125 protein-coding genes, 4 tRNA genes and 2 pseudogenes (1 of these 131 cut by a window edge) are annotated in these 110314 nt (G+C 69.6%); 106 read left to right on the top strand and 25 right to left on the bottom strand.

The genetic code is table 11. The features are described from left to right. Window positions 1-461: the 5' portion of a hypothetical protein gene (locus FXF65_RS00660; protein WP_148347549.1), read on the bottom strand. The gene continues 28 nt to the left of window position 1, outside the view; 461 of the gene's 489 nt are visible here — the first part of the coding sequence; it begins with the start codon at window positions 459-461; the stop codon falls past the left edge of the window. Window positions 462-679: 218 nt separating this feature from the next. Further along, window positions 680-1165: a SecDF P1 head subdomain-containing protein gene (locus FXF65_RS00655; RefSeq protein WP_148347548.1), complete on the bottom strand. Its 486-nt coding sequence runs from the start codon at window positions 1163-1165 to the stop codon at window positions 680-682. Here FXF65_RS00655 and FXF65_RS00650 point away from each other — a divergent pair. After that, window positions 1164-1427: a hypothetical protein gene (locus FXF65_RS00650; protein WP_148347547.1), complete on the top strand. Its 264-nt coding sequence runs from the start codon at window positions 1164-1166 to the stop codon at window positions 1425-1427. The two genes, FXF65_RS00655 and FXF65_RS00650, sit on opposite strands and share 2 nt — an antisense overlap. Window positions 1428-2052: 625 nt before the next feature. Here the strand turns inward: FXF65_RS00650 and FXF65_RS00645 are convergent. The 4 genes from FXF65_RS00645 to FXF65_RS00630 all read right to left on the bottom strand — a co-directional run bounded on the left by FXF65_RS00645 (window position 2053) and on the right by FXF65_RS00630 (window position 8093). Continuing rightward, window positions 2053-3084, bottom strand: coding sequence for a 2-oxoacid:ferredoxin oxidoreductase subunit beta (locus tag FXF65_RS00645; protein ID WP_187412078.1), 1032 nt, complete (start codon window positions 3082-3084; stop codon window positions 2053-2055). Between the two features lie 85 nt (window positions 3085-3169). Next, a complete protein-coding gene (locus tag FXF65_RS00640; RefSeq protein ID WP_148347546.1) occupies window positions 3170-5017 on the bottom strand; it encodes a 2-oxoacid:acceptor oxidoreductase subunit alpha in 1848 nt (615 codons plus the stop codon). Window positions 5018-5575: 558 nt separating this feature from the next. Beyond that, the gene (locus tag FXF65_RS00635; protein WP_148347545.1) at window positions 5576-6820 is read right to left on the bottom strand and encodes a LolA-like protein; all 1245 of its coding nucleotides are present in this window, start codon (window positions 6818-6820) and stop codon (window positions 5576-5578) included. Between the two features lie 238 nt (window positions 6821-7058). Then, a complete protein-coding gene (locus tag FXF65_RS00630) occupies window positions 7059-8093 on the bottom strand; it encodes a hypothetical protein (RefSeq protein ID WP_246198279.1) in 1035 nt (344 codons plus the stop codon). Window positions 8094-8521: 428 nt separating this feature from the next. On the opposite strand from FXF65_RS00630, the gene FXF65_RS00625 reads away from it, so the two are divergent. Genes FXF65_RS00625 through FXF65_RS00610 form a run of 4 tightly spaced genes read left to right on the top strand, consistent with a single transcriptional unit; the run spans window position 8522 to window position 11447 of the window. After that, the gene (locus FXF65_RS00625) at window positions 8522-8893 is read left to right on the top strand and encodes an NADH-quinone oxidoreductase subunit A (RefSeq protein WP_148347543.1); all 372 of its coding nucleotides are present in this window, start codon (window positions 8522-8524) and stop codon (window positions 8891-8893) included. Between the two features lie 10 nt (window positions 8894-8903). Then, window positions 8904-9854 (top strand): NADH-quinone oxidoreductase subunit B, encoded by a 951-nt coding sequence (locus FXF65_RS46165; RefSeq protein ID WP_148347542.1) that lies wholly within the window; start codon window positions 8904-8906, stop codon window positions 9852-9854. Next, the gene (locus FXF65_RS00615) at window positions 9851-10501 is read left to right on the top strand and encodes an NADH-quinone oxidoreductase subunit C (RefSeq protein WP_148347541.1); all 651 of its coding nucleotides are present in this window, start codon (window positions 9851-9853) and stop codon (window positions 10499-10501) included. The genes FXF65_RS46165 and FXF65_RS00615 overlap by 4 nt, the downstream gene beginning before the upstream one ends. Continuing rightward, window positions 10494-11447: a complex I subunit 1/NuoH family protein gene (locus FXF65_RS00610; RefSeq protein ID WP_148347540.1), complete on the top strand. Its 954-nt coding sequence runs from the start codon at window positions 10494-10496 to the stop codon at window positions 11445-11447. Before FXF65_RS00615 ends, FXF65_RS00610 begins: the two co-directional genes overlap by 8 nt. Window positions 11448-11460: 13 nt before the next feature. On the opposite strand, the gene FXF65_RS00605 is transcribed toward FXF65_RS00610, so the two are convergent. Next, on the bottom strand, window positions 11461-12072 hold the full coding sequence (locus FXF65_RS00605) for a helix-hairpin-helix domain-containing protein (RefSeq protein WP_148347539.1): 612 nt from the start codon (window positions 12070-12072) through the stop codon (window positions 11461-11463). A 380-nt stretch (window positions 12073-12452) separates the two neighbouring features. Between FXF65_RS00605 and FXF65_RS00600 the strand changes: the two genes are divergently transcribed. The 7 genes from FXF65_RS00600 to htpX all read left to right on the top strand — a co-directional run bounded on the left by FXF65_RS00600 (window position 12453) and on the right by htpX (window position 19616). Next, entirely contained in the window at window positions 12453-12926 is a 474-nt protein-coding gene (locus FXF65_RS00600; protein WP_222868299.1) for a 4Fe-4S binding protein, read from the top strand. Further along, complete coding sequence (locus FXF65_RS00595) at window positions 12923-13444, top strand: NADH-quinone oxidoreductase subunit J family protein (protein ID WP_222868298.1); 522 nt, start codon at window positions 12923-12925, stop codon at window positions 13442-13444. Before FXF65_RS00600 ends, FXF65_RS00595 begins: the two co-directional genes overlap by 4 nt. Further along, complete coding sequence (nuoK, locus tag FXF65_RS00590) at window positions 13444-13806, top strand: NADH-quinone oxidoreductase subunit NuoK (RefSeq protein WP_148347536.1); 363 nt, start codon at window positions 13444-13446, stop codon at window positions 13804-13806. Before FXF65_RS00595 ends, nuoK begins: the two co-directional genes overlap by 1 nt. Continuing rightward, window positions 13803-15659, top strand: coding sequence for an NADH-quinone oxidoreductase subunit 5 family protein (locus tag FXF65_RS00585; protein WP_148347535.1), 1857 nt, complete (start codon window positions 13803-13805; stop codon window positions 15657-15659). The genes nuoK and FXF65_RS00585 overlap by 4 nt, the downstream gene beginning before the upstream one ends. Beyond that, window positions 15656-17158, top strand: a complete 1503-nt coding sequence (locus FXF65_RS00580; protein ID WP_342787267.1) for a complex I subunit 4 family protein — start codon at window positions 15656-15658, stop codon at window positions 17156-17158. Before FXF65_RS00585 ends, FXF65_RS00580 begins: the two co-directional genes overlap by 4 nt. After that, window positions 17158-18645 carry an NADH-quinone oxidoreductase subunit N gene (locus FXF65_RS00575; RefSeq protein ID WP_148347534.1) on the top strand — a complete coding sequence of 496 codons (1488 nt, stop codon included), beginning with the start codon at window positions 17158-17160 and terminating at the stop codon, window positions 18643-18645. Before FXF65_RS00580 ends, FXF65_RS00575 begins: the two co-directional genes overlap by 1 nt. 113 nt (window positions 18646-18758) lie before the next feature. Continuing rightward, complete coding sequence (gene htpX / locus FXF65_RS00570; RefSeq protein ID WP_148347533.1) at window positions 18759-19616, top strand: zinc metalloprotease HtpX; 858 nt, start codon at window positions 18759-18761, stop codon at window positions 19614-19616. 129 nt (window positions 19617-19745) lie between these two features. On the opposite strand, the gene FXF65_RS00565 is transcribed toward htpX, so the two are convergent. After that, window positions 19746-20234 (bottom strand): YajQ family cyclic di-GMP-binding protein, encoded by a 489-nt coding sequence (locus tag FXF65_RS00565; RefSeq protein ID WP_148347532.1) that lies wholly within the window; start codon window positions 20232-20234, stop codon window positions 19746-19748. 141 nt (window positions 20235-20375) lie between these two features. Here FXF65_RS00565 and FXF65_RS00560 point away from each other — a divergent pair. After that, a tRNA-Tyr gene (locus FXF65_RS00560) sits at window positions 20376-20457 on the top strand. A gap of 274 nt (window positions 20458-20731) precedes the next feature. Here FXF65_RS00560 and FXF65_RS00555 read toward each other — a convergent pair. Then, window positions 20732-20968 (bottom strand): hypothetical protein, encoded by a 237-nt coding sequence (locus FXF65_RS00555; RefSeq protein WP_148347531.1) that lies wholly within the window; start codon window positions 20966-20968, stop codon window positions 20732-20734. Window positions 20969-21209: 241 nt separating this feature from the next. Between FXF65_RS00555 and FXF65_RS00550 the strand changes: the two genes are divergently transcribed. Next, on the top strand, window positions 21210-21818 hold the full coding sequence (locus tag FXF65_RS00550; RefSeq protein WP_246198278.1) for an SMI1/KNR4 family protein: 609 nt from the start codon (window positions 21210-21212) through the stop codon (window positions 21816-21818). 231 nt (window positions 21819-22049) lie between these two features. Beyond that, complete coding sequence (locus FXF65_RS00545) at window positions 22050-22517, top strand: hypothetical protein (protein WP_222868297.1); 468 nt, start codon at window positions 22050-22052, stop codon at window positions 22515-22517. A 305-nt stretch (window positions 22518-22822) separates the two neighbouring features. Here FXF65_RS00545 and FXF65_RS43400 read toward each other — a convergent pair whose 3' ends face one another. From FXF65_RS43400 to FXF65_RS43395, 3 genes are all read right to left on the bottom strand, one after another. Beyond that, window positions 22823-22987, bottom strand: coding sequence for a hypothetical protein (locus FXF65_RS43400; protein ID WP_187412005.1), 165 nt, complete (start codon window positions 22985-22987; stop codon window positions 22823-22825). A 2-nt stretch (window positions 22988-22989) separates the two neighbouring features. Then, window positions 22990-24033, bottom strand: coding sequence for a glycosyltransferase family 2 protein (locus tag FXF65_RS00535; protein WP_148347530.1), 1044 nt, complete (start codon window positions 24031-24033; stop codon window positions 22990-22992). Between the two features lie 343 nt (window positions 24034-24376). After that, entirely contained in the window at window positions 24377-25081 is a 705-nt protein-coding gene (locus tag FXF65_RS43395) for a class F sortase (protein ID WP_281288866.1), read from the bottom strand. Between the two features lie 383 nt (window positions 25082-25464). Between FXF65_RS43395 and FXF65_RS00525 the strand changes: the two genes are divergently transcribed. From FXF65_RS00525 to FXF65_RS00480, 10 genes are all read left to right on the top strand, one after another. Next, window positions 25465-26148 (top strand): helix-turn-helix domain-containing protein, encoded by a 684-nt coding sequence (locus FXF65_RS00525; protein WP_148347528.1) that lies wholly within the window; start codon window positions 25465-25467, stop codon window positions 26146-26148. Between the two features lie 10 nt (window positions 26149-26158). Continuing rightward, window positions 26159-26602, top strand: a complete 444-nt coding sequence (locus FXF65_RS00520) for a hypothetical protein (RefSeq protein WP_148347527.1) — start codon at window positions 26159-26161, stop codon at window positions 26600-26602. 68 nt (window positions 26603-26670) lie between these two features. Continuing rightward, the gene (locus FXF65_RS00515; protein WP_246198277.1) at window positions 26671-27393 is read left to right on the top strand and encodes a protein phosphatase 2C domain-containing protein; all 723 of its coding nucleotides are present in this window, start codon (window positions 26671-26673) and stop codon (window positions 27391-27393) included. Window positions 27394-27603: 210 nt separating this feature from the next. Beyond that, a tRNA-Thr gene (locus FXF65_RS00510) sits at window positions 27604-27676 on the top strand. 306 nt (window positions 27677-27982) lie between these two features. Beyond that, window positions 27983-28056: transfer RNA gene (locus FXF65_RS00505), tRNA-Met, on the top strand. Window positions 28057-28174: 118 nt separating this feature from the next. After that, entirely contained in the window at window positions 28175-28339 is a 165-nt protein-coding gene (gene rpmG / locus FXF65_RS00500) for a 50S ribosomal protein L33 (protein WP_026404241.1), read from the top strand. Between the two features lie 270 nt (window positions 28340-28609). Then, window positions 28610-29047 (top strand): MaoC family dehydratase N-terminal domain-containing protein, encoded by a 438-nt coding sequence (locus tag FXF65_RS00495; protein ID WP_148347525.1) that lies wholly within the window; start codon window positions 28610-28612, stop codon window positions 29045-29047. Next, a complete protein-coding gene (locus FXF65_RS00490; RefSeq protein ID WP_148347524.1) occupies window positions 29047-29472 on the top strand; it encodes a MaoC/PaaZ C-terminal domain-containing protein in 426 nt (141 codons plus the stop codon). Before FXF65_RS00495 ends, FXF65_RS00490 begins: the two co-directional genes overlap by 1 nt. 88 nt (window positions 29473-29560) lie before the next feature. Further along, on the top strand, window positions 29561-30628 hold the full coding sequence (locus FXF65_RS00485; protein WP_148347523.1) for a UDP-N-acetylmuramate dehydrogenase: 1068 nt from the start codon (window positions 29561-29563) through the stop codon (window positions 30626-30628). A gap of 274 nt (window positions 30629-30902) precedes the next feature. Next, the gene (locus FXF65_RS00480; RefSeq protein WP_148347522.1) at window positions 30903-31484 is read left to right on the top strand and encodes a TMEM165/GDT1 family protein; all 582 of its coding nucleotides are present in this window, start codon (window positions 30903-30905) and stop codon (window positions 31482-31484) included. 45 nt (window positions 31485-31529) lie between these two features. Here FXF65_RS00480 and FXF65_RS00475 read toward each other — a convergent pair whose 3' ends face one another. Continuing rightward, window positions 31530-32597: an adenosine deaminase gene (locus FXF65_RS00475; RefSeq protein WP_281288853.1), complete on the bottom strand. Its 1068-nt coding sequence runs from the start codon at window positions 32595-32597 to the stop codon at window positions 31530-31532. A 251-nt stretch (window positions 32598-32848) separates the two neighbouring features. On the opposite strand from FXF65_RS00475, the gene FXF65_RS00470 reads away from it, so the two are divergent. The 3 genes from FXF65_RS00470 to FXF65_RS00460 all read left to right on the top strand — a co-directional run bounded on the left by FXF65_RS00470 (window position 32849) and on the right by FXF65_RS00460 (window position 35231). Beyond that, on the top strand, window positions 32849-33832 hold the full coding sequence (locus FXF65_RS00470; RefSeq protein ID WP_148347520.1) for a hypothetical protein: 984 nt from the start codon (window positions 32849-32851) through the stop codon (window positions 33830-33832). Between the two features lie 133 nt (window positions 33833-33965). Continuing rightward, window positions 33966-34475: a SigE family RNA polymerase sigma factor gene (locus tag FXF65_RS00465; RefSeq protein ID WP_246198276.1), complete on the top strand. Its 510-nt coding sequence runs from the start codon at window positions 33966-33968 to the stop codon at window positions 34473-34475. A 3-nt stretch (window positions 34476-34478) separates the two neighbouring features. Further along, window positions 34479-35231 (top strand): hypothetical protein, encoded by a 753-nt coding sequence (locus tag FXF65_RS00460; RefSeq protein ID WP_148347519.1) that lies wholly within the window; start codon window positions 34479-34481, stop codon window positions 35229-35231. 170 nt (window positions 35232-35401) lie between these two features. On the opposite strand, the gene FXF65_RS00455 is transcribed toward FXF65_RS00460, so the two are convergent. After that, on the bottom strand, window positions 35402-36613 hold the full coding sequence (locus FXF65_RS00455) for a pyridoxal phosphate-dependent aminotransferase (RefSeq protein WP_148347518.1): 1212 nt from the start codon (window positions 36611-36613) through the stop codon (window positions 35402-35404). Window positions 36614-36879: 266 nt separating this feature from the next. Here FXF65_RS00455 and FXF65_RS00450 point away from each other — a divergent pair. The 27 genes from FXF65_RS00450 to FXF65_RS00320 all read left to right on the top strand — a co-directional run bounded on the left by FXF65_RS00450 (window position 36880) and on the right by FXF65_RS00320 (window position 67526). Beyond that, a tRNA-Trp gene (locus tag FXF65_RS00450) sits at window positions 36880-36952 on the top strand. Between the two features lie 122 nt (window positions 36953-37074). Next, the gene (gene secE / locus FXF65_RS00445) at window positions 37075-37332 is read left to right on the top strand and encodes a preprotein translocase subunit SecE (RefSeq protein ID WP_148347517.1); all 258 of its coding nucleotides are present in this window, start codon (window positions 37075-37077) and stop codon (window positions 37330-37332) included. Between the two features lie 101 nt (window positions 37333-37433). Further along, window positions 37434-38315: a transcription termination/antitermination protein NusG gene (nusG, locus tag FXF65_RS00440; protein ID WP_378233142.1), complete on the top strand. Its 882-nt coding sequence runs from the start codon at window positions 37434-37436 to the stop codon at window positions 38313-38315. Window positions 38316-38453: 138 nt separating this feature from the next. After that, window positions 38454-38882, top strand: coding sequence for a 50S ribosomal protein L11 (gene rplK, locus FXF65_RS00435; protein WP_148347516.1), 429 nt, complete (start codon window positions 38454-38456; stop codon window positions 38880-38882). A gap of 142 nt (window positions 38883-39024) precedes the next feature. Further along, a complete protein-coding gene (gene rplA / locus FXF65_RS00430) occupies window positions 39025-39741 on the top strand; it encodes a 50S ribosomal protein L1 (RefSeq protein ID WP_148347515.1) in 717 nt (238 codons plus the stop codon). A 141-nt stretch (window positions 39742-39882) separates the two neighbouring features. Continuing rightward, window positions 39883-41406 carry a class I adenylate-forming enzyme family protein gene (locus FXF65_RS00425; protein WP_187412003.1) on the top strand — a complete coding sequence of 508 codons (1524 nt, stop codon included), beginning with the start codon at window positions 39883-39885 and terminating at the stop codon, window positions 41404-41406. 136 nt (window positions 41407-41542) lie between these two features. Then, complete coding sequence (locus FXF65_RS00420) at window positions 41543-42409, top strand: SCO4651 family lipoprotein (RefSeq protein ID WP_246198275.1); 867 nt, start codon at window positions 41543-41545, stop codon at window positions 42407-42409. A 127-nt stretch (window positions 42410-42536) separates the two neighbouring features. Next, window positions 42537-43424, top strand: a complete 888-nt coding sequence (locus tag FXF65_RS00415; RefSeq protein ID WP_148347513.1) for an SCO4651 family lipoprotein — start codon at window positions 42537-42539, stop codon at window positions 43422-43424. 325 nt (window positions 43425-43749) lie between these two features. Continuing rightward, window positions 43750-44358 carry a 50S ribosomal protein L10 gene (gene rplJ, locus FXF65_RS00410; RefSeq protein WP_148347512.1) on the top strand — a complete coding sequence of 203 codons (609 nt, stop codon included), beginning with the start codon at window positions 43750-43752 and terminating at the stop codon, window positions 44356-44358. Between the two features lie 51 nt (window positions 44359-44409). Next, complete coding sequence (gene rplL / locus FXF65_RS00405; RefSeq protein ID WP_148347511.1) at window positions 44410-44799, top strand: 50S ribosomal protein L7/L12; 390 nt, start codon at window positions 44410-44412, stop codon at window positions 44797-44799. Between the two features lie 568 nt (window positions 44800-45367). After that, on the top strand, window positions 45368-46441 hold the full coding sequence (locus FXF65_RS00400; RefSeq protein WP_148347510.1) for an ABC transporter ATP-binding protein: 1074 nt from the start codon (window positions 45368-45370) through the stop codon (window positions 46439-46441). Next, the gene (locus FXF65_RS00395) at window positions 46441-47298 is read left to right on the top strand and encodes an MlaE family ABC transporter permease (protein ID WP_246198274.1); all 858 of its coding nucleotides are present in this window, start codon (window positions 46441-46443) and stop codon (window positions 47296-47298) included. The genes FXF65_RS00400 and FXF65_RS00395 overlap by 1 nt, the downstream gene beginning before the upstream one ends. Beyond that, window positions 47298-48146 (top strand): MlaE family ABC transporter permease, encoded by an 849-nt coding sequence (locus FXF65_RS00390; protein ID WP_148347509.1) that lies wholly within the window; start codon window positions 47298-47300, stop codon window positions 48144-48146. Before FXF65_RS00395 ends, FXF65_RS00390 begins: the two co-directional genes overlap by 1 nt. 25 nt (window positions 48147-48171) lie before the next feature. Continuing rightward, entirely contained in the window at window positions 48172-49476 is a 1305-nt protein-coding gene (locus FXF65_RS00385) for an MCE family protein (protein ID WP_148347508.1), read from the top strand. After that, window positions 49473-50504: an MCE family protein gene (locus FXF65_RS00380; RefSeq protein WP_148347507.1), complete on the top strand. Its 1032-nt coding sequence runs from the start codon at window positions 49473-49475 to the stop codon at window positions 50502-50504. The genes FXF65_RS00385 and FXF65_RS00380 overlap by 4 nt, the downstream gene beginning before the upstream one ends. Beyond that, window positions 50505-51581, top strand: a complete 1077-nt coding sequence (locus FXF65_RS00375; protein ID WP_148347506.1) for an MCE family protein — start codon at window positions 50505-50507, stop codon at window positions 51579-51581. A 17-nt stretch (window positions 51582-51598) separates the two neighbouring features. Next, entirely contained in the window at window positions 51599-52840 is a 1242-nt protein-coding gene (locus FXF65_RS00370; RefSeq protein ID WP_148347505.1) for an MCE family protein, read from the top strand. After that, window positions 52837-54129: an MCE family protein gene (locus tag FXF65_RS00365; RefSeq protein WP_148347504.1), complete on the top strand. Its 1293-nt coding sequence runs from the start codon at window positions 52837-52839 to the stop codon at window positions 54127-54129. The genes FXF65_RS00370 and FXF65_RS00365 overlap by 4 nt, the downstream gene beginning before the upstream one ends. Next, window positions 54126-55592, top strand: coding sequence for an MCE family protein (locus FXF65_RS00360; protein ID WP_148347503.1), 1467 nt, complete (start codon window positions 54126-54128; stop codon window positions 55590-55592). The genes FXF65_RS00365 and FXF65_RS00360 overlap by 4 nt, the downstream gene beginning before the upstream one ends. A 52-nt stretch (window positions 55593-55644) precedes the next feature. Continuing rightward, window positions 55645-56133 carry a nuclear transport factor 2 family protein gene (locus FXF65_RS00355; protein ID WP_148347502.1) on the top strand — a complete coding sequence of 163 codons (489 nt, stop codon included), beginning with the start codon at window positions 55645-55647 and terminating at the stop codon, window positions 56131-56133. Continuing rightward, the gene (locus FXF65_RS00350; RefSeq protein WP_148347501.1) at window positions 56130-57005 is read left to right on the top strand and encodes a hypothetical protein; all 876 of its coding nucleotides are present in this window, start codon (window positions 56130-56132) and stop codon (window positions 57003-57005) included. Before FXF65_RS00355 ends, FXF65_RS00350 begins: the two co-directional genes overlap by 4 nt. 345 nt (window positions 57006-57350) lie before the next feature. Next, window positions 57351-60818 (top strand): DNA-directed RNA polymerase subunit beta, encoded by a 3468-nt coding sequence (gene rpoB / locus FXF65_RS00345; protein ID WP_148347500.1) that lies wholly within the window; start codon window positions 57351-57353, stop codon window positions 60816-60818. Between the two features lie 20 nt (window positions 60819-60838). Further along, window positions 60839-64711 carry a DNA-directed RNA polymerase subunit beta' gene (locus tag FXF65_RS00340; RefSeq protein ID WP_148347499.1) on the top strand — a complete coding sequence of 1291 codons (3873 nt, stop codon included), beginning with the start codon at window positions 60839-60841 and terminating at the stop codon, window positions 64709-64711. 248 nt (window positions 64712-64959) lie between these two features. Continuing rightward, on the top strand, window positions 64960-65616 hold the full coding sequence (locus FXF65_RS00335) for a DUF4360 domain-containing protein (protein ID WP_187412002.1): 657 nt from the start codon (window positions 64960-64962) through the stop codon (window positions 65614-65616). 7 nt (window positions 65617-65623) lie between these two features. Continuing rightward, window positions 65624-66259, top strand: coding sequence for a DUF4360 domain-containing protein (locus FXF65_RS00330; RefSeq protein ID WP_148347497.1), 636 nt, complete (start codon window positions 65624-65626; stop codon window positions 66257-66259). Window positions 66260-66368: 109 nt separating this feature from the next. Further along, window positions 66369-66899: a DUF4360 domain-containing protein gene (locus tag FXF65_RS43390; protein WP_187412001.1), complete on the top strand. Its 531-nt coding sequence runs from the start codon at window positions 66369-66371 to the stop codon at window positions 66897-66899. Window positions 66900-66905: 6 nt separating this feature from the next. Further along, window positions 66906-67526 carry a DUF4360 domain-containing protein gene (locus FXF65_RS00320; RefSeq protein ID WP_148347495.1) on the top strand — a complete coding sequence of 207 codons (621 nt, stop codon included), beginning with the start codon at window positions 66906-66908 and terminating at the stop codon, window positions 67524-67526. Window position 67527: 1 nt separating this feature from the next. Here FXF65_RS00320 and FXF65_RS00315 read toward each other — a convergent pair whose 3' ends face one another. Continuing rightward, the gene (locus FXF65_RS00315) at window positions 67528-67887 is read right to left on the bottom strand and encodes a hypothetical protein (protein WP_148347494.1); all 360 of its coding nucleotides are present in this window, start codon (window positions 67885-67887) and stop codon (window positions 67528-67530) included. Then, window positions 67872-68261, bottom strand: a complete 390-nt coding sequence (locus tag FXF65_RS00310; protein WP_148347493.1) for an ATP-binding protein — start codon at window positions 68259-68261, stop codon at window positions 67872-67874. Before FXF65_RS00310 ends, FXF65_RS00315 begins: the two co-directional genes overlap by 16 nt. Before the next feature lie 169 nt (window positions 68262-68430). Here FXF65_RS00310 and FXF65_RS00305 point away from each other — a divergent pair, with 169 nt between their 5' ends. Genes FXF65_RS00305 through FXF65_RS00295 form a run of 3 tightly spaced genes read left to right on the top strand, consistent with a single transcriptional unit; the run spans window position 68431 to window position 69615 of the window. Next, window positions 68431-69228, top strand: coding sequence for a helix-turn-helix domain-containing protein (locus FXF65_RS00305; RefSeq protein WP_148347492.1), 798 nt, complete (start codon window positions 68431-68433; stop codon window positions 69226-69228). Then, window positions 69219-69401, top strand: coding sequence for a DUF397 domain-containing protein (locus tag FXF65_RS00300; protein ID WP_148347491.1), 183 nt, complete (start codon window positions 69219-69221; stop codon window positions 69399-69401). Before FXF65_RS00305 ends, FXF65_RS00300 begins: the two co-directional genes overlap by 10 nt. Before the next feature lie 37 nt (window positions 69402-69438). Beyond that, window positions 69439-69615 carry a DUF397 domain-containing protein gene (locus tag FXF65_RS00295; protein WP_148347490.1) on the top strand — a complete coding sequence of 59 codons (177 nt, stop codon included), beginning with the start codon at window positions 69439-69441 and terminating at the stop codon, window positions 69613-69615. A 427-nt stretch (window positions 69616-70042) separates the two neighbouring features. Here the strand turns inward: FXF65_RS00295 and FXF65_RS00290 are convergent, their stop codons facing one another. Next, window positions 70043-70414 carry a VOC family protein gene (locus FXF65_RS00290; RefSeq protein ID WP_148347489.1) on the bottom strand — a complete coding sequence of 124 codons (372 nt, stop codon included), beginning with the start codon at window positions 70412-70414 and terminating at the stop codon, window positions 70043-70045. Window positions 70415-70531: 117 nt separating this feature from the next. Here FXF65_RS00290 and FXF65_RS00285 point away from each other — a divergent pair, with 117 nt between their 5' ends. From FXF65_RS00285 to FXF65_RS00275, 3 genes are all read left to right on the top strand, one after another. Continuing rightward, the gene (locus FXF65_RS00285) at window positions 70532-70981 is read left to right on the top strand and encodes a nitroreductase family deazaflavin-dependent oxidoreductase (protein ID WP_148347488.1); all 450 of its coding nucleotides are present in this window, start codon (window positions 70532-70534) and stop codon (window positions 70979-70981) included. A gap of 150 nt (window positions 70982-71131) precedes the next feature. Further along, window positions 71132-71563, top strand: a complete 432-nt coding sequence (locus tag FXF65_RS00280) for a VOC family protein (protein ID WP_187412000.1) — start codon at window positions 71132-71134, stop codon at window positions 71561-71563. Window positions 71564-71679: 116 nt separating this feature from the next. Continuing rightward, window positions 71680-72273 carry an RICIN domain-containing protein gene (locus FXF65_RS00275; protein WP_148347487.1) on the top strand — a complete coding sequence of 198 codons (594 nt, stop codon included), beginning with the start codon at window positions 71680-71682 and terminating at the stop codon, window positions 72271-72273. An 82-nt stretch (window positions 72274-72355) separates the two neighbouring features. Here the strand turns inward: FXF65_RS00275 and FXF65_RS00270 are convergent, their stop codons facing one another. Continuing rightward, a complete protein-coding gene (locus tag FXF65_RS00270) occupies window positions 72356-72748 on the bottom strand; it encodes a winged helix-turn-helix transcriptional regulator (RefSeq protein WP_148347486.1) in 393 nt (130 codons plus the stop codon). Between the two features lie 118 nt (window positions 72749-72866). Between FXF65_RS00270 and FXF65_RS00265 the strand changes: the two genes are divergently transcribed. The 3 genes from FXF65_RS00265 (at window position 72867) to FXF65_RS00255 (ending at window position 75223) form a co-directional block, all read left to right on the top strand. Next, window positions 72867-73712 carry an NAD(P)H-binding protein gene (locus tag FXF65_RS00265; RefSeq protein WP_148347485.1) on the top strand — a complete coding sequence of 282 codons (846 nt, stop codon included), beginning with the start codon at window positions 72867-72869 and terminating at the stop codon, window positions 73710-73712. A 112-nt stretch (window positions 73713-73824) separates the two neighbouring features. Next, on the top strand, window positions 73825-74844 hold the full coding sequence (locus FXF65_RS00260) for a DNA polymerase IV (RefSeq protein WP_222868296.1): 1020 nt from the start codon (window positions 73825-73827) through the stop codon (window positions 74842-74844). A gap of 145 nt (window positions 74845-74989) precedes the next feature. Next, on the top strand, window positions 74990-75223 hold the full coding sequence (locus FXF65_RS00255) for a hypothetical protein (protein ID WP_148347483.1): 234 nt from the start codon (window positions 74990-74992) through the stop codon (window positions 75221-75223). A gap of 75 nt (window positions 75224-75298) precedes the next feature. On the opposite strand, the gene FXF65_RS00250 is transcribed toward FXF65_RS00255, so the two are convergent. Further along, entirely contained in the window at window positions 75299-75796 is a 498-nt protein-coding gene (locus FXF65_RS00250) for an Lrp/AsnC family transcriptional regulator (protein WP_148347482.1), read from the bottom strand. Window positions 75797-75830: 34 nt separating this feature from the next. On the opposite strand from FXF65_RS00250, the gene FXF65_RS43385 reads away from it, so the two are divergent. The 32 genes and pseudogenes from FXF65_RS43385 to FXF65_RS00090 all read left to right on the top strand — a co-directional run bounded on the left by FXF65_RS43385 (window position 75831) and on the right by FXF65_RS00090 (window position 97784). Next, window positions 75831-76652 carry an EamA family transporter gene (locus FXF65_RS43385; protein WP_187411999.1) on the top strand — a complete coding sequence of 274 codons (822 nt, stop codon included), beginning with the start codon at window positions 75831-75833 and terminating at the stop codon, window positions 76650-76652. A gap of 12 nt (window positions 76653-76664) precedes the next feature. Then, on the top strand, window positions 76665-77645 hold the full coding sequence (locus tag FXF65_RS43380) for an aldo/keto reductase (protein WP_187411998.1): 981 nt from the start codon (window positions 76665-76667) through the stop codon (window positions 77643-77645). Between the two features lie 269 nt (window positions 77646-77914). After that, on the top strand, window positions 77915-79588 hold the full coding sequence (locus FXF65_RS00240) for a hypothetical protein (RefSeq protein WP_148347481.1): 1674 nt from the start codon (window positions 77915-77917) through the stop codon (window positions 79586-79588). Window positions 79589-80203: 615 nt separating this feature from the next. Then, the gene (gene rpsL, locus FXF65_RS00235; RefSeq protein ID WP_117398359.1) at window positions 80204-80578 is read left to right on the top strand and encodes a 30S ribosomal protein S12; all 375 of its coding nucleotides are present in this window, start codon (window positions 80204-80206) and stop codon (window positions 80576-80578) included. Then, the gene (gene rpsG, locus FXF65_RS00230; protein ID WP_148347480.1) at window positions 80578-81048 is read left to right on the top strand and encodes a 30S ribosomal protein S7; all 471 of its coding nucleotides are present in this window, start codon (window positions 80578-80580) and stop codon (window positions 81046-81048) included. The genes rpsL and rpsG overlap by 1 nt, the downstream gene beginning before the upstream one ends. A gap of 40 nt (window positions 81049-81088) precedes the next feature. Continuing rightward, on the top strand, window positions 81089-83200 hold the full coding sequence (gene fusA / locus FXF65_RS00225; protein ID WP_148347479.1) for an elongation factor G: 2112 nt from the start codon (window positions 81089-81091) through the stop codon (window positions 83198-83200). 89 nt (window positions 83201-83289) lie between these two features. Next, entirely contained in the window at window positions 83290-84483 is a 1194-nt protein-coding gene (tuf, locus tag FXF65_RS00220) for an elongation factor Tu (protein WP_148347478.1), read from the top strand. Window positions 84484-84584: 101 nt separating this feature from the next. Beyond that, window positions 84585-84893: a 30S ribosomal protein S10 gene (gene rpsJ, locus FXF65_RS00215; RefSeq protein WP_018657599.1), complete on the top strand. Its 309-nt coding sequence runs from the start codon at window positions 84585-84587 to the stop codon at window positions 84891-84893. Window positions 84894-84906: 13 nt separating this feature from the next. Then, window positions 84907-85557: a 50S ribosomal protein L3 gene (gene rplC / locus FXF65_RS00210; protein ID WP_148347477.1), complete on the top strand. Its 651-nt coding sequence runs from the start codon at window positions 84907-84909 to the stop codon at window positions 85555-85557. Further along, window positions 85554-86156 carry a 50S ribosomal protein L4 gene (rplD, locus tag FXF65_RS00205; protein ID WP_148347476.1) on the top strand — a complete coding sequence of 201 codons (603 nt, stop codon included), beginning with the start codon at window positions 85554-85556 and terminating at the stop codon, window positions 86154-86156. Before rplC ends, rplD begins: the two co-directional genes overlap by 4 nt. A 10-nt stretch (window positions 86157-86166) precedes the next feature. Further along, the gene (gene rplW / locus FXF65_RS00200) at window positions 86167-86466 is read left to right on the top strand and encodes a 50S ribosomal protein L23 (RefSeq protein WP_148347475.1); all 300 of its coding nucleotides are present in this window, start codon (window positions 86167-86169) and stop codon (window positions 86464-86466) included. 39 nt (window positions 86467-86505) lie between these two features. Continuing rightward, window positions 86506-87339 (top strand): 50S ribosomal protein L2, encoded by an 834-nt coding sequence (gene rplB / locus FXF65_RS00195; RefSeq protein WP_067889247.1) that lies wholly within the window; start codon window positions 86506-86508, stop codon window positions 87337-87339. A gap of 12 nt (window positions 87340-87351) precedes the next feature. Next, window positions 87352-87633, top strand: a complete 282-nt coding sequence (rpsS, locus tag FXF65_RS00190; protein ID WP_148347474.1) for a 30S ribosomal protein S19 — start codon at window positions 87352-87354, stop codon at window positions 87631-87633. A 26-nt stretch (window positions 87634-87659) separates the two neighbouring features. Then, window positions 87660-88043 (top strand): 50S ribosomal protein L22, encoded by a 384-nt coding sequence (gene rplV, locus FXF65_RS00185; RefSeq protein ID WP_067889241.1) that lies wholly within the window; start codon window positions 87660-87662, stop codon window positions 88041-88043. Further along, on the top strand, window positions 88043-88915 hold the full coding sequence (rpsC, locus tag FXF65_RS00180) for a 30S ribosomal protein S3 (RefSeq protein ID WP_148347473.1): 873 nt from the start codon (window positions 88043-88045) through the stop codon (window positions 88913-88915). The genes rplV and rpsC overlap by 1 nt, the downstream gene beginning before the upstream one ends. Before the next feature lie 7 nt (window positions 88916-88922). Beyond that, window positions 88923-89342, top strand: a complete 420-nt coding sequence (gene rplP, locus FXF65_RS00175) for a 50S ribosomal protein L16 (RefSeq protein ID WP_148347472.1) — start codon at window positions 88923-88925, stop codon at window positions 89340-89342. Then, a complete protein-coding gene (gene rpmC, locus FXF65_RS00170) occupies window positions 89342-89578 on the top strand; it encodes a 50S ribosomal protein L29 (protein WP_148347471.1) in 237 nt (78 codons plus the stop codon). The genes rplP and rpmC overlap by 1 nt, the downstream gene beginning before the upstream one ends. Beyond that, window positions 89575-89847 (top strand): 30S ribosomal protein S17, encoded by a 273-nt coding sequence (rpsQ, locus tag FXF65_RS00165; protein ID WP_067889229.1) that lies wholly within the window; start codon window positions 89575-89577, stop codon window positions 89845-89847. The genes rpmC and rpsQ overlap by 4 nt, the downstream gene beginning before the upstream one ends. A 77-nt stretch (window positions 89848-89924) precedes the next feature. Further along, window positions 89925-90293: a 50S ribosomal protein L14 gene (gene rplN / locus FXF65_RS00160; protein WP_021596728.1), complete on the top strand. Its 369-nt coding sequence runs from the start codon at window positions 89925-89927 to the stop codon at window positions 90291-90293. Next, a pseudogene (gene rplX, locus FXF65_RS44990) lies at window positions 90293-90580 on the top strand (50S ribosomal protein L24); the annotation flags it as partial. The gene rplN and the pseudogene rplX, both read left to right, overlap by 1 nt. A gap of 148 nt (window positions 90581-90728) precedes the next feature. Further along, window positions 90729-91304, top strand: a complete 576-nt coding sequence (gene rplE / locus FXF65_RS00150; RefSeq protein ID WP_148347469.1) for a 50S ribosomal protein L5 — start codon at window positions 90729-90731, stop codon at window positions 91302-91304. Between the two features lie 2 nt (window positions 91305-91306). After that, window positions 91307-91492, top strand: a complete 186-nt coding sequence (locus FXF65_RS00145) for a type Z 30S ribosomal protein S14 (RefSeq protein ID WP_148347468.1) — start codon at window positions 91307-91309, stop codon at window positions 91490-91492. 157 nt (window positions 91493-91649) lie between these two features. Further along, the gene (gene rpsH, locus FXF65_RS00135) at window positions 91650-92048 is read left to right on the top strand and encodes a 30S ribosomal protein S8 (RefSeq protein ID WP_148347467.1); all 399 of its coding nucleotides are present in this window, start codon (window positions 91650-91652) and stop codon (window positions 92046-92048) included. A 14-nt stretch (window positions 92049-92062) separates the two neighbouring features. After that, entirely contained in the window at window positions 92063-92599 is a 537-nt protein-coding gene (gene rplF / locus FXF65_RS00130) for a 50S ribosomal protein L6 (protein WP_148347466.1), read from the top strand. Between the two features lie 2 nt (window positions 92600-92601). Beyond that, complete coding sequence (gene rplR, locus FXF65_RS00125) at window positions 92602-92988, top strand: 50S ribosomal protein L18 (RefSeq protein ID WP_148347465.1); 387 nt, start codon at window positions 92602-92604, stop codon at window positions 92986-92988. A gap of 34 nt (window positions 92989-93022) precedes the next feature. Next, entirely contained in the window at window positions 93023-93643 is a 621-nt protein-coding gene (rpsE, locus tag FXF65_RS00120) for a 30S ribosomal protein S5 (protein ID WP_021596721.1), read from the top strand. Further along, window positions 93640-93822 (top strand): 50S ribosomal protein L30, encoded by a 183-nt coding sequence (gene rpmD, locus FXF65_RS00115; RefSeq protein ID WP_148347464.1) that lies wholly within the window; start codon window positions 93640-93642, stop codon window positions 93820-93822. Before rpsE ends, rpmD begins: the two co-directional genes overlap by 4 nt. Before the next feature lies 1 nt (window position 93823). Further along, on the top strand, window positions 93824-94306 hold the full coding sequence (gene rplO, locus FXF65_RS00110; protein ID WP_148347463.1) for a 50S ribosomal protein L15: 483 nt from the start codon (window positions 93824-93826) through the stop codon (window positions 94304-94306). A 230-nt stretch (window positions 94307-94536) separates the two neighbouring features. After that, entirely contained in the window at window positions 94537-95832 is a 1296-nt protein-coding gene (gene secY / locus FXF65_RS00105) for a preprotein translocase subunit SecY (RefSeq protein WP_148348298.1), read from the top strand. Beyond that, entirely contained in the window at window positions 95832-96482 is a 651-nt protein-coding gene (locus FXF65_RS00100; protein WP_148347462.1) for an adenylate kinase, read from the top strand. Before secY ends, FXF65_RS00100 begins: the two co-directional genes overlap by 1 nt. A gap of 6 nt (window positions 96483-96488) precedes the next feature. Beyond that, window positions 96489-97325, top strand: a complete 837-nt coding sequence (gene map, locus FXF65_RS00095; RefSeq protein WP_148347461.1) for a type I methionyl aminopeptidase — start codon at window positions 96489-96491, stop codon at window positions 97323-97325. Window positions 97326-97340: 15 nt separating this feature from the next. Beyond that, window positions 97341-97784 carry a DUF1707 SHOCT-like domain-containing protein gene (locus tag FXF65_RS00090; protein ID WP_148347460.1) on the top strand — a complete coding sequence of 148 codons (444 nt, stop codon included), beginning with the start codon at window positions 97341-97343 and terminating at the stop codon, window positions 97782-97784. A gap of 19 nt (window positions 97785-97803) precedes the next feature. Here FXF65_RS00090 and FXF65_RS00085 read toward each other — a convergent pair whose 3' ends face one another. Beyond that, window positions 97804-98625, bottom strand: coding sequence for a phosphodiesterase (locus FXF65_RS00085; protein WP_148347459.1), 822 nt, complete (start codon window positions 98623-98625; stop codon window positions 97804-97806). Window positions 98626-98779: 154 nt separating this feature from the next. Continuing rightward, window positions 98780-99337, bottom strand: a complete 558-nt coding sequence (locus FXF65_RS00080) for a hypothetical protein (RefSeq protein WP_148347458.1) — start codon at window positions 99335-99337, stop codon at window positions 98780-98782. 260 nt (window positions 99338-99597) lie between these two features. Here FXF65_RS00080 and infA point away from each other — a divergent pair, with 260 nt between their 5' ends. The 8 genes from infA (at window position 99598) to truA (ending at window position 104517) form a co-directional block, all read left to right on the top strand. Then, a complete protein-coding gene (gene infA, locus FXF65_RS00075) occupies window positions 99598-99819 on the top strand; it encodes a translation initiation factor IF-1 (RefSeq protein ID WP_018657567.1) in 222 nt (73 codons plus the stop codon). Between the two features lie 66 nt (window positions 99820-99885). Next, on the top strand, window positions 99886-99999 hold the full coding sequence (rpmJ, locus tag FXF65_RS00070; RefSeq protein ID WP_019632585.1) for a 50S ribosomal protein L36: 114 nt from the start codon (window positions 99886-99888) through the stop codon (window positions 99997-99999). 192 nt (window positions 100000-100191) lie between these two features. Then, window positions 100192-100572 (top strand): 30S ribosomal protein S13, encoded by a 381-nt coding sequence (gene rpsM, locus FXF65_RS00065; RefSeq protein WP_067889188.1) that lies wholly within the window; start codon window positions 100192-100194, stop codon window positions 100570-100572. 67 nt (window positions 100573-100639) lie between these two features. Continuing rightward, window positions 100640-101041, top strand: coding sequence for a 30S ribosomal protein S11 (gene rpsK / locus FXF65_RS00060; RefSeq protein ID WP_021596710.1), 402 nt, complete (start codon window positions 100640-100642; stop codon window positions 101039-101041). 20 nt (window positions 101042-101061) lie between these two features. Beyond that, on the top strand, window positions 101062-101688 hold the full coding sequence (gene rpsD / locus FXF65_RS00055; RefSeq protein ID WP_148347457.1) for a 30S ribosomal protein S4: 627 nt from the start codon (window positions 101062-101064) through the stop codon (window positions 101686-101688). Window positions 101689-101794: 106 nt separating this feature from the next. Then, a complete protein-coding gene (locus FXF65_RS00050) occupies window positions 101795-102808 on the top strand; it encodes a DNA-directed RNA polymerase subunit alpha (RefSeq protein ID WP_089324443.1) in 1014 nt (337 codons plus the stop codon). 98 nt (window positions 102809-102906) lie between these two features. Beyond that, window positions 102907-103419: a 50S ribosomal protein L17 gene (gene rplQ, locus FXF65_RS00045; protein ID WP_148347456.1), complete on the top strand. Its 513-nt coding sequence runs from the start codon at window positions 102907-102909 to the stop codon at window positions 103417-103419. A gap of 174 nt (window positions 103420-103593) precedes the next feature. Then, a complete protein-coding gene (truA, locus tag FXF65_RS00040) occupies window positions 103594-104517 on the top strand; it encodes a tRNA pseudouridine(38-40) synthase TruA (RefSeq protein ID WP_187411997.1) in 924 nt (307 codons plus the stop codon). A gap of 41 nt (window positions 104518-104558) precedes the next feature. Here truA and FXF65_RS00035 read toward each other — a convergent pair whose 3' ends face one another. The 3 genes from FXF65_RS00035 to FXF65_RS44985 form a co-directional block, all read right to left on the bottom strand. Next, complete coding sequence (locus tag FXF65_RS00035) at window positions 104559-106169, bottom strand: hypothetical protein (RefSeq protein WP_148347455.1); 1611 nt, start codon at window positions 106167-106169, stop codon at window positions 104559-104561. 24 nt (window positions 106170-106193) lie between these two features. After that, the gene (locus tag FXF65_RS00030) at window positions 106194-107522 is read right to left on the bottom strand and encodes a hypothetical protein (RefSeq protein ID WP_148347454.1); all 1329 of its coding nucleotides are present in this window, start codon (window positions 107520-107522) and stop codon (window positions 106194-106196) included. Window positions 107523-107638: 116 nt separating this feature from the next. Beyond that, on the bottom strand, window positions 107639-108724 hold the full coding sequence (locus tag FXF65_RS44985; protein ID WP_246198272.1) for a CAP domain-containing protein: 1086 nt from the start codon (window positions 108722-108724) through the stop codon (window positions 107639-107641). A 408-nt stretch (window positions 108725-109132) separates the two neighbouring features. Here FXF65_RS44985 and rplM point away from each other — a divergent pair, with 408 nt between their 5' ends. Together rplM and rpsI are read left to right on the top strand one after the other, a co-directional pair. Beyond that, on the top strand, window positions 109133-109585 hold the full coding sequence (rplM, locus tag FXF65_RS00015) for a 50S ribosomal protein L13 (RefSeq protein WP_067889167.1): 453 nt from the start codon (window positions 109133-109135) through the stop codon (window positions 109583-109585). A 93-nt stretch (window positions 109586-109678) separates the two neighbouring features. Next, window positions 109679-110182, top strand: coding sequence for a 30S ribosomal protein S9 (gene rpsI / locus FXF65_RS00010; RefSeq protein WP_148347453.1), 504 nt, complete (start codon window positions 109679-109681; stop codon window positions 110180-110182). A 4-nt stretch (window positions 110183-110186) separates the two neighbouring features. Here rpsI and FXF65_RS00005 read toward each other — a convergent pair. Then, window positions 110187-110314 (bottom strand): annotated as a pseudogene (locus FXF65_RS00005) (DUF255 domain-containing protein); the annotation flags it as partial.

The following is a 110314-nucleotide window of genomic DNA, read 5'->3' as shown; positions in this document are numbered from 1 at the left end:
GGAAGGTCGATCCCGAACAGGTTGCCAAGGCCGACGACCCTCCACCGCTGCTTACCGGCGGGGTTGTTGACGTACTGGGAGGCGTAGCAGGACTTGACCGGGGCGTTCCCCTGGCCGCAACCGCGGACGATCACCCGGAAGGGATGCGTGTTCCACTTTCCGGCGAGCGTCGTCTCCATGGAGTAGTGCTTTTTGCCGCATTCCACCTGGGAGCTCACGAGGAGCCGCTTCCCGGACGGCGTGGCGTCCACATAGGTGCGGCATTTGTCGCCATTGAACTTCTTCCACTTGCCCCACTTCTGCCATCCGCGCTTGGCCGCGGACGCCGGCACGGGCGAATCGGCGGAGCGGACCGCGGAGACGGTCTGCGCGTGGGACGGTGCGGATCCGTCCGACGTGGCGATCGCCACAGTGCCCGCGGTGCCGGTTAAGGCGGCCGCCGCGACTCCGCCTGCCATCACCAGTCGCATTCTCTTGGCCATCCGAGAATTCCCTTCTGCTCTTTCTTCCTGACAAGAGCGAGATTAGGAAAATGGACGATCGCGCCCTAGGGCCTCTGGGCCCCAAAGAACACTCCGGAGGACCCCTCCGCACCCTCGGGGACCTTTTTACACGGCATCCCCGAACTGCTGCTGACCCTGGGCGATGCGCCGCCGCAGGAACGGGCCCCTGGGGCCTCTCAGGTGCCCTTTAGTTCGTGGACTAGGCGGTTGGCGGAGGCGCGGTCGGGTGGGCCTGTCACGATTACCTTGCCGTTTGTGATGGCCATGTCGACGCGGGGAAGGGTGACGAGGCGGTCGCGGACGACGAAGGCCAGGTCGCGGCCTACCGTTGCGCGGGTTAGTTGGGCGAAGGCGTGGCGGTCGACCGGGCGCAGGGTGACCGCTACGTCGTAGCCGCCAGAGCGTGCACGGGACTTCTGCACCCGGAGGTCGGCGACCTTGCGGATGGCGATGCCCTGCGACAGGCCGTAGCAGGTGGGGCCCGCGCCGGACTGTGCGGTGATGCCGCGCGTGCCCGCCGGGCACTGGCCCGGGGTCGCCCCGGAGACCGGGTAGATCTGGAGGGGCGAGGCCAGCGTCACCGGTCGCGTGCGGCGGGACGAGACGACCATGGTGCCGGTCACCGCCACCGCCGCGATCAGCAGGCCCAGGGTCAGGACCATGACCACGAGGGCGGAGCGGTGCTGCGCCGCGGCGCGTGTCGAGGGCGTCGGGGCCGTGCGGCCTGCCGGTCGTCGTCCTGCTCGGCTGCGCTTCGTCTCCGCTGCCGCGCGCTGCCGTTCGGCTGAGCGCGCTCGCCGCCGCGCGGCCGCGTCCGCGGGCACGGTGATGGGCGGGAGGACGGCGGTCGTCGATTCGGGCCCGCGCTTCGTCACGCTAACGGGGCCGCCCGCCGGGCTCGTCGGCCCGCCTGCCGTCGGCTGAGGTCCACGATGTCGCCCGCTGCCGGACGTCCGTCCCGTGGACGGTGCGGGCGGTTGTGGCGCGGTCGGGGTTTGCGTGCTCGGCGTCCGACTGGTGGGAGGTTGGATGCCTGGCGGCTGCGTTCCGGGTGGGGCTTGCGGGCTGAGCGGCTGCGTGTTCAGTGGTCGCGTGCCGGGTGCGCCCGCGTCCGGTGGCCGTGCGCCGGATCCCTGCGCGCCCGGTGGTCGTGTGTCCGGTCGTTGCGCGCCCTGGGGCGGCCTGCCTGGCGGTTTCGCGCCGGGTTGTGAAGGGCGCGGCTGGGTGGAGCCCGGGTAGAAAGGCTGGGCCGGGTCTATTACCTCTGTGGACGGGCGGCCGGGAGAGGACGGGGTGTTGCCCGCGGGTTTCTCGTCCCGCCGACGACCCTTGTTGCGGCGCGGAATGACCCGCATCGTCACCTCCCCGACGTTTCACATGATCTAGTCAGTCTTGCAGGACGGGGTACCGTCCCGCGAACGTGGCATGTCCGGAACGTCCCCGGTCGGTCACCGATGTGTTCAACCGTGCCCCGTTCGCGGCGTCTCAATACACGAAACGGCCCGGCCCCGGGCGAACCGGGGCCGGGCCTGCGCGAATGGCGACGCGATCAGTCGATGCGCCAGGTGTCCCCACTGCCGAGCAGGGAGGCGAGATCGCCCTCGCCCTGCCGCTCGACGGCCTCGCTGAGCTGGGCACGCATCAGCTCGTCGTAGGACGGACGGTCCACATCGCGGAAGATCCCGATCGGGGTGTGCTCGAACGCCGGCTGGTCGAGCCGGGACAGCGCGAACGCCATCGACGGGTCCGGGTTGTGGGCATCGTGGACGGCGATTTCCGTCGCGTCCACATCGGCGACGTTCACGACCTCGAACGATCCGGACGCGGACCGCCGCAACGCCTTGGACCGGTCCGCGCCGAAAATGATCGGCTCGCCGTGCTCCAGCCGGACCGTGACATCGTCGCGGACGGCGGCGTCCTTCAACGGCTCGAAGGCGTTGTCGTTGAAGATGTTGCAGTTCTGGTAGATCTCGACCAGGGCGGTGCCGCGGTGCTGGGCCGCCGCCCGCAGCACCGACTGGAGGTGCTTGCGGTCGGAGTCGATCGTCCGGGCGACGAACGTGCCCTCCGCGCCGATCGCCAGCGACAGCGGGTTGAACGGGGCGTCCAGCGAGCCCATCGGGGTCGACTTGGTGATCTTGCCGATCTCGGACGTGGGCGAGTACTGGCCCTTCGTCAGCCCGTAGATCCGGTTGTTGAACAGCAGGATCTTCAGGTTGACGTTGCGGCGCAGCGCGTGGATCAGGTGGTTGCCGCCGATGGAGAGGGCGTCGCCGTCCCCGGTCACGACCCACACCGACAGGTCCGGACGCGACGTCGCGAGGCCCGTCGCGATCGCGGGCGCGCGGCCGTGGATCGAGTGGAACCCGTAGGTGTTCATGTAGTACGGGAACCGCGACGAGCAGCCGATCCCCGACACGAACGTGATGTTCTCGCGGCGCAGCCCCAGCTCGGGCAGGAAGGACTGGACCGCCGCGAGGATCGCGTAGTCACCGCACCCGGGGCACCAGCGCACCTCCTGGTCGGTCTTGAAGTCCTTCATGGTCTGCTTCACGTCGGTCTTCGGGACCAGCGAAAGCAGGCTGCGCCCGTTCCCGGACCCGTTCCCGGACCCGTCCGCGGAGCCGTTTCCGTTCGAGGCGCCGTTTCCGTTCGGCGCTCCGCTGTCACTCACTGTCGATCACATCCTGGATGACGCCCTGCAGCTCTTCGGCCTTGAAGGGCAGGCCGCGGACCTGGTTGTAGCCGATCACGTCGACGAGGAACCGGCCGCGCAGCAGCATCGCGAGCTGGCCGAGGTTGATCTCCGGCACGACGACCCTGTCGTAGGACCGCAGCACCTCGGGCAGGTTCGCGGGGAACGGGTTGAGGTGGCGCAGGTGGGCCTGCGCGACGTTCCGCCCGGACGTCCGGACGCGCCGCACTCCCGCCGAGATCGCGCCGTACGTCCCGCCCCACCCGAGGACGAGGACGCGCGCCGCGCCGGACGGGTCGTCCACCGCGAGCGGCTCGATGTCGTTCGCGATGCCCTCGACCTTGGCCTGCCGGAGCCTGGTCATGCGGTCGTGGTTGGCGGGGTCGTAGGAGATGTTACCGGTGATGTCGGCCTTCTCCAGGCCGCCGATCCGGTGCTCCAGGCCCGCCGTCCCCGGCACCGCCCACGGGCGGGCGAGGGTGTCGGGGTCGCGGGCGAACGGCTGGAACTCCGCGCCGTCCGCCGCGGGCTCGGCGAAGCCGGGCTCGATCGTCGGCAGGGCCGCGACGTCCGGCAGCTTCCACGGCTCGGAGCCGTTGGCGAGGTAGCCGTCCGACAGGATGATCACCGGCGTGCGGTACTTCACGGCGATCCGGGCGGCCTCGATCGCGGCGTCGAAGCAGTCCGACGGCGACTGCGGCGCGATCACCGGGACGGGCGCCTCGCCGTTGCGGCCGTACATGGCCTGCATCAGGTCGGCCTGCTCGGTCTTGGTCGGCAACCCGGTGGAGGGACCGGCCCGCTGCACGTCGATGACCAGCAGCGGGAGCTCGGTCGCGACGCCGAGGCCGATCGTCTCGCTCTTCAGCGCGATGCCCGGACCGGACGTCGTGGTGACGCCGAGCGACCCGCCGAACGAGGCGCCGAGCGCCGCGCCGACCGCGGCGATCTCGTCCTCGGCCTGGAACGTCCGGACGCCGAACCGCTTGTGCTTCGACATCTCGTGCAGGATGTCGGACGCCGGGGTGATCGGGTACGAGCCGAGGAAGATCGGCAGCCCGCTCTGCACGCCCGCGGCGACGAGGCCGTAGGCGATGGCGAGGTTCCCGGTGATGTTGCGGTACAGGCCGGGCTCGTGCTCGGCGGGCTTGATCTCATACTGCACCGAGAACGCCTCGGTGGTCTCGCCGTAGGACCAGCCCGCCTGGAAGGCCGCGATGTTGGCCTTCATGATCTCGGGCTTGTTGCCGAACTTCTTCTCCAGGAAGGAGATCGTTCCTTCGGTGGGACGGTGGTAGAGCCAGGACAGCAGCCCGAGCGCGAACATGTTCTTCGCGCGCTCGGCGTCCTTCTTGGAGATGTCGTAGTCGGTGAGCGCGGTGACGGTCATCGAGGTGAGCGGCAGCGCGTGCACCCGGTACTCGGCGAGCGAGTCGTCCTCGACGGGGTTCGTCTCGTAGCCCACCTTGGCGAGGTTCCGCTTGGTGAACTCGTCGGTGTTGACTATGAGGTCGGCCCCGCGGGGAAGATCGCCGAGGTTGGCCTTCAAGGCGGCCGGGTTCATCGCGACCAGGACGTTGGGCGCGTCGCCCGGCGTGAGGATGTCGTGGTCGGCGAAGTGCAACTGGAAGCTGGAAACGCCGGGGAGGGTCCCGGCGGGGGCGCGGATTTCGGCCGGGAAGTTCGGCAAGGTAGACAAGTCGTTGCCGAACGCCGCGGTCTCCTGGGTGAAGCGGTCGCCGGTCAACTGCATACCGTCGCCGGAGTCCCCGGCGAAGCGGATGATGACGCGGTCGAGCTGCTGGACCTGTTTGGTCACAGAGGAAGACCTCCTCGACGCGCAGCATCCGTCCCAGGGGAGGCGCCTGGGAACGTGATGCTACTTAGGATTACCTTCATGGTATGTCCGGGCTTCGATGATGGTGTCGGGGAGCGGACCGCTCACCGGGATGACGGCACGCGGTGACAAACCGCGTTTCGGTCACTGGTCGCCGCCGGTCCTCCGAGACAGGGACCGGGGCCGCCGCTCCGCCCGTCGCGTGACGTCCCGCTGGGGTGCCACTTCGGTGCGGGTTCACTCGGCCCTCCCTGATCAGGCAGGTCCTATCGCGTGGTACGACCCTGGCGGGTCCCCGAGTTCATCGTCGACACAGGCTGCTGCGCTGCCGGCACAGGTCGACGTGCAGCCGCCTGACCAGGCGCCGCGCGAGGTTCGTCGAGGAGCCGCGGCTCCCCGCGGGCGTGGCGTTCACGTCCCGAAGTGTAGACAGGCCAAATAAAGTTCACCTGCACCGGGCCTTGCGTGGCGCTGGGGAAGCATCCGGCGCGGCCCGCTTCGCCACGTCTGAGCGTTCTGTCCCGCCGCTTGATCTCCAGGTCAGGCGGGGCCCGATCGGGGCGAGCCGGAACCCGCCGTTCCCGGTGTGGCCGGTTCCGGCTGGGCGACCGAGGCTCGCTCGCGGTCGACGGCGGCGACCAGTTTCGGGACGTCCGTGATGGCCACCGCCTCCCCGATGACCTGCGCCGTCGCCGTGTACGGGTACGAGCCGGGGTTGTCGAGCGCCGTCCGCATCCAGCGCCGCCACAGCTTGCTCTTCACCGTGCAGGTCAGCACCAGCGCCCGGTTCGCCGGGACGGGCTTGGACTCGGCGCACGCGCCGAGCGGCTGCCCGCGCGACGTGATCGCCGCCCGCAGCGCCGCCCGCGCCCCGGACGGAACCGTTCCCGCCGGAGAGTCCAATGTGGCGGGAACGGTCACCGTGCAGCCGTTCGTGTTCTGGTCGCAGTTGCTGAAGGTGAGCGTCCCGGGACGGAAGCGCAGCCCCGGGTCGGAGGCTCCGCCCAGCCTGGCCACCCGGGAGCGCAACTCGGCGAACATCGACGCGGGCGCCGCCACCGGCGAGGCCGTGAACCACGGCGCGTTCGGCCCGGTCGCGCGCACCGCCAGCAGCCGGTACGGCGCCGCCGACGCGACCAGGTACTCGGCGGACGGCGTCTTGACCTTGTAGGCGGGACGTCCGCCGACGTCCTCCGTGGACGGGCGCCGGGGCGCCTTCGCGAGCGTCCGGGCGATCGCCTCGGGGCCGAGGACGCCGGGGACGTCGAAGCCGGGCAGCGCGGCGGGCGCCTTGGACCAGCGTCCGGCGTAGTACTCGGGGTGGGTGAGTTCGCCCGCGTAGTCGCGCCAGAACGCGAGGCCCGCCCTGAGGTAGGTCGCGCCGTCGACGGCGACGACGTCCGCCGTCAGCGCACCGGCCGTCAGCGTGCCGGTCGCCGAGCCCGCCTGGGTGATCCGCAGCCGGGCGAGCACGGGTCTGCCGCCGACCGTCAGCGCCCCGTCGTAGCGGACGCCCGGACCGGACGCGAGCAGCCGTCCGGCCTTGACCGTCCACTCCGGGGGCGGCGCGGACACGGTCGGCTTCACCGGCTTGCCGGACGGCTCGCCGTCCCCGGACAGCGCGACCGCGAGGCCCCCGCCGACCGTCAGCACGACCGCCGCGGCCCCGGCCGCGACGATCAGCCGCCGCCTCATGAACACCGCCCGCGGGGGCGGCGGCGGGGAGGGCAGCGGCGGCCGCGGGGCGGCGGGCGCGGATGACGGGTCGTCCTGTTCAACGCTCACTGGGGGCTCACTCTGCTCACTTCCGGGGCCGGGTCGCGGCCCGACCGTCAGGCACAAAGCAAGGGATTCCGGACGGCGCCCGGGATGCGGTCGGCGGTGTCCGGACGGTGTTCGGTCACGGATGTCGGGGGCCGCCGGCCCCGGGGGCGTCCCCAACGAGCATAAGGGTGCCCGGCGGCGCTGTTCCCGATCTTGGGAAAGCGCCGCCGGGCACCCGGGGTCGTGCGGGGTGGATCCGCTACTCGCTGTCGAGGCCGCTCTGCATCGAGGAGACCTCTTCGGAGGTGGCGCCGATCACCTTGTAGGAGGCGTGCTTGTAGAACGTCCCGCCGGTGGCCTTGGCCCAGCTCGTCCACGCGCCGCCCGAGACGCGGCAGCTCGTCCACTGCGGGGTGGAGCTGGTCATCGTGATGCGGGTCGTGCAGTTGCCGAGGTCGCGGCCGGTCAGCGTCCCGGCGGTGAGCCGGAACCGGACGTCGATCGTGACGGGCGTCTCCACGTCGTACGGCGGGCGGATCTTCGCCTCGACCGTGCAGCCGGAGTCGCCGTTGCAGCCGCCGCGCTTCCACTCCGCGACGCGCGGCTGGGCGGAGCCGTTGAAGGAGTCCTTCAGCTCGCCGATGCTCGTCCGCATGTTGGACAGGACGGACGAGGCGTCACCCGAGCTCTTCGGCGTGACGTCGACGCGCACCCGCGGCGTCGTCGCCTCGTAGCGCAGCAGCTCGGCGTCGTCCTCGTCGGTGATGTAGAGGGTGGACGAGAACGTGCTGAACTTCAGCACCTTCTTGCCCTGCCAGGTCGTCTTGATGGGCTTGACGCTCGACGTCCGCGCGGAGCGCAGCTTGCCCGCCAGCGCCGCCGGGGAGAGCTGGGCCTTGAAGTCGAGGTTCAGCTCGTCGGGGCTGAGCCGCCCCCACTGCTGGCCGGACGTCAGGAAGAACGGGTCGTCGTTGGACGACAGCTCCTTCTTCCAGTACGCGGAGTCGGCCTTCACGAACAGCTTGCCGTCGGCCGAGAGCACCGTCACGCTGTCGCCGTTCCAGGTGACGTCGCCGGCGGCGCGCCCGCCCTTGGTGACGTTCACCTCGCCGTTCAGCGTCCCCGTGCCGCCCATGGTGCCCTTCAGCGTGACCGCGCGGGCGGCGTCCATGCTGACGGCCGCGGCGGTCAGCTTCTCCTCCGGCGACTTGCCGCCGGCCGCGGTGAGCACGTACACCACGACGCCGATGAGGACCAGGACGACGACCGCGCCGCCCAGGATCGCCGCGATCACCGCGCCGCCTCCGCCGCGCTTCGGCGGCGGCATGCCCGGGCCGAGCGGGCCGCCGGGCGGCGGCGGAAAGAAGGGCGGCGGCGTGCCTGGGCCGCCGTATCCGCCGGGTGGCGGCGGTGGGCCGCCGGGGCCAACTCCACCGGGAACCCCAGGTCCGCCGGGGTTTCCGGGCCCGCCCGGTCCCGGTCCGCCCGGTCCGGCGGGCGGCGGCGGAGGCGGCCAGGAGGCACCGCCCGGGGGGTCCCAGCCCGGGGGCGGCGGAGGGTTGCTCATCCGGTCACGTCCTTCCAGGTCAACTGACCCCAATGCAAATCTAGTGTGCAGTAAAACCATGACATCCTGCTGCCCCTGATGTGGAGGTACAAGGTCACAGTGCCCCCGCGGCCCGCTGCGGGGATACTGGATCAGACGCAGCCGGGGAGGATTTGGTGCATAACTATTTCGACACATATGTCGTCGTGGTCGTTCTGCTCCTCGTCGGCGCGGGGATCGTCGGCGGGGCGCTCGCCGCCAACCGGATGCTTCGTCCGCACCGTCCCACGGCGGAGAAACTGACGACGTACGAGTGCGGCGTCGATCCCGTGGGCGAGGGGTGGGCGCATTCGTACGTCCGCTACTACGTCTTCGCCTATCTGTACGTCGTGTTCGCCGTCGACGCGGTGTTCCTGTTCCCGTGGGCGACGGTCTTCTCCGATCCGGGATACGGCGCGACCACGCTCGGCGAGATGTTCGTGTTCCTCGCCTTCCTCGCGGTCGGGCTCGCGTACGCGGGCAAGAAGGGCGTGCTGTCCTGGGTGTAACAATGCTCCAGTGGGCACCGTCGATCTACCCCCGCCGAGCGTCGGACCGCTGTCGCGGCTCGCGCCGAAGCCGGTCAAGTTCGTGCTCAACTGGGGCCGCCGCTACTCGCTGTGGGTCTTCAACTTCGGGCTGGCCTGCTGCGCCATCGAGTTCATCGCGACGTCCATGGCGCGGCACGACTTCATCCGGCTCGGGGTGATCCCGTTCGCACCGGGTCCGCGGCAGGCCGACCTCATGGTCGTGTCCGGCACCGTCAGCGACAAGATGGCGCCCGCGGTGCGCCGCCTGTACGAGCAGATGCCCGAGCCCAAGTACGTGATCTCGTTCGGCGCGTGCTCCAACTGCGGCGGGCCCTACTGGGACTCCTACTGCGTGACCAAGGGCGTCGACCAGATCATCCCGGTGGACGTGTACGTGCCGGGCTGCCCGCCCCGTCCGGAGGCGCTGCTGCAGGGGATCGTCCATCTGCAGGAGAAGATCGCGGCCGAGTCGCTCGGGGACCGGTACGGGGGTGGCGGCGGCGAGCCGCCGTCTCCGCCGCCGGGGCCGCGGCCGTTCGCGGCGACGGTGCTGCGCCGCCCGCTCCAGCCGCCGCCCCCGGAGGCGGACGAGACGTTCGAGCACTGGGACGTCATGGGCGAGGCGGCGAACGGCGACGCGGCGGAGGAGCCCCACCCGGACGGCGCCGACGACGCGACCGTGCCCGTCCAGCACCTGGGGGACCACCCGGTGCTTCCGGACGACGTGACCATTCCCGTGGCCCCGATCGAGGACGACGAGGTGACCCGTCCCAACGCGACCATCGCGGACGACGAGGTGACGCGACCCGTGGCGCCCATCGTGGACGACACCGACCGGCACGACCCGTCGATCATCCCCGGCCTGGTCGACGACGACGATGACTACGGGCACGACTACGGGCACGACGGGCACGACGACCAGATCGGGCGCGACCGGTGAGCCCCGAGGCCGAGGCCCTCCACGACGCCTGGACGTCCCGCTACGGCGAGGAGATCAGCGCCGAGGAGACCACCGGCGGGCTCGCGGTCGGCGTCGCGCCCGAGCTCTGGCTGGACGCGCTGACCTTCGCCCGCGACGAGCTGTCCTGCGGCTTCTTCGACTGGCTGACCGGCGTGGACGAGCTCGACGACGGCTTCGCCGTGGTCGTCCACGTGTACTCGCTCGAACGCCGCCACCACCTGCTGATCCGGACGCGGGTGCCGAAGCGGAAACCCGTCCTGCCGACCGCGACGGGCGTCTACCGGGGCGCGGCGTGGCACGAGCGGGAGACGGCGGAGATGTTCGGCGTGCTGTTCGAGGGGCACCCGAACCTCGTCCCGCTGCTGCTCCCGGACGGCTTCGAGGGCCACCCCCTCCGCAAGGACTTCGTCCTCGCCGCCCGCGTCGCCAAGCCCTGGCCCGGCGCCAAGGAACCCGGCGAGTCGGGCCACGGCGCCCCGAGCCGGCGTCGTATGCGGCCGCCCGGTGTGCCGGATGAGGGCGCTTGGGCGACCGCAGCGGAGCGCCAGCGGAGTGAGGATCGTCCAAGCGCCCCGTCTCGGGGGTCTGGGGGTCGCCCCCCAGAAGGGCAGGGGCCCGATGCTTGAGGTCGTGGTCAAGCTCGTGCTGGTGGCGGGCGCGTTCGCGGTGCTGCCGCTGCTCGTCGGGCAGGCCGAGCACAAGGTGATGGCGCACATGCAGGGCCGTCTCGGACCCATGTACGCGGGCGCCTTCCACGGCTGGGCGCAGCTCGTCGCCGACGGCGTGAAGTTCGCGCAGAAGGAGGACGTGGTCCCGCGCGACGCCGACCGGTGGGTGTTCAAGCTGGCCCCGGGCGTGGCGCTCGTCCCGTACCTGCTGGTGCTGCTCGTGATCCCGGTCGGGCCCGGCGGGCAGGTGGCGCTCGACCTCGGGCCGGGCGTCTTCTTCGCGCTGGCCGTGATGGGCGTCGGCGTGATCGGCGCGATCATGGCGGGCTGGGCGAGCGCGAACAAGTACTCGCTGCTCGGCGGGATGCGGGTCGCCGCGCAGCTCATGTCGTACGAGCTGCCGATGGTGTTCGCCGCGTCGTCGGTCGCGATGGCAGCCGGGACGCTCTCCCTCCAGGGCATCGTCGGCGAATGGCGCTGGTACTGGCTGCCCTGGCAGGCGATCGGCGCCGTCGTGTTCTTCGTCGCGGGGCTCGCGGAGCTGCGCCGCCCGCCGTTCGACATGCCGGTCGCCGACTCGGAGATCATCTTCGGCCCGTACACCGAGTACGGCGGGCTGCGGTTCGCGTTCTTCCTGCTGGCCGAGTACGCGGGGATCGTCGTCCTGTGCGGGCTGACGGCTGTGCTGTTCCTCGGCGGCTGGAAGGGCCCGTTCCTGAACACCGAGCTGGGCTGGCTCTGGACGCTGCTCAAGGCCGCCGTCCTGGCGTTCTGCGTGATCTGGTTCCGGGTCAGCTATCCGCGCATGCGCGAGGACCAGTTGCAGAAGCTCGCCTGGGCCTGGCTCGTCCCGCTGTCGCTGGCGCAGCTCGCGCTGACCGGCGTCCTCAAGGTCGCGCTCTGACCTGGACGCGCGGTCAGCGCAGGAAGATCGTGAAGTCGGCCATCTCGGGGAGGACGTCCGGCGGGATGTCGGCGTCCACGGCCATCTCCTCGACGGAGACGAAGCCGCCGTGCTCCTCGCGGCGGCGCACCACCCGCTCGACCATCTCCGGCGTCATGCCGGGCAGCGCGGCGAGGATCTCGGGCGGGGCGTGGTTGACGTCCACGAGTCCGCCGTCGTCGTAGGTGCGGGGCACGTCCGGACGGCCGATCCGCAGCTCGCGGGCCAGCGCCGGGTCCTCGGCGGCGAGGGCGCGGGCGTCCTCGCGCAGCCCCCGGCGGTACTTGGCGACCTCGATGGCGTGCTCGTTGAGCCTGTTGCGCGGAGCCTCGGGCGGGAAGACGGACGTCCGCACGGCGAACGCGTGCCCGGTGCCCGCCAGCCACAGCATGATCGCCAGGAAGGAGCCGAGGACGATGGAGGCCGCGCTGCCGAACTGGAGCAGCAGGAGGACGCCCGCCGTCCCGGCCCCGTACCCGGCCGCGGTCGCGCCGAGCCGCCACGACCCGCGCTTCACGGCCGCGTAGAGGAAGGTCACGGGCGTCCCGTAGCCGAGGGTGAGGAACGGGATCGCCGCCCACAGCACACCGCGCGCACTCTCCGGCCCCCGCGCCGGGACGGGCGGCGGCCCGACCGGCCGGAGCTGAGCGGGCGGAACGGGAGGCCGCGCGAAGGGCGGACGCCACCCCGGCGGAGCCCCGTACGGCCGCGGACGATGCCCCGGCGGACCCGGGTGCGCGTGCGGCCGCGGACGATGCCCGGGGCCCGTGTCGTCAGGGCGCTCCGTGTGATCGCTCACCAGACCTCCCGCGCAACGTTCCCGCTCAAAGCCGCACACCCCTCACAGAAGAGACGAAGCCGGACCCGGTCGCGTTCCCCGGAAGCCGATCGTGCGCAATCATGGGGCGGGTGGGACGGCTACCAGGAGGCGGGCTGGCCAAGGGGCTGGCGGTCACGTTGCGAACGATGACGCGGCGTTCCATAACGCGTCAATACCCCGAAGTGCAGCCGGACCTGCCTCCGCGGAGCCGCGGTGTCATCGCGCTGTTCGAAGAGAACTGCACCGTCTGCATGCTCTGCGCCCGCGAGTGTCCCGACTGGTGCATCTACATCGACTCGCACAAGGAGACCCTGCCCGCCGAAGGCGGTGGTCGCGCTCGCACCCGCAACGTCCTCGACCGGTTCGCCATCGACTTCGCGCTGTGCATGTACTGCGGCATCTGCATCGAGGTGTGCCCGTTCGACGCCCTGTTCTGGTCGCCGGAGTTCGAGTACGCCGAGTACGACATCGCCGAACTGACGCACGAGAAGGACCGGCTGCGGGAATGGATGTGGACCGTCCCGCCGCCGCAGGCGCACGACCCGGCCGCCGAGCCGCCGAAGGAGATCGCCGCCGCCGCGAAGGCCGCCGCGCGCAGGCGCCCCGGGACGACGCCGTGAGCGGCCAGGAGGTCGTGTTCACGCTGCTCGGCGTCGTCGCGGTCGGGTCCGCCGTGCTGGTGGTGACGACGCGGCGGCTCGTCCACGCGGCGCTGTGGCTGGTGGTGTCGTTCGGCGCGCTCGCCGGCGGCTACCTCGTCCTCACGGCGGAGTTCGTCGCGTGGGTGCAGGTGCTGATCTACGTCGGCGCGGTCGTCGTCCTGCTGCTGTTCGGGATCATGCTGACCCGCGCGCCGATCGGCGAGTCCGCCGACCTCGACTCCGGCAACCGGTGGGCGGCGCTGGGCGTGGCCGTCGCGACGGCGGCCGTCCTCGTGACCGTGGTCGTCATGGGCTTCGGGGACGCGCGGACCCCGCTCCGCGCAGGCGGCGGATCGGCGGAGGAACTGGGCGCCGGAGTGTTCCGGACGTGGGTCCTGCCGTTCGAGGTGTTGTCGGTGTTGCTTCTGGCGTCGCTCGTCGGCGCGATCGTCCTGTCCCGGTCGGACATTGGCGGGGATAAGGGAGGCGACGTCTGATGCACCTCGCGTACCCGACGGTCGTCGCCGCGCTGCTGTTCTCCGTCGGTGTGTACGGGGTGCTGGCGCGCCGCAACGCGATCCTGGTGCTGATGTCGGTCGAGTTGATGCTGAACGCGGTGAACCTCAACCTCGTCACGTTCGACGTCTTCTACCGCGACCGGCTGCACGGCGGGCAGGTCCTCACGCTGTTCACGATCGTGATCGCGGCGGCGGAGATCGGGCTGGGGCTCGCGCTCGTGCTGCTGGTGTTCCGGAACCGGCGGATGGTGGACGTCGACCGCCTCCGCACCCTCGCCGAGGAGCCGTCCCGTCCGGCCGCCGCCGTCGAGCCCGAGCGGGTCGAGGAGGCCGCGCCGTGATCTGGCTCGCCTCGCTGGTGGCGCTGCTGCCGTTCCTCGCCGCGTTCGCCGGGCTGCTGTTCGGCCCGTCGCTGACCCGGGTGCTCAGGGTCGGGCCCGTGCGCAACGGGCCCGCGCTGATCGCGTGCGCGCCGGTCGGGGTGTCGCTCGTCCTGTCCGCGATCGTCGCGTTCACGGTGTGGCGCGACCCCGGCCCGCGGACGGGCCTGCTCACCGTCATCGACACCGGCTCCGTGCCGATCCGCGTCGGCCTCCAGGTGGACGGCCTCGCCGCCGTCGTCGGGCTGATGGTCTGCTGCGTCGCCCTCGCCGTCCAGGTGTACTCGGTCGCGTATCTGAGGGACGACCGGCGCTACTCGTCGTACGCCGCGTTCGTGTCGATGTTCACGTCCGCGATGCTGCTCGTCGTCTACTCCGGCGACCTCCTCGTCCTGTACGTGGGCTGGGAGGTCATGGGCATCTGCTCGTACTTCCTGATCGGACACCACTGGGAGGAGCGGGCGAACTCGCGGGCGGCGGTCAAGGCGTTCCTCGTCACGCGGCTCGGCGACGCCGGGTTCCTGATCGGCGTGCTCGTCCTCGGCGTCGGCGCCGGGACGTTCGAGATCGGCGCCATCGTGCAGAAGGCGTCGACGCTGCCGGACGCGACCGTCACGGCGGGCGCGCTGCTGCTGCTCGCCGGGGTCGCGGGCAAGAGCGCGCAGTTCCCGCTGCACACCTGGCTGCCGGACGCGATGGCGGGTCCGACCCCGGTCAGCGCCCTGATCCACGCGGCCACGATGGTCGCGGCGGGCGTCTACGTCGTCGCCCGCGTATACGAGGTGTTCGCGGCGGCGTCGGCGGCGCTCGCCGTGCTCGGCGTCCTCGCGGTGATCTCCATGGTCGGCTCGGCGCTCGCGGCGCTGGCGCAGGACGACGTGAAACGCGTCCTCGCCTATTCGACGATCAGCCAGCTCGCCGTGATGGCGGCCGGGCTCGCGGTCGGCGCGAAGTCCGCCGCGATCTTCCACCTGCTGACGCACGGCGCGTTCAAGGCGCTGCTGTTCCTCGCCGCCGGATGCGTGATCGTCGTCGCCGGATCGAACATGCTCGCCCACTACGGCGGGCTGCGGCGCGGCATGCCGGTCACGTTCTGGTCGATGACGGTCGGGCTGGCGGCGCTCGCGGGCGTCCCGCCGTTCAGCGGCTGGTTCAGCAAGGACTCGATCATCGAGGCCGCCCAGCACACCGCCCTGCACGGCGGCCCTTCCGAGACCGTGTCCGGCGGGGTGGCGTGGGTCGTCTATGTCGGGCTGCTGCTCACCGCCGTGTTGACGGCGGCGTATGCGATGCGGGCGTGGCTGATGACGTTCTTCGGGGAGCCGCGCGGGACCTACGAAACGCGCGAACCGTCCAGGCTCATGTCGTGGACGGTCGCCGCGCTGGCCGTCCCAGCCGCGATCCTCGGATTCTTCGGGCTCGGGGCCGAGGAACTGCGTCCCCATGTCGGGTCCACGTTGCTCGCGTTGCTGCTCGTCGTCCTGGGCGGGGGCGCCGCGTTCCTCGTCTGGAACCGCGACCCGGCGCTGGACCCGGCGCGCCTGCTCGGACGGGCCCGCCCGGTGTTCGCGCGGGCCTTCTACGTGGACGAGTTGTACGCATGGGCGGTCGTCCGTCCAGTGCGGGCGCTGGCGCGGCAGGTCGTCCGGTTCGACGGACGCCGCGTGGACGCCGCCGTCGTCGGCTCCGGACGCGCCGCGACCTGGCTCGGCGGGGTGCTGCGCGTCCCGCAGAACGGCAACGCGCAGACCTATCTCACCGGCCTGCTCGCCGGGGTCGTCGTCATCGTGGCCGGAGTGGTGATCCTGCTGTGATCTTCGTGCTGATGATGGCGATCCCGCTGGCCGGGGCGCTCGCGATGCTCGTCCCGGCGAACCGGTTCCTGCGGACCGACTTCGCCGTCCGCGCGTTCGGGACGGCCGTGTCCGGCGCGACGCTGCTCGTCGCCGTGTCCGCGCTGACGGCGTTCGACTTCGGCGCGACGTCCCGCATGCAACTCGAAGTCGACCGGGAATGGGCGTCCGCGATCGGGCTGCGCTTCCACCTCGGCGTCGACGGGATCTCGCTGCCGCTGGTCGTGCTGACCGCGTTGCTGACGTTCCTCTGCTTCCTCTACACGTTGCGCCACCCTCCGGCGGGCGGCCGGACCAGGCTGCTGACCGCGCTGCTGCTCGTCCTGGAGATCGGGCTGCTCGGCACGTTCGTCGCGCTCGACCTCGTGCTGTTCTTCGTGTTCTTCGAGACCGTCCTCGTCCCCATGTACGTGGTGATCATGCTGTGGGGCGGGACGGACCGCCGCGCCGCCGCCACCAAGTTCATCCTCTACACCCTCCTCGGCTCCGGTCTCCTCCTCGCCGGGATGCTGCTCGTCGGCGCGACGGCGGGCACGCTCGACATGACCGAGCTGGCCGCCCGGCACGGCTCCGGCCTGTCGCACGGCGTGCAGGTCGCCGCGTTCGCGCTGATGGGCGTCGGGTTCGCGGTGAAGGCGCCGATGTGGCCGCTGCACACCTGGCTGCCGGACGCGCACACCGAGGCCCCGACCGTCGGGTCCGTGCTGCTCGCCGGGGTGCTGCTGAAAATGGGGACGTACGGGCTCGTCCGGGTGGCGCTGCCGCTCGCCCCGGACGGCGCCCGGTTCTGGGCGCCCTGGCTCGGCCTCCTCGCCGTGATCGGGATCGTCTACAGCGCGCTCGCCTGCCTCGCCCAGCGCGACCTGAAACGGATGATCGCCTACTCGTCCGTGGGGCACATGGGCTTCGTCCTGCTCGGCATCGCGACGCTCACCCCGGTCGGGATCAACGCGGCGCTGTTCGGCAACGTCGCGCACGGACTCGTCACCAGCCTGCTGTTCTTCCTCGCCGGGTCGGTCAAGGAGCGCTGGGGCACCGCCGACATGGACGCGCTCGGCGGCGGGATGCTCGGCACGTCGCCGCGGCTGGCGTCCGTCCTCACGTTCGCGTCGGTCGCGTCGCTCGGGCTGCCGGGGCTCGCCGGGTTCTGGGGCGAGATGCTCGCGCTGCTCGGCGCGTACCGCCCGCACGCCGACCTGCCGCGCGAGACGTTCGTGATGTTCATGGCCGTCGCGGCGCTCGGCGCGGTCCTCACCGCGGCCTACTTCCTGCGCATGCTGTCCAAGCTCACCCACGGACCGTCGGACGGCGTGTCCCGGGGCCCGGCCCCCGCCGTGTCCGCGCAGGAGTACGCCGCCTGGGTCCCGCTGATCGGGCTGACGCTGCTGGTCGGCCTGTGGCCGAAGACCCTGCTGGACGTGACGGCCGACCCCGTCCGCGCGCTGTTCGGAGGCGGCTGATGATCCAGGGCATCGACTACGCGGCGATCGCGCCGCCGCTGATCCTCGCCGTCGCCGCGCTCGGGCTGCTGCTCGCCGACGCCTTCGACGCGCCCCGCCGCCTGATCTCGCTGCTCTCCGGCGGCGCGCTGGTGGCCGCGCTCGTCGCCGTGGCCGCGTTGGCCTTCGGGGACAGGCGCGCCACGTTCTGCCTGCCCGGCGACCTGCGCGGCTCCGGCCCCCGCTCCTGCTCCTACGTCGCGGACGACTTCACGCTCCTCTTCCAGGGGATCGTCCTCGCCGCGGCCGTCGTCGTCGTGCTGCTCTCCCTCCAGGAGATCACCGACTCGAAGATGCCGGTGGGGGAGTACCACTTCCTGCTGCTCGCCGCCGTCGTCGGCGCGCTGACCCTCGTCGCCGCCCGCGACCTCGTCCTGCTGGTCGTCGCGCTGGAGACGCTGTCGCTGCCGGTGTTCGCGCTCGCCGCGCTCCGCCGCTACGACGGGACGGCGTCCGAGGCCGCGCTGAAACTGTTCCTGGTCTCCGTGGTGTCCACGGCGATCATGCTGTTCGGGATCAGCCTCGTCTACGGCGCGACCGGCGCCATGCACCTCGACCGGATCGCGCCCGCTTTGGCGCGGCTGCCCGCCGACCTCGACCCGGTCGCCGCCGCCGGGTCGGTGCTCGTCCTCGCCGGGTTCGCGTTCAAGGTCGCCGCCGTCCCCTTCCACTTCTGGGCCCCGGACGTCTACCAGGGCTCGCCGCCGCCCGTCGCCGCGTTCCTGTCCGTCGTGTCGAAGGCCGCCGGGTTCGCGGGGCTGACGATCGTCCTCGCGCTCGGCCTGCCGTCCTACGGCCACGTGTGGGGGCCGGTGATCGCCGTCCTCGCCGCCGTGACGATGACGGTCGGGAACCTCGTCGCGCTCCGGCAGCGCACCGCGATCCGGCTGCTCGCCTGGTCGTCGGTCGCGCAGTCCGGGTACATGCTGGCGCCGCTCGCCGTCGGCGAGGACCGGCTCCCCGAGGCCGTCGCCGCCACCACCGCCTACGTCGCCCTCTACGCCGTGATGAACCTCGGCGCGTTCGCCGTGGTGATCGGCTTCCGCCGCCGTGCCGTTCCGCTCTCGCCGTCGTGGGACACGCTGGACGACTACCGCGGCCTCGCCCGCCGCAGCCCCCACGTCGCCGCCGCGCTCGCGTTCTTCCTGATCTGCCTCGCCGGGCTCCCGCCCGGCGTCATGGGACTGTTCGCCAAGGTCGTCGTGTTCCGCGCGACGGTTGCGGGCGGCGTCACCTGGCTCGCCGTCGTCATGGCGATCAACACGGTGATCGGGCTGTACTACTACCTGGCCTGGGCCGTCCGGCTGTTCACCCCGGCGGACGGGCCGTCCTACGACCCCGCGCCGGGCCTCCCCGTCCGCACCGCGATCGCCGCCGCCGCGGCGGGTGCGGTCGTCCTGTCGGTGGCGCCGCAGATCGTCCTGCAGACGGTCACCCAGGCCACCTGAGCGCGGCTCGCCCCAGCAACCCCCTCGGGTAGCGTGAATGGGCCTGGACGGGGAACGTTCACGCAGGTCAAACCGTTGATGTTCATGGGGAGTCGACGGGGAGGCGGGCGGAAGTGCGGTTCAACGGCGTCAAGACGGCTGCCCTGATCGCGGCGCTGTCGGCGTTGGTGCTCGTCGCCGGATGGACGTTCGGCGGCCGGGCCGGGCTGGCGATCGCGCTGGTCATCGCGCTGGCGACCAACGGCGTCGCGTACTTCTTCAGCGACCGGATCGCGCTGCGCTCCATGCGCGCCCACCCGGTCGGCGAGGTCGAGGCCCCGATCCTGTACCGGCTCGTCCGCGAACTGGCGAACTCGGCGCACCAGCCGATGCCGCGCCTCTACGTCTCCGAGACCCGCCAGCCCAACGCCTTCGCCACCGGCCGCAACCCGCGCAACGCCGCCGTCTGCTGCACCCGCGGCATCCTCCAGATGCTGGACGAGCGCGAACTGCGCGCCGTCCTCGGACACGAGCTGTCCCACGTCTACAACCGCGACATCCTGATCTCGTCCGTCGCCGCCGCCATCGCCACCGTGATCACCTACCTGTCCCACCTGGCGATCTTCATCCCGATCGGACGCTCGGACGACGACGACGGCCCCGGCCTCCTCGGCGCGCTGCTGATGATCGTCCTCGGCCCGGTCGCCGCCGCCGTCGTACAGATGGCGATCAGCCGCACCCGCGAGTACGCCGCGGACGCCGCCGGGGCCCGGCTCACCGGCGACCCGCTCGCCCTCGCCGCCGCCCTCCGCAAGATCGACGCGGGCACCCGCGCGATGCCGCTGCCGCAGGACCCGGAGCTCGCCACCACCAGCTCCCTGATGATCGCCAACCCGTTCGCCGGCGCCGGCATCGGCCGCCTGTTCTCCACCCACCCGCCCACGGCCGACCGCATCGCCCGCCTGGAGCGCATGGCCGGCCACCGCCGCTGACGGTCCCCTCCGACCCGTCCCAGAACTCGGGCCAATTCCCCCGAACCAATCCGGACGCGGCGGCGTCATAACCCAACGAGAGCGCGCCGGCCACTTCTGCGGGGGATGGGGCCGGCGCGCTCCCTCATGTCACCGGTAGTTGACGAACTGAAGCGCCACGTCCAGGTCCTTGCCCTTCAGCAGGTTGATGACCTGCTGCAGGTCGTCCTTCTTCTTCGAGGTGACGCGCAGTTCCTCACCCTGGATCTGGGCCTTGATCCCCTTCGGCCCCTCGTCCCGGATGATCTTGCCGATCTTCTTCGCGTCCTCCTGGGCGATGCCCTCCTTGAGGCTCACGCTCAGCTTGTGCACCTTCCCGGACAGCTTCGGCTCACCGGCGTCGATCGCCTTCAACGAGATCCCACGCTTGACGAGCTTGTCCTTCAACACGTCGAGCACGGCGTTCGCCCGCTCGCCCGTGTTCGCCTGGATCTCGATCGTCTCGCCGGACCATCTGATCCCCGCGTCCACGTTCCGGAAGTCGAACCGGTTGGCCACCTCCTTGGCGGCCTGGTTCAGCGCGTTGTCGACCTCCTGCCGGTCCAGCTTGCTGACGATGTCGAAAGAGCTGTCGGCCATCGCACACACACATCCCCTCAGCAGCATCTTCGCGGTCCGTAGAGCCTAGCGACTCCCCCGATCAAGACCGTCCCGCCTCGATGTCACACCAGCCCCTGCCGTCCGCTATCCTTTCCAGTGCCGTCGCGACAGCGACGCCACGGCGGGTTGCCCGAGTGGCCAATGGGAGCGGACTGTAAATCCGTCGGCTTAGCCTACGCAGGTTCGAACCCTGCACCCGCCACACAGCAAGAACCAGCCCTTGACCAGGCCCAGCCCGGTCAAGGGCTGTTCTCATTGCGCCCTGATCGGTCTCGATAGGCCCTGGCCATTGCCGGGCGTCCACGGGACAGGCAGCGGAGGGGACCTCAACGCTGCGCCCGGCGCGGTGCGCGAGCTCGGGCGCCCTGCCGACCCGAGCCGCGGCTCAGCGTGCGTGCCCGCTCCGCTGGTCGTAGAGCGCCTTTGGAGGGATGGCTTGAGGTGGGGACCAGGTCGCGGCTCGTGCCGGTAGGGCGCTATTGGGGAATTGAATCTGATTCAATCGGGCAAGCATGCGCGCTGGCATAGCGTGAAGAGGCGAAATAGACCATCCCTCCGAGAAGTTCCATGGAGATGGCGATGGCGAACAATATTAGAACTACCCGGCTCGCCAACGCCTCAATGAGCCCGCCTCTTCGCAGGTAGAAAAACAAGAATACCAAAATCAGCAGCACGCCGATCGTCAGGCAACCTGCCTTTGCTAATGTGTTCACTCCCAAGATTAGCTTGCACATGAGCCTGCTCCGACTTGATTGATCGTTTGCGTTCGCGCCGAGGGCGGGTCACATCCTTCTCCTCGTAATACGTGAGCGCATCCATCGATAGACGTAGTGGGCTTACGTTAGTAGGGGCAGAGAATTCACACTGGACTACCAGGGGAAGAGGAACCGGAACCTTCATAACTGCCGAGGCTGACCAGCTAGGGCACTATGGGACCGTAGGGCGGTGGGCCCGATGGACGATCTTGCACTTGGCATACATGCGGACGGTTCCGGGTCTGGAGGTCCGGAGTGGTCGACGAGCGCCGTGCAGGGGCTTGACTGGCTCCGAGTAGTTCCGGTCCTGGATGATCGCCGTCGCCTCAGCCGAGTCACCAAACGGCGAGAAACCGACCTGGCAAGCGGTTGTGATTTTGAGCTCTACGACAGCTTCGAGGCACCGGAAAAGACTGCATGGTGGTTTCGGCTGTGGACCGGCAACGAGACGGTCGATGGCAGTGAGTTCCGCTTTTTCGGTACCACCGGAACAGGCGACTATGTTGGCTTCTGGCTCGCCCGGTCCGGCGAGCCGGTCACCAGGCAGCCGATTGTCTACCTGGGGTCCGAGGGTGAGCGCGGCGTGATAGCTCGCGATCTCGACGACCTGTTGTGGTTGTTCGCCGACGGATTCGGGCCGCAGGAAGCGTTCACCGACCCGAGTCGTACGACGGAGCCGAGCACGGCGTTCCAGGCGATCGCGGAACGGTACGCACCCGCGAAGCGCAGCCCTGCGACGGAGATCGTGGCGGAAGCGCAGAAGGAGTTCCCGGGCTTCTCGGAACTCATTGACGCGATGTGTCGCTAGGACTGGGCAGGCGTCGTGCGGCGTCTAGGCAATCACGCGGCTGCCCGCCACCGCGCTGTACGTGGTGGTCTTGACTTCGGCCGCGGGGCGGGGGTGGGTAGGACGCGGGCATCCTTGGCCACGCAGGGCTGAGGGCGGATCAGGTCTGGTCATGGGGCTGGGGCTGCTGTTGGATTCTTGAGCGTGGATGGTGCGGTAGTCGCTACGGCGGTTGGGGCGCTCTCTTCGCTTGTGGGGGTCACGCTCGGGGCGCTGGTTGAGCCGTTGAAGCTTGGCGCGGGTGAGCGGGCGCGGACCAGGCGAGATCGGACGGAGCGGTGTGCCGCTTACATCGAGGCGGCGACGACGGCTCGGGAGCGGCTGGTCGAGTTCAATGTGCTTCATCGTTTGAGGCAACGCTCACCTGACGATGCGCGGGCCGATCCGGAGAAGTATCTGGCGAGCACGGACGCGTTCTACCAGGCCCGTGCCTCGATGCGTCAGATTTTTGGGCTCCTGGTGATGAGTGGCCCGGAAGAGTTGGTTGAACGCGCCAAGCAGGTGCACAAGGCGGAGATGCAGCTCCATGCCCACCGTCGGGCAGTCAACGCGGACGACGCTTCTGGCGGTGGACTCCCGCCAGATGTGCTGGCGGCCGTGCGCGCCTTCGATGAGGCGATCGAGGAATTCGCGCGGGCTGCTCGCAAGCATGCCAAATGATGTGGCTCTGTGCGCAGGGGGAGATTCGATGATGAATGTTTTTAAAGATGATCGGTCGAATGGCCCTGGGCCGGAGTTGTTGTACATGGATGGGGCTTGGCGAGACCATGAGCGCTGGGCGATCACTAATACGATGATCGATATCGCTCCTACGCCTCCGCATCCGACTCTGCCGGAGCTGTAGAGCCGCCTGCCGGTGGCTGGTGGGTGAGCGGTTGGGGAGGAGTTGTTCGTCGCGATCGCGGCCGTTGTCGTTTAGGACGGGGGGAAGGCCGGGGCGGTCACGGGCCCCGGCCTTTGGCGTGTCAGCCCTTGCGGGCGGGGAGGATGCGCTTCACCGCGACGGCTGCGGAGATCAGCGTGAAAATGGCCAGGCCGAGCCAGACCGCCTGGAGTCCCAGCCACGGGGACGCTGCGGCGGCGCCGCCGAAGCCGGCGGCCACTCCGCCTACGGGAGGAGTGTTGTACATGGTTACCATTTCCTTTCTTTGCGCCAGGCTGCTTGCCAGAATGCACGTGCCTGGACGAACTGGAGGAAGACGTCGAAGACCATTTCGACGACGATCGTGGCGGCCAGCGCCATTTGGATGGGGCCGCGCAGGCGCACGGTCACCACTCGCTCGACCATGAAGATGACGGTGACGGCGGCCCAGATCGGGCTGAGTTTGATGCCGCCCAGCCAGATCGCCGAAAAGGCGATCGAGGAGAGGTAGGCGGTGATGACGATGATGCCGATCAGGGAGAGGAGTTGCCGGCCCCAGTACGGGCGGGTGATCGGCGTCCAGCCGTAGTCGACGAGGTTCTCTAGGGCGCCGCGTTTCCAGCGGAGTCGCTGTCTGGCCAGGTCTCGCCAGGTCGGCATCACCTCGGTCGTCAGCGTGCATTCCTTGGGGCACAGAATGCGGAAACCGAGATGCAGGATCGCCAGGGTGAGTTCGTTGTCCTCGGTCAGGACGCGGACGTCGTATACGTGCGGCAACCCGGGTAGGCGGCCTTCCTGGCGGGCCGCGACCACCTCCTGGAGGGTGGAGACGCGGAAGATCGTCGCGGTGCCGGTCAGGACCAGCGCCTTGCCCTGTAGTCGCCGGACATCCCGCGCGTACCGGGCGTACTCGTTGCGCTGGAACATGCCGACCGCGCCGCCGCCGGGCTTGCCGGTGAACGTCCCGCCGATGGCGGCGTAGCGGCCCGTGGCCAGGTACTCGACGCCGTTGCGGATGAAGCCGGGGTCGAGCGCCGAGTCGGCGTCCATCACCATGATCGCGTCGTCGGGGCCGAAGGCCGGGAGCAGCCGGTCGAGGACCTGGTTCAGCGCGCCCGCCTTCTTGTGCCGGTTCCCGTGCGTGCCGACGATCTCGACGCCGCAGCGCTGGGCGATTTCGGCGGTGGCGTCGGTGCAGTTGTCCGCGATCACGATGATGTGGTCGGGCGGACGCTCCTGCCCGCGCAGCGACTCGATCGTCTCGGTGATCTGCTCCGCCTCGTTGTGCGCCGGGATCAGGACGAGCACGCGCATCGCGTTCGCGTCGACGGGTGGCAGGCTGCGCTTTCCGTCGCGCTTTTCCCGGCGAAGTCGAGGGGCCCGTTGGACGAGTGGTGGCGCGCCTTCGTGTCGCTCGGTGAGGGGTGGAAATTCGTCCGGAACGGTTGTGGTGAGGGAAGGGAGCCGGTCGGGGGCGGTCACCGTGGGGGAGGAGACGGAGCCCTGGGCAGTTTCGGACGACAGATGTCCCGAGGCGGGAGCGTTCGGCTGTGCGGGACGTTCGCCGTTGACCGAATGAGCAAGCCGGTAGCGCCCGAAACGGTGTTCGATTGGCGGTCGCGGCATGGAGGCGTCGTGCTCGAAGTGGGGGGACACGTCAGCGGGCCCCCGCGCCGGCGCCGTTCGTCCGCACCAAATGGCCGTAGGCGATGACGTTGTCGGTGTAATGGCCGGTCCCGCGGTCGAATCGTCCGCCGCAGGTGATCAGGCGGATCGCCGCGTAGCCGGGATCGCCGTAGACCCGTCCCGTGGGGAACCGGTTCTTGTCGATGCGCTCGATTGAGTCGAACTCGAACATGACGGTCCGACCGTCGGAGCGGAGGACGGTCGCCTGGTCGCCGGGGCGCAGCTCGCCGAGCCGGTGGAAGACCGCCGGGCCGCGGGTGGTGTCCACATGCCCGATGATCACGGCGGCCCCGCGGCTGCCGGGTGCGGCGCCGAGCCGGTACCAACCCGCGTCCTGAGCCCGGCTGAGGGGCGGAGTCTCGACGGTTCGGTCGGCGTTCTGCGCGAGTGTCATCAGCGGCGTCCGGACACCGATCCGCGGCACGTCGAGACGCACCGGAACAGAAGGCGGCAGCGCGTCCGACCTCGGCGTCGGTGCCGCGGAAGGCTGCTGCGATGAACCCGGCGTCGGCGCGGCGGAAGGCTGCTGCGGGGAACCCGGGGTGGGCGCCGCGGGAGGTCGCCATGGGGTCGACGCCGACGAGACCGGGGCCGGAGGGGCGGCGGCAGGGCGGTCGCGGACCGCCTGTGCGATCAGGAATCCCGCGACGACCAGGCCGGTCAGCCCAACGGCCACGGCCGCGAGGACGCGCGCACGCAGACGACGATGCTCCACGAACGCTCCTCCGCGGCTCGGCCGATGCAGGTCAGTCGCGCCACGGAAGGTGGCGTTGATTTGACCGTAATGCCTGAAAGTGAAGGTTTAACCCCTCTGGTGGGTAAAGTCCCAGGTGAGCGGTATGTGACGGGTGTGGGAGCTGTCAGTCCGCGTGAGTCAACGCCATCTCCGACACCTCTGTGACCAGAGCCGCATAAGCGTGCTGACCTGCGCAGATGCCCTCCTGGTCGAAGAGGACGGCCGATGGAGTGCGGCAGCCGACGACGCAGTGCTTGACCTTGACGTTGCGTCAACGTCTGTAATGAGGGCATGCGGATCGGCGAACTGGCCGCGCTGGTCGGGTGTCCACCCGGACCGTCCGGCACTACCACCACCTTGGACTGCTGCCCGAGCCGGAGCGCCTGGCGAACGGCTACCGGGAGTACCGGCTGCGGGACGCCGTCCTGCTCGCGCGGGTGCGGCGGCTGGCGGAGCTGGGCCTCGCGCTGGACGAGATCCGGGACGTCCTCGCCGACGAGCGCGGCCGGGAACTGCGCGAAGTCCTGGCCGAGCTGGACGCCGACCTCGCACGCCAGCAGCAGGCGATCACGGCCCGCCGCGCCCGCCTCGCGACGCTCCTGGCCGATCCCGAGCTGAGCCCCGATTCGGCCGTGTCGCCCGAGATGGCGGACGTCCTCCGCGGGCTCCCGGGCGGCAGCGGGTCGCGGTTCGCCGAGCACGACCGGGAGATGCTCGCGTTCGTCGACACGGTCGCGGGCCCCGCCTCCGGTTTCGCGGACATGCTGCGTCCCCTCGTCGCACATGGTGCCGAGATCTACGCGCGGCTGGACGAGATCGCGGACGCCGCCCCCGACGATCCGAGGGTCGCCGAAATCGCGGAGACCTTCGCGGCGCTGCTGCCCGAGGAATTGGCGGCCGCGATGTCCGCGCAAAGCCCGGACGCCGCCTGGCTGGACGAGATGTCCGCCGCCCAGGCCGAGGTCTTCCGCCTCACCATCGCGATGTTGAAGGACCGGAGATGTTGAAGGACGGGAATTGCTGACGCGCGGCCACGCATTCCGGAGCGTCGTGGAACTGGTGCCCTACCCGGTGCGCAGGATCGTGGGATTCGACGCGAAGGGGCTGGTCAGTATCGTCCTGCTCGTCGCACGCCGCCGCCACGGAGTTCCGAAAGGCGCCTTCTTCGACCTCCGCGTGCCCCGCGGTTCGATTCTGGCGGTGCGGGTCGCGCGCAACTACGACGAGCGCGGAATGGTCAGGATCCGGGACGGGAAACTGTCGGTTGCGGTTGCCGCGCAGACGAACGTGATCGTGGAACTGGACGCGCCGATCTCGGTCGTCCGGCCGCTCGGCGGACGGGACACCGCGCGCACCATCCGCTTCTACGCCGACGATCCGGCCGCGTTGGCGACCGCCTTCTCGGAGGCGGCGAGCGCGCCGAAAATACAGGAGAGGGCAGGTCGGCGGGACGCGGGGTGAAGGTTTGATCTACCTCTGTCATATTGACAGGGCCACGAGGTAGACCTGCATATGTGCAGGTTAGTTATGTGAGTGAGGCGACCCCGGGACAGGAGAACGAGGACTTCGTCGCGGCGGGCCCCGGCTGGGTCGTGCTGCTGGACGGGGCCACGGCCCCGGCTGGGGTGGACAGCGGGTGCCGGCACAACCCGGCATGGCTGGTGCGCAGGCTCGGCGGGCAGATCGCGGCGCTGCTCGCGCTGGAGGACGGCAAGCCCCTCCCCGACATGGTGGCCGAAGCGATCAAGGTGACGGGGGAGGCGCACACGGCGACGTGCGACCTGCGGAACCCGGACAGCCCGTCCGCGACGGTGTCGCTGCTGCGCCGGCGCGACGACGTGGTGGAGTGGTTCGTGCTGGCCGACTCGCCGATCGTGGTGGACGTCGGCGAGGTTCGCGTGTTCCGCGACGACCGCCTCGACCATCTGCCCAGCTACACGCTCGAAGGCGTCCGCAAGGCACGCAACAGCCCCGGCGGGTTCTGGGTGGCGAGCACCCGGCCGGAGGCCGCGTACGAGGGGCTGACCGGAGAGGTGCCGGTCGCGGGCCTGCGCCGGGTGGCGGTGCTCAGCGACGGGGCGTCCCGGCTGGTGGAGCGGTTCGGCGAGCTGGACTGGGACGGCCTGCTCCGCGTCCTGGACGAGGAGGGCCCGCGCGAACTCGTCCGGCGGACGAGGCGGACCGAGGCGTCCGCGACCAGCCTGCGCGGAAAGCGCCACGACGACGCCACCGCCGTCCTCGTCCGCTTCTGACCGCCCACCCGCGCCCCTCTGGCGGGACGACCCGCCCGTTCCGCCTTTGGCCGGGCGGTCTGTGCCGGGCCTCAAGGGGATCGGGGACGCTCGTGAGCTGGGATCTGGACCGGCTCCAAGGCACCGCTTCGAAGCCCGTCCGGAGAGGGCGCAAAGGAGTTCGCGCCATGCGCTGGGGCCGTGTATGGTTTCACTGCGCGAACGTCGCAAGCCCCTTTAGCTCAGTCGGCAGAGCGTCTCCATGGTAAGGAGAAGGTCTACGGTTCGATTCCGTAAAGGGGCTCAACGGCACACTGCCCGTCAACGGCACACCGGCCGCCATCCGACAAGGACGGCGGCCTTCGTCGTCCCAGCGGGCCCGCGCTCGACCCCGCGCCGCGCGGCAGACCGATTCGCTCCATACCGGGGGCTGTGGTACCGTCCCACCGGTTCCGGCAGGACGTTTCGCAGGTCACCGGCGCACCCGGTATCCTGGACGGCGGTCCGCGGAGCACGCGAAACCGATTCCCGATCATCTTCCGGGTTTTCGTGTTTCCGGGGCGCGGTGCGCATCCGGTATCCTTGCAAACCGGTCCACACCGACCAGCACGGCGGGGTAGCTCAGTCAGGCAGAGCAAGCGGCTCATAATCGCTGTGTCGCCGGTTCAAGTCCGGCCCTCGCTACTACCCAAGGCTCTCCACCTCCTCCGGGAGGCGGGCGGCCGTGGGTCGAAAGACCGGCCGCCCACCCGGGCGGCCGCGGTCAGAAGTTCCTGTCCCCAGCTCAGAAAGGCACTCCATCGTGGCTGCCACCGACGTCCGGCCGAAGATCACGCTGGCCTGCCAGGAGTGCAAGCACCGCAACTACATCACGCGGAAGAACCGGCGCAACGACCCGGACCGCCTGGAGATCAAGAAGTACTGCCCCAACTGCAGGACGCACCGTCCGCACCGGGAGACCCGCTAGCCGCGGCACGCGGCCGCCGGTCATCCGGTCGGCCCGACCGCCCGCGAACGCCGAGCGGTACTTCTTCGCACGCTTGCCGTACCTGATCAGCCCGTCCCCGTGGGTGAGACCCGCCGGGGGCGGGCTGAACGTCATTCTGTTAGCGTCCGTCCGAGATGCGGCGGCGCGGCGAGACGCGACACGACGACGCACCGAGATGAACGCGACACGCGCGGCCAGGGCGGGCCTCGGCGGCCGACCGCCCCGGCCGGGCCGGAGGGACGGGACTGCATGGCACTCAACCGGGACTTCATCGGGCGGACGTTCCCGCCCAGCCAGCCGTACGAGGTGAGCCGGGTGAAGATCCGCGAGTTCGCGGACGCCATCGGCGACCAGAACCCGGTCTACCGCGACCAGGAGGCGGCCAAGGCCGCCGGGCACCCCGACGTGATCGCGCCGCCGACCTTCCCGATCGTCGTGTCCCTCGTCGACAACGGCCTCGCCGACCCCGGGCTCGGCCTCGACTACGCGATGGTCGTGCACGGCGAGCAGCGGTTCGAGTACACGCGCCCGCTCCGCGCGGGCGACGTCATCGTCTCCACCGGGACGATCACCGAGATCAGGTCGATCGGCAAGAACGAGAAGCTCGTCCTGGAAACGGAGATCAGGACGGTCGAGGGCGAACTCGTCTGCAAGTCCTACAACACCATCGTGGAACGGGGAGTCTGATGGCCGCGACCGTCAAGTACGCCGACGTCGAGGTCGGCACCGAGCTTCCGCTCCGCTCCTTCCCGGTCGACCGGGCGAACCTCGTCCAGTACGCGGGCGCGTCGGGCGACTTCAACCCGATCCACTGGCGCGAGTCCGTCGCGAAGGCCGTCGGGCTCCCGGACGTGATCGCGCACGGCATGTACACGATGGCGCAGGGCGGCCGGTTCGTCACCGACTGGGTCGGCGACCCGGGCGCGGTCGTCGACTACGGGGTACGGTTCTCCTCGCCGGTCGTCGTCCCCGACGAGGGCGGCGCGACGCTGGAGATCAGCGGACGGGTGGAGGAGAAGCTCGACGACAACAAGGTCGTCGTGGCGCTCACCGCCCGCTCGGCCGACCAGAAGGTCCTCACGCGCGCCAAGGCGGTCGTCAGGCTCGCCTGACCGGCACTGCGGACGCGACGCGCCGGGCCTGTCCGGGCCCGGCGCGCGGCCCGCGACCGGACGAGGCACGCAGGGGGAGGAAGACGACGTGGCGGTGTTCGCCGAAGACGTGAACCTGGCCGGGTACACCACGCTGCGCCTCGGCGGTCCCGCCCGGCGCTTCGTCGAGGCCACGACCGAGGCGGAGGTCGTCGCGGCGGTCCGCGACGCCGACGACGCGGGCGAACCGGTGCTCGTCCTCGGCGGCGGCTCCAACCTCGTGGTCTCCGACGACGGGTTCCCCGGGACGGTCGTGCACATCGGCACGCGCGGCGCCGAGCGCGTCGCCGCGGAGGGCGGACGGGTACTCGTCCGCGTCCAGGCGGGCGAGGACTGGGACCCCTTCGTCGCCCGCTGCGTCTCCGACGGCCTCGCCGGGGTGGAGTGCCTTTCCGGCATTCCGGGACGTGTCGGCGCGACGCCCATCCAGAACGTCGGCGCCTACGGGCAGGACGTCAGCGAGACGATCGTCGAGGTCCGCGCCTACGACCGGCACGCCCGCGCCTGCGTCACCCTCGACCACGACGCCTGCCGCTTCACCTACCGGCACAGCGTGTTCAAGGGCAACGACCGGTACGTCGTCCTGGACGTGACGTACGCGCTGCACGAGTCGGAGGAATCGCAGCCCGTCGCCTACGCGGAACTCGCGAAACGGCTCGGCGTCGCCACGGGGGACAGGGTGACGCTCAAGGAGGCGCGCGACGCCGTCCTCGAACTGCGGCGCGGCAAGGGCATGGTCCTGGACGCCGCCGACCCCGACACCCGCAGCGCCGGATCGTTCTTCACCAACCCGATCCTGGAGCCCGGCCAGCTCGCCGACCTGGAGCGCCGCGTCGCCGACCGGCTCGGACCGGACGCCGCGTTCCCCCGCTACCCGGAGATCGGCGACCGGGTGAAGACGTCCGCCGCCTGGCTGATCGACCGCGCCGGATTCGCCAAGGGCCACGCCCTCGGCCCCGCGCGGATCTCCACCAAGCACACCCTCGCGCTCACCAACCCGGGCGGCGCCACCACCGCGGACCTGCTCGCGCTGGCCCGCGAGGTCCGGCGCGGCGTCCGGGACGCGTTCGGCGTCGAACTGGTCAACGAGCCCGTCCTCATCGGCGTGACCCTCTGACCGCCGGACGCTCGACCGTCCGAGAAGGACGCCTGAGCTGTGACGATCCGCACAGCGCGGCGACCGGCCGGGGCTTGGTACGGTGGTCGGCGTCGAGGGGGAGTAGTCCTGATCGCGTGATCGACATGCTGGCGCCGCCGATGGCGCCCGGTCACGCGGGCCCCGATCTCTGATCGCGCGGACGAGACCCTCGGCCCAGCAGTGATGCTGGGCCGAGGTCGCATGCGCCAGCGCACTCCCGCCCTCCGCTCGGCATCCGAGCGAGAGGGAACCGGTGTCCGCCTTCCTCATCAGTCTGGCCGTGATCTTCGTCGCCGAGCTGGGCGACAAGAGCCAGCTCATGGCTATGACCTTCGCCACCCGCTTCCGCGCCCTCCCGGTGCTGATCGGCATCACGGCGGCGACCGCGATCGTCCACCTGGCGAGCGTCGCGCTCGGCGCGGCGGTCGGCGCCGCGCTCCCGACCGGACCGATCTCCATCCTCGCCGGGATCGCGTTCCTCGGCTTCGCGGCGTGGACGCTCCGCGGCGACGAGCTGGACGACACCGAACGCGACAAGGCCGGCCGCGCGACCGGATCGGCGATCCTCGCCGTCGGCGGGGCGTTCTTCCTCGCCGAGCTGGGCGACAAGACGATGCTCGCCACCGTCACCCTCGCCGCCGACCACGGCGGGTTCCTCGCCCTGACCGGCGTGTGGGCCGGGTCGACGGTCGGGATGGTCGCCGCCGACGCGCTCGCCATCGTCGTCGGGCAGATGCTCGGCCGCAAGCTTCCCGAGCGCGTCATCAAGTACGGCGCGGCGGCCGGGTTCGCGGTGTTCGGCGTCCTCCTCCTCGTCGAGGGCATCGTCGGCTGACGCGCCCCCGACCGCCGCGCCCCCGACCGCCGCGCCCGTGCCTGGCTAGGGGGTGGTCAGCCAGGCGTCGACGCCGGACAACAGGCGGCGGCGTATGCCGTCCGGGGCCGCCGACGCCCTGATCGACTGGCGGGCCAGCTCGGCCAGTTCGGCGTCCGAGAAGCCGTGCTCGCCGCGGACCAGCTCGTACTGCCGGGCGAGCCGGGCGCCGAACAGGAGCGGGTCGTCCGCGCCCAGCGCGATCGTCGCGCCCGCCTCGAACAGCCGCCGGACCGGGACGTCCGCCGCCGTCTCCGCCACCCCGAGCCCGACGTTCGAGGCCGGGCACACCTCCAGCGCGACGTCCCGGTCGACGATCCGGTCGAGCAGGCTCGGGTCCTCGACGGCGCGGACGCCGTGCCCGATCCGGTCGGCGCGCAGCGTCTCCACGCACTCCCGGACGCTGCCCGGCCCGAGCAGCTCCCCGCCGTGCGGGACGGACAGCAGCCCGCCCCGCGCCGCGATCCGGAACGCGCCCTCGAAGTCGTAGGCGCGTCCCCGCCGCTCGTCGTTGGACAGGCCGAACCCGACGACCCCGTCGCCCGCGTACCGGACGGCGAGCCGCGCCAGCGTCTTCGCGTCCAGCGGGTGCCGGGTCCGGTTCGCGGCGATCACCACGCCGATGCCGACGCCGGTGGCCTCGGTCGCGTCCCGGGCCGCGTCGAGGACCAGCTCGACGGTCGGGGTCAGGCCGCCGAACTTCGCCGCGTACCCGCTCGGGTCGACCTGGATCTCCAGCCAGCCGGACCCCTCCGCGGCCTCGTCCTCGGCGGTCTCGCGCAGCAGGCGGCGCAGGTCGTCCGGGGACTGGAGCACCGAGCGCGCGATGTCGTACAGGCGCTGGAACCGGAACCAGCCGCGCTCGTCGGTGGCGTGCAGGCGGGGCGGCCAGTCCTCGACGAGGGCGTCCGGCAGGTGGACGCCGTGCGTCGCGGCCAGCTCGACGAGCGTGGCGTGCCGCATCGAACCGGTGAAGTGCAGGTGCAGGTGTGCTTTGGGGAGCAGGGCCACGTCCTGGCGAGCCGAAGCGCGCGCGGCGCGCTCCCCGCGGTCCGGCGGTCGGCTGTCCTCCACCGGACGGGCTGAAACGGTACGGGCCTCCATGAGCCAATGCTGCCGGATCTTCGTCCCGCTCGAACCCCCGGCCCCTCAGGACCACCTGACCGGACTACCTCGCATGACACGCTCCGGCCATCCGGCCCATGGGCATCTTCAAAAAAACTTCGGAATCGCGTGCAACCCCCGCCGGGCACCGTGCGTATACGAGGGGCGCCAGAGAGAAACAAGCACACCCCCGCAGAGAGCACGGGCAGAAGGGATACACGATGATCACGCTGAAGGCAGCCTTGGTCGCGGCGTCCGCCATCGGGGCCGTCGCGGCGGGCGGCGGCGCGACGTGGGCGATGACCGGGTCCCACCACGACGCGGGCCTGCAGTCGCAGACCGCGAAGGCCCCCGCGCAGCAGCGCCAGGTCCAGGACGTCCCGCCCGCCGCCCCGCCGACCTGCCTGCCGGCGAAGCCCGGCCTGCCCGGCGCGAAGGTCCCGGACGCCGGCGCGGCGAAGAAGCAGGTCGAGCAGCAGCTCAAGCAGAACCCGGTCACCAGGGACCTGCCGAAGGGGCAGCTCCCGAAGACCGACAACCTGCCCGGCGTCCCGCAGGGCGCGCCGAAGCCGAACGTGCCCGGGGTGCCGAACGCGGGCGTGCCGGAGGCCGGCCTGCCGAAGGCGGAGCTGCCGAAGCCGGGCGTCCCCGGCGTCAAGGCCCCGGACGGCAAGCTCCCCGCGAACATCCCGACCTGCGTCCCGAACCCGAAGGACCTCGGCAAGAACGTCCCGGCCGCGCCGAAGCCCGACGCCCGCGTGCCCGGCAAGCCGGCCCTGCCGAACGCGCCGAAGCTCGACTGCGACGCGCTCAAGCCCGCCGTGCCGGTCGGTAGCGCGGTCGAGAAGACCGTCATGCTGGCGAAGGGCCTGCACTACACGTCGGCCGTCCCGGGCGGCGCCGACCTCGCCAAGCTGAACGTCTGCGGGGTCACCCAGAAGTGGGTAGGCGCGGCCGGGCAGTGGATCAGCGTCGAAACGCTGAAGACCCCCTCCGGGATGACGCAGAATCAGCTCCGCCAGGCGCTGAAGCTTCCCCAGGGCGGCACCCCCGTCAACCTGTTCGGCTCGGCCGGCTGGGTGGGCCCCGGCGGCAACGGCCTGCTCCTGTTCGACCCGAACGGCTACTCCCTGTTCGTCAACGGCAGCCCGGTCTTCGCGGGCAGCCTCCAGGACGTCACCGGCGCCCTGCGGCAGGCGGGCTGACGGGACGGACCCGGCACGCGCGCGGCCGCGCCGCGCACGTGCCACACGCAAGACGCGGGGCGGGCGGCCCTGGCGCGGAGGCCGCCCGCCCTCGGTACACGAGCCGGATCTGCTCTAGCCGGGACGGAGCACAGTGGGGCGTCGAGACGAGATGTCGTTCGTGGAGTTCGTGACGGAACGCGGCGATGCCCTGCTGCGCACCGCGGCGCTCATGTGCGGGGCCCGGCAGGACGCCGAGGACATCCTGCAGACCGCGCTGGAGAAGGCCTACCGCCACTGGGGGCGGCTGGAGGCCGGCAGCGATCCCGAACCCTACGTCCGCCGGATCCTGGTCAATCTCGTGATCAGCCGGGCCCGGCGGTGGAAGGTGCTCCGGGAGATCCACATGGCGAGGCTCCCGGAGACGCCGACGAACTCGCCGAACCACTCCGTCGAGCTGAGGGGGACGCTCATGGACGAACTGCGCAAGCTCGGCCCGCGCCAGCGGGCGGTGCTGGTCCTGCGCTTCTGGGAGGACCTGTCGGAGGCGGAGACGGCGGAGGCGCTCGGCTGTTCGGTCGGAACGGTCAAGAGCCAGGCGTCCCGGGGGCTCGCCAGGCTCCGGGAACGCCTCGACAAGAACCTGGCTCCACTGGGGAGATGAGCGATGGAACTGGAGAGCGAACTGCGGAAGGCCATGGCCGAGCAGGTGGCCGGGACGACCGCGACGCCGTCGCTCGTCACCGACGTGAAGCGCCGGCACCGCAGGCGGCGGGCGCGCGTCCAGGCGGCGGCCGGGGCCGTCGCCGCGTCGGTCGCCGCGCTCGCCCTGGTGCCCACCTACCAGTCGTTCCGGGCCGCACCTGCCGGGAACTCCGAGACGGTTCGTCCCAGCAACACCGTCTCGGCGCTCCGGATGCCGGAACGACCGCCTGCCCCGGGCCTTCCCCAGACACCGTCCGAACGGGGAAGGCCCGGGGCGGGAGCCCCGCCGAAGTCGGAGGGGCGGCCGCCGCAGGGCGGCGGGGGCGGGGGCCCGCGACGTCCCGGCGGCGGGGTCGTGGACGGCCTGCCGCGCTGGATCACCTACCTGCCGTCCGGGCTGGCCGCCGCCGCGCCCTGCGCCGCGACCGAGGCCGCCGGACGGAAGACCACGACGTGCCGCTGGGTCGGGGACGGCGGCTGGGTGGAGATCGTCCTCGTGAAGGGCGGCGGGTTCACGGGCCCGCAGGACCTCATGAAGTCGACCGGCATCCCCGGCCACGCGACCGTGCGGGGGATGCCCGCGCTGACCGGCGACCATGTCGGCTCCGGACGGCAGGTGTGCTGGCTCGCCCGGCGCGGCGTCGGCGTCACGGTCGCCGCGGGCGGGCAGGCCGCGGGCGACCTGATGCGCATCGCCGAAGGCGTCCGGCCGTGAGCCGGCATCGATAGAGCCCCGCTCCGGCGGGGCGTCCCGCGACGGAGAGGGGCCGCGCGCGGGACGTCCCGCCGGACATCCGGGAACGGGTCGTTCGAGGCAGCCCCGTTCCGCGAAAAGACCGGCCCCGGACGGCGATTCCGTCCGGGGCCGGTCTCTCGTATAAGGGGTCAGTTGGCCTCGGCGAGCAGCTTCGCGACGCGCGAGACGCCCTCGACGAGGTCGTCGTCGCCGAGCGCGTAGGACAGGCGGAAGTACCCCGGCGTGCCGAACGCCTCGCCCGGCACCAGCGCGACCTCCGCCTCCTCCAGGATCAGCGACGCCAGCTCCACCGACGTCTGCGGGCGCTTGCCGCGGATCTCGCGTCCGAGCAGCTCCTTGACCGACGGGTAGACGTAGAACGCGCCCTCCGGCTCGGGGCAGACGACGCCCGAGATCTCGTTCAGCATCCGCACGATCGTCTTGCGGCGCCGGTCGAACGCCTTGCGCATCTCCGCCACCGCCGACAGGTCGCCGGTCACCGCGGCGAGCGCGGCGGCCTGCGACACGTTCGCCACGTTGGACGTCGCGTGCGACTGGAGGTTCTGCGCGGCCTTCACCACGTCCGCGGGGCCGATCAGCCAGCCGACGCGCCAGCCCGTCATCGCGTACGTCTTCGCGACGCCGTTCAGGACGAGCGTCCGGTCGGCCAGTTCCGGCACGACGACGGGCATCGAGTGGAACTCGGCGTCCCCGTAGACGAGGTGCTCGTAGATCTCGTCGGTGACGACCCAGAGGCCGTGCTCGTCGGCCCAGCGGCCGATCGCCTCGACCTCGCCGCGGGAGTACACGGCCCCGGTCGGGTTGGACGGCGACACGAACAGCAGCACCTTCGTCCGGTCGGTGCGGGCCGCCTCCAGCTGCTCGACGCTCACCTTGTAGCCGGTGGTCTCGTCGGAGACGACGTCCACCGGGACGCCGCCCGCGAGCTTGATCGACTCGGGGTAGGTCGTCCAGTAGGGCGTCGGGAGGAGCACCTCGTCGCCCGGGTCGAGCAGCGCCGCGAACGCCTCGTACACCGCCTGCTTGCCGCCGTTGGTGATCAGGACCTGGGACGCCTCGACGCGGTACCCGGAGTCGCGCTCGGTCTTCTCGGCGACGGCGGAGCGCAGCTCGGGCAGCCCGCCCGCGGGCGTGTACTTGTGGAAGCGCGGCACCCTGCACGCGGTCACCGCCGCCTCGACGATGTAGTCGGGCGTCGGGAAGTCGGGCTCGCCCGCGCCGAACCCGATGACCGGGCGGCCCGCCGCCTTCAGCGCCTTGGCCTTGGCGTCGACGGCCAGAGTGGCGGATTCGGATATCGCGGCGATTCGCTTGGAGATGCGAGGACGGTCGATGCTCATGCCCCTATCGTTACAGACGCCGTTCACCGACCCGAGCGATATATCCGCGCCGGTGGGACGCCGTGCCCCCGGAGCGCCGCGCGGGCGCGGGCGGATCGTCCGCCCGGCTGGTTCGACGCGGGGGCCTCCGGCACGTAGACTCACCGTCCTAGTGAAGCGTCACCGGTATACGCGCCTGTCCGCACGCGGACGTTTGTGCAGGCCGTAAGCTGGGACGCGACACGCCCCGGTCCCGTGGCCGGGGGTTCTCCGCAGCCGGAGAATGAAGGGCAGTGGCTCAATTGGTAGAGCTCCGGTCTCCAAAACCGGCGGTTGGGGGTTCGAGTCCCTCCTGCCCTGCGAGGTGCGGTGCGCGCACCCGTACCGGCCGCGTCATGGCGGGTCCGTGGCGCTCCGCGGCACGGGACCGCGCGGCGACCACCCCGGTGGTTGGATCACGACCGATGAGGTGAACGGCGGCAATGGCGACAGAGACTCGCGACGAGCCCGAGGCCAAGGACGAAGGCAAGGGTAAGAAGGAGAAGTCCCCGTCCAGGCGGACGTCTCCCGCCCTTTTCGTGCGCCAGGTCCTCGCCGAGCTGCGCAAGGTCATCTGGCCGACCCGGCGGGAGCTCGTCACCTACACGAGCGTGTCCCTCATGTTCGTGCTGATCATGGTGGCGATCGTGTCCGGCGTCGACTACGGGCTGCAGAAGGGCGTCTACGCCCTCTTCGGCTGACCGGCCGACCCGGGCGACACCGACGACCGCGGCCGCCGAAGACCGGCCCGCCGCCGCACCAACGCAAGTCCATCACCGCAGAGCCGAGAGAAAGAGTCACTGTGTCCGAGTCCTCACAGCCCTACGACGAGGCCGTTGCCGAGGCCCAGTCCGCTGCGGCTGCTGCGGCGGACCAGGCGGCCGAGCCCGTCGACGAGACGGCCGAGGCCGTCGTCGCCGCCGGCGACGCCGAACCCGCGGACACCAAGCTCGAGGGCGAGGGCCCCGAGCCCGACGCCGCCGCGGACGCCGGCGACCTGGCCGACGTCGTCTCCGCCGAGGACGAGTCCGGCGAGGGCGCCGAGGAGGCGGACGAGGCGGACGAGGCCGAGGAGGGCCCCGCCGAGCCGCCCGTCGACCCGCACGCCGAGTTCAAGATGCAGCTCCGGATGCAGCCGGGCGACTGGTACGTCGTGCACTCCTACGCGGGGTACGAGAACCGGGTCAAGACCAACATCGAGACCCGTACCCAGACCCTCAACATGGAGGACTACATCTTCCAGATCGAGGTGCCTCAGCACGAGGTCACCGAGATCAAGGGCGGCAAGCGGCAGAAGGTCAACGAGAAGGTCCTGCCGGGGTACATCCTCGTCCGGATGGAGCTGACCGACGAGTCGTGGGCCGCCGTCCGCAACACCCCGGGCGTGACCGGGTTCGTGGGGCTGCTGAACAAGCCGTCCCCGCTGAGCCTGGACGAGGTCGCCAACCTGCTGGCCCCCGAGCCGGAGGAGGGCACCGCCCCGGCCAAGGAGGCGGCGAAGGTCGCGGCCACGGTCGACTACGAGGTCGGCGAGTCCGTCACCGTCATGGACGGCCCGTTCGCCACCCTGCCCGCCACGGTCAACGAGATCAACGCCGAGCAGCAGAAGCTCAAGGTGCTGGTGTCGATCTTCGGCCGCGAGACCCCGGTCGAGCTGAGCTTCAACCAGGTCTCCAAGATCTGACAGAGCCACTCCGCGCAGGTCGTATCCTGCACGCGAGTCGATGGTTTCAGGTGGTCCCCACACGGCGGGTCGTCCCGCCGCCGTGTTGCCCGCGAAGCGGGAGTCGGGATCAACATCAAATGGGACAAAGGGGTTCGTATGCCTCCGAAGAAGAAGATCGCCGCACTGGTGAAGGTCCAGCTTCAGGCCGGCCAGGCGACTCCGGCGCCGCCCGTCGGTACCGCGCTCGGTCCGCACGGCGTCAACATCATGGACTTCTGCAAGCAGTACAACGCCGCCACGGACTCCCAGCGCGGCAACGTCGTCCCCGTCGAGATCACCATCTACGAGGACCGGTCGTTCACCTTCGTCACGAAGACGCCGCCGGCCGCGCAGCTCATCCTGAAGGCCGCGGGCGTGGAGAAGGGCAGCGGCGAGCCGCACAAGACCAAGGTCGGCTCGGTCACCCGCGACCAGATCCGCGAGATCGCGACCACCAAGATGCCCGACCTCAACGCCAACGACCTGGACGCCGCCGAGAAGATCGTCGCGGGCACCGCGCGGTCGATGGGCATCGAGGTCAAGTGACCGCACGTCACGGCGCCCGGCGCCGTGACGGCGAAACGTCCCGCGGAACCGTCCGCGGGGCTGTGGGAGGGCCATCGCGCGGCCCGGACCACGACTCTCACCGAACGGGCCCCGACCACGGGCCCACACCAAAGGAGAGACGATGAAGCGCAGCAAGGGCTACCGCTCCGCGTCCGACAAGATCGACCGGGACCGCCTGTACAGCCCGATCGAGGCCGTGAAGCTGGCCAAGGAGACCAAGGTCGTCAAGTTCGACCCGACCGTCGAGGTCGCCATGCGGCTGGGCGTCGACCCCCGCAAGGCCGACCAGATGGTGCGCGGCACCGTCAACCTGCCGCACGGCACCGGTAAGACGGCCCGCGTCCTCGTGTTCGCGGTCGGCGCGAAGGCGCAGGAGGCGGAGGCGGCGGGCGCCGACCTCGTCGGCTCCGACGACCTGATCGAGCGGATCCAGGGCGGCTTCCTGGACTTCGACGCCGTCGTCGCGACGCCGGACCAGATGGGCAAGGTCGGACGGCTCGGCCGGGTGCTCGGTCCGCGCGGCCTGATGCCGAACCCGAAGACCGGCACGGTCACGATGGACGTGGCGAAGGCCGTCACCGAGATCAAGGGCGGCAAGATCGAGTTCCGGGTCGACCGGCACGCGAACCTGCACTTCATCATCGGCCGCGCGTCGTTCGACGAGCGCCAGCTGGTGGAGAACTACGCGGCCGCCGTGGACGAGATCCAGCGGTTGAAGCCGTCCGCCGCGAAGGGCCGGTACGTGAAGAAGGCGGTGCTGACGACCTCCATGGGGCCGAGCATCCCCGTCGACCCGAACGCCGTCCGCAACCTGACCGCGGAGCTGGACGAAGCCTGATCCGGCACGAGCGACTCATCGAACAGGGCGTCCCCGGCGGGGGCGCCCTGTCCGCTTTCCGGCCGCCGTCCCGATGCGCGGGACCGCGCGCCGCCCGCCAACCGGACGACTGGTAGATTCAGGAGTCCGGGAGGGGGAGTGGTGGACGGTTCACGGCATCGGCTCTACGACGTCCTCGACGGTGCGGCGGAGGACGTCCCTGACGCTCCGGCGCTGTCGGTCGGGGCCACGACCTGGACGTTCCGCGAGTTGCGCGCCCGGACGGACGCGCTGAGCGCCCACCTCGCCGCGAGCCTCCCGGCCGGGACGCGGGTGGCGCTGCTGTCGCACAACCGGCCCGAATACGTGGCCGCCTACTACGGGGTTCCGCGGGACGGCCGCGTCCTGGTGCCGCTGAACCAGCGGCTGCATCCGCGCGAGTGGGCGGACCAGATCGTCCGCAGCCGCGCGGGCGTCGTCCTCGGCGAGGCCGATCTGCTCGACCGGCTGGCCGCCGACGGCGATCTGCCCGCCGATCACCTTCCGCTCATCGACCTGGACGACATCCCCTGGGACGCTCCGCCCGTCGAGCCGTCCCGCGCGGACGACGGCGAGGTCGCGTGGCTGATGTTCACCAGCGGGACGACCGGCCGTCCGAAAGGGGTGCGGCTCACGCACCGGAGCCTGCTCGCGGGCATCGACGTGTCGGCGGCCGGACGTCCGGTGCGGCCGGGCGACGTGTTCTGCACGCCGTTCCCGCTCTGCCACGTGGCGGGCTACCAGGTCATGCTGCACCACCTGTTCGGACGGCACGCCGTGGTGTTGCGCCGGTTCCGCGCGGACGCCCTGGTCGGGGCGGCGCGGCGGCACGGCCTCACCAGCCTGTCGCTGGCCCCGACGATGCTGGAGGACCTGCTCGCGCACGTCGCGGCCGACCCGGCGGCGGCCGCCGCGCTGCGCGGGACGCTCCGGGTGATCTCCTACGGGTCGGCGCCGATGCCCGTCCCGCTGCTGCGCCGCGCCGCCGACCTGCTCGGCTGCGACTTCAACCAGGGCTTCGGGATGACGGAGCTGTCCGGCAACGCGACGTTCCTTTCCCCCGCCGACCACCACGCGGCGATCACGACCCGGCCCGAGCTGGCGGAGTCGGCGGGACGTCCGACCGGCGGCGTCGAGATCGCGGTGCTCGGGCGCGGCGGCGAGCACCTCCCACCCGGTGCGCTCGGCGAGGTCGCGGTGAAGGGCGCGCAGGTCACGACCGGCTACTGGGACGATCCCGAGGCCACCGCCGAGGCGTTCGCGGACGGCTGGTTCCGCACCGGCGACGCCGGGCGCGTCGACGAGGACGGCTACCTCTACCTGGTCGACCGCCTCAAGGACGTGATCATCACGGGCGGCGAGAACGTCTCCTCGCGCGAGGTCGAGGACGTGCTGCGGACCGTCCCGGGCGTCGCGCAGGTCGCGGTCGTCGGCCTGCCGGACCCGCGCTGGGGGCAGACGGTGTGCGCGGTGGTCGTCCCGGACGGCGGCGCCGCCGTCCCGCCCACTGCGGACGACCTGATCGCCGCTTGCCGGGCCCGGCTCGCGGGCTTCAAGGCGCCGCGCCGCGTCGAGTTCGCCGACGACCTCCCGCGCACCGGCACCGGAAAGATCCGCAAATCCGTGCTGCGAGCGCGCCTCGGGTAGTGCCGGGCGGCGGGTGCGGTGCTACGCCGATGGTCGTACCGCGCGGACGCCCATTCGTACCAACGGGTGATGTAGCCGCCGCCGGGATCCCGCGACACTGGGAACACCAGCAGGCGATCAAGGAGGCTCTACCCTCATGAGCTCGACCCGCATGAACCGACGACTCGTGGTGGCGGCCGGAGGCGCGGCGGTGGGCACCGCGCTCCTCCTGTCCGGATGCAACGGGGACGGCACGGCGAACACCGAGAACATGAAGCTCAGTGCCGCTGACGCACTGGCGAAGACGTCCCAGAAGGCGGGGCGCGCGGACAGCTTCAAGGCCGACCTCACGGTGACGGGCACCGGCCAGAACAAGGGCGAGGTCCACGCCGACGGACGGTTCCAGCTCCGCCCGACGCTGAAGTTCAGCGCGAAGCTGGACCAGTTCAGCAGCAACGGGCAGACCGTCCCGGGCGCGAAGGGCCAGGCGCTCCTCACCGACAACGTCCTGTACGCGAAGGTGCCGCAGCTCGCCCGGTTCGTCAGCGACGGCAAGCCGTGGGTGAAGGTCGACCTGAACCAGATGGCGCAGCGGACCGGGTTCGACCTGAAGAGCGTGGTCGACCAGATCCAGCAGGTCGACCCGGCCGAGCAGACGAAGATGTTCACCGGCTCGAAGGACGCCCGCCGCGTCGGCACCGAGACGATCGACGGCGTGAAGACGACGCACTACAGCGGCACGGTGACCGTCCAGGACGCGCTGAACCGCCTCGACGCGGACGCCCGCCAGAAGGTCGAGAAGTGGCTGCCCAAGGATCGGGCCAACGGTAAGATCAACTTCGATCTGTGGACGGACGGCGACAACCTCCCGCGCAAGCTCGTCTCGAAGGCGTCCGACAAGCAGGGCGACTCGGGCACCGTGACGGTTCTCTACAGCGACTACGGAACGTCGTTCAAGGTGAACCCGCCGCCGGCCGACCAGGTGGGGCAGCTCTCGCTCGACGGGATCCTCGGCGGCAACTGAAACCGGGACACACCAGGACGGAGTGAACCACAGCGGTCTACCTGGCGTCTGATCTAGCATCGGCCCGGACCCCCGGGCGTCATTTCGGAGCGGACCGGGGGCGACCAGACCAAGGAGACCTTCCACGATGATCCGTCGTTTCGCCGTAGGAACGGCGCTGGCGACCGGCCTCGCCCTCTCGTTGACCGGCTGTCTCGGTGACACCGGCAACAAGGTGGACGAGGCCGGCAAGAACCTGAAGCTGACCGCCGCCCAGGTGCTCGGCAAGGCCGCGGAGCGGACCGGCACCGCCGACTCCTTCAAGGCCGAGCTGTCGATGCAGGTGAGCGGTTCGGGCGCCGGCGACGTCTCGGCGACCGGAAGCATGCAGTACCGGACGAAGCCCGACCTCGCCTACAGCATGAACTTCGACACGATGACGGTCGGCGGCAAGTCGACGGGCGGCATGCAGCAGATCCTCGTCGGCCGCACCATGTACATGAAGATGCCGATGCTGTCGCAGCTCGGCGGCGCGACCGGCGCCAAACCCTGGTTCAAGATCTCGCTCGACGACCTCGGCAAGAAGTCCGGCATGAACCTCGACCAACTGCTCAGGCAGTCGCAGCAGATGGACCCCGTCCAGAACACGAAGATGCTGACGGCGTCCAAGGACGTCCGCGAGGTCGGCAAGGAGACGGTCGACGGCGTCCAGACGACGCACTACACCGGCACCTACCGCATCGAGGACGCGATCGCGAAGCTCCCGGCGGAGGACCAGGAGACGGTCCGCAAGAACGCCGGCACCGCGGGCCTCGACGGCATGAACTTCGACCTCTGGGTGGACGGCCGGCAGCTCCCCCGGAAGATGGCGCTGAAGTCGAAGCAGACGGCCCAGGCCGGCGCCACGAACCTGACCATGACCTACCGCGACTTCGGCAAGCCGGTGCAGATCAGCGCGCCGCCGGAGAGCGAGGTCACCGACTTCGGCCAGCTCCTCAACGGGCTCGGCGGCGGCGGTGGGATCCCGGGCACCTGATCCCGGCGGGACGAGACGTCCGAGGGCCGCGCCGCGATGACCGGCGCGGCCCTCGCCGTATCCGATTTGGCGTTGCCCGCGCGCGTTACGTATCCTGTTCGATGCCGAAGACCGCCGGTCGTCGCCCCATCCGGGGCGGCCGAAGGACCCGACTAGTTTCGGGCGGCCTGCGCAGGTGAGACGAGAGCTTCCCGCATGGCCTCCGCGCCCTGCCTGTGGACGCCCCGCGCTTATCTGCGCCGGGGCGTTTTTTGGTCGATCCGGGTCCGTCCCCCAGGGGACGGGCGAGGGTCGTGACCAACCCAGGTAATCGGAAGGAGGCCACATGGCAAAGGCCGACAAGGCCGCGGCGGTCGCCGAGCTCAAGAACGAGTTCGAGAGTTCGAACGGCGCCGTGCTGACCGAGTACCGCGGGCTCACGGTGGCGCAGCTCAAGGAGCTGCGCACCAACCTCGGCGAGACCGCGCGGTTCGCCGTGGTGAAGAACACGCTGACCAAGCGCGCGGCGAACGAGGCCGGCGTCGACGAGAAGTTCGCTGAACTGCTCGAAGGCCCGTCGGCGATCGCGTTCGTCCGCGGCGACGTGGTCGAGGCCGCTAAGGGCCTGCGTGACTTCGCCAAGGCGAACCCGCTCCTGGTGATCAAGGGCGGCTTCATCGACGGTCAGTCGATGGACGCCTCCGAGATCTCCAAGCTCGCGGACCTCGAGTCGCGCGAGGTGCTCCTCGCGAAGCTCGCGGGCGCGATGAAGGCGTCGATGTCGAACGCGGCGGCGCTGTTCAACGCCCTGCCGACGCAGGCGGCCCAGCTCGTCGAGGCGCTGCGCGTCAAGCGCGAGGCCGCCGGCGAGACCGCCGAGGCCCCGGCCGACGCGGCTCCGGCCGACGCGGCCCCGGCCGCCGACGAGGCACCCGCAGAGGCGTCCGCCGAGTAGGCACCCGCGGTACCCACACCCCATCCACGTAGCCACAGCGGAGGAAAGATCATGGCGAAGCTCAGCAATGACGACCTGCTCGACGCGTTCAAGGAGATGACCCTCCTGGAGCTGTCGGCGTTCCTGAAGGAGTTCGAGGAGGTCTTCGACGTCAAGGCCGCCGCCCCCGTCGCGGCCGTCGCCGCGGCCCCGGGCGCCCCGGTCGGCGGCGCCGAGGAGGCCGCGGTCCAGGACGAGTTCGACGTCATCCTGGAGGGCGCGGGCGACAAGAAGATCCAGGTCATCAAGGAGGTCCGCGCGCTGACGAGCCTCGGCCTCAAGGAGGCCAAGGACCTGGTCGACGGCGCGCCGAAGCCGCTCCTGGAGAAGGTCAACAAGGAGACCGCCGAGAAGGCGAAGGAGGCCCTGGAGAAGGCGGGCGCCTCCGTCACGGTCAAGTAGGACCGTCCAGGACCGTCGTCCTTCGAACGACGCTTCTCACGAGGCGGTCGTCCCACCGGAAGGTGGGGCGGCCGCCTCGTTCGCGTTCGCGGGACCTCCGAGTCGGGAGCGCCGAGTCGGGAGCGCCGGGATTCCGTCCGCGAGTGACAAACCGGCGTGGAAAACCGTGTGCCGCGGCGGGTTGTGCCGGTCCGGGGACGCGGCGTAGCGTCCCGTCTGGCGCTGCGGCCGCACCAGGCCGTCCGGTCCCGCGACCCGGCCGCGGCGTCCCCGGGGTGTTGCGCCGGTTCTCACACCATTAGCCTCATTGCCGCCATAAGTAACGATTGTCTTACGACGTCGCATTTAGCCGTTGATCTGGGCCGGAACCCCTTCCATTTGGACGGGAGGCCGCTACGGTAGTTGAACCCCGCGCCGCTACCGAACGGTAGTAAGAGGGCAGGCACACGGCGTGACAGCAACCGACCCCCGGAGCGGACAGCCGCAGACAGACCGCCGCAGAGACAGAGCCGGAGAGCTACTCGCTCATTGGTTCGGGATTCCCCCCGGCCTGGACGAAAGGTGACGAGTGGGCGTCGAGATCAGAGTCGAGGGCCTGACCAAGTCCTTCGGCCGCCAGGTGATCTGGCAGGACGTGTCGCTGACCATCCCCGCCGGGGAGATCTCCGTGCTGCTGGGCCCGTCCGGTACCGGCAAGTCGGTCTTCCTGAAATCGCTGGTCGGGCTGCTCAAGCCGGACCGCGGCCACATCTGGATCGGCGAGCGCGACCTGCCCCACCTCCCCGAGGCGCAGCTCTACGAGACGCGGAAGCTGTTCGGCGTGCTGTTCCAGGACGGCGCCCTCTTCGGCTCGATGAGCCTGTTCGACAACATCGCCTTCCCGCTGCGCGAGCACACCAGGAAGTCCGAGTCCGAGGTCAAGCGGATCGTCCTGGAGAAGATGGACATGGTCGGCCTGCTCGGCGCCGAGCACAAGCTGCCCGGCGAGATCTCCGGCGGCATGCGCAAGCGCGCCGGGCTCGCCCGCGCGCTCGTCCTCGACCCGGAGATCCTGCTCGTGGACGAGCCCGACTCCGGCCTCGACCCCGTCCGCACGGCGTTCCTGAACCAGGTGTTCATCGACCTCAACGCGCAGATCGGCGCGACGTTCCTCATCGTCACCCACGACATCAACACGGCGCGGACCGTCCCGGACAACATCGGCCTGCTCTACCAGCGGCACCTCGCGATGTTCGGGCCGCGGGAGATGCTGCTGTCCAGCGAGGAGCCGGTCGTCCGGCAGTTCCTCAACGCCAGCAAGATCGGCCCGATCGGGATGTCGGAGGAGAAGGACGAGTCCGAGCTGGAGGCCGAGGCGAAGATGGGCCACGACCCGGGCAAGCTGCCGCCGATCCCGCCGCAGCAGATGCCGAGCAACGGGCTGCTCCGCTCCGGGATGCACGCGCCCGGCGCGTGGTGCGCGGCGCACGGCGTCACCCCGCCGCCCGGCTCGTTCATCGACGACCTCGGCCGCGACTGGGTGGCCGAGTGGCCGCGGTACGTGTCGTCCATGACGCCGGTCGGCGCCGCCGGACCGGGCGGGCCGGGCGGCCAGTTCCCCGGCAGTCCGCCGCCGGGGCCGGCCGGAGGTGCGGGCCGCTGATGTCCTCTCCTGACACCGGCATCGGCGCGGGCCGGCAGGGGGGCGACGAGGGCGGCGGCTCCTCCGCGGCGTTCCGCAAGGTCGGGGACGGCGCGGTCAACATCCTGGTGAAGGAGCCGGGCCGGTTCTTCGCCCTCTGCCTGGACACGGGCCGCGCGCTGTTCAAGTGGCCGTTCCAGTGGCGCGAGTTCGTCCAGCAGGCGTGGTTCATCGTCAGCGTCACCGTCGTCCCGACGATGCTCGTCGCGATCCCGTTCGGCGGCGTGCTGTCGTTGCAGGTCGGCGGGCTGATCCGGCAGCTCGGCGCGCAGTCCTACACGGGCGCGACGGCGGTGGTCGCGATCGTCCGGGAGGCGAGCCCGCTCGTCACCTCGCTGCTGGTGGCGGGCGCCGCCGGGTCGGCGATGTGCGCCGACATCGGCTCGCGGAAGATCCGCGAGGAGATCGACGCCATGGAGGTGCTCGGCATCAACCCGCTGCACCGCCTGGTGGTGCCGCGGATGCTCGCCTGCGCGTTCGTCGCGCTCTTCCTGAACGGGCTCGTGTCGGTGGTCGGCCTGATGGGCGGCTACTTCTTCAACGTCATGCTGCAGGGCGGGACGCCCGGCGCCTATCTGGCGTCGTTCAACGCGATCGCGCAGCTCCCCGACCTTCTGCAGGCCGAGTTCAAGGCGTTCGTGTTCGGCATCACCGCCGGGCTCGTCGCCGCCTACAAGGGGCTGAACGCCAAGGGCGGACCGAAGGGCGTCGGCGACGCCGTCAACCAGACCGTCGTCATCACGTTCATGCTGCTCTTCCTGGAGAACTTCCTGATCTCCACGCTGTACTTCCAGTTCGTCCCGTCGAAGGGCATGTGATGGCGGCCTCGGGCAGCGGGCGGTCGCCGTTCTCCAGGTGGCTGAACACCCCCCTCGACCGGCTGGACGACTTCGGCCACCAGATGTCGTTCTACGCCCGCGCCTTCGCGTGGACGTTCCGGGTGTTGCGCCGCTACCGGACCGAGGTTCTCCGGCTGCTCGCCGAGGTCAGCCTCGGCACCGGCGGGCTCGCGGTGATCGGCGGCTCGGTGGCGATCGTCGGCTTCATGACGTTCTTCACCGGCAGCCAGGTCGGCCTCCAGGGCTACGAGTCGCTGAACCAGATCGGCACGGCCGCGTTCACCGGGTTCGTCGCGTCCTACTTCAACACGCGCGAGATCGCCCCGCTCGTGTCGGCGCTCGCGCTGTCGGCGACGGTCGGCTGCGGGTTCACCGCGCAACTCGGCGCGATGCGGATCTCGGACGAGATCGACGCGCTGGAGGTCATGGCCGTCCCGTCGATGCCTTTCCTCGTCACGACCCGGATGCTCGCCGGGATGATCGCGGTCATTCCGCTCTACATCGTCGGGCTGCTCGCGTCCTATGGTGCGACGCGCGTGATCGTGACGCTGTTCTACGGGCAGTCGACCGGCACCTACGACCACTATTTCCATCTGTTCCTACCGCCGAACGACATCCTGTGGTCCTTCGGCAAGGTGATCATCTTCTCGGTCCTGGTGATGCTGATCCACTGCTATTACGGCTACCACGCGAGCGGCGGCCCTGCGGGCGTCGGCGTCGCGGTGGGCCGCGCGGTCCGCACCAGCATCGTCGTGATCAACGTGGCGGACCTGCTGCTCGGCATGGCCATCTGGGGCACCGGCACCGGCGTTCGGATCGCGGGATGAGCGGGGTGGGCGGGGTGACGGTCTGATGAGCCAACGCATTCGGTACCGGCTGCTCGGCACGGGAATGCTTCTCGTGATCGTGCTGCTGCTGGCGCTGACCGTCGCGCTGTACAACAAGTCGTTCACGTCGGTGACCGAGGTGAAGGTGTCCGCGCGGCGCGCCGGGCTGCAATTGCTGCCGCATTCGGACGTCAAAGTGCGCGGTCTGATCGTCGGCGAGGTGCGCGGCACGGACGCGACGGAGAATGGCGCGACATTGCGGCTGGCGCTCGATCCGGGCAAGGCGAAGATGATCCCGGAGAACGTCCAGGCGCGGCTGCTGCCGAAGACGCTGTTCGGTGAGAAGTACGTCGATCTGCAGATTCCGGAGCGGCCCGGCCCGCTCGGGCTGCGCGCGGGCGCCGTCATCCCGGAGGACCGCTCGCAGGCCGCCGTCGAGATCGACAAGCTGCTGAACGACCTGCTGCCGCTGCTCCAGGCGGTGAAGCCAGCGGAGCTGAACGCGACGCTGAACGCCCTCGCCACGGCGCTGCAGGGCCGCGGCGACCAGATCGGCCGGAACCTGGAGCAGGCCGACGAGCTGCTCCGCAAGATCAACCCGCAGCTCGGCACGCTGGTGCACGACCTGAACGGGCTCGCGGACGTGTCCGACATCTACCACGCGGCCGCCCCCGACCTGGTGCAGACGCTTCGCAACCTCAACGTCACCAGCCGGACGATCACCGACAAGCGGGACGCGATCGAGCGGCTGATCCCGGCGACCACCGCGCTGGCGCGGGACGGCGACACGTTCATGCGGCAGAACGGCCCGAAGATCATCGGGGTGAACATCGCGAACCGGGACGGGCTGAGCGTCGTCGCGAAGTACTCGCCGTCGCTGCCCTGCGTCCTCGCCGGGATGATGAAGCTGAAGCCCGAGGCCGAGCGGGTGGCGGGCGCGAACGGCTCGAAGACCTTCAACCTGACGATCGAGATCGTCAAGCCGCGGCCGGGCTACAAGTACCCGCTGGACGCTCCCGAGGCGAAGGACCAGCGCAACCCGCGCTGCTACAACCTGCCGAACCCGAAGGTCCCCTTCCCCGACTACCTGGCGCTGGACGGCACCCAGGACGACCTGTGGTGGAAGAACCCCAGCGACCCGAACGGCGGCGGCAGCCGGGGCCGGGCCGTGTCGAACGTGTTCGTCGACCCGGGCTCGATGAGCGAGAAGGACAAGATCAAGAACATCGTCGGCCCGATGACGCGGACGCCCGCCGACGAGCTCTCCGACCTGTCCGTGCTGATGTTCGGCCCGCTGTTCGGCGACGGATCGGTGGTGACGATCAATTGAGGACGACGAGCGCCGCCATCAAACTGGGCATCTTCGTGGTCGTCACGTCGGTGGCCACCGGCATCCTCGCGATGACGATCTCCAACACGCGGTTCCGGGACACCGTCCGCTACAAGGCGATCTTCACGGACGTGACCGGGCTGCTGAAGAACGACGACGTCCGCGTCGCGGGCGTCCGGGTCGGCCAGATCGAGGGCATCAAGCTCTACAAGGGAACGCAGGCCGAGGTCACGTTCAGCGTCGAGGACGACGACGCGTTCAAGGCGGGCCTGCCGTCGTCCACGCGGGCGCAGATCCGGTACCGCAACCTGATGGGGCAGCGGTACCTCTCGCTCACCGACGGCGCCGGGAAGGTCAACGGCTACCTGCACGAGGGCGGCACGATCCCGGTGGCGCAGACCGAGCCCGCGCTCGACCTGACGACGCTGTTCAACGGGTTCCGGCCGCTGTTCAGCGCGCTGGAGCCGAAGGACGTGAACACGCTCGCGACGCAGATCGTCCAGGTGCTCCAGGGCGAGGGCGGGACGATCAACAGCCTGCTCGCGCACGTCGCGTCGCTGACCAACACGCTCGCCGACCGCGACCGCGTCATCGGCCAGGTGATCGACAACCTGAACACCGTGCTCGGCACCATCGACGAGCGGCACACCGAGGTCAACCGGCTGATCACCGACCTGCGCGGGTTCGTCGGCGGGGTGTCCGGCGACCGGCAGGCGATCTTCGACTCGGTCGCGGCGATCAACGACCTGGAGGGCACGACGCGGAGCCTGCTCGCGGACGCCCGTCCCGGCATCGCCGACGACATCGCCGGGCTCCGCAAGCTCACGGCGACGCTGGACGCCAACAAGCGCGACCTCGACCAGGGCCTCCAACGCACCCCGAAGCGGCTGGAGGGGCTCGTCAACATCTCGTCCTACGGCTCCTGGTTCAACATGTACATCTGCGGTCTCGACGCGCGGGTGCGGCTGCCGGGCGGTCCCGTCTACCAGACGCCGGCGATCGTGAACGAGAGCGCGAGGTGCAAGTAGATGAGGGTGACGTTCCGGGAGCGCAACCCGCTCCCCATCGGCCTCGCGGGCTTCGCGGTCATCGCCGTCCTGCTGGCGCTGGCGCTGAACCTCGACAACATCCCGTTCGTGTCGGGCGGGAAGACGCACACGGCGTCGTTCCGGGAGGCGGCCGGGCTGAAGGCGGGCGAGGAGGTCCGCATCGCGGGCGTCAAGGTCGGCGAGGTCAAGAAGCTGGAGCTGGACGGCGACCACGTCAGGGTCACCTTCCGCGTGGACGACGGTGTGCGGCTCGGCGCGGGGACCAAGGCGTCCATCAAGATCAAGACGGTGCTCGGCGCCCACTACGTGGAGCTCACCCCGCGCGGGAAGGGGCGGCTCGGCCGCAACATCCCGGTCGCGCGGACGAGCGTCCCGTTCGAGATCGTCCCGGCGATCAGCGAGCTGAGCAAGACCATCGGCGACATCGACGTTCAGCAGGTCGCGAAGTCGTTCGACGTGCTGTCGGACACCTTCAAGAACTCGCCGGAGGAGGTCCGGGCGTCGTTGCAGGGGTTGCGGCGGCTGTCGAACACGGTCGCGTCCCGCGACGACCAGTTGCACGAACTCGCGGGCAAGGCCAAGGACGTCTCCAAGCTCCTGGCCGACCGCAACCAGGACTTCGCGAAACTCGTCCAGGACGGCGACAAGGTGCTCCAGGCCGTGCAGGCGCGGCGGGCCGTCATCCACCAGCTCCTGATCAACACGGTGACGCTGTCGCAGCAGGTCAACGCGCTGATCAACGAGAACGAGAAGCAGCTCGGCCCGATGCTCGACAACCTCTCGGAGGTCAACCGGGTCCTGCTCAAGAACCAGGACAACCTCGACCGGGTCATCAAGTTGTTCGCGCCGTTCGCCCGCCAGTTCTCGGACGTGACCGGCACCGGGCGCTGGTTCGACTCCTGGATCCAGAACCTCATCCCGATCCCCGCCTCGATCCAGGACCCCAAGCAGCAGGGCGGCGGGACGACCCAGACCCAGAAGCCGAATCAGAAGCCGACTCAGAAGCAGGGGCAGACCGGCAACCGGCCGGACAACCCGCTGCCCTTCCTCCCGTGAGCTAGCAGGCAGGTTCCATGCGCAACTCCGCGACCATCCTTCGCCTCGGCGGCGCGATCCTCGCCGTCGCAGTGCTGGCTGCCGCGCTCCTGCTGGTGTTCCAGGGGACGGAGCAGCGGCACATGACCGCGTACTTCACGAAGACGGTCGGCCTCTACAAGGGCGCGGACGTCCGCATCCTCGGCATCCCGGTCGGCGAGGTCACGAGCGTCGAGCCGGTCGGCGACGCGGTCAAGGTCGAGTTGAGGTACGACGCCAAGTACAAGGTGCCCGCGAACGCGAAGGCCGTCGTCGTCAACCAGACGCTCGTCGCCGACCGCTACATCCAGCTCGCCCCCGTCTACAAGGGCGGGCCGGTGCTGGCGGACGGCGCGACGCTCACCACGAGCAGGACGGCCGTCCCGGTCGAGGTGGACGAGGTCGGCTCCAGCCTGAACAAGCTCTCCAAGGCGCTCGGCCCGCAGGGCGCGAACGCGCCGGACGCGCCGGACGGCACCGGCCCCCTGTCGCGGCTGCTCAAGGTCGGCGCCGCGAACCTGGAGGGGCAGGGCGAGGACATCCGGCAGACGATCGCGGACACCTCCAGGGCCCTCGGCACCCTCAGCGCCGACCGCGGCGACATCGCCCAGACGATCCGGAACCTGCGGATCATCACCGACGCGATGAAGGCGAACGACCAGCAGATCAAGTCGTTCACCGGGCACCTGAACGGCGTGTCCGGGCAGCTCGCGGGGGAGAAGGAGGAGCTGAGCGCGGCCCTCAACACGCTCGCCCCGACGCTGCGGAACGTGCAGCGGTTCGTCAAGGACAACCGGACGGAGCTGGCGTCGAACGTCCGGCAGCTCGCGCAGATCACCGGCGTGCTGGTGAAGGAGAAGGACTCGCTGGCCGAGATCCTCACCGCGGGCCCGCTCGCGATCAACAACCTGGCCCGCGCGTACGACCCGATCAGCGGCACGATCCACACCCGCGACAACTTCCGCCAGTTCCACGACCTGGCCGACTGGATCTGCTCGCTGGCCTACTCGGCCGGGACGCCCGCCAAGCAGTGCCTCGACTTCGTCCGCCCGTACAACGGGATCGGGAAGGCGCTGACCGGGTTCAGCCTCGACCTGTCCTGGATCACCGCGCTGACCACGCACTACGAGCCGGTGCCGATCCCGCCGGACGCCTACGGCCCGCAGGGCCCGCCGAAGTCGGGGAAGACGCAGAGCAAGCCGGGCGACCTCTCCGCGCTGCTGCCGGGAGCCACCCGATGAGCGGCGCGGCACGGCTGAGGCGTCTCGCGGCCACCGCCATCGTGGGCGCGGTGGCGCTGTCGGGCTGCTCGTTCGACGGGGTGCAGTCGCTTCCGCTGCCGGGCGGCCCCGACCTCGGCTCGCACCCGAAGACCGTGCGGATCGAGTTCGCGAACGTGCTGGACCTCGTCCCGCAGTCGGCGGTCAAGGTCAACGACGTGTCGGTCGGCAAGGTCGAGAAGATCAAGCTGGCCGGGCGGCCGGGGCAGGACGGCTGGCACGCCGTCGTCACGGTCAAGGTGCGCGGCGACACGAAGCTCCCCGACAACGCCTACGCGACCATCGGGCAGACGAGCCTGCTGGGCGAGAAGTTCGTCGAGCTGAAACCGCCGGAGAAGGAGACGCCGGTCGGGGACCTCGGGAACGGCGACCTCATCCCGCTGAACCGGACGTCCCACGGCACCGAGATCGAAGAGGTCCTGTCGGCGATGTCGCTGCTGCTGAACGGCGGCGGCCTCGAACAGGTCTCCACGATCAGCCACGAGTTGCAGGCCGCGATGCGCGGCCGGGAGCCGACGATCAGGTCCGTGCTGTCCCGCGTGAACACCTTCGCCGGGACGCTCGACCGCAACCGCGCCGCGATCACCCGCGCGCTGGACAGCATCGACCGGCTCACCGGCAAGCTCTCGGACGAGCGGAAGACGATCCAGGACACCATCGACAAGACGGGCCCCGCGATCTCCGTCCTCAACCAGAACCGCGCCGACCTGACCAAGATGCTCGTCGCGCTGAACAAGCTCAGCCGCACCACGACCTACGTGATCGACAAGTCCAAGGCCGACCTGCTCGCGAACCTCCAGGACCTCGACAAGATCCTGCGGAACCTCAACAAGGCGGGCTCCGACCTGCCGAAGTCGTTGGAAAGCCTGATCACGTTCCCGTTCCCGGCGACGTTCGAGAACGTCATCGAGGGCGACTACGGCAACGTCCGGCTGACCCTCGACCTCGATCTTGAGTCCATCGCCCGCAACCTCCTCGGCGGCACCGACCTGGAGGGGCTGCTCGGCAGCGGACGCCAGATGCGCAACATGCTCCAGGTGCCGAACGTGACGCTGCCGGACACGCCGCTCGGCGTCCTGCCGCAGATGCCGGGCGACACCGGCGGCTCCGGTTCCGGCTCCGGCTCAGGCGGGCTTCCCGGACTTCCCGGGCTCCCGAGCGGCGGCTCCACTCCGGGGCGTCCGGGCGCGCTCGCGCCCGGGTCCGACGACGGCGGTCTGCGGACCCTGATGACGGGGGGCCTCTCGTGATCCTGAAACGCGGCGTCATCATCCAGTTGATCGCGTTCGCCGTCATCACCGTCGTCGGCGTGGCGATCGTGTCGGTGAACTACATCGGGATCGGACGCGACCTGCTCGGCAAGCAGTACGTCGCCTACGTCGACCTCACCGACTCCGGCGGCGTGTTCACCAACGCGGAGGTCACCTACCGGGGCGTCCCGGTCGGACGGGTCGGCCCCATCGAGCTGACCAAGGACGGCATCCGGGTCAAGCTGCTCCTCGAACGCGGCAAGCGCATCCCGAGGGACGGCACCAGGGCGATCATCGCCAACCGGTCGGCGGTCGGCGAGCAGTACATCGACCTGGAGCCCGCGAAGAAGACCGGCCCGTACCTGGACGAGGGCGACGCCTACACGATCCCGCGCCAGCGCACGGCGCTCCCCATCTCGACCGCCGAGCTACTGCGCAACGTCGACTCGCTGGTCGGCTCGGTCGACACCCGTGACCTCGGCATCATCGTGGACGAACTCAACAAGGCGTTCTCCGGATCGGCCGACGACCTCCAGTCGCTCCTGGACGACACCGACCGCCTCCTGAAGACCGCCGAGCAGGCTTACCCCGACACCAAGCGGCTCCTGGACAACAGCGTGACCGTCCTGGACACGCAGCGCGGGCAGGCCGCCAACATCCGCGGTTTCGCCGCCAACCTGAACGAGCTCACCACGTCCCTGCGCAACGACGACCCCGCCTTGCGCAAGACGATCGACGCGGTCCCCGGCGCGGTGGACGAATCCCACAAGGCCATCAACCAACTCGCCCCGACACTGCCCGTCTTCCTGGCCAACCTCACCACCACGGGCCAGATCATCGCGACGCGCAAGGCGGGCCTCCGGTCCCTGTTCATCCTCTACCCGGTGACCATGGCGGGCGCGTTCACCGTCACGCCCGGCGACGGCACCCAGCACCTCGGCCTCGCGCTGAACATCGACGCGCCGCCCGCCTGCACCAAGGGCTACGAGAAGGTGAAGCACCGCTGGCCGCAGGACACGTCGAAGAAGAAGCCGCGCCTGGACGCGGGCTGCAAGGCCCCGCACGACGCGCAGACGGCCGTCCGGGGCGGGCGCAACTTCCCCCGGGAGGACCTCGCCCCCGTCCCGCAGGTGCCGCCCGGCGCGACTGCGGGCGCCGGGTTCCCGGAGGGTGGCGCCGGGCCGCAGGGCGGCGCGAAGTCGCAGGCCAAGGGCACTCCGAAGAACTCGGACGGCTCCGGCGGCACGCCCGCCGCGGCGGCCCCGACCGGTCAGTTGTCAGATGACCGGCTATACCTCTCGTATCCGGCCGACACAGTCGAATTCGCTGGATACGATCCAACGACCGGCGCCGTCTACGGGCCCGACGGCAAGCGATACGCCATGCCGCGCAGCGCCGGTTCCCGCCAGCTCGGAGAGGATTCCTCGTGGAAGTGGCTCCTGCTCGGACCCCTGAGCCAATGAGGCCGGGTGAGTCGATGAAGCCGGGTGAGCCGATGAGGCCGGGACGGGTCCGATGAGCCGGCGCGCGTCCCTGGTGACCGTGTTCGCGCTCGGCGCGGTCGTGCTCGCGCTCGCAGTCGCGTCCGGCTGGCTCGGCGTGGTCACGCTCCACAACAAGGACGAGGCCGACCAGAAGGCCAAGGCGATCCAGTCGGCGCGGCAGATGGGCGTGAACCTGATGACGCTCGACGCGTCCACCGCCCAGCGCGACATGGACCGCATCGTCGCGGGCACCACGGGCGAGCTGAAGAACAAGCTGGCGTCCCAGTCGAACGCGTTCATGCAGCAGGTCAGCAAGTACAAGGCCAAGTCGACGGTCAGCGACGTCGACGCGGCCCTGGTCTCCATCGACGGAGACTCCGCCGAAGTGATGGTCTCCCTGAACGGGACCGTGACCAACGACAAGGTCAAGAACGGCACACCCAAGGGCTACCGGTACCAGATGGACCTCACGCGGGTCGATGACCGCTGGCTCATTTCCGGACTGGAGGTCGTCCCGTGAAGTCGGACATGGCTGCGCGGGCCGAGGAGGCGGCGGAGGCCGCCCGGCTCGCCGAGGAGGCAGCCGCGAAGGCCCGCGAGGCCGCACGGCTCGCCCGACTCGCCGCCGAGGAGGCCGAGGCCGAGGGGGAGGCCGCAGAGGAGACCGACGGCGAGGACGCCGCCAAATCCCTCCAGAAGCCCGACGAGCCCCAGGATGGCCCCGAAGTCACGTCCGACGGCGACAGCTCGCCAGAGGGCGACTCAGACGCTCCGGAGCCCGCCTCCGCCACCACGGAACAAGCGGACGACGATGACGACGAGGAAGACGAGCCGGAGAAGCCCCGCAAGCGGTCGTCCAAGGTCAAGCTCGCCAAGACCAGGGGCGCGTCCCGTTCCTCCCGTTCGGCCGGAAGCCTGACGCTCGTCATCGCCGTCCTGGCCGTCCTGACGGTCGCGCTGGGCGCGGGGACGACGGCGCTCGCCCTGAAGGTCCGCGAGCAGCACGCGACGGAGACGGCGGCCAAGGAGGCTTCGTTCGCGGCGTCCCGCGCCGCGCAGAAGCTCTCGTCGTACGACTACCAGACGCTCGACGCCGACCTGAAGGAGGCGTCCGCCACGACGACGGGCAAGCTGCACACGCAGTACGACAAGCTCGCCGCCGAACTCAGGGCGACCGCCATCCAGCGGCAGGCCGTCTCCAACACGACCGTCCTGAAGGTCGGAGTGGAGAGCGCCACCCCGGAGAAGGTCGTCGCCCTCGTCTACGCGAACCGCTCGTCCGCGACGAAGGACGACAAGCAGCAGAGCCTTCCCGAGTCGCTCCGCATCCGGTTGACGATGGTCGAGAAGGACGGGAAGTGGCTCGCGTCAGAGCTCGTCGTCATCTCCTGACCGGGCCCGTCAGGGGTCTCGCGACGTTCGGCCACGTCCGGCCGCCGGCGACCCCTAAACTATGGCGTTCCTCACTGCAGGTCAGAGCCCGAAAAGTCCAAGTCCGCTCTTGACTGGGAGGCGTTCAGGGGCGATGCTCCATGGCAACGTGATGCATACTGCGGCGCTAGAGTTGCGAGCGGTGTACCGGTCGGCTACACTGCCCCTTTGCGCTGCCCTCTGACTATCCACGTGTGAGAGCACCCCTGCTTCGGTCCGTTTTGGACCTCTCTGTGCAGGTCTCGGACGTGGATCGTCTGGCGTGCGTGTCACCAGTTACGCCGCGAGCCCTCGGAAGGACCACTCTTGGCAGCCTCGCGCAACGCCTCGAATACCGCAACCGGTCCGAACCGCGTCTCCTTCGCGCGCATCAAGGAGCCGCTCGAAGTCCCGGACCTCCTTGCACTGCAGACCAACTCCGTCGACTGGCTGCTGGGCAACGAGAGGTGGAAGGCCCGGGTCGAGGCGGCCCAGAAGGCCGGAAGTAAGAGCGTCCCGACCCAGTCGGGGCTTGAAGAGATCTTCGAGGAGATCAGTCCCATCGAGGACTTCTCCGGAACCATGTCCCTCTCGTTCCGCGACCACCGGTTCGAGCCGCCCAAGTACTCCGTCGAGGAGTGCAAGGACAAGGACATGACGTACTCCGCCCCGCTGTTCGTCACGGCGGAGTTCATCAACAACACCACCGGCGAGATCAAGAGCCAGACGGTGTTCATGGGCGACTTCCCGCTCATGACCCCGAAGGGCACCTTCATCATCAACGGCACCGAGCGCGTGGTCGTCTCGCAGCTCACCCGGTCGCCCGGCGTGTACTTCGACCGCGCCCTCGACAAGGCGTCCGACAAGGACATCTACGGCTGCCGGGTCATCCCGAGCCGCGGCGCCTGGCTCGAATTCGAGATCGACAAGCGCGACAACGTCGGCGTGCGCATCGACCGCAAGCGCAAGCAGCCCGTCACGGTGCTGCTCAAGGCGCTCGGCTGGGACGAGGCGCGCATCCGTGAGCGCTTCGGCTCCTACGAGTCGATCAACGTGACCCTGGAGAAGGACCACACCTCCGGCCAGGACGACGCGCTGCTCGACATCTACCGCAAGCTGCGCCCGGGCGAGCCGCCGACGCGCGAGTCCGCGCAGACGCTGTTGGAGAACCTGTACTTCAACCCGAAGCGCTACGACGTCGCCAAGGTCGGTCGCTACAAGATCAACAAGAAGCTCGGCCTCGACCTGGACATGCGCCAGGGCACCCTCACCGAGGACGACGTCGTCGCGACGATCGAGTACCTCGTCCGGCTGCACGCCGGTGAGGAGGAGGCCACGATCGGCGACGTCGCCGTGCCGATCGAGGTCGACGACATCGACCACTTCGGCAACCGGCGGCTGCGCACGGTCGGCGAGCTGATCCAGAACCAGGTCAGGCTCGGCCTCGCCCGGATGGAGCGCGTCGTCCGCGAGCGGATGACCACCCAGGACGTCGAGGCCATCACGCCGCAGACCCTGATCAACATCCGGCCGGTCGTCGCCTCCATCAAGGAGTTCTTCGGCACCAGCCAGCTCTCCCAGTTCATGGACCAGACCAACCCGCTGGCCGGGCTGACGCACAAGCGCCGCCTGAACGCGCTCGGCCCCGGTGGTCTGTCCCGTGAGCGGGCGGGCATGGAGGTCCGCGACGTCCACCCGTCGCACTACGGCCGCATGTGCCCGATCGAGACGCCGGAAGGCCCGAACATCGGCCTGATCGGCTCGCTCGCCGCGTTCGGCCGGGTCAACCCGTTCGGGTTCGTCGAGACCCCGTACCGCAGGGTCACCGAGGGCGTCGTCCAGGAGGACATCGACTACCTCACCGCCGACGAGGAGGACCGCTACGTCATCGCGCAGGCCAACTCCCTGCTGAACGACGACGGCACCTTCGTCGACGACCGGATCCTCGTCCGCCGTAAGGGCGGCGAGGTCGAGCTCGTCCCGGCCCGCGAGGTCCAGTACATGGACGTCTCGGCCCGGCAGATGACCTCGGTCGCCACCGCGATGATCCCGTTCCTGGAGCACGACGACGCGAACCGCGCGCTGATGGGCTCCAACATGCAGCGCCAGTCCGTCCCGCTGCTGCGCAGCGAGGCGCCGCTGGTCGGCACCGGCATGGAGTACCGCGCCGCGACCGACGCGGGCGACGTCATCACGGCCGAGAAGGCCGGCGTCGTCGAGGAGGTGTCCGCCGACTACGTGACCGTCATGAACGACGACGGCACGAGGACGACCTACCGCGTCTCCAAGTTCAAGCGGTCGAACCAGGGCACCTGCTTCAACCAGAAGCCGATCGTCGACGAGGGCCAGCGGGTCGAGCTCGGTCAGGTCATCGCCGACGGCCCGTGCACCGACGACGGCGAGATGGCGCTCGGCAAGAACCTCCTCGTGGCGTTCATGCCGTGGGAGGGCCACAACTACGAGGACGCCATCATCCTCAGCCAGCGCCTGGTGCAGGACGACGTCCTCTCCTCGATCCACATCGAGGAGCACGAGGTCGACGCCCGCGACACCAAGCTCGGCCCCGAGGAGATCACCCGCGACATCCCGAACGTCTCCGAGGAGGTCCTCGCCGACCTCGACGAGCGCGGGATCATCCGGATCGGCGCGGACGTCGTCCCCGGCGACATCCTCGTCGGCAAGGTCACGCCCAAGGGCGAGACCGAGCTCACCCCGGAGGAGCGGCTGCTCCGCGCGATCTTCGGTGAGAAGGCGCGCGAGGTCCGCGACACGTCGCTGAAGGTGCCGCACGGCGAGCAGGGCAAGGTCATCGGCGTCCGGGTGTTCTCCCGCGACGAGGGCGACGAGCTCCCGCCCGGCGTGAACGAGCTGGTCCGGGTGTACGTCGCCCAGAAGCGCAAGATCACCGACGGCGACAAGCTGGCCGGCCGGCACGGCAACAAGGGCGTCATCTCCAAGGTCCTCCCCGTCGAGGACATGCCGTTCCTTGAGGACGGCACCCCGGTCGACATCGTCCTCAACCCGCTCGGCGTGCCGGGCCGGATGAACGTCGGCCAGGTCCTGGAGACGCACCTCGGCTGGGTCGCGTCCCGCGGCTGGAAGGTCGAGGGCGACGACGCGGAGTGGAAGCGCGCCCTGCACGAGATCGGCGCGTCCGAGGCCCCGCCGTGGACCAACACCGCCACGCCGGTGTTCGACGGCGCCCGCGAGGACGACGTCACCGGCCTGATCGAGAGCACGCTCCCGAACCGCGACGGCAACCGCATGGTCGGTCCGGGCGGCAAGGCGCGCATGTTCGACGGCCGCACCGGCGAGCCCTACCGCGACCCGATCTCGGTCGGCTACATCTACATCCTCAAGCTGCTGCACCTGGTCGACGACAAGATCCACGCCCGTTCGACCGGTCCGTACTCCATGATCACCCAGCAGCCGCTCGGCGGTAAGGCGCAGTTCGGCGGCCAGCGGTTCGGTGAGATGGAGGTGTGGGCGCTGGAGGCGTACGGCGCCGCCTATGCCCTGCAGGAGCTCCTGACCATCAAGTCCGACGACGTCCTCGGCCGCGTGAAGGTGTACGAGGCCATCGTCAAGGGCGAGAACATCCCCGAGCCCGGCATTCCCGAGTCCTTCAAGGTGCTCATCAAGGAGATGCAGTCGCTCTGCCTCAACGTCGAGGTCCTGTCGAGCGACGGCATGTCCATCGAGATGCGCGACACCGACGAGGACGTCTTCCGCGCGGCGGAGGAGCTCGGCATCGACCTGTCCCGGCGCGAGCCGAGCAGTGTCGAAGAGGTCTGATCAACTCAAGGGGAAATCTGTTGCTTGACGTCAACTTCTTCGACGAGCTACGCATCGGCCTGGCGACCGCTGACGACATCCGCCAGTGGTCCCATGGCGAGGTCAAGAAGCCGGAGACGATCAACTACCGCACCCTGAAGCCGGAGAAGGACGGGCTCTTCTGCGAGAAGATCTTCGGTCCGACCCGCGACTGGGAGTGCTACTGCGGCAAGTACAAGCGCGTCCGGTTCAAGGGCATCATCTGTGAGCGCTGCGGCGTCGAGGTGACCCGCGCCAAGGTGCGCCGTGAGCGGATGGGCCACATCGAGCTGGCCGCGCCGGTCACGCACATCTGGTACTTCAAGGGCGTCCCGTCCCGGCTCGGCTACCTGCTGGACCTGGCCCCGAAGGATCTCGAAAAGATCATCTACTTCGCGGCCTACATGATCACCAGCGTGGACGCCGAGCGGCGCGACCGCGACCTGCCGACGCTGGAGGCCCACATCTCCGTGGAGCGCCAGCAGATCGAGCAGGCCCGCGACGCGCAGGTCGAGGCCCGCCAGCAGAAGCTCGAGGGCGACCTCGGCGAGCTGGAGGAGGCCGGCGCGAAGGCCGACCAGAAGCGCAAGGTGCGCGACGGCGCGGAGCGCGAGATGAAGCAGCTCCGCGACCGCGCGCAGCGCGAGCTCGACCGGCTGGACGAGGTGTGGAGCCGCTTCAAGAACCTCAAGGTCCAGGACCTTGAGGGCGACGAGCTGCTCTACCGCGAGATGCGCGACCGCTTCGGCAAGTACTTCGAGGGCGGCATGGGCGCCGCGGCCATCCAGGCCCGGCTCCAGAACTTCGACCTCGAAGCCGAGGCCGAGAAGCTGCGCGACATCATCCGCACGGGCAAGGGCCAGAAGAAGGCCCGCGCGCTCAAGCGGCTGAAGGTCGTGTCCGCGTTCCTCAACACCCGCAACAGCCCGCTCGGCATGGTGCTGGACTGCATCCCGGTCATCCCGCCGGACCTGCGCCCCATGGTGCAGCTCGACGGCGGCCGGTTCGCCACGTCCGACCTGAACGACCTGTACCGGCGCGTCATCAACCGGAACAACCGCCTCAAGCGGCTGCTCGACCTCGGCGCGCCCGAGATCATCGTCAACAACGAGAAGCGGATGCTGCAGGAGGCCGTCGACGCGCTGTTCGACAACGGCCGCCGCGGCCGCCCGGTCACCGGGCCGGGCAACCGTCCGCTGAAGTCGCTGTCCGACATGCTCAAGGGCAAGCAGGGCCGGTTCCGGCAGAACCTGCTCGGCAAGCGCGTCGACTACTCGGGCCGTTCGGTCATCGTCGTCGGCCCGCAGCTCAAGCTGCACCAGTGCGGCCTGCCGAAGCAGATGGCGCTGGAGCTGTTCAAGCCGTTCGTGATGAAGCGGCTGGTCGACCTCAACCACGCGCAGAACATCAAGTCCGCGAAGCGGATGGTCGAGCGGGCCCGCCCGGTCGTCTGGGACGTGCTGGAAGAGGTCATCACCGAGCACCCCGTCCTGCTGAACCGGGCGCCGACCCTGCACCGGCTCGGCATCCAGGCGTTCGAGCCGCAGCTGGTCGAGGGCAAGGCCATCCAGATCCACCCGCTCGTCTGCACGGCGTTCAACGCCGACTTCGACGGCGACCAGATGGCCGTGCACCTGCCGCTGTCCGCCGAGGCGCAGGCCGAGGCGCGCATCCTGATGCTGTCGACGAACAACATCCTGAAGCCGTCGGACGGCAAGCCCGTCACCATGCCCACCCAGGACATGGTGATCGGCCTCTACTGGCTGACCACGCAGAAGGACGGCGCCGAGGGCGAGGGCCGCGCGTTCGGCTCGATCGGCGAGGCCATCATGGCCTACGACCGGAACGAGCTGGACCTCCAGGCGAAGATCCAGATCCGGCTCAAGGACGTCCCGCCGCCGCGCGAGTGGATCGCGCCGGAGGGCTACGAGCCCGGTCAGGCGTACCGGCTGGAGACGACGCTCGGCCGCGCCATCTTCAACGAGACGCTGCCGGACGACTTCCCGTTCGTGGACGACGAGATCGGCAAGAAGCGCCTCTCGGCGATCGTCAACGAGCTGGCGGAGACGTACCCGAAGGTCGCCGTCGCCAACGCGCTCGACGCGCTGAAGAGCACCGGCTTCCACTGGGCGACCAGGTCCGGTGTGACGATCGCGATCGCCGACGTTATCACGCCGCCCAACAAGCAGACCATCCTGGGCGGTTACGAGCAGCGCGCGGAGAAGGTGCAGCGGGAGTTCAACCGCGGCCTGATCACCGACGACGAGCGCAAGCAGGAGCTCATCGAGATCTGGAACCAGGCGACCGCGGACGTCGCGGTCGACATGGAGAAGGCGTTCCCGAAGGCCAACCCGATCTGGATGATGATCCAGTCGGGCGCCCGCGGCAACCCGCTCCAGCTCCGCCAGATCGCCGGCATGCGCGGCCTCGTCTCCAACCCGAAGGGCGAGACGATCCCGCGTCCGATCAAGTCGTCGTTCCGCGAGGGGCTGTCGGTCGTCGAGTACTTCATCTCGACGCACGGCGCCCGCAAGGGCCTCGCCGACACCGCGCTGCGCACCGCCGACTCGGGTTACCTGACCCGGCGCCTGGTGGACGTCGCGCAGGACGTCATCGTCCGCGAGGAGGACTGCGGCACCGACCGCACGATTCCGTTCGAGGTCGGCGAGCACCTGGCCGACGGCACCCTGGTCAAGCTGGCCACCTCGGAGACGAGCCTGATCGGCCGCACGATCGCCGAGGAGGTCGTCGTCGACGGGACGGTCATCTTCCCGGCCGACACCGACCTGTCCGACTCGGTCGTGACCCGCCTGGTCGAGGCGGGCGTGGAGAAGGTCCGCACCCGCAGCGCCCTGGTCTGCGAGGCCAAGATCGGCGTCTGCGCCGCCTGCTACGGCCGTTCGCTGGCCACCGGCAAGCGGGTGGACGTCGGCGAGGCCGTCGGCATCATCGCCGCGCAGTCCATCGGCGAGCCGGGCACGCAGCTCACGATGCGCACCTTCCACACCGGCGGTGTGGCGGGCGGCGACATCACGCACGGTCTGCCGCGTGTCCAGGAGCTGTTCGAGGCCCGCATCCCGAAGGGTGTGGCCCCGATCAGCGAGGTCGCCGGCCGCGTCAAGATCGACGAGACGGAGAAGGCCCGCAAGGTCGTCATCGTCCCGGACGACGGCTCCGACGAGATCGCCTACCCGATTCCGATGCGGTCCCGCCTCCTGGTCAAGGAGGGCGAGTCCGTGGGCGTCGGCCAGCAGCTCATCGCGGGTGCGATCAACCCGCACGAGGTGCTGCGCATCCTCGGCCCCCGCGCGGTGCAGCTGCACCTCGTCCAGGAGGTCCAGGAGGTGTACCGGTCGCAGGGTGTGTCGATCCACGACAAGCACATCGAGATCATCGTCCGCCAGATGCTCAAGCGGGTGAACATCCTCGAGTCGGGTGACACCGAGCTGCTGCCGGGCGACCTGGTCGAGCGTCCGATCTTCGAGGAGACGAACCGGAACGTCGTCGCCGAGGGCGGGGTGCCCGCCGCGGGCCGCCCGGTCCTGATGGGCATCACTAAGGCGTCGCTCGCGACGGAGTCGTGGCTGTCGGCGGCGTCCTTCCAGGAGACGACCCGGGTTCTCACCGAGGCCGCGATGCACGCCAAGAGCGACCCGCTGCTCGGCCTCAAGGAGAACGTCATCATCGGCAAGCTCATCCCGGCCGGTACCGGCATGCCGCAGTACCGCAACGTCCGGGTCGAGCCGACCGAGGAGGCGAAGGCGGCGGTGTACTCCGTCGGCTCCTACGACGACGGCGCCGAGTACGCCTTCGGGCAGGGCTCCGGCGAGGCCGTCCCGCTGGAGGAGTACGACTTCGGCCAGTACAACCGGTAACGCACGACACGCAAAAGGGCCGCCGCCCCGCATCCGCGGGGCGGCGGCCCTTCGCATGTCCGGGTGGGGCCGAATGGAAAAGTGGCCGTTGACACCTTTTCAGGACGGCTTTACTCTCGCGGTGAACCGAACAAGATCATGGCCAACGTCCTGACCGTAACTGTCGGCCCGCTCTGGCTGAAATGGCCGCTGGGTGTGCGAGGGATGTCGGTGCGACTTTCCTTGCCACCTCTTTAGCGGAGACCTCCATGGCCCATGCCAAACGCAGGGTGATTTCGTTGTTCGGCGCCGTTGTCGCCGCGTCCGCACTCACGGCTCCGGCGGCTTTCGCGGCCCCGGCGGGCCCGCCGCCGCCAGGCGGGGTGACCTTCGAGCTGGCGAGCTTGATCGGCCCGATGGGCTGCCAGCTTTCCGGGTACGCGTTGAGCGCCGACGTTACCGCTTTCACTGTCAGCTACTCGCGCTACCAGGGCCGCGCCGGTGGCAATTCAACTCCCGCCGAACGCTGGATGAGATGCGTGCTCGCGCTGCGGATAAACGCTCCGAGCGGCTACACCTACGGGCTGGAGAGGACCGACTACCGCGGTTTCGCCGATCTGGCCGACGGAGCCACCGGCACGTTGAAAGCGCGGAGCTTCTTCCCGGACAGGGCCGACACGCCGGTGAGGCAGATCCTCTCGCTCAGCGGCCCCTACTCCGACAACTGGACGGCGGCCGACGAGACCCTGCCCGGACAGGTGGTCTACAAGCCCTGTGGCCAGAGCCTCAGTCTCTTCCTGCACAGCGAACTCGCGGTGGACTTGGGCAGTTCGGACCCGTCCAAGACCAGCGTGATGAGCATGTCCACCACCGACGGCTCACTCAAAGCGACCTACCACTTCGCATGGAAGACCTGCCCGAAATGAGCACGCCATGAAACGTAAGGCGATCGCGTTGTTCGGCGCCGCTGCCGTCTTGTCCGCCCTCGCGGCTCCGGTGGCTTACGCGGCCCCGCCACCGCCGCGTGGAGTGACCATCGAGACGGCGGAGGTATCCGGCCCGGAATCCTGCGAAAAGCATGAGCTGGCTTTGAGTGACGATCTCAATGCCTTCACCATCACCTATAGGGACTATTATGTCGCTGCCGGTGGCGATTTGCCCTCGACCGACCGGAAAAGATGCATGATCCTGCTGCGGATACACGTTCCGAGCGACTACACCTTCGGAATCAACAGGGTCGACTACCGCGGCTTCGCCGAGCTGGCGGCCGGAGCCAGAGGCTTGTTTAGAGCACGCACCTACTTCAAGGGCGTGATCGACACCCCGGAACCGAAGATTCTCGACTTGATAGGCCCCTATTCCAACAACTGGACGGTGGCCGATGAGATTCCGCCCGACTGGGTGGTCTACCGGCCCTGCGGCGACAGCCGCGGTCTTTACCTCGACACCGAACTCAGGGTGGAGAAGGGCGGCTCGGGCAGCTCCAAGGTCAACGTCGTGGCCCTGGACAGCACCGACGGCTCGATCAAGTCGACCTATCACATCGCGTGGAAGACCTGCCCGAAGTGAGCATGCAGTGACACCCGCCAAACGTAGGACGATCGCGTTGTCCGGCATCGTTCTCGCCTCCTGCGCCCTTTCGGGACGACCGGCTTCCGCCGATCCGCCACCGTCCGGCGTGACCGTCGAGGTGGCGACCTATCCCGGACAGGGGTGCGGCGCCAGTTCGGCGGCGATCCCGGAGGTCCTTTCGCAGATAGCCGTCGAGTACGGAAATTACCGGGCCCGCGTCGGCGGTGATTCCACTCCGGCCGACCGGCGGAAGAAGTGTCAACTCGGCTTGCGGATACACGCGCGGGGTTTCAGTTACGCGATCAGCCGGGTCACCTACCGCGGCTACGCCGAGTTGGAGCCCGGAGCGACTGGCACGGTCACAGGACTGCACCAACTCCAGGGCGCGTCGCCACGGTCGGTGACCCGTGCTTTCACTGGTCCCTACTCCGGCGCCTGGACGGTGGACGACCCGGTCCCGACCGACCAACTGGTCTACAGCCCCTGCGGGGAGGAACGCTTCCTCGGCCTCCGCAGCGAACTAAGCGCGGACGCGGGCACTTCGAACCCGTCCAAGACCAGCGTCATGGGCATGGACCCAGAGGCTCCCCCAACTTCGACGACCTACTACTTCACCTGGAAAAAGTGCGGACGGTAATTCTCCATGTTGCATATCAGACGCAAGGCCATTGCGGTCTTCGGTGTCGTTGTGGCGTCGTCAGCCTTAATGGCGCCACCCGTTTCGGCGGATCCGCCGCCGCCTGGCGTGACGTTCACCGTGGCGGGCGTGAACGGGCAGGGCTGTGATCTGCAGTCGTTGACGGTGCCGGAGTCCGCGTCCGAGTTCACCGTCAGGTACGGGACCTACCAGGCGTGGGGCGGCGGGGGCTCCACCTCGGCCGACTGGGTGAAGAAATGCCAGGTCGTCCTGCAAGCGCACATTCCGCAGGGTTTCACGTATGCGGTCGCCGGGGTCACCTATCGCGGCTACGCGGAACAGGCGACCGGAGCCAGAGGCTTGCTCAGAGCGTGGCATTCCATCGAGGGCATGACGCCGAGTGAGCCGTTGAACCACCTGGAGACCGGCCCCAACGTCAAGCACTGGAGCGTGAACACCGAGGTTGCAGCGGCTGACCTGGTCTTCAAGCCGTGCGGTGAGGATCGCCTGCTTTACCTCGACAGCGAGCTGAGGGTCGACGCGGGTCAACCCACCTTCATGGCGATGGGCACCACCGCAGACCCGGCGGCCTTGAACACCGTCCGCCTCGCGTGGAAGAGCTGCTGAGCTACCAGGCCGTGGACGGGTACATGCTGCTTTTGAGTAGCCGTCCGATCGCGTGGGCCGCCGCGTCGGCGTCCCCGCACGGGTGCAAGTAGCCGCTTCGTCCGAGTGGCGCTTCGTGGTATCCCCACAATCCGTGGGGGACGGCGAGGGCGCTCACCATCAGGGCGATTTCCGCGGGTCCTCGCGCGTAGATCCGCAGGATCGGTATCGGAGTGGGCCAGTACAGCTTGACGAATCGCCAGCCCTCGGGCTTGAGCGAGGCGGAGAGGTCGTCGAGGTATCGGATGGACGTGGACCGTCCGAGCCGCGTCCGCCAGTCGAGGACGGAACGCTCCAGCCGTATGTTCAGCATTTCGCCCACGTGACCTTTCCTCCGTCGGGCAGGGGACGGGTTCCCCAGTCGAGTGCGAGCAGCGACACCATGAGCAGCCCGCGCCCGGCCGTCGCGGCGTAATTCTCCGGCTGGATCTCGGGCCGCCCCGCGCCGTCGTCCTGCACCTCGATGACGGGCCGACCGTCGCGCCCATCCCGCACGACCCGGACGACGATCGTCCCGTCCCCGTGCAGCAGCGAGTTCGTGACCAGCTCGGACACGACGACAAGAGCGTCCGTGAAGTCGGAGATCTCCCACTCCCGGAACCACACCTCCACGAACCGCCGCGCCAACGACGGCGCCAGGTCAAACGGTTCGAGGAAGAGCGTCGGCGCCCCGGGCGCCACAACTGTCGGAGGCATCAGACACCACCGCCTTTGGAAGGTCTTGGAATCGGCTGACATCAGCGAAGACCATGAGCGACACTCTCTGTGACAAGGAGGGTTCAGCTGCGTAATCACGCCAGGGCAGGTTAGGACTGACTTGCGACCACTTGCCACGGCGCCGACATCGGTTGCGAGAGGACGAGCCATGGCCCGCAAACCCCAACGAGACCCGGCCACGAGCCCGAGCCTCATCGCATTCGGGAATCAGGTCCGCTTCTACCGAGAACGCATGGGGCTGAGCCAGGACCGTCTAGGGGAGCGCTTCCCGGTCAGCGGCTCGTACATCGGCCAGATCGAGGGCGGAAAGACCCGCTGCACCCTTGATTTCGCCAAGCAGCTCGACGGCATCGTCAGCGCCGATGGCTGCCTCGTCCGACTCTGGAAGGACCTTGTCCAGGACGCCGCCTACCCGGTGTGGTTCGACTGGCCACCCATAGAACGTGACGTCAGCATGCTTCAAGCCTTCCACCTCTCCGTCGTCTACGGCCTTCTGCAGACGCCTGCATACGCGATGGCACTGTTGAAGGACGAGGCGGCGACGCAGGCCAGAATCGGGCGACAGAGCATCCTGACCCGTGACGACCCGCCGCCGCCGACCATCTCCGTCCTTCTTGACGAGAGCGTCCTACGCCGCGAGATCGGCTGCCCCCAGGTCATGAGGGAGCAGTTAGAGCATCTGATTGCGTCCCAGAGCAAGCGCCTCTCGATTCAACTCGTTTCCGAGAAAGTCCACGACGGCTTGTCCGGCTCGTTCGTGCTGGCGACAATGCCAGACCGGAGTGAGGTAGCTTACGTAGAAACCGCCCTGCGCGGCATGACCATGGCTGGTGTCCGCGACGTTGCCAAGCTCTCTGACGCGCTCGTTTCCCTCCGAGCAAGCGCATATTCGGTGAGAGAGTCCACAGATCTGATTCGTAAGGTGGTAGAGGAGAGATGGACCTGAGGGGCCTTCAGTGGCGTAAGAGCAGCCGCAGCACCAACAACGGTGGCGACTGCGTGGAATTGGTGGCCGCTGCCGAAGTGGTGGCCGTGCGTGACAGTAAGGATCCCGATGGGCCCAAGCTGGTCGTGACACGACGTGCGTTCGCCGGTCTGCTCTCGGACCTCAAGCGGTAGCCCTCCACCACTTGAGACCTGAAAGGGGTGGAAAAGCATGGCAGCAATAGCCTGGCGAAAGAGTAGCCGAAGCACCAATAACGGTGGCGCTTGTGTGGAATTAGGCTCAGCGTGGGGAGCCGTAGTCGTACGTGATAGCAAGGACCCGGACGGGCCTAAGCTCCTCGTGGCCCGACGCGCTTTTGCTGCCCTCCTGTCCGACCTCAAGCGATAATTTTCCCCGCTGACGAGCACACCGATCGTGTTGCCCCATCCCCGCATCGGAACGGGGAGGGTGCTCACCATCAGGGCGATCCCTGCGAGCGCTCAGCGTGGATCCGCAGGGCGGGTGTCGGGGAGGACGGGCGTCAAGCCCATCGGGCGCGATGACTATCGAAGCCACTGGACGCCTACTTTCCGGCGGAGTCATCAAGGGCCAGCGACAGTCAGCCACAGAATAAGCACTCTGCGCACCAAAGCGCGGACAATGCTCGGCAAGTCGGCTGCCGTGCGTCTGCATCGCTTTGGTCGCGGTTGGCTCTGCGAAGGCGACATGATCAATGACCTGCTCGTCCACTGATCGAGGCCCCCGGTAGCTTCGCGCCCGTGCGGCGGTTGGGTGGACGCGGAATGCCGTTTGCAGGCGCGGCTGGTTCCGATGTTCAGGCGGGCTGGGACCAGTCGCACAAGCAGAAGGGATGGCCTGCCGGGTCCAGCAGCACGCGCCACCGGTGCGGTCCGGGTTGGGTGTCGGCGCGTCGGGCCCCGAGTCGTATCGCCTCGGCCTCGGCGGCGTCGAGGTCATCGACTGCCAAGTCCAGATGTATTTGCTTGGGGCGTGGGCCGTCGGGCCAGGTCGGCGGCTGATAATCGGCGACCCGGGTCATCGCCAGTGAACCGCCCTCCGCCTTCACGAGCACCACGTCATCGGTGGAGTGCGCTATTTCGCCGTTGAGAAGGGCGACCCAGAAGGCCGCCAGTGAAGCCGGGTCGTCGCAGTCGAGGACGGTCAGTGCCAGCCGGGCGAATGCCATGGCCCGAGGCTAGCCAGGCCCGCTCTTGAAGATCAATCGACGCCCACGTTGAGGGAGCGCGGCGCCCGTGGAACAACCCGCCTCCTAAGCTGTTGATCCAGCAGCCTAGGAGGAGCAATGACAACGCCAAGCGGCCCCGAGGTCTTCGACAGCCCCACCGGCTGGGTCGCCGACCACATCCGGAAATACGTCGAGAGCGGCGGAAGGGAAGGACACTTCTACCAGGGCCACCGTTCGCTGTTGCTCACCACCCGCGGCCGTAAGTCGGGTCTGCTGCGCCGCACCGCCCTGTTCTACGGGGAGGACGACGGCCGCTACCTGCTGGTCGCGTCCAACGGCGGAGCGCACCAGCACCCCGCCTGGTACCTCAACCTCACCGCCGACCCGGACGTGACCGTCCAGGTCGGACCGGACGAGTTCGCCGTGCGCGCCCGGACCGCGGCCCCAGAGGAAAAGCCGCCGCTCTGGCGGATAATGGCGTCGAATTTTTCGCTGTACGACACCTACCAGGAGAAGTCCGACCGCGACATTCCCCTGGTGATCCTGGAGCCGCGAGAAGGAGAGTAGCCCTGGCAGCCGCTGAAGTTGCGGCGGCGGGTATGCGGTCAGAGCCGATCCGCGGGACGCCATTTAGTCTGGAAGCGGTACCTGATGATCTGCGCGACGTCGGGCCTTCAGGGCGTCGACGTCTGCCCCCGGGGAGAGGGAGTGCGCGGCATGAGTGAGAACGAGACTTCGCCAAAGGGGTATGGGCCGGACTACCAGTCGCCTTTCGGGTTAAGCGTCCACCACGTGCAGATCGCGATCCCGCCGGGCAGTGAGGACGAATGCCGCGCCTTCTACGTGGACGCCCTGGGCATGCTTGAAATCCAGAAGCCGCCGATGCTGGCGGCGCGGGGCGGGCTGTGGGTGCGTGCCGACGCGCTGGAGATCCACCTAGGCGTCGAGCGGGACTTCCGTCCGGCCGCCAAGGCGCATCCCGGCATCCACGTCGAAGACCTGGACGGACTGGCCGCACGCCTCACCAAGCACAACATCGATGTGACCTGGGACGACAACTTCCCCGGCCACCGTCGCTTCTACGTCCACGACAACTTGGGCAACCGCCTGGAATTCCTGCGGCGCGACGACTCCCAACCCGGCCGGTAATCCTCACCACCTCGCGTAACCCCCGTGCATATCTCCCTGTGGACGGAATGCCGACAGGCGCGCTGGCCCGGACGGCCAGGGCGGCCCCGGCCGGTTGCCAACTGTGGAGGAGTCTCATGCGACGCGAAGTACGGTTCCTTGCCCCAGCCGCCCTGCTGACCGCACTCCTCGCTTCGGCCCTGGCCACGGCCCTGACCGGAGCTCCGGCGAACGCCGCCGTCGGCACCGCGCGCGTGTCGAGGGCGTCCGGGACGGCCTCGCCGGCCGACGTCCCCCTCACCGGCCGCAGGTGGGGCAACGTCAACAGCGGACTGTGCCTGGCCTACGACGTGGAATCGCGGGGCGCGGCACGCCAGGAGAGTTGCTTCAACGGTGCCGGCGCCGACTACACCATCTTCTGGGAGGACGTGAACGTCGGCGGCGACAACTACGAGATCAAAAACAAGCACAACGGCCAGTGCCTCAGCATCGCGGGCGGCTCCAGCAACGACGGGGCCGCGGCCTTCGTGTTCACCTGCAACGGCACCGCCGACCAGCTCTTCAAGCTGGTGCCGGTGCCCCAGCCGATCCCGGGTCTTGTCTACTTCGAGATCGTGAACGTCAACAGCGGCAAGTGCGTCTCGGTCGGCGGCGGTCGGACGAACTTGGGCGCCTGGGTCATCCAGTGGACCTGCGCTGGGACCGGTGCGCAACTGTGGCGCGCGGCCTAGGAATGCACTGAAGACTCTGGAGTGAGGTCATCCGACCATGGGCTGGGTGACCTCACTGTGTGACCACGAACGTTTACTAGGTCTACCCGGCCGAAGCGCTGTCGTAGTCGCGGCGGGCCTGGTCGACGCGGTCGAGGTTGGTGGCGGCCCATTCGGTGAGGTGGGCGAACAGCGGGGCGAGGCTGCGGCCGAGTTCGCTGATCTCGTACTCGACGCGAGGCGGGACCTCGGGGTGGTACATCCGCACGACCAGGCCGTCGCGTTCGAGCTGTCGAAGACGCTGGGTCAGCACTTTCGGGGTGATCGTGGAGATGCGCCGCTGCAACTCGACGAAGCGCTGCCGACCGTACTGGTTGAGGGACCAGAGGATCGGGGTGGTCCACCGGCTGAACACGATGTCGACCACCGGGGCGATCGGGCAGACCTGTTCCGGGTCGACCGATGCGGCGTCGGCCTTCCCTGTGGTGTCACCCATGTGAGGTTCCTCTGAGGTAGTCACTTTCCTATAGGTACCTACTATACCCAGGATGTTAACGTCGCCTGCGTCGCGGACGGGCCGCTCGTGCGAGCGGATGAACGGCAGGAGACAGAGCATGATCGTTGTTACGGGAGCCACCGGGAACGTCGGGCGCTCGCTGGTACGGGCGTTGGCGGCCGCGGGTGAGAAGGTGACCGCCACGTCCCGGAACATCACGGACGCGGACGCCTCCGAAGGCGTCGAACCGCGGAAAGCGGACCTGGCCGACGTTGAGAGCCTGCGCCCGGTGTTCGACGGCGCCGACGCGCTGTTCCTGCAGAACGGCGGCGCCAGCGCGCACACCCTGAACGTCGGCGAGATCCTCGATGCGGCCAGGGCGGGCGGGATCGAGCGGGTGGTGCTGCTGTCCTCGCTCGGAGTGGCGACCCGCCCGGAGTCGGCCTCGCACGGAGCGCTGGGACTGTCCATCGAGGAGGCCGTGCGAGCGTCGGGCCTGGACTGGACGATCCTGCGGCCCGGCAACTTCAACTCCAACACCTACGCCTGGGCCGCGTCGGTGCGTACCGAGCGGACCGTCGCCGCGCCGTTCGCCGACGTCGCGCTCCCCGCCATCGACCCGGGCGACATCGCCGGGGTGGCGGCCGGGGCGCTGCGGGAGGACGGCCACGCCGGGCAGATCTACGAGTTGACCGGGCCCGCCCCGGTGACGCCTCGCGAGCAGGCGGAGGCGATCGCAGCCGCGCTGGGCGAGCCGATCAGGTTCGTGGAGCAGACCCGCGACCAGGCGCAGGCGGTGATGCTGAACTTCATGCCAGCGGACGTGGCAGAGACGACCCTCGCCATTCTGGGCACGCCCACTCCGGCTGAGCAGCGGGTCAGCCCAGATGTGGAAAAGGTCCTGGGCCGAGCGCCCCGTACGTATGCCGACTGGGCCCTCGCCAACGTCGCCGTCTTCCGTTGATCGCACTTCGTGGCGAAGGGGCCATCTCCGGTCTTTGCAAAGTCATGGGCGGCGGGCGGCAAACGATGGCGCAGCGGGCGGGCGTTCGTGCTGGTGGAGAAACAATGGTGGGGTGGCTCGGTGGGTCCTGCACGTTGATCTGGACCAGTTCATCGCCGCTGTGGAAGTGCTGCGCCGTCCGGAACTGAGCGGGCGGCCGGTCGTCGTCGGTGGCGATGGTGATCCGACGAAGCGCGGCGTGGTGAGCACGGCCTCTTATGAGGCGCGTGCCCACGGCGTGCATTCCGGGCTGCCGCTTCGGACGGCGGCCAGGCGGTGTCCGGAGGCCGTCTTCCTCCCCGTCGACCGGGACCTCTATGAGGATGTGTCGTCCCAGGTCATGGCCGCGTTGCGGAGCCTCGGCGCGGTGGTCGAGGTGATGGGCTGGGACGAGGCTTTCCTCGCCGTGGACGGCGACCCGGAGGAAATGGCGCGGGAGATCCGGGAACGGGTGCGCGCGGCGACGGGGCTCGAATGCACGGTCGGCATCGGGCAGAACAAACTCCAGGCGAAACTGGCCACCGGCTTCGGCAAACCGGCCGGGATATTCCGGCTCACGGGAGAGACGTGGTTCGAGGTGCTCGGCGACCGTCCGGCGGACGCGCTCTGGGGGATCGGGGCCAAGACCGCCAAACGGTTGAAAGGGCTCGGCATCGGGACGGTCCGCGACCTCGCGGCGGCCGATCCGGCTGCGTTGGCGGACGCGATCGGCCCCACCATCGGGCCCTGGCTGGTGCGGCTCGCGCAGGGGCGGGACGACTCCCCGGTCAGCGACGCGCCCTACGTCCCGCGCTCGCGTGGACGGGAGACCACCTTCCAGCGGGATCTCGACGACTGGGACGACGTCCGCCGCGAGGTCGCCAGGCTGGCGCGCCGGGTCGCCAGGGACGTCACCGCCGACGGGAGGCAGATCGCGCGCGTCGTCGTCAAGGTCCGGTACGCCCCGTTCATCACCCAAACCCACGGGCGGACGCTGGACGCCCCGACCGTCGACCCGGAACGCATCGAGGAGGCCGCGCTCGACGTCCTCGACGCGTTCGCCGGACGGCGGCCGGTGCGGCTGCTGGGCGTCCGCGCCGAGTTCGCCCGCTGACCCCGAAACCCCGAACCCCACCAGCTTGACCTGGAGATATATGGGATTTCTTGACTCTTTGCCGTGTTTTGCGGTGGCGTGGCCGGGGAGGACCACGTGCGTTGACCGATGAACGCGACGGGGGAGAAGCAGGATGAAGAGGGTCATGACCGGTGCGTTGATCGTCGCCGTCCTCGGGATCGGCGGAACGACGAGCGCCATGGCGGCTTCGCCGTCCCAGGACGGGCAGCAGCCGCGCCAGGACTGCCGCACCTATTCGAGCGTCACCCAGTGTGGCGAGCCGCAGCTCAACCAGAAGCAGCAGGCGTGCGTGAACTCGGCGGTCCAGCAGGGCATGACCGAACGGCGTGCGGTGGTGGAATGCCACACCTTCGCCTAAGACTTCGCGTAAGACCACGCATAGCGGAAGGGCCCGTCCTGGAGGACGGGCCCTTCCGCGTCCGTCCGCCGTCGCCTATCCCACGCTGCGGTCGCCCACAGGAAGCGGACGTCTTGGGACGGGGGCCGATTGGAGGATCGACGTCGTTGTCCGTGCGTAGGGAGTGAAGCGGTCGAGGATCGGTTCGAGTTCCTCGACGCTTCGCAGGTGCGCGATGAAGAAGAAGCAGTCGTCGCCGGTGATGCGGTGGCATTCCACGATCTGCGGGATCTCGTCGGCGATCTTCGGGATGCGGCTCAGCTCGCGCGGGCTCGGGTTCACCCGGACGAGGATCGTGATCGGAAAGCCGAGCGCGACCGGGTCGACGGTGGCGTGGTAGCCGGTGATCACGCCCGTCTCCTCCAGCCGCTGGACGCGCTCGGCGACGGCCGGGGCGGAGAGGGCGACCCGCCGTCCCAGTTCCGCCAGGGACGCGCGCCCGTCCTTTTGCAGCTCGGTAAGGATCCTTAGGTCGATCGCGTCGAGAGGCTTCGGTTCGTAGGCGCGGCCTGGCCGACCCCTTCTGTTCGCCATTCCACCAACTTACGAAGCGTCCGACGATACGGCCATGTCGTTTCCGCCCTGGACGTACTTCGTCGGCAGTGCGGTCTTCCACTATCTGGGTCCGTCGTTCGCCGTTCTGCTGTTCTCCCGGGTCGCACCCTTGGGCGTCGCCGGGATACGCATCTGGAGTGCCGCGCTGGTGTTCGTCCTGTGGCGTCGCCCCTGGCGCGTGCTCCATCGCGGTACGTGGCGGACGGTCGTGCTCTGGGGTGCCGTCCTCGCCGCCATGAATTCGGCCTTCTATATGGCGATCGCCCGTCTGCCCCTGGCGACGGTCGCCGCGATCGAGTTCCTCCCCGTCATCGGCATCGCCGCCCTGGGAATGCGGACGCGGCGCAACATCGCCGCCCTGGCGGCAGCGGTGGCCGGTGTCTACGTGCTGACGGACGTACGCCTGGAGGGGGAGCCGCTCGGTTTCCTCTTCGCATTCGCCAACGCGGGACTGTTCGCGCTCTACGTGGTGATAGCGCACCATGCCGCACAGTCGGACGCAGGAGGAATTGACGGGTTGGCCCTAGCGATGGTGGCCGCGACAGTGTTCGTCCTAGCTATAGGCGGAGTACAGGCTGTACCAGTGCTAACGGACGGGGTCGCGTTGGCAGCGGGCCTTGGGGTCGGTGTCTCGTCGTCGGTCATTCCCTATGTATGCGACCAGTTGGCCATGGCCCGGCTCAGCCGCGCGACCTATGCGCTGATGGTCGCGCTGCTGCCCGCGACGGCGACCGTGGTCGGGCTCGTCGTCCTGCGGCAGGTCCCGACGACGGCGGAACTGGCCGGGGTCGGTTTGGTGATCGCCGGTGTGGCGTTGCACCGTGGAGAACGGTGAGAGGAGTTGGACATGGAACAGGTACGTCTCGGCACGACGGGGACTAGGGTCTCGCGCGTCTGCCTGGGGATGATGAGCTACGGCGACCCGGCCGTGCGGGCGTGGACGCTCGACGAGGACGGGGCGGAGCCGCTCGTCCGGCGGGCCGTCGAAGGGGGCGTCACCTTCTTCGACACCGCCGACGTCTACTCGAACGGCGCCAGTGAGGAGATCACCGGGCGTCTGCTCCCGAAATTCTTCCCCCGGCGTGACGACTATGTCCTGGCGACGAAGGTCTGCCTCCCCATGGGGGAGGGTCCGAACGACCGGGGCCTTTCGCGCAAGCACATCCTGGCGAGCATCGACGACTCGCTGCGGCGCCTTGGCACCGACCACGTCGACCTCTACCAGATCCACCGCTGGGACTACGGGACGCCCATCGAAGAGACCATGGAGGCCCTGCACGATGTCGTGAAGTCGGGCAAGGCGCGGTACATCGGGGCGTCCAGCATGTATGCGTGGCAGTTCGCCAAGGCGCAGCACGCCGCCGACTCCCACGGCTGGACGAAGTTCGCCACGATGCAGGGTCATTACAACCTCATCTACAGGGAGGAGGAACGCGAGATGGTTCCGCTCTGCATCGACCAAGGAGTGGGGCTCATTCCGTGGAGTCCGCTCGCTCGGGGAATGCTGGCCGGGAACAGGGAGCGGGGCGGGGAGCGCAAGACCATCCGGTCCCAGAGCGACGCCTACGGGGAGACTCTCTATACCGATGACGACTTCGACGTCGTCGACGCCGTCCGCGAGGTCGCGTCCGAGCGGGACGTTCCGCCCGCGCAGGTCGCGCTCGCGTGGCTGCTCGGCCGTCCCGGCGTGACCGCCCCGATCGTCGGCGCGACGAAGCTCACCCACGTGGACGACGCGGTAGCCGCCGAGGCCCTGGAACTGGACGAGAAGGAGGTCGCGCGGCTGGAGGCGCCGTACCGTCCGCACCCGGTGCGCGGCCACTCCTGAGCGCCCGCTCCAGGGACCGTTCCTGAGCCGACGACCAGCACGGACGCCCCCGAGGCCGGAACGACCCGGGGGCGTCCCGCGTCTATCAGAGTGGTGATTTGCGATAGCACGGGCGATCGGGGCAGGCTGGTGCCGAGAACGCCCACGCCCGGCAAGATCGCCACGTGGGGGACGAGAGCAGAGGTCCGGAGGCCGCGTTACGCGCCGCGCGCTTCCGGACGTCCGGGATCCGAGGAACCCCGGGACGACGGCGCTGAAGGAGCCCGACGATGACCGAGAACGACGGCACGCAGGGACCGCAGCGGCCGGTGCCGGAGGACGAGGGTCAGTCCAGGACGCCGGAGCCGCCGCAGGAGCCGCCCGCGCGCCCGCTGGGCGACCGCACCGTGGTGTTCGGCGCGCCCCAGCTGGGCGGCGCGACGCCCCCGCCGGAGCCGCCGCGGGAGGACGAGCGCCCCGCGCCGCCCCCGCCGCCCCCGACGATGGTCGAGCAGCCGCTGCAGCAGTTCGGCGAGCAGCAGCCGCCGCCCCCGCCCCAGTTCGGCGGCCAAGACCAGGCCCCGTACGGGCAGCCGCCCGCCGGGCAACTGCCCTACGGCGCGCCTCCCGGACCGGGCGGCTTCCCGCCCCCGCAGGAGCAGCAGCAGTGGGGCCAGCCGGGCGAGCAGCAGCAGTGGGGCCAGCCGCAGTACGGCCAGCAGCCCGAGCAGTCGCCGTACGGCCAGCCCGAGCAGTCCCCTTACGGGCAGCAGCCCGAGCAGTCTCCGTACGGGCAGCAGGAGCAGGCGCCCTACGGGCAGCAGCCTCCGGCGTACCCGCAGCAGCCCATGCACGGCGCGCCGCAGGAGCAGCACCCGCCGCAGTACGGGCAGCCCCAGTTCGGCGGCCAGGGCGGCGCGTTCCCGCCGCCCGAGCCCGCGGCGACCGCCGAGCAGGCGCCGCCCGAGCCGCCGGAGGCGGCGACCGAGCGGACGATGATCGTCCCCGGTCCGTCCACCGGCGCGCCGGAGGGCGAGCCGCAGCGTCCCGTGGTGGACGACCAGGCGACCCTGCACTGGTCGCCCGGCACCGACATCCCGGTCGCGACCGGGCCCGAGCGCAGGCAGGACCCCCCGGCCGCCGGACCCGGCCAGGGCGAGCCGTGGCAGACGCCGACGCCGCCGTCCACGCCGGAGCCGTGGTCGCCGGAGTCGTCCCAGCCCGGCGGTGGCCAGCAAGGCGGCGGTGGGCAGGTCGACACCGAGCGGACGATGATGGTGCCCCCGCCCGAGCCCGGCTACGGCGCGGGCGCGGGAGCGCAGGCGCCCGACGACCCGTACCGTCCGCACGCCGAGGGCGGTGTCGAGGACGCGCGTCCGACCGAGGCGTTCGACCCGTCCGCCCACGTCCGTCCGGCGGCCGAGCCGCAGGGCCTGGCCGAGCACACCCGGCTCGACATCGGCCAGCAGCAGTGGGGCCAGCCCCAACAGCAGCAGGGCGGCCAGCAGTTCGGCGGCCAGCAGGGCTACGGCCAGGCCGAACAGCAGGGCTACGGCCAGGCCGAGCAGCAGCAGGGCTACGGCCAGCAGGACCAGCAGGGCTACGGCCAAGCCGAACAGCAGCAGCAGGGCTACGGGCAGGGCGGCGAGCAACAGCAGCAGGGCTACGGTCAGCAGGGTTACGGCCAGCAGCAGCCCTACGGCCAGCAGGGGTACGGGCAGCAGCAGACGCCCCAGCAGCAGGCGCCGCCCCAGCAGGGCTACGGCCAGCAGCAGCAGTACGGCCAACAGCCCGGTCAGGGTCAATATGGTCAGCAGGCCCAGTACGGCCAGCCGCAGACCTACGGGCCCGGGTCCGGCGCCGACGAGGGCAAGGGCGGCAAGAACACGCTCATGCTCGTCGTCGGCGGCGTCATCGCCCTCATCGTCGTCATCGTGGTGGTCTACATCGCCTTCCTCCGGTAAGAGGGTGCGGTGACGCACACCACGGCCGGGACGGCGTAAAACCTGCTCCATCTCTTCCCCAAACGCGGGGACCTGGGACACAATGCCGACGGGTCGTTCCCTCGGGAACATCCGTCGGCACCAGGCCGTTCACCGTCAAGGGAGCAAGGGTCTCCCGCGACCCCTCGACCGACCCACCGGAACCGCGGGCTTGCGCCGGAAGGCCCCCGCGCGGTAGTGCGCTCTGGATTTTGCACTTTGGCCCAGGGCTCGGTAACCTTCTCACTTGTGCCCGCTCTGTGCGGGCCGCTGTGCGTGCGCGTCGGCGAGGCCGTCAGGTCCGGCTCCAGCGCCGCATCGGATGAGTCCGTTCCGCCTTCGGCGGGCACGGTGGCCGCGAGTTTCTCGGGCCGCCGGCCGCGCGGGGTGAAAGGGGCTCGACTCCCCGGCTTGATTCGGCCCTGCTATGGGCCGGGCGGTCTGTGTCGGAATCTCGCGGGTGTATTTCCGTGGGGTGGCGACACGCCCGACCGCGGGGGTCGGAGAGGTCGGGAAACCGGCAGGTCACAGCCTCGCCTGAGGTGGTGATTGCAGCAATAAGACTTACCGGCTCGGTACGAGGAAGACGGAGACGCGGTGCCCACGATCCAGCAGCTGGTCCGCAAGGGCCGCCAGGACAAGGTGACCAAGAACAAGACGCCCGCGCTCAAGGGCAGCCCCCAGCGCCGGGGTGTCTGCACGCGCGTCTACACGACGACGCCCAAGAAGCCGAACTCGGCGCTTCGCAAGGTCGCCCGTGTCCGCCTGTCGAGCGGGATCGAGGTCACGGCCTACATCCCCGGCGTCGGCCACAACCTGCAGGAGCACTCGATCGTGCTCGTTCGCGGCGGCCGTGTGAAGGACCTCCCGGGCGTTCGGTACAAGATCATTCGCGGCACGCTGGACACCCAGGGCGTCCGGAACCGCAAGCAAGGCCGCAGCCACTACGGCGCGAAGAAGGAGAAGAGCTGATGCCGCGCAAGGGCCCCGCTGGCAAGCGCCAGCTGATCGCTGACCCGGTGTACAACTCGCCGCTGGTCACCGCGCTCATCAACAAGATTCTCCTGGACGGCAAGCGCTCCATCGCGCAGACCATCGTCTACGAAGCCCTGGAGGGCGCTCGCGAGAAGACCGGCAACGACCCGGTCGTCACGCTGAAGCGCGCGCTCGACAACGTCAAGCCCACCCTGGAGGTCCGCAGCCGCCGCGTCGGCGGCGCGACCTACCAGGTCCCCGTGGAGGTGCGGCCGGCCCGCAGCACCACGCTCGCCCTGCGCTGGCTGGTGGTGTACGCCCGGCAGCGCCGCGAGAAGACCATGACCGAGCGGCTGATGAACGAGCTGCTCGACGCGAGCAACGGCCTCGGCGCGTCGGTGAAGAAGCGCGAGGACACCCACAAGATGGCGGAGTCCAACAAGGCATTCGCCCACTACCGCTGGTAACCCCGGCGAACTGCAACGACGAGACGACGCGAGGACGAAAGTGGCTACCAAAACCGGTGTAGACCTGGCCAAGGTCCGCAACATCGGGATCATGGCCCATATCGACGCGGGCAAGACCACGACGACCGAGCGCATCCTGTACTACACCGGGATGAGCTACAAGATCGGCGAGGTCCACGACGGCGCCGCCACCATGGACTGGATGGAGCAGGAGCAGGAGCGGGGGATCACCATCACCTCCGCCGCCACCACCTGCGAGTGGCCCGTCGATGAGGTCAAGCACACGATCAACATCATCGACACCCCGGGCCACGTCGACTTCACCGTCGAGGTGGAGCGCAACCTGCGGGTCCTCGACGGCGCAGTCGCCGTGTTCGACGGCGTCGCCGGTGTGGAGCCCCAGTCCGAGACGGTGTGGCGGCAGGCCGACCGCTACGGCGTGCCCCGCATGTGCTTCGTCAACAAGCTCGACCGCGTCGGCGCGGAGTTCCACCGCTGCGTCGACATGATCGAGAACCGTCTCAACGCGACGCCGCTCGTGTTGCAGCTTCCGATCGGCGCCGAGTCGGACTTCAAGGGCGTGATCGACCTCGTCACGATGAAGGCCCTCGTGTGGAACGAGGAGGCCAAGCTCGGCGAGATGTACGACACGCTCGACATCCCCGAGACGCACGTCGAGGCCGCTCGCGAGTGGCACGACAAGCTGGTCGAGACCCTCGCCGAGAACGACGACGAGATCATGGAGCTGTACCTGGAGGGCGACGAGCCCACCGCGGAGCAGCTGCACGCCGGCATCCGCCGGGCGACGATCTCCGCGAAGCTCACTCCGGTGCTGTGCGGCACCGCCTTCAAGAACAAGGGCGTGCAGCCGCTGCTGGACGCGATCGTCCGCTACCTGCCGTCGCCGCTGGACGTCGAGGCCATCGAGGGCCACGCCGTCCGCGACGAGGAGAAGGTGCTCTCCCGCAAGCCGAGCGAGGAGGAGCCGTTCTCCGCGCTGGCGTTCAAGATCATGAGCGACCCGCACCTCGGCAAGCTGACCTTCGTGCGCGTCTACTCGGGCGTCATGGAGTCGGGCGCGAACGTGATGAACTCCGTCAAGGAGCGCAAGGAGCGCATCGGGAAGATCTACCGGATGCACGCCAACAAGCGCACCGAGATCGAGCGCGCGGGCGCGGGCGACATCGTCGCGGTGATGGGGCTCAAGCAGACCACCACCGGTGAGACGCTCTGCGACGACAAGGACCCGATCGTCCTGGAGTCGATGAACTTCCCGGCGCCGGTCATCCACGTCGCGATCGAGCCGAAGACCAAGGCCGACCAGCAGAAGCTCGGCACCGCCATCCAGCGGCTCGCCGAGGAGGACCCGTCCTTCCAGGTCCGCACGGACGAGGAGACCGGGCAGACCGTGATCTCCGGCATGGGCGAGCTCCACCTGGAGATCCTCGTCGACCGGATGAAGCGCGAGTTCAAGGTCGACGCCAACGTCGGCCGGCCGCAGGTCGCCTACCGCGAGACGATCACCAAGAAGGTCGAGAAGGTCGAGTACACCCACAAGAAGCAGACGGGTGGCTCCGGCCAGTTCGGCCGCGTGATCATCGACCTGGAGCCGCTCGGCGGCGGGTCGGACGGCTACGAGTTCGTCAACAAGGTCACCGGCGGCCGCATCCCGCGGGAGTACATCCCGTCGGTCGACGCGGGCTGCCAGGAGGCCGCCGAGTTCGGTGTCCTCGCCGGCTACCCGATGGTCGGCGTCAAGGTCACTCTGCAGGACGGCGCCTACCACGAGGTCGACTCGTCGGAAATGGCGTTCAAGGTCGCCGGTTCCATGGCGTTCAAGGAGGCCGCCCGCCGGGCGACCCCCACGCTGCTGGAGCCGATGATGTCCGTCGAGGTCACCACGCCCGAGGACAACATGGGCGATGTGATCGGCGACCTCAACAGCCGCCGCGGTCAGGTCCAGTCAATGGACGAGCGGCACGGCATGCGCGTCATCAAGGCGCTCGTGCCCCTGTCCGAGATGTTCGGCTACGTGGGTGATCTGCGCAGCAAGACCCAGGGCCGGGCTGTCTTCACGATGCAGTTCGACTCCTACGCCGAGGTTCCGGGGAACGTCGCGCAGGAGATCATCGCCAAGGCACGGGGCGAATAGCCAATAACCCCAGCTAGGCCGTAGTCAGATCACAGACGTACATCGAAGCGGTCGTCAAGGCGGCCGAGGATCGCAACAAGGAGCAACCAGTGGCGAAGGCCAAGTTCGAGCGGACCAAGCCGCACGTGAACATCGGCACCATTGGACACATCGACCATGGTAAGACCACGCTTACCGCGGCGATCACCAAGGTGCTTCACGACAAGTACCCGGACCTCAACCCCTTCACGCCGTTCGACGAGATCGACAAGGCGCCGGAGGAGCGCGAGCGCGGCATCACCATCTCGATCGCGCACGTCGAGTACCAGACCGAGGCCCGGCACTACGCGCACGTCGACTGCCCGGGGCACGCCGACTACATCAAGAACATGATCACCGGCGCCGCGCAGATGGACGGCGCGATCCTGGTGGTCGCCGCCACCGACGGCCCGATGCCGCAGACCAAGGAGCACGTGCTCCTGGCCCGCCAGGTCGGCGTCCCCTACATCGTCGTCGCGCTGAACAAGTGCGACATGGTGGACGACGAGGAGATCCTCGAGCTCGTCGAGCTTGAGGTCCGCGAGCTGCTCACCGAGTACGAGTTCCCGGGCGACGACGTGCCGGTCGTGCGCGTCTCCGCGTTCCAGGCCCTCCAGGGCGACGAGAAGTGGGCCGCCTCCATCGGCGAGCTCATGGACGCCGTCGACGAGAACGTGCCGGAGCCGGTCCGCGACATCGACAAGCCGTTCCTGATGCCGATCGAGGACGTCTTCTCGATCACCGGCCGCGGCACCGTCGTGACCGGCCGCATCGAGCGCGGTGTCGTGAACGTCAACGAGACCGTCGACATCATCGGCATCAAGAACGAGAAGACCACGACGACCGTCACCGGCGTCGAGATGTTCCGCAAGCTGCTCGACCAGGGCCAGGCGGGCGACAACGTCGGCCTGCTGCTGCGCGGTGTCAAGCGCGAGGACGTCGAGCGCGGCCAGTGTGTCATCAAGCCGGGCACCACGACCCCGCACACCGAGTTCGAGGCGCAGGTCTACATCCTGTCCAAGGACGAGGGCGGCCGCCACACGCCGTTCTTCAACAACTACCGTCCGCAGTTCTACTTCCGGACCACGGACGTCACCGGCGTGGTGAACCTCCCCGAGGGCACCGAGATGGTCATGCCGAGCGACAACACCGAGATGCGCGTCGAGCTGATCCAGCCCGTCGCCATGGAGGAGGGCCTGAAGTTCGCCATCCGCGAGGGCGGCCGGACGGTCGGCTCGGGTCGCGTCACCAAGGTCATCAAGTAGCACCCCTCATGGCAGCGGCGGCCCGGCCGCCCAAGGCAGGGCCGCCGCCGCCGTGAACCGAAGTAAACAGCGGCACTACAGCAAAGGACACCGAGGCCACCATGGCGGGACAGAAGATCCGCATCCGGCTCAAGGCCTACGACCACGAGGTCATCGACACCTCCGCGAAGAAGATCGTTGAGACGGTGACGCGGACGGGCGCCAAGGTCGCGGGCCCGGTGCCGCTGCCGACCGAGAAGAACGTGTACTGCGTCATCCGCTCGCCGCACAAGTACAAGGACAGCCGCGAGCACTTCGAGATGCGCACGCACAAGCGGTTGATCGACATCATCGACCCGACGCCCAAGACGGTCGACTCGCTGATGCGACTCGACCTTCCGGCCGGCGTTGACATCGAGATCAAGCTCTGAGGGACGCACCGAAATGAGTACGCAAAGGAAGGGCGTCCTGGGCGAGAAGCTCGGCATGACCCAGGTCTTCGACGATGAGGGCCGGATCGTCCCGGTGACCGTCGTCCAGGCCGGGCCGTGTGTCGTCACCCAGCTCAAGAACCAGGAGAAGGACGGCTACAGCGCCGTCCAGATCGGGTTCGGGCAGATCGACCCGCGCAAGGTGAACAAGCCGCGCTCGGGTCACTTCGAGAAGGCCGGCGTCACGCCGCGCCGCTACCTCGTCGAACTGCGGGCGGACGACACCACCGAGTACGAACTCGGCCAGGAGATCACCGCCAGCGTCTTCGAGGCCGGCCAGAAGATCGACGTGACCGGCACGAGCAAGGGCAAGGGCACCGCGGGTGTCATGAAGCGCCACGGGTTCAAGGGCCTCGGCGCCTCGCACGGCACCCAGCGCAAGCACCGCTCCCCGGGTTCGATCGGCGGCTGCGCGACCCCCGGTCGCGTCTTCAAGGGCCTCCGCATGGCGGGGCGGCACGGCAACGCCCGCACCACCGTGCAGAACCTGACCGTCCACGCCGTCGACGCGGAGAAGAACCTGCTGCTGATCAAGGGCGCGGTTCCCGGTCCCAACGGCGGCGTGGTGCTGGTCCGCGACGCAGTGAAGGGGACGGGCAAGTGACGACCAAGCTCGACATCGACCTGCCCGCGGAGGTCTTCGACGCGAAGACCAGCGTGCCGCTGATCCACCAGGTCGTGGTGGCCCAGCTGGCCGCGGCCCGGCAGGGGACGCACGCCACGAAGACGCGCGGCGACGTGCGCGGCGGCGGCAAGAAGCCGTACCGGCAGAAGGGCACCGGACGCGCCCGCCAGGGCTCGACCCGCGCGCCCCAGTTCGCCGGCGGCGGCGCCGTCCACGGCCCGCAGCCGCGCGACTACTCGCAGCGGACGCCCAAGAAGATGAAGGCCGCCGCGCTCCGCGGCGCGCTGTCCGACCGCGCCCGGTACGGCCGGGTCCACGTGGTCGACCAGCTCATCGAGGGCGACACCCCGAAGACGAAGACGGCGCTGACCGCGCTGCGCGAGGTCACCGGGGCCAAGCGCGTCCTCCTGGTCCTGCACCGCGACGACGAGCTGACCTGGAAGAGCCTGCGCAACGAGCCGAGCGTGCACGTGCTCGTCTCCGACCAGCTCAACACCTACGACGTGCTGGTGAACGACGACGTCGTCTTCACGAAGACGGCGTACGACGAGTTCATCTCGCGCGCGGCGAAGAAGTAAGGAGGGTCGAATGAACAAGATCGCCGACCCCCGCGACATCATCATCGCGCCGGTCGTCTCGGAGAAGAGCTACGGGCTGCTGGACGAGAACAAGTACACGTTCATCGTGCGCCCGGACGCCAACAAGACCCAGATCAAGCAGGCGGTCGAGAAGGTGTTCGGCGTCAAGGTGACGAGCGTGAACACCCTCAACCGGCAGGGCAAGCGCAAGCGCACCCGGTTCGGCTACGGCAAGCGCAAGGACACCAAGCGCGCCATCGTCAGCCTGGCCGAGGGCGAGCGGATCGACATCTTCGGCGGCACGGCCTGACGGCCGCACCCCGAAGCAGACAAGGGATGAACGAATAAGATGGGCATCCGTAACTACAAGCCGACGACTCCCGGGCGTCGCGGCTCCAGCGTGGCCGACTTCGTCGAGATCACGCGCAGCGAGCCGGAGAAGTCGCTGCTGCGTCCGCTCCCCAAGAAGGGCGGCCGCAACAACCACGGCCGCATCACGACCCGGCACCAGGGCGGTGGGCACAAGCGCGCCTACCGCGTGATCGACTTCCGCCGGCACGACAAGGACGGCGTCCCGGCGAAGGTCGCGCACATCGAGTACGACCCGAACCGCACCGCGCGGATCGCGCTGCTGCACTACGTGGACGGCGAGAAGCGCTACATCCTCGCCCCCCGCGGCCTCAAGCAGGGCGACCGGGTGGAGAACGGGCCGAGCGCGGACATCAAGCCGGGCAACTGCCTGCCGCTGCGCAACATCCCGACCGGTACGGTCATCCACGCCATCGAGCTGCGGCCCGGCGGCGGCGCCAAGATCGCCCGCAGTGCGGGCGCGGGCGTCCAGCTGCTGGCCAAGGAGGGCAAGTACGCCACGCTCCGCATGCCGTCCGGCGAGATGCGGATGGTGGACGTGCGCTGCCGCGCGACGGTCGGCGAGGTCGGCAACGCCGAGCAGTCCAACATCAACTGGGGCAAGGCCGGCCGCATGCGGTGGAAGGGCAAGCGCCCGACCGTCCGCGGCGTGGCCATGAACCCGATCGACCACCCGCACGGTGGTGGTGAGGGCAAGACCTCCGGTGGTCGGCACCCGGTGAACCCGGCCGGCAAGAAGGAAGGCCGCACCCGCAAGGCGAACAAGCCGAGCGACCGGCTCATCGTCCGTCGTCGCAGCAAGAAGAAGCGGTAGGAGACGCTCGTCATGCCACGTAGCCTCAAGAAGGGCCCCTTCGTGGACGACCACCTCATGAAGAAGGTGGACGTCCAGAACGAGAAGGGGACCAAGAACGTCATCAAGACGTGGTCGCGGCGCTCCATGATCGTGCCGGACATGATCGGTCACACGATCGCCGTGCACGACGGCCGCAAGCACGTCCCGGTGTTCGTCACCGACGCCATGGTGGGGCACAAGCTCGGCGAGTTCGCGCCGACGCGGACGTTCCGCAGCCACGTCAAGGAAGACCGCCGCAGCCGTCGCGGCTGACCAGGCAGAGCAGAGAGGGAACAGCGATGGAAGCCAGGGCCCAGGCGCGGTTCATCCGCGTCACGCCCAGGAAGGCCCGCCGCGTGGTGGACCTCATCCGCGGCCTTTCCGCCGCGGAGGCTCAGGCGGTGCTGCGGTTCGCCCCCCAGGCTGCGAGTGAGCCGGTGGGCAAGGTGCTGGCGAGCGCCATCGCCAACGCCGAGCACAACTTCAAGCTCGACTCGGACACGCTCGTCGTGAGCCGTGCGTGGGTGGACGAGGGACCGACGCTCAAGCGGTTCCGTCCCCGCGCCCAGGGCCGGGCTTACCGCATCAACAAGCGCACGAGCCACATCACCGTTGTCGTGGAGTCGCGGGACGAAGCCGCCTCCGCGTCCGGTGGCGGTCGGAAGACGAGGAGGGCCCGCTAGTGGGTCAGAAGATCAACCCGCACGGGTTCCGGCTCGGCATCACCACCGACCACAAGAGCGTGTGGTTCGCCGACAAGCTCTACAAGGACTACGTCAAGGAAGACGTCCAGATCCGGCGCATGCTGCAGAAGGGCATGGACCGGGCGGGCATCTCCAAGGTGGAGATCGAGCGCACCCGGGACCGTGTCGAGGTCAACATCCACACGGCCCGGCCGGGCATCGTCATCGGCCGCCGCGGCGCGGAGGCCGAGCGCCTGCGCGGCGACCTGGAGAAGCTGACCGGCAAGCAGGTCCGGCTGAACATCCTCGAGGTCAAGAACCCCGAGATCGACGCGCAGCTCGTCGCGCAGGGCGTGGCCGAGCAGCTGTCCAGCCGCGTCGCGTTCCGCCGCGCCATGCGCAAGGCGATCCAGTCCGCGATGAAGTCCGGCGCCAAGGGCATCAAGGTGCAGTGCGGCGGCCGTCTCGGCGGCGCCGAGATGTCGCGGTCGGAGTTCTACCGCGAGGGCCAGGTCCCGCTGCACACGCTGCGCGCCGAGATCGACTACGGCTTCTACGAGGCCCGGACGACGTTCGGCCGCATCGGCGTCAAGGTGTGGATCTACAAGGGCGAGGCCGCGGCGACGCGCGCCGAGCGCGAGCAGAAGGCCGCGCAGCAGCGCGCCGCAGGCGGCGGCGGTGGCCGTGAGCGCCGCGGCGGCGGCGGCGAGCGCCGTGGCGGCGGCGGCCGTGGCGGTCGCGGTGGACGCGGCGGCGCCGGTGGCGGCGGCGAGCGCGGCGGCCGCGGCGGCGGCGGCGAGCAGAAGCAGCAGCAGGTTTCCGAGCAGCAGGCCCCGGCGGCCGAGGCTGCTCCGCAGGGTGAGGGGAGCTGAGTAACCGATGCTGATCCCTCGCAAGGTCAAGCACCGCAAGCAGCACCACCCGAGGCGCCGTGGCATGGCCAAGGGCGGCACGCGGGTGGCTTTCGGCGAGTACGGCATCCAGGCCATCGAGAGCGCGTACGTGACCAACCGGCAGATCGAGGCCGCGCGTATCGCGATGACCCGCCACATCAAGCGCGGCGGCAAGGTGTGGATCAACATCTTCCCGGACCGCCCGCTGACCAAGAAGCCCGCCGAGACCCGCATGGGCTCCGGCAAGGGCTCGGTCGAGTGGTGGGTGGCCAACATCAAGCCGGGCCGCGTGCTCTTCGAGATCTCCTACCCGAACGAGCAGGTCGCTCGGGAGGCGCTCACACGCGCGATCCACAAGCTGCCCATGAAGTGCAAGATCGTGAAGCGAGAGGTTGGTGAGTCCTGATGGCCAAGGGTCTTACCGCCGACGACCTTCGGACCGAGCCCGAGGACGTCCTGTACACCAAGCTGAAGGAGGCGAAGGAGGAGCTGTTCAACCTGCGCTTCCAGGCCGCCACCGGTCAGCTTGAGAGCCACGGGCGGCTGCGGGCCGTGAAGAAGGAGATCGCCCGCATCTACACGGTGCTGCAGGAGCGCGAGCTCGGCATCGTCACGGTCAAGGACGCCGAGGAGAGCGAATGACCGAGCAGCAGACCGCGGCGCGCAGCAGCCGCAAGATCCTTGAGGGCCTCGTGGTCAGCGACAAGATGGACAAGACCGTCGTCGTGTCCGTCGAGGACCGCGTGAAGCACGCGAAGTACCACAAGGTGATCCGCCGCACGAAGAACTACAAGGCGCACGACGAGGCCAACGAGTGTGGCGTCGGCGACCGCGTCCGTCTCATGGAGACCCGGCCGCTGTCGGCCACCAAGCGGTGGCGCGTGGTCGAGATCCTCGAGAAGGCCAAGTAATTACCGGTTCCACCAGGCTGATCGCCCCCGGCCGTGAGCCAACGCGATCAGAACCGGTGTGACGAACAGGAGTCAACGTGATCCAGCAGGAGTCGCGACTCAAAGTCGCCGACAACACGGGTGCGAAGGAGATCCTTTGCATCCGCGTTCTCGGCGGCTCGGGTCGGCGCTACGCGGGAGTCGGCGACATCATCGTCGCGACGGTGAAGGACGCCCTTCCCGGCGCGGGCGTGAAGAAGGGTGACGTCGTCAAGGCGGTCGTCGTGCGCACCCGCAAGGAGCGCCGGCGTCCGGACGGCTCCTACATCCGCTTCGACGAGAACGCCGCCGTCCTGATCAAGGACGGTGGAGACCCCCGGGGCACCCGAATCTTCGGCCCGGTGGGCCGCGAACTGCGCGAGAAGAAGTTCATGCGCATCATCTCGCTCGCGCCGGAGGTGCTCTGATGAAGATCCGCAAGGGCGACGAGGTCATCGTCCTCGCCGGCAAGGACCGGGGCGCGACCGGCAAGGTCCTGCGCGTCATCCCGCGCGAGGACCGGGTCGTCGTCGAGGGCGTCAACCTCATCACCAAGAACATCAAGGCCGACCAGCAGCGGGCGGGCAAGGAGAGCGGCCGCGTCACGGTCGAGGCTCCGCTGCACGTCAGCAACGTCTCGCTGGCCGAGAACGGCGCGCCGGTCCGGATCGGCTACGAGATCGACGAGGACGGCAACAAGGTCCGGGTCACGCGCCCGCACAAGAGCCGCGCCAAGTCGTCGGGCAAGGCGAGCAAGGCCAAGTCCTCCGCCAAGTCCTCCGCCAAGTCCGCGAAGGCGGCCAAGCCCGCCGAGGCGGCCGAGAGCGACGAGGCGGCCGAGGCCGCGAAGGAGCCCGCTTCCGATGACTGAGACCGTGACCGAGCGTCCCGTCCCGACGCCGAGGCTCAAGGTCCGCTACCGCGAGGAGATCGCGGGCGCGATGCGCGAGCAGTTCGGCTACGCCAACGTGATGCAGATCCCCACGCTGACCAAGATCGTGGTCAACATGGGCGTCGGCGACGCGGCGAAGGACGCCAAGCTCATCGAGGGCGCGATCCGCGACCTGTCGCTGATCACCGGCCAGAAGCCGGCCGTGAACCGGGCCCGCAAGTCCATCGCGCAGTTCAAGCTGCGCGAGGGCATGCCGATCGGCGCGCACACGACGCTGCGCGGCGACCGCATGTGGGAGTTCCTCGACCGGCTGCTCGCCACGGCGCTGCCCCGCATCCGTGACTTCCGCGGCCTGTCGCCGAAGCAGTTCGACGGCAACGGCAACTACACGTTCGGGCTGACCGAGCAGGTCATGTTCCACGAGGTCGACCCGGACAAGGTCGACCGGCAGCGGGGCATGGACATCACGGTCGTCACGACCGCGAAGACCGACGAGGAGGGCCGGGCGCTGCTCAAGCACCTGGGCTTCCCCTTCAAGGAGAACTGAGCATGGCGAAGAAGTCGCTGATCGCCAAGGCCGCGCGGAAGCCGAAGTTCGCGGTCCGCGCGTACACTCGGTGCTCGCGCTGCGGCCGTCCGCGTTCCGTCTACCGCAAGTTCGGCCTGTGCCGGATCTGCTTCCGGGAGATGGCGCACCGCGGCGAGCTGCCCGGCATCACGAAGTCGAGCTGGTGAACCGCCGTCCCGGGTCCGCGCCGTCCGCGCCGCCCCCGGGACGCGGGCACCGGCCAGTAATGACCGACCGGGCATCCGACCGGATGCCCATGACCGCGCCAAAGGTCCACGGGCCGAGCGGACCGAGGAAACCGTGGCGAGGGAGGGCCAGTAGGCCATGACGATGACCGACCCGATCGCAGACATGCTGACACGTCTGCGGAACGCGAATTCGGCGTACCACGACTCCGTGGCGATGCCGTACTCGAAGATCAAGGCGCACATCGCCGAGATCCTCCAGCAGGAGGGCTACATCTCGGGCTGGAGCGTGCAGGACGCCAAGGTCGGCAAGGAGCTCATGATCGAGCTCAAGTTCGGGCCGACCCGGGAGCGTTCGATCGCCGGCATCAAGCGCGTCTCGAAGCCGGGTCTGCGCGTGTACGCGAAGAAGGACAACCTGCCGAGGGTCCTCGGCGGCCTGGGCGTCGCGATCATCTCGACGTCCTCCGGGCTGATGACGGACCGGCAGGCGGGCAAGCGCGGCGTGGGCGGCGAAGTCCTCGCCTACGTGTGGTGAGGGGGTTCTGACCAATGTCTCGAATCGGACGCAGCCCCATCACCGTGCCCGGCGGTGTCGAGGTCACCCTCGACGGCCGTGAGGTCGTCGTCAAGGGGCCGAAGGGCACGCTGTCGCACACCGTCGCCGACCCCATCGAGGTCAAGCAGGAGGACGGCTCGATCGTCGTCTCCCGGCCGAACGACCTCAACAAGGTCCGCGGACTGCACGGGCTCACTCGGACGCTGATCAACAACATGGTCGTCGGCGTGACCGAGGGCTACAAGAAGACCCTGGTGATCCAGGGCGTCGGTTACCGCGTGGTGGCCAAGGGCAAGAACCTCGAGTTCTCGCTCGGGTACAGCCACCCGATCGTCGTCGAGCCGCCCGAGGGCATCAACTTCACGGTGGAGCGGCCGACCCAGCTGATCGTCGAGGGCATCGACAAGCAGAAGGTCGGCGAGGTCGCCGCGAACATCCGCAAGCTGCGCAAGCCCGACCCGTACAAGGGCAAGGGCGTGCGGTACGAGGGCGAGCAGATCCGCCGCAAGGTCGGAAAGGCTGGTAAGTAGTCATGGCAGGCACGAAGACCCTGGCCGGCAAGGCCACGTCGGCGCGGGCCAAGTCCCGCAAGCGCCGGCACCTGCGGGTCCGCAAGAGGGTCCTCGGCACCGCCGAGCGTCCCCGCCTGGTCGTGACGCGGTCCACCCGGCACGTGTTCGTCCAGGTCATCGACGACGACAAGGGCCACACGCTGGCCAGCGCGTCCACGATGGAGGCCGACCTGCGCGCCGACTCCGGCGACAAGACGGCCAAGTCCCGCAAGGTCGGCGAGATCGTCGCCGAGCGCGCGAAGCAGGCCGGCGTGTCCGCGGTCGTGTTCGACCGCGGCGGCAACAAGTACCACGGGCGCATCGCCGCCGTCGCGGACGGCGCCCGCGAGGGGGGCCTCGAGCTCTGATGGCCCTTACCAAGGTGAACGAGAGGAACCACTGATGGCAGCGCAGAGGCGTGGAGGCGGTCAGGGTGGCGACCGTCGCGACCGCCGCGACGACCGCCGCGGTGGCGCCGACAAGGGCCAGTCGTACATCGAGAAGGTCGTGGCGATCAACCGTGTCGCCAAGGTCGTCAAGGGCGGGCGTCGCTTCAGCTTCACCGCCCTGGTGATCGTCGGTGACGGCAACGGCACCGTCGGCGTCGGCTACGGCAAGGCCAAGGAGGTGCCCGCGGCGATCGCCAAGGGCGTCGAGGAGGCCAAGAAGCACTTCTTCAAGGTGCCGCGGATCCAGGGCACCATCCCGCACCTGGTGCAGGCGCGGGACGCGGCGGGCGAGGTCCTGCTGCGTCCGGCGAGCCCCGGCACCGGCGTGATCGCGGGTGGCCCGGTGCGCGCCGTGCTGGAGTGCGCGGGCATCCACGACGTGCTGAGCAAGTCGCTGGGCAGCGACAACGCGATCAACATCGTGCACGCGACGATCGCGGGGCTGAAGGCGCTGAAGCGTCCGGAGGAGATCGCGGCCAAGCGCGGCCTGCCGATCGAGGACGTCGCCCCGGCCGCGATGCTGCGCGCCCGCGCCGCGGGCAGCGAGCCCAGGGCGGAGGCGGCCGCGTCATGAGCCAGCTCAGGATCACGCAGAAGAAGTCCGTGATCAGCGAGAAGCAGAACCAGCGTGACACGCTGCGCACCCTCGGCCTGAAGAAGATCGGGCAGAGCGTCGTCCGCGAGGACCGCCCCGAGGTGCTCGGCATGATCCGGACGGTGGCGCACCTCGTCACCGTCGAGGAGGTCGACTGAGATGGCTGATCTCTCCAAGCAGGACGCCCCGGAGGCGGAGGGCACTCCGCTGAAGGTGCACGACCTGCGTCCGGCCCCCGGCGCCAACCGCAAGAAGACCCGCAAGGGCCGCGGCGAGGCGTCCAAGGGCAAGACGGCGGGACGCGGCACCAAGGGCACGAAGGCCCGCGGCACCGTGCCCGTCGGCTTCGAGGGCGGCCAGATGCCGTTGATCCGCCGGGTTCCGAAGCTCAAGGGCTTCAAGAACCCGAACCGGGTCGAGTTCCAGGTCGTGAACCTGGACAAGCTCGCCGCGCTCTACCCCGAGGGCGGCGAGGTCACGGCGGACGATCTGGCGGCCCGTGGCGCGGTGCGCCGCGGCCGTCCGGTCAAGGTTCTCGGCACCGGCGAGATCTCTGTCGCGGTTCGGGTGAAGGCTCACGCTTTTTCCGGATCCGCGAAGGAGAAGATCGCCGCGGCCGGTGGAACCGCCGACGAGCTGTAAAAAGGATCACTTCCGATGCCGGGGCCGCGCTCGCGAGACCCCCGGGGCCGAGAGGCCGCGGGGTCGCGTGGGGCGGCCCCGGTCGCATCTGCTGTTAGAGTCACTGCGGCGAAGGTGTTCGCGTGAGATTGCACACTCCCACCTCTCACCCGGTATCCTCCGCCCGAACTCATGGAGTTTGTTAACCGGCCCTCGGCGGCCATGAACTCGCCAGTCACGCAGGAGGAATGGTGCTGACCGCGTTCGCACGGGCTTTTCGTACGCCTGACCTGCGTAAGAAACTGTTCTTCACGCTGTTCATGATCTTGGTGTTCCGGCTCGGTTCCATCATGCCGACGCCGAACGTCAACGTGGAGGTGTTGAAACAGACCGCGGACGCGGCCAAGAAGAGCAACCAGCTCTACGGGCTCGTCGACCTGTTCAGCGGCGGAGCGCTCCTGAAGCTCTCGATCTTCGCGCTGGGCATCATGCCGTACATCACGGCGAGCATCATCCTTCAGTTGCTCACGGTGGTGATCCCGCGCCTTGAGGCCCTCAAGAAGGAGGGCCAGGCCGGCACCACGAAGATCACCCAGTACACCCGGTACCTGACCGTCGGGTTGGCGATCCTCCAGGCGACCGGCATCGTCGCGATGGCGAGCACCGGGCAGCTCTTCCAGAGCGTGTCCGGCAAGGGCGAGATCCTCTACGACACCGGCATCTTCCCCATCATCACCATGGTGATCTGCATGGTGGCGGGCACGACGGTCATCATGTGGCTGGGCGAGCTGGTCACCGACCGCGGCGTCGGCAACGGGATGTCGATCCTGATCTTCACCCAGGTCGTCGCGGTGTTCCCCGCCCAGTTCTGGAGCATCTACAAGTCCAAGAACGGCTTCGTCTTCGCGCTGGTGCTCATCGTCGGCCTCGCCATCATGGCGGGCGTCGTGTTCGTCGAGCAGGCGCAGCGCCGGATCCCCGTCCAGTACGCCAAGCGGATGGTCGGACGGCGCATGTACGGCGGCACGTCGACCTACATTCCGCTGAAGGTCAACCAGGCCGGCATCATCCCGATCATCTTCGCGTCGTCGCTGCTCTACCTGCCGGTGCTCGCGACGCAGCTGTGGCCGAACACGAAGTGGCTGCAGAAGATCCAGCCGTACCTCCAGCAGGACAACGCCTGGCACATGGCGATCTTCTTCGTCTTCATCATCTTCTTCACCTACTTCTACGTGGCGATCACGTTCAACCCCACTGAAGTAGCCGACAACATGAAGAAGTATGGTGGATTCATCCCAGGTATCCGTCCTGGTCGGCCGACCGCCGAATACCTCGACTTCGTGCTGACTCGGATCACCACACCCGGTGCGCTGTACCTGGGGCTGGTGTCGCTGATCCCGATGGTCGCGTTCGCACTCCTGAACGCGAGCCAGGACTTCCCCTTCGGCGGCACGAGCATCCTCATCATCGTCGGCGTCGGACTGGATACCGTGAAGCAGATCGAGAGTCAGCTCCAGCAGCGCAACTACGAGGGCTTCCTCCGGTAGTGCGTATCGTCCTGGTGGGCCCCCCGGGTGCGGGCAAGGGGACACAGGCCCAGTTCATCGCGTCTCATCTGTCCGTCCCGAAGATCTCGACAGGTGACATCTTCCGCGCCAACGTGAGCGGGGGCACGGAGCTCGGCCGGCAGGCGAAGCAGTTCATGGACCGCGGCGACCTCGTCCCGGACGAGGTCACGATCGCCATGGTCCGCGACCGGCTCGGCGAGGAAGACGCCCGCGACGGTTTCCTGCTGGACGGCTTCCCCCGCAACGTCCCGCAGGCGGAGACGCTGAAGAAGATCCTGGCCGAGTGGAGCAACCGCCTCGACCTCGTCCTCGAACTGGTCGTGGACGAGGACGAGGTCGTCCGCCGGCTGTCCGGCCGCCGCACCTGCGACCGCTGCGGCCGGATCTGGCACGTCGACTTCGACGACAAGCAGGACGACATCTGCGACGACTGCGGCGGGCACCTGTTCCAGCGCGACGACGACAAGGAAGAGGTCGTCATGCATCGCCTGGAGGTGTACCAGCACGACACGGCTCCGCTGGTGCAGTTCTACGCGGACGAGGGCATCCTCGTCGGCATCGACGCCACCGGGCCCGTCGAAGAGGTCACGAAGCGCGCGCTGTCGGCCCTCCGCCCGCTCGAAGACTGACGGGACATGTTCAGAGGACGTAAACCCGCGATCCAGATGAAGACCGCGGAACAGATCGAGCTGATGCGTGCGGCGGGCCTGCTGGTCGGCCGCACGCTCGAGCTCCTACGCGACGCCGTGAAGCCCGGGATCAGCACCCTCGACCTCGACACGTTGGCCGAGCGGCACATCCGCGACAACGGCGGCGTCCCGTCGTTCAAGGGCTACTACGGCTTCACCGGGACGATCTGCGCCTCGATCAACGAGGAGATCGTGCACGGCATCCCGCGGCCCGACAAGACGCTGCGGGACGGCGACATCATCTCCATCGACTGCGGGGCGATCGTCGAGGGCTGGCACGGCGACGCGGCCATTACCGTCCCGGTGGGGGAGATCAGCGCGGAGCGGCGGCGGCTCCTGGAGGTCACCGAGGCGTCCCTGTGGCACGGCCTCGCGGCCGGAGTCGCGGGAGCCAGGCTCTCGGACATGTCGCACGCGATCGAGGCTTACATCCGCTCTCAGGGCCCCTACGGCATCGTTGAGGGGTACGGCGGGCACGGCATCGGCACCGAGATGCACATGGACCCGCTGATCCCGAACCACGGCCCCGCGGGGCACGGCCCCGTGCTGCGTCCGGGGATGTGCTTCGCCGTCGAGCCGATGGTCAACCTCGCCGGCAAGGACACCGCCGAACTGGACGACGGCTGGACGGTCGTCAGCGTCGACGGCAGCGTCTCGGCGCATTTCGAGCACACCTTCGCCGTGACGGAGGACGGTCCGCGCGTCCTCACTGCCCTTGACGAGGGCCGGGAGTGGCTGGAAAGGCTCCGCGTGGCGGAGAATGAAGGAAACGTCACGTCCTGAGGAGCGGAGGTAGCGATGGCGCCGAACCCTGACATCCGGGCGTCGGACGCCGACCGCGACCGGGTGGCGGAGAGCCTGCGGGAGCACTGCGCCGAGGGCCGCATCAGCATGGACGAGCTGCAGGAGCGGCTCGAGGCCGTGTACGGCGCGAAGACCCTCGGGGACCTTCAGGAGGTCACCTCCGACCTGCCGGAGGAGGATCTGTACCAGCTTCCGGTCCCGGCGTCGCAGCCGAAGAGCACCGCGTCGGTGGCGCGGCCGCCGTCCGGCGGCCTCGAACCGCGCCGGGCGCCGCAGATGTGGGCGGCGTGGGCCGCGATCAGCGGGCTGAACCTGGCGATCTGGCTGATCATCGTGGTGTCGTCCGGGATGGTGTACCCGTGGTGGGTGTGGGTGGCGGGCCCGTGGGGCGCGCTCCTGCTCGTCCGGACGATCCTCGGCGGACGCCGGGACTACTGATCCCGGCGCCCGGGGCCCTTCACTCGACGTCGACGTCCATCAGCGGGCGGTAGTTGCCGGTCGGCGCGAAGTGCGTGGTGGCGGTGCCGTCCGTGCCGATGAGGTGGATGGCGAACCCGGCCGGCTCCCCGGTGACGGCGGCGCGCCCCTGCTTGGTGAGGTCGAGGAAGAGCTGCCGGTAGGTGCTCGGGCAGGTGGTGCTGACCGTCCCGGCGACCGACCCGACCGAGGCGCGGTGGACGTGCCCGGAGATCACCCGCACCACCTGCGGATGCCGGGAGATCACGGACGCGAACCCGGCCGGGTCGACGAACCGCAGGTCGTCGATGAACCGCATGCCGATGGGGAACGGCGGGTGGTGCGTGGCGACCACGGTCGGCGTGTCGGGCGCGTCGCGCAGGACGGCGTCCAGCCAGGCGAGCCGCTCCTCGCTGAGGTGCCCGTGGGCGTGGCCGTCCACGGTGGTGTCGCAGCAGACGAGTCGGACGCCCGCGACGTCGACGGCGTACTGGACGGGCGCCCGCGCCGACGTCCCGGTCGCGGCGATCACCGGGTGGTCCTTGAACGCCCGGCGCATCTCGTCGCGGTCGTCGTGGTTGCCGCACATCGGGTAGACGGCCATGGGGAGCGGGGACAGCAGCGCGTGCAGCCGGGCGTACTCGGCGGGCTTGCCGGCGTCGGCGAGGTCGCCGGTGAGGACGACGGCGTCCGGCCGCGCGGGCAGCGACAGCAGGCTGGACACCGCGGCCCGCAACGCGCGCACCGGGCCCGAGCCGTCGTCCACCTCGCCGTCCCGTCCGGCCGCCAGGTGGATGTCGCTCAGTTGCGCGATGATCGCCATCGATCCCTCTCCCCTAGCCCAAGCACACCACGGCGTCCCAGGTCCGGGACACCCCGCGGCCCGGGCGCCGGGACGATCTTCGCGCCCGCGCGCCCGCACTGTCGACCCGGCCCCCGGCCGGTCCGCTCGGGCGGGTCGGCTACGGGGAGTCCGCTCAGGCGACGTGCGGGATTACCAGCGAGAGCGCCGAGGTGATCTCCTCGGGCGCGGGGGCGACGTCCGGGACGACGTCGCGCAGCGCGAGCCACCCGTTGATCGCCTGGACGGTCGGCTTGGCCTCGACGAGCTGCGGGTCGTCCAGGCCGTAGTACGCGGCGACCTTGGACCAGCGCCACAGCCGGTGCCCGGCGGTCGACATCTCCGACGACGGGAAGCCCGCCGCGCCGCGGGCCCCGGTGATCGCGTGCCGGACGGAGTCGAGCGAGCGGCCGACCCGTTCGGCGATGTCGCGGATGGTGAGCAGCGGGTCGGCCTCGACCTGGAGGACGTGCAGGCCGGGCGCGCTGGCCTCGACGTGCTCCACCACTTCCATGATCGCGACGGCGAGGGTGCGGCCCGTCCAGGAGCAGGACGCGTTGCCCGGCCGCTCGGCGTGCTGCGGCTCGCTGATGATCGAGACGGTGACGGCGCCGTTGGTGCGGTCGAAGAGCGGATCGAGCTCGTCCTCGTAGAGGGGACGGCTGAGGATCAGCGCGAAGTCATAGCTCGGCATGCTGACCCTCCTCCGACGTATCTCTCCCCGAAGGTACAACGCGCTGGCGATGTATGCTTGGCTCGGGAGCGGTCTCCGGTGCCGTGTCATGCGCTGATTTCGCATTGGACGCCCGGTTGACGTAGACTCCCTTGTCGGTCCGTCGTCGACCGCTCGATTCCCCTTCCTGACGCCTTCCGCGTCGCGGTGTGGACTGCGGTCGATTCTCCTCCGGAGAGCCGGACCGAGTCCAATGAGCCGATCAGCGAAGCGCGGAGGACATGCCCAAGAAAGAAGGGGCCATCGAGATCGAGGGCACCGTCATCGAGTCCCTCCCGAACGCCATGTTCCGGGTGGAGCTCGACAACGGGCACAAGGTGCTCGCCCACATCAGCGGCAAGATGCGGATGCACTACATCCGGATCCTGCCGGACGACCGCGTCGTTGTGGAGTTGAGCCCCTACGACCTCACGCGCGGTCGGATCGTCTACCGCTACAAGTAGCACCCACTGGGGTTGCCTTCCCCGTGCGTGGCGGCGCGGGGGTGACCCTGAGCATTAGGAGACCCAGTGAAGGTCAAGCCGAGCGTCAAGAAGATCTGCAAGAACTGCCGGATCATCCGGCGGCACGGCCGGGTCATGGTCATCTGCACCGACCCGCGCCACAAGCAGCGCCAGGGCTGAGCCCGGGCGCGGCGACAAAGTCAAGCGCATCGCAGACTTCACGCGGACAGCCGTACGAGCCTGAGACGGTTCGTACGGCACAGCCGTGTGAGGGCCCACCCCCGGACCGCGCGAGGCCGGGGCCGCCACCCGGGCAGGGTGTGTGCGGACGCGATGTGTCCATACCTCCGCAGAATGAAGGGAACTGCCCACATGGCACGCCTCCTCGGCGTCGACCTCCCGCGCGAAAAGCGCCTGGAGGTCGCTCTCACCTACATCTTCGGCATCGGCCGGACGCGGGCGCTGGAGACCCTGGCGGGCACCAGCATCAGCGGCGACCTGCGGGTCCACCAGCTCGGCGACGACGAGCTCGTGAAGCTCCGCGACTGGATCGAGGCGAACTACAAGATCGAGGGTGATCTTCGCCGCGAGGTCCAGGCGGACATCCGCCGCAAGATCGAGATCGGGTGCTACCAGGGCATCCGGCACCGGCGCGGGCTGCCCGTGCACGGCCAGCGCACGCAGACCAACGCGCGCACCCGCAAGGGCAAGAAGAAGACCGTCGCCGGCAAGAAGAAGGCCGGCAAGAAGTAGTCCGCCGGACCCCCGGCACCAAGCCGAGTTCGGTCCTCCGGATCGATGACCTCGAAAGTGAGAGCAGATGCCTCCTAAGAGCCGTGTAGGCGCGAAGAAGGTGCGCCGCAAGGAAAAGAAGAACGTCGCTCACGGGCACGCCCACATCAAGAGCACGTTCAACAACACGATCGTCTCGATCACCGACCCCAACGGCAACGTGATCTCCTGGGCCTCGTCCGGCCACGTCGGCTTCAAGGGCTCGCGCAAGTCCACCCCGTTCGCCGCGCAGCAGGCCGCCGAGGCCGCCGCCCGGCGCGCGATGGAGCACGGCATGCGCAAGGTCGACGTCTTCGTGAAGGGCCCGGGCTCGGGCCGCGAGACCGCCATCCGCTCGCTGCAGGCGACCGGACTTGAGGTGGGCTCGATCCAGGACGTCACGCCCGTTCCGCACAACGGCTGCCGCCCGCCCAAGCGTCGCCGGGTCTGAGGCAGGGGAGATCTAGACAAATGGCTCGTTACACCGGTGCGGACTGCAAGCTCTGCCGCCGCGAGAAGATGAAGCTGTTCCTCAAGGGCAGCAAGTGCGAGGGCCCGAAGTGCCCGATCGAGATCCGTCCCTACCCGCCGGGTGAGCACGGACGCGGTCGGCCGAAGGAGACCGAGTACCTGCTGCAGCTTCGCGAGAAGCAGAAGGCGCGGCGCATCTACGGCGTGCTGGAGCGGCAGTTCCACAACTACTACGTCGAGGCGAACCGCCAGCAGGGCAAGACGGGCGACAACCTGCTCGCCCTCCTGGAGCGGCGGCTCGACAACGTCGTCTACCGGGGCGGCTTCGCCAAGTCCCGCGACATGGCCCGCCAGCTCATCCGGCACGGCCACATCCGGGTCAACGGCAAGAAGATCAACATCCCGTCGGCGCTCGTCGGCGAGGCCGACATCGTCGACGTCAAGCCGAAGTCGCTGGAGATGACGCCGTTCCAGGTCGCCAAGGCCGAGGTCGGCGACCGTCCGGTCCCAGCATGGCTCGGCGTGGACGGCGACAAGATGCGCATCTTCGTGCACTCGCTGCCCGTCCGGCAGCAGATCGACGCTCCCGTCCAGGAGCAGCTGATCGTCGAGCTCTACTCCAAGTAGGGCTCAACGCGCCCCGCCGGGGTCCCCGCGTGGGATTCCGGCGGGACGGGGAACACTCACGAACGCGGTAGTCAAATAGCGGGCACCGCGGGAAGTAGGTACCACAATGCTCATCGCTCAGCGTCCGACTCTCACCGAAGAGCAGGTCGACGAGTACCGGTCGCGGTTCACCATCGAGCCGCTGGAGCCGGGCTTCGGCTACACGATCGGCAACTCGCTGCGTCGCACCCTGCTCTCCTCGATTCCCGGTGCGGCCGTCACCAGCATCCGGATCGAGGGCGTCCTCCACGAGTTCTCCACCGTTCCGGGGGTGAAGGAGGACGTCACCGACATCATCCTGAACCTCAAGGAGCTCGTCGTCTCGTCCGAGCACGACGAGCCGGTCGTCATGTACCTGCGCAAGCAGGGGCCGGGCGAGGTGACCGCGGCCGACATCGCGCCGCCCGCGGGCGTCGAGGTCCACAACCCCGACCTGCACATCGCCACCCTGAACAACAAGGCCAAGCTGGAGATGGAGCTGACGGTCGAGCGCGGCCGCGGCTACGTCTCGGCCGCGCAGAACAAGCAGCCGGGCCAGGAGATCGGCCGGATCCCGATCGACTCCATCTACTCGCCCGTGCTCAAGGTGACCTACAAGGTCGAGGCGACCCGAGTCGAGCAGCGCACCGACTTCGACCGCCTGATCCTGGACGTGGAGACCAAGCAGGCGATGCTGCCGCGCGACGCGGTCGCCTCCGCCGGCAAGACCCTCGTCGAGCTGTTCGGGCTGGCCCGGGAGCTGAACGTCGAGGCCGAGGGCATCGACATGGGCCCGTCCCCGACGGACGCCGCGCTCGCCGCGGACCTGGCCCTGCCGATCGAGGAGCTGAACCTCACGGTCCGCTCCTACAACTGCCTGAAGCGCGAGGGCATCCACTCGGTGGGCGAGCTCGTCGCCCGCTCCGAGCAGGACCTTCTCGATATAAGGAATTTCGGCGCCAAGTCGATCGAAGAGGTCAAGCAGAAGCTCAACGACATGGGCCTGTCGCTGAAGGACTCCCCGCCCGGGTTCGACCCGAGCGCGGCGGCCGACAACTACAGCGACGACGACCAGAGCTACGCCGAGACCGAGCAGTACTAGAAACCCGATCCGCGGTGGCGGCCGGGGGACAGTTCCCCGGCCGTCCGCGGACCAGCTGACACCGGTACCTGGTACGGCCGGTGCAGGAAGGAACCGCAATGCCCAAGCCCACCAAGGGCCCCCGCCTCGGCGGCAGCCCCGCCCACCAGCGCCTCATCCTGGCGAACCTGGCGACGGCGCTGTTCGAGCACGGCCGCATCACCACCACCGAGGCCAAGGCCCGGCGGGTGCGTCCGCTGGCGGAGAAGCTGATCACCAAGGCCAAGAAGGGCGACCTGCACAACCGTCGCCTGGTCGCTCGGACGATCCGCGACAAGTCCGTCGTGCACGGGCTCTTCACCGAGATCGCGCCGCGCTTCGAGAACCGTCCGGGCGGCTACACCCGGATCACGAAGCTCGGGCCGCGCAAGGGCGACAACGCCCCGATGGCGGTCATCGAGCTGGTCCAGGAGGAGATGCCGGCCGTCTCGACCGCCAAGGCCGCCCCGGCCAAGGCGACCGAGGACGAGGCTCCCGCCAAGGCGGAGACCGAGACCGAGGTCGAGGAGACCAAGGCCGACGACACCGCGACCGACACGGCCGCCGAGTCCGAGGACGGCGACGCCAAGTAGGACTTGGCAATCGCATTTACGGTTTCGGCCGACATGATGAACGGGCCCGCCGCTCCCCTCCGGGACGGCGGGCCCGCATCTTTGCCACACTTGATCGCATGGTCATGCCAGTAGCGGAGCGAGCGCTCAGAGGAGAATGGAACGGCCACCGTGCAGAAGGACAGCTCGGCTGACATGACCGCACTGGTAAGACTGCGGCTCGACATCTCCTATGACGGGTCCGACTTCGCGGGCTGGGCGAGACAGCCGAACCAGCGGACCGTCCAAGGTGTCATCGAGGACGCCCTGGCCCGGATGCTCCGCCTGGACCCGCCGCCCATGCTCACCGTCGCCGGCCGGACGGACGCGGGCGTCCACGCGCAGGGCCAGGTCGCGCACCTGGTGGTGCCCGTCGCGGCCTACTCGGCGATCAACGGGACGATGCCGCGCCGCCTCGCCGGGCTGCTGCCGCCGGACGTCCGGGTGTGGCGGGTGTCGGTCGCGCCGGAGGGGTTCGACGCGCGGTTCTCCGCGCTGTCCCGCCGCTACGTGTACCGGGTGTGCGACAACCCGTTCGGCGTGGAGCCGCTGCGGCGGCACGACGTGCTGTGGCACCCGCGCCCGCTGAACCTGGACCGGATGAACGCCGCCGCGCGCCTCCTGGTCGGGGAGAACGACTTCGCCGCGTACTGCCGGAAGCGGGAGGGCGCGACGACCATCCGGGAGCTGCTGCGCTACGAGTGGACCCGCGACGACCGCGACCCGCACCTGGCCCTCGCGACCGTGCAGGCGGACGCCTTCTGCCATTCGATGGTGCGCGCGCTGGTCGGCGCGCTGCTGATGGTCGGGGACGGCCGCCGCGAGATCGAGTGGCCCGCCGAGGTGCTGGCCGCGCGCGTCCGCGACTCGGGGGTGAACGTCGCGCCCGCGCACGGCCTGTCGCTGGAGGAGATCCGCTACCCGGACGACGACAGCCTCGCCAAGCGCGCGCAGGAGACCCGCCGCGTCCGGACGCTGAACGCCGCCGCCGCTGCCCAGACCGCCGACGCCGCCGAACGAGCGAGACCCGAGACGATGGGCGAGCCCCCGGAGAACGCCGCCTGGCGCGGCGCCTCCTGACCGCCCGCGGCCCCCGGACGTGCCAGGGGCCGCGCGTGGGGTCAGCCGCCCGCGCGGGCGAGGATGGGGCGCAGGTCGTAGTCCAGGAACTGCTGGGCCGCTTCCTTGATCACCGGGTCGCCGGGCTTGGCCTGCTTGCCGTTCGCCCACTGCACGTAGGCATAGGCGACGTAGCGTCCGCGTACCGTGGCGGCGGCGTAGCCGCCCGCGCGGTCGAGGTCGGGGGCGTGCTTGCCGCCCATGCCGCGGAACCACTCGTACTTCGCGGGGCTTCCGGCCTTGCTGATGCGGAGCGCGGCGTCCTTCGTCGGCAGCACCGCGATCCCGGACGTGACGGCGAGCGCCCTGCCCTTGTCGATGTACGTCGCGCGGACGATCTTGCGGCACTTCTCCTGGAGCAGGGCCTGCAGCATCGAGCCGCGCGCCGCGTACGACACGTCCCGGTTGAGGGACCAGCGCTCGCGGGAGTAGGTGCGCCCGCCGAGCTGGATCACCTGCGTGGGGAACACGTCGCGGAAGGTGAGGTCCTGGGGGTCGGTCTTCTCGTCGCCGATGTCCACGGGCGCCCGTGTCGCCGTCGACGGCGTCACCGCCGGGGCCGCCTGCGTGGCGGGCGACCCGGAGGTCTTGCCGTTCTTTCCGCCGCCGGAGTCGGCGCCGATCGCGAACAGCCCGAGGGCCGCGGCGAGGATGAGCGCCGCGCCGCCGCCGATCAGCACGATGCGGCTCTTGTTGCCGCCGTCGCCGCCGCGCGGCGCCCGGCGCGGCGGGGCGCCCGGGGGCGGCGGCGTGTCGATCGGGACGCCGCCCTCGGCGTGGTAGACCGGCGTGATCACGGTGTGCTGCTCGGCGGTGACCGCCGCGGGCTCGCCCGTCCCGGTGGGGAACGGGCCGCTGCCGGTGGGCGGGACGACGCCGGGCGGCAGGATCGCGTCCGGCACCAGGACGGGCGCGAGCGACGCGGACGACTCGTCCTCCGCGCGCCGGGCCTTCTCGAAGGCGGACGTGTCCGCGGACTCGGTTACGGCGGTGTCGTCGACGGCTGTCTCCTCGACGCCGGGAGCCTCCACCGGGGAGGGCTCGGCCTGGGCCACCCGGGTGTCCGAACTTTCCGGGGCCGCTGGGGCGGGCTCGTCCGCGAGGACGTCGTCCGTGGAGTCGTCCCGCGGGCGGACGGGCGGGAAGCCGTCCGGGTCGGTCTCGCCGAACGCGGGCGGCGGCTTCACGAGCGGCAGCGCGGGCACGGCGCGGCGCGAGTCGACGCTGGGCACGCCTCGCCCGGCGACGAGCGTCCCGGGCGGCGGTCCGCCGGTTCCGGGCGCGCTCGGCGCCTCTGCGGCGGCCTGGACGACGTCGCGGCCCGCGTCTGTGCCGGTCGCGTCCGTGCCGGTCGCGTCGTTGGAAGGCGCGTCGTCAGCAGGCGCGTCTTCGGTGGTCGCGTCGTCGGGGGCGGGACGCGGAGCGGGCGGGACCGCCGGGGCGCCGGTGAGCGGGACGGTGTCCGCCGCGGACTCGGCGGCCCACCACGGAGCCTCCAGGCCGAACGCGGGCGGCCTGAGGGAGGCGGGCGCCGCGGACTCCGCCGGAGCGGCGGGGACGGTGGGCGTCCCCGCGGGCTCGGCGGTGTCCCGTGTGTCTCTAGGTGCAGACATAGGCAGAGAGAGTATTCAAGCCGGTTACTTTTGGAGGGGTTTGCCTTCGGTTTCCCTGTAGTGCAGGGCGAGCGCGAGGTTGCTGCCCTTCACCATCTGGGCGCCGAAGACGCGGACGGCGGCATGGTACTTGGCGGCGATGCGCTTGCCGTCGGGCCGCTGTACCCAGGTCATGATCAGGTAGTGGCCGCGGGCCTCGGAGGTGCCGAGCGCCTCGCCCTTGCCGTTGGTCTTGGAGACGCCCTTGCCGGGCAGCGCCAGGAGGAAGGCGTCCTTGGCGGCGGCCGCCTTGACGGCCTTCTTGGCCGCGGCCTCGGTCTCCAGGTTGAACACGCCGACGGTGCCGATCAGCGAGCCGTTGCTCAGCGCGTAGGTCGCCCGGAGCACCTGCGTGCAGGAGCCGCCCTTGAGGGCCTTGTCGAGCGCCGTGCCGCCCGCGATCGCGGTGCAGCCCTTCTCGGCGTTCGCGGCCGTCCGCACGTACTGGTACTTGCCGACCTTGAACTTGCCGTTGCCGAAGACCTCCTTGAGGGTCAGCGGCTTCGGGTCGGTGGTGCGGCTCTGCAGCTTCACCGGCGCGAGCACGGGCTGCGTCGGGCTCGGCGTGGCCTGCGGCTGCGCCGCCGCCGTGGACGGCGTCGGCTTCTTCGGCTCGGGGTCGTCCTTGAGGACGGACGACAGCGCGACGCCGCCGCCGATGAGGAGCAGCCCGGCGACCGCCGCGCCGCCGATGATCAGGGGCATGTTGCGGCGGCCCGTCCCGCCGGACCCCGGTCCGGACGACTCCGGGGCCGGGCCGGGCGGCGTGGGCTCGAAGCCGCCGTAGGGGCCGGGAGAACCGAAGGGGTCGTCTCCCTGGGCGTGCGCGCCCCCCGCCACCGGCTGGTCGGACCAACCGCTGCCGGGCTGCTGGTTGGACCAGCCGGAGTCGCCTTCCTGACCAGACCAACCAGAGTCGGTCTTCTGATCAGACCAGCCGGAGTCGGTCTTCTGGTCGGACCAACCAGAGTCCGTTTTCTGGTCGGACCAGGCGGAGCCCGCCTGCTGCTCCGACCAGGGCGAGGCGGACGGCTGCTCGGACCAGGAGGGGGTGTCGTCCGACCACGAGGAGGACTGGCCGGGCGGACCGGCGAACGGCTCACCGCCGTACTGCTGCTGCCCGCCGGGCCCCTCGTCGCGGGGCGCGAAGGAGGACTCGTCGCGGTAGCCGAAGGCGGCCTCGCCGCGGGGCGGGAAGGGGTCGTCGTTGTCGGTGCCGTACGGCGGCGCTTCGGCTCCGGGTCCGTACGGCTCGTGCGGCGGCCGTCCCGGGGGCCGGTCGCCGGGCTTGCCTTGATCGCCCGGATAACCCATGGCTTGGACCTTACCGTTCCTCGTTCAGGGCTCTGGACCTTCGAGACACCAACCATGACATGGGGGCGAACCGGGCGCGCGTGGTTCGCCGAAGGTCACCGCCCGGAGCGCGACGATCACTTCCAGCCGAAGTCCTGCGTCCACACGAGGCCGCCGGAGCCGGACGCCCGCCCGACGCCGATGGCGCGCAGATCGCAGTTCAGGATGTTGGCGCGGTGGCCCGGGCTGTTCATCCAGCCTTCCATGACGGCCTGGGCCGTCGGGTAGCCCTTGGCGATGTTCTCCGCGCCGGGGCTCGGGTACCCGGCGTCCTCCATCCGCTGCCACGGGCTGTCGCCGTTGCGGGACGTGTGGTCGAAGTAGTCGTCGGCCGCCATGTCGGCGGAGTGCTTGCGGGCGGCGGCGGCGAGCCGCTCGTCCACGCGCAGCGGCCTGCAACCGGCCTTGGCGCGCTCGGCGTTGGTGAGCGCGACCACGGCGGTCTCCGGGCCGGAAGGGCCCGTCGTCCCGCCGCCGGGGGCGCCGGTGTCGGCGGGCGGCTTGTCCGGGGTGGACGGCGCGTCCGACTTGGACGGCCGCACGGCCGACCCGGGCGCGCGCATCGGCTTCAGCGGGGGCGTCCGCTCCTGCGCGGTGGGGGCGGGGGTGCCGCCGGGCTTCGCTCCGCCGCCCGGCGTGCCCGTGCCCGGGTCCGCGCCCGCGGTGGTGGTCTCGTCGCTCTGCGGGCCTGGCGAGACCAGCGCGGACGGTCCCGAATCGGCCCCGGACGCGCTCGTCTGCTCCGACCTCAGCCCTGGCAGGACGACCCGGTCGAGCACGACGCCGGTGCTCACCGCGAGCCCGGACGCCGCGACGGCCACCACGATCGCGGTGACGCGCCTGCTGCGTGGCCGCTCGCGTCCGCGCTTGCCGGGCCGGGGGCCGCCGCCCGGCGGCGGGGCGGAACGGCCCGGACGGGACGCGCCGTGCTGGGATTCGCCGTGCTGGGACGCGCTGCGGCGCGGGCCCCTGGCGACGAGCGTGTCCTCGGGGAGTGAGGCGCGGCGGGGCCGGGACGCGGCGTCGCGGGGCCCGGAGTAGGCGGGCGGGCGGCGTCCGGCGGGGTCACCTGGTCTGCGGGGAGTGGACAGCGGGGGCTCCCGGGTGCGGGCCGGCCTGAGCCGGCGTGGACCGGTCGCCCGGCACCATATCCCGGCATACACCCCCTGTTATGAAAGATCGTCTGAAAAGGCCAGAACAACTACGACGGGTAGTCTGGAAGGCGCTGACCGTTCCCTTTCCGGGACGGGGCCGCCGCGCGGGAGGCGCGTGCGGGACGACTCGCCGTCCCGTTTTGACCCTCGGGCGCGCGGGCGAGTATCCTGCGTGTTTGTTGTGTGCGTTGACGCGCGCCGTTCGGCGGGCGGGAGACGACGCGACGACGTGCCGGTGTTTCCCCGTGGTGTCCGCGTCTGCCGGCGTGGCCGCCGGTCCGGGCCCCGGCTCCCGGAGCGCCGGATCGGACGATCCTCTGGTCGGCGCGAGCAGGAATTCCGCTGATGGCGCCCGTCCGCTGGGCCGGGCGAGGATCGAAACCGCTGAAAGTCGACGAGAAACGAAGGCTGACGACCGTGCGCACGTACACCCCTAAGCCCGCTGACGTCCAGCGTCAGTGGTACGTCATCGACGCGACCGATGTCGTGCTGGGCCGTCTCGCCAGTCAGGTCGCGCAGCTGCTCCGGGGCAAGCACAAGCCGATCTACGCTCCGCACCTCGACACCGGTGACTTCGTCGTCATCGTGAACGCCGACAAGGTGTCGCTGTCCGGCAACAAGTTGGAGCAGAAGAAGGCGTACCGGCACTCCGGCTACCCGGGCGGCCTCCGGTCGGTCAAGTACGCCGACCTCATGGCGAAGCACCCCGAGCGGGCCGTCGAGAAGGCGATCAAGGGCATGCTGCCCAAGAACTCCCTCGGCCGGAAGATGTTCGGCAAGGTGAAGGTCTACGCCGGGCCCGACCACCCGCACCAGGCGCAGAAGCCGGTCCCGTTCGAGATCACCCAGATCAGCCAGATCCAGAAGTGAGCCCCGCGCCTCCGGGCGCACCCTTGAAAAAGTGGCCGCCGGGGCGCCCGTTCGCACGGGTCCGCCGCCCTGGCTAGAAAACCGAGGAGAACCGTGGACGACACCACCGAGACGAGCGCCGAGCTCGACTCCTACGAGGACGCTCCGTCCGAGTACAGCACCGAGACCCCCGAGGCCGCCGGCGAGAGCTTCCTCGGCCAGCCGGTCGCCACCGGCCCGGCCGCCGGCACCGGCCGCCGCAAGCAGGCCATCGCGCGGGTCCGCATCGTCCCCGGCAGCGGCAAGTGGAAGATCAACGGCCGCACCCTGGACCAGTACTTCCCGAACAAGGTCCACCAGCAGATCGTGAACGAGCCGTTCGTGCTGCTCGGGCTCGAGGGCCAGTTCGACGTCCTCGCCCGCGTCGGCGGCGGCGGCACCACCGGGCAGGCGGGCGCGCTGCGCCTCGGCATCTCCCGGGCCCTCCAGTTCGCGAACATCGAGCACCGCCCGGCCCTGAAGAAGGCCGGATTCCTGACGCGCGACGCCCGCGTCCCCGAGCGCAAGAAGGCCGGCCTCAAGAAGGCCCGCAAGGCTCCGCAGTACAGCAAGCGTTAACTCCCCGCGGAAAATACGTCCCGCAGTAGAACGGATGCCCCTCCGGCGTCATGAACACCGTCATCGGCCACCCGCCCTGACCCGTCATGGCCTGGGTGGCCTCCATATAAACGGCATCGATATCCGGCCGCT

The organism is Actinomadura syzygii, assembly GCF_008085905.1.
Classification (GTDB): Bacteria; Actinomycetota; Actinomycetes; order Streptosporangiales; family Streptosporangiaceae; genus Spirillospora; species Spirillospora syzygii.
Note: the sequence above shows the minus strand (reverse complement) of the source record. Positions and strands in the feature narration are given on the sequence as shown.

Excerpts from the sequence above, each read along its gene's own strand:
- FXF65_RS00650 (WP_148347547.1), top strand. The coding sequence starts at position 1,164 with ATGACCACGAGGGCGGAGCGGTGCTGCGCCGCGGCGCGTGTCGAGGGC.
- FXF65_RS00655 (WP_148347548.1), bottom strand. The coding sequence starts at position 1,165 with ATGGTCCTGACCCTGGGCCTGCTGATCGCGGCGGTGGCGGTGACCGGC.
- FXF65_RS00610 (WP_148347540.1), top strand. The coding sequence starts at position 10,494 with ATGCTTGAGGTCGTGGTCAAGCTCGTGCTGGTGGCGGGCGCGTTCGCG.
- FXF65_RS00600 (WP_222868299.1), top strand. The coding sequence starts at position 12,453 with ATGACGCGGCGTTCCATAACGCGTCAATACCCCGAAGTGCAGCCGGAC.
- nuoK (WP_148347536.1), top strand. The coding sequence starts at position 13,444 with ATGCACCTCGCGTACCCGACGGTCGTCGCCGCGCTGCTGTTCTCCGTC.
- FXF65_RS00575 (WP_148347534.1), top strand. The coding sequence starts at position 17,158 with ATGATCCAGGGCATCGACTACGCGGCGATCGCGCCGCCGCTGATCCTC.
- FXF65_RS00565 (WP_148347532.1), bottom strand. The coding sequence starts at position 20,234 with ATGGCCGACAGCTCTTTCGACATCGTCAGCAAGCTGGACCGGCAGGAG.
- FXF65_RS00550 (WP_246198278.1), top strand. The coding sequence starts at position 21,210 with ATGGACGATCTTGCACTTGGCATACATGCGGACGGTTCCGGGTCTGGA.
- FXF65_RS43400 (WP_187412005.1), bottom strand. The coding sequence starts at position 22,987 with ATGTACAACACTCCTCCCGTAGGCGGAGTGGCCGCCGGCTTCGGCGGC.
- FXF65_RS00535 (WP_148347530.1), bottom strand. The coding sequence starts at position 24,033 with ATGCGCGTGCTCGTCCTGATCCCGGCGCACAACGAGGCGGAGCAGATC.
- FXF65_RS00495 (WP_148347525.1), top strand. The coding sequence starts at position 28,610 with ATGGCACTCAACCGGGACTTCATCGGGCGGACGTTCCCGCCCAGCCAG.
- FXF65_RS00490 (WP_148347524.1), top strand. The coding sequence starts at position 29,047 with ATGGCCGCGACCGTCAAGTACGCCGACGTCGAGGTCGGCACCGAGCTT.
- FXF65_RS00470 (WP_148347520.1), top strand. The coding sequence starts at position 32,849 with ATGATCACGCTGAAGGCAGCCTTGGTCGCGGCGTCCGCCATCGGGGCC.
- FXF65_RS00460 (WP_148347519.1), top strand. The coding sequence starts at position 34,479 with ATGGAACTGGAGAGCGAACTGCGGAAGGCCATGGCCGAGCAGGTGGCC.
- FXF65_RS00455 (WP_148347518.1), bottom strand. The coding sequence starts at position 36,613 with ATGAGCATCGACCGTCCTCGCATCTCCAAGCGAATCGCCGCGATATCC.
- secE (WP_148347517.1), top strand. The coding sequence starts at position 37,075 with ATGGCGACAGAGACTCGCGACGAGCCCGAGGCCAAGGACGAAGGCAAG.
- rplK (WP_148347516.1), top strand. The coding sequence starts at position 38,454 with ATGCCTCCGAAGAAGAAGATCGCCGCACTGGTGAAGGTCCAGCTTCAG.
- rplA (WP_148347515.1), top strand. The coding sequence starts at position 39,025 with ATGAAGCGCAGCAAGGGCTACCGCTCCGCGTCCGACAAGATCGACCGG.
- FXF65_RS00420 (WP_246198275.1), top strand. The coding sequence starts at position 41,543 with ATGAGCTCGACCCGCATGAACCGACGACTCGTGGTGGCGGCCGGAGGC.
- FXF65_RS00415 (WP_148347513.1), top strand. The coding sequence starts at position 42,537 with ATGATCCGTCGTTTCGCCGTAGGAACGGCGCTGGCGACCGGCCTCGCC.
- rplJ (WP_148347512.1), top strand. The coding sequence starts at position 43,750 with ATGGCAAAGGCCGACAAGGCCGCGGCGGTCGCCGAGCTCAAGAACGAG.
- rplL (WP_148347511.1), top strand. The coding sequence starts at position 44,410 with ATGGCGAAGCTCAGCAATGACGACCTGCTCGACGCGTTCAAGGAGATG.
- FXF65_RS00395 (WP_246198274.1), top strand. The coding sequence starts at position 46,441 with ATGTCCTCTCCTGACACCGGCATCGGCGCGGGCCGGCAGGGGGGCGAC.
- FXF65_RS00390 (WP_148347509.1), top strand. The coding sequence starts at position 47,298 with ATGGCGGCCTCGGGCAGCGGGCGGTCGCCGTTCTCCAGGTGGCTGAAC.
- FXF65_RS00385 (WP_148347508.1), top strand. The coding sequence starts at position 48,172 with ATGAGCCAACGCATTCGGTACCGGCTGCTCGGCACGGGAATGCTTCTC.
- FXF65_RS00375 (WP_148347506.1), top strand. The coding sequence starts at position 50,505 with ATGAGGGTGACGTTCCGGGAGCGCAACCCGCTCCCCATCGGCCTCGCG.
- FXF65_RS00370 (WP_148347505.1), top strand. The coding sequence starts at position 51,599 with ATGCGCAACTCCGCGACCATCCTTCGCCTCGGCGGCGCGATCCTCGCC.
- FXF65_RS00365 (WP_148347504.1), top strand. The coding sequence starts at position 52,837 with ATGAGCGGCGCGGCACGGCTGAGGCGTCTCGCGGCCACCGCCATCGTG.
- FXF65_RS00355 (WP_148347502.1), top strand. The coding sequence starts at position 55,645 with ATGAGCCGGCGCGCGTCCCTGGTGACCGTGTTCGCGCTCGGCGCGGTC.
- FXF65_RS00335 (WP_187412002.1), top strand. The coding sequence starts at position 64,960 with ATGGCCCATGCCAAACGCAGGGTGATTTCGTTGTTCGGCGCCGTTGTC.
- FXF65_RS00330 (WP_148347497.1), top strand. The coding sequence starts at position 65,624 with ATGAAACGTAAGGCGATCGCGTTGTTCGGCGCCGCTGCCGTCTTGTCC.
- FXF65_RS00320 (WP_148347495.1), top strand. The coding sequence starts at position 66,906 with ATGTTGCATATCAGACGCAAGGCCATTGCGGTCTTCGGTGTCGTTGTG.
- FXF65_RS00310 (WP_148347493.1), bottom strand. The coding sequence starts at position 68,261 with ATGCCTCCGACAGTTGTGGCGCCCGGGGCGCCGACGCTCTTCCTCGAA.
- FXF65_RS00305 (WP_148347492.1), top strand. The coding sequence starts at position 68,431 with ATGGCCCGCAAACCCCAACGAGACCCGGCCACGAGCCCGAGCCTCATC.
- FXF65_RS00300 (WP_148347491.1), top strand. The coding sequence starts at position 69,219 with ATGGACCTGAGGGGCCTTCAGTGGCGTAAGAGCAGCCGCAGCACCAAC.
- FXF65_RS00295 (WP_148347490.1), top strand. The coding sequence starts at position 69,439 with ATGGCAGCAATAGCCTGGCGAAAGAGTAGCCGAAGCACCAATAACGGT.
- FXF65_RS00290 (WP_148347489.1), bottom strand. The coding sequence starts at position 70,414 with ATGGCATTCGCCCGGCTGGCACTGACCGTCCTCGACTGCGACGACCCG.
- FXF65_RS00285 (WP_148347488.1), top strand. The coding sequence starts at position 70,532 with ATGACAACGCCAAGCGGCCCCGAGGTCTTCGACAGCCCCACCGGCTGG.
- FXF65_RS00280 (WP_187412000.1), top strand. The coding sequence starts at position 71,132 with ATGAGTGAGAACGAGACTTCGCCAAAGGGGTATGGGCCGGACTACCAG.
- FXF65_RS00275 (WP_148347487.1), top strand. The coding sequence starts at position 71,680 with ATGCGACGCGAAGTACGGTTCCTTGCCCCAGCCGCCCTGCTGACCGCA.
- FXF65_RS00270 (WP_148347486.1), bottom strand. The coding sequence starts at position 72,748 with ATGGGTGACACCACAGGGAAGGCCGACGCCGCATCGGTCGACCCGGAA.
- FXF65_RS00265 (WP_148347485.1), top strand. The coding sequence starts at position 72,867 with ATGATCGTTGTTACGGGAGCCACCGGGAACGTCGGGCGCTCGCTGGTA.
- FXF65_RS00255 (WP_148347483.1), top strand. The coding sequence starts at position 74,990 with ATGACCGGTGCGTTGATCGTCGCCGTCCTCGGGATCGGCGGAACGACG.
- FXF65_RS00250 (WP_148347482.1), bottom strand. The coding sequence starts at position 75,796 with ATGGCGAACAGAAGGGGTCGGCCAGGCCGCGCCTACGAACCGAAGCCT.
- FXF65_RS43385 (WP_187411999.1), top strand. The coding sequence starts at position 75,831 with ATGTCGTTTCCGCCCTGGACGTACTTCGTCGGCAGTGCGGTCTTCCAC.
- FXF65_RS43380 (WP_187411998.1), top strand. The coding sequence starts at position 76,665 with ATGGAACAGGTACGTCTCGGCACGACGGGGACTAGGGTCTCGCGCGTC.
- FXF65_RS00240 (WP_148347481.1), top strand. The coding sequence starts at position 77,915 with ATGACCGAGAACGACGGCACGCAGGGACCGCAGCGGCCGGTGCCGGAG.
- rpsG (WP_148347480.1), top strand. The coding sequence starts at position 80,578 with ATGCCGCGCAAGGGCCCCGCTGGCAAGCGCCAGCTGATCGCTGACCCG.
- rpsJ (WP_018657599.1), top strand. The coding sequence starts at position 84,585 with ATGGCGGGACAGAAGATCCGCATCCGGCTCAAGGCCTACGACCACGAG.
- rplC (WP_148347477.1), top strand. The coding sequence starts at position 84,907 with ATGAGTACGCAAAGGAAGGGCGTCCTGGGCGAGAAGCTCGGCATGACC.
- rplW (WP_148347475.1), top strand. The coding sequence starts at position 86,167 with ATGAACAAGATCGCCGACCCCCGCGACATCATCATCGCGCCGGTCGTC.
- rplB (WP_067889247.1), top strand. The coding sequence starts at position 86,506 with ATGGGCATCCGTAACTACAAGCCGACGACTCCCGGGCGTCGCGGCTCC.
- rpsS (WP_148347474.1), top strand. The coding sequence starts at position 87,352 with ATGCCACGTAGCCTCAAGAAGGGCCCCTTCGTGGACGACCACCTCATG.
- rplV (WP_067889241.1), top strand. The coding sequence starts at position 87,660 with ATGGAAGCCAGGGCCCAGGCGCGGTTCATCCGCGTCACGCCCAGGAAG.
- rplP (WP_148347472.1), top strand. The coding sequence starts at position 88,923 with ATGCTGATCCCTCGCAAGGTCAAGCACCGCAAGCAGCACCACCCGAGG.
- rpmC (WP_148347471.1), top strand. The coding sequence starts at position 89,342 with ATGGCCAAGGGTCTTACCGCCGACGACCTTCGGACCGAGCCCGAGGAC.
- rpsQ (WP_067889229.1), top strand. The coding sequence starts at position 89,575 with ATGACCGAGCAGCAGACCGCGGCGCGCAGCAGCCGCAAGATCCTTGAG.
- rplE (WP_148347469.1), top strand. The coding sequence starts at position 90,729 with ATGACTGAGACCGTGACCGAGCGTCCCGTCCCGACGCCGAGGCTCAAG.
- FXF65_RS00145 (WP_148347468.1), top strand. The coding sequence starts at position 91,307 with ATGGCGAAGAAGTCGCTGATCGCCAAGGCCGCGCGGAAGCCGAAGTTC.
- rpsH (WP_148347467.1), top strand. The coding sequence starts at position 91,650 with ATGACGATGACCGACCCGATCGCAGACATGCTGACACGTCTGCGGAAC.
- rplF (WP_148347466.1), top strand. The coding sequence starts at position 92,063 with ATGTCTCGAATCGGACGCAGCCCCATCACCGTGCCCGGCGGTGTCGAG.
- rplR (WP_148347465.1), top strand. The coding sequence starts at position 92,602 with ATGGCAGGCACGAAGACCCTGGCCGGCAAGGCCACGTCGGCGCGGGCC.
- rpsE (WP_021596721.1), top strand. The coding sequence starts at position 93,023 with ATGGCAGCGCAGAGGCGTGGAGGCGGTCAGGGTGGCGACCGTCGCGAC.
- rpmD (WP_148347464.1), top strand. The coding sequence starts at position 93,640 with ATGAGCCAGCTCAGGATCACGCAGAAGAAGTCCGTGATCAGCGAGAAG.
- rplO (WP_148347463.1), top strand. The coding sequence starts at position 93,824 with ATGGCTGATCTCTCCAAGCAGGACGCCCCGGAGGCGGAGGGCACTCCG.
- map (WP_148347461.1), top strand. The coding sequence starts at position 96,489 with ATGTTCAGAGGACGTAAACCCGCGATCCAGATGAAGACCGCGGAACAG.
- FXF65_RS00090 (WP_148347460.1), top strand. The coding sequence starts at position 97,341 with ATGGCGCCGAACCCTGACATCCGGGCGTCGGACGCCGACCGCGACCGG.
- FXF65_RS00085 (WP_148347459.1), bottom strand. The coding sequence starts at position 98,625 with ATGGCGATCATCGCGCAACTGAGCGACATCCACCTGGCGGCCGGACGG.
- FXF65_RS00080 (WP_148347458.1), bottom strand. The coding sequence starts at position 99,337 with ATGCCGAGCTATGACTTCGCGCTGATCCTCAGCCGTCCCCTCTACGAG.
- infA (WP_018657567.1), top strand. The coding sequence starts at position 99,598 with ATGCCCAAGAAAGAAGGGGCCATCGAGATCGAGGGCACCGTCATCGAG.
- rpsM (WP_067889188.1), top strand. The coding sequence starts at position 100,192 with ATGGCACGCCTCCTCGGCGTCGACCTCCCGCGCGAAAAGCGCCTGGAG.
- rpsK (WP_021596710.1), top strand. The coding sequence starts at position 100,640 with ATGCCTCCTAAGAGCCGTGTAGGCGCGAAGAAGGTGCGCCGCAAGGAA.
- rpsD (WP_148347457.1), top strand. The coding sequence starts at position 101,062 with ATGGCTCGTTACACCGGTGCGGACTGCAAGCTCTGCCGCCGCGAGAAG.
- FXF65_RS00050 (WP_089324443.1), top strand. The coding sequence starts at position 101,795 with ATGCTCATCGCTCAGCGTCCGACTCTCACCGAAGAGCAGGTCGACGAG.
- rplQ (WP_148347456.1), top strand. The coding sequence starts at position 102,907 with ATGCCCAAGCCCACCAAGGGCCCCCGCCTCGGCGGCAGCCCCGCCCAC.
- truA (WP_187411997.1), top strand. The coding sequence starts at position 103,594 with ATGACCGCACTGGTAAGACTGCGGCTCGACATCTCCTATGACGGGTCC.
- FXF65_RS00035 (WP_148347455.1), bottom strand. The coding sequence starts at position 106,169 with ATGTCTGCACCTAGAGACACACGGGACACCGCCGAGCCCGCGGGGACG.
- FXF65_RS00030 (WP_148347454.1), bottom strand. The coding sequence starts at position 107,522 with ATGGGTTATCCGGGCGATCAAGGCAAGCCCGGCGACCGGCCCCCGGGA.